This is a genomic window from Nitratireductor sp. OM-1 (assembly GCF_003296175.1).
Taxonomy (GTDB): Bacteria; Pseudomonadota; Alphaproteobacteria; order Rhizobiales; family Rhizobiaceae; genus Nitratireductor; species Nitratireductor aquimarinus.
Window position 1 is genome coordinate 3,154,868 of record NZ_CP029208.1, and the last position, 113,858, is coordinate 3,268,725.

Here is a 113,858-nt window from a genome sequence, read left to right on the forward strand (position 1 = left end):
TTGCCCTTATCGTGGTCGAAGAACACGCCCGGCGAACGGTGCATCTGGGAAACGATGACGCGCTCGGTGCCGTTGACGATGAAGGTGCCGTTGGACGTCATGAGCGGCATGTCGCCCATGTAGACGTCCTGCTCCTTGATGTCCTTGATGGACTTGGCGCCAGTGTCCTCGTCCACATCGAAAACGATCAGGCGCAGCGTCACCTTGAGCGGCGCAGCGAAAGTAAGATCGCGCTGCCGGCACTCGTCCACATCGAATTTCGGCTCTTCGAACTCGTAGTCCACGAATTCGAGCATCGCCGTACCGGCGAAGTCCGAGATCGGGAACACCGACTTGAACACCGCCTGAAGCCCCTCGTCAGGTCGCCCGCCCTGGGGCTCCTCGACCATCAGGAACTGGTCATAGGATGCCTTCTGAACCTCAATCAGGTTCGGCATCTCCGCAACTTCCGGAATCTTTCCGAAGAATTTGCGTACCCGCCTGCGACCATTAAACGTTTGGGTCTCGGCCATCGTCGCTCCTTGCCCTGCCTGGCTTGCATGCACCACGTGAACCGCCATCCCGGCGGTCAATCCAAACGGATAAAAACCCGTTTCCTGAAAGCCGCTTGCGGCCCACAGGAAAGAGGTTCCGGTTCCGTCTTCAAAGTTCCGGTCCGCGCAGATCGGAAATCCGCGCGGACCGGACGCCGAATTACTTCAGCTCAACTTTAGCGCCAGCGCCTTCGAGCTGACCCTTGATCTTCTCGGCTTCGTCCTTGGACACGCCTTCCTTGATCGGCTTCGGAGCGGACTCAACGAGGTCCTTGGCTTCCTTGAGGCCCAGGCCGGTGATGCCGCGGACTTCCTTGATCACGTTGATCTTCTGTGCGCCTGCATCGGTGAGAACGACGTCGAACTCGGTCTTCTCTTCAGCAGCTTCGCCACCAGCAGCACCGCCTGCAGCAGCAGCAACAGCCACCGGAGCAGCAGCGGAGACGCCCCACTTCTCTTCAAGCATCTTGGAGAGCTCAGCCGCCTCGAGGACGGTCAGGCTCGACAGGTCTTCAACGATCTTAGCAAGATCAGCCATTGTACATTTCCTTTTGTGTTCGAACTGTGTTGTTGGTCTTGAGGACCGGCATCACGCCGCCTCGTCCTTCTTGGAATAGGCGCCAAAGACGCGCGCGAGCTGACCCGCGGGCGCGTTGACAACCTGAGCGATCCGGGTGGCCGGCGTAGAAATCATGCCGACCAGCTTCGCCCTCAGCTCGTCCAGCGACGGCAGCGAGGCAAGAGCCTTCACACCATCGGAATCGAGCGCGGTCTCACCCATGGCACCGCCAAGAATGACAAGCTTGTCATTTGCCTTGGCGAAGTCATTGGCGACCCGAGGAGCGACAACCGGATCGTCCGAATAAGCAATCAGGGTCTGGCCTTCGAAAAGGGCCTGAATGCTCTCGGACGGGGTTCCCTGAAGGGCGATTTTGGCGAGACGGTTTTTCGCAACCTTAACTGTGCCGCCTGCACCGCGCATCTTGGAACGAAGATCGTTCATCTGCGCGACGGTCAGACCGGCATAGTGGGCTACGACGACCGAACCGGTGTTGTTGAACACCTCGTTCAGGTCCGCGACGAATTCGCGTTTTTCCGCTCTGTCCACTGCCTTCTCCATTTGACGGAGTTTCCCGAAGGAAATATCCGCCGGTTTGCCTTTTGCCGCAGGGCATCCGCAAACTCGGATCACCCAAGCGACGCTCGAGGATCCTGTCCCCCTTCGCTGACCGGGAAACCCGGATCAAACAAAAGGCCAACACGGTTCGAACCATCAACCGGAGCCAGGCTCCGTTATCCGGTCCCACCCGTCTCATGCAGGCCCTTTAAAAGTATTAAGGCGAGCCGCCTGCAATCTCGGACAGGATGTTCCGGAAGTTTCCTTCCGGCTTCCAGATCTTGCGATCCGGAAAGTCTTGGGGAAGGCGCCGGAGCGCCCTCCCCGGAATTCATCAGCCTTCGGCCGACAGGCTGCCAACGTCGATGCGCAGGCCCGGGCCCATGGTCGAGGTGAGAGCCACCTTCTTCACATAGTTGCCCTTTGCGCCGGCCGGCTTCGCCTTGATCACCGCATCGGTGAAGGCGCGCACGTTCTCGGCAATGGCCTTGGCGTCGAAGGAAGCCTTGCCAACGCCTGCATGCACGATACCGGCCTTCTCGACGCGGAACTCAACGGCGCCGCCCTTGGAAGCCTTGACCGCACCCGTGACGTCCGGCGTCACAGTGCCAACCTTCGGGTTCGGCATCAGGCCACGCGGGCCAAGCACCTTACCGAGACGGCCGACCAGCGGCATCATGTCCGGCGTTGCAATGCAGCGATCGAAGTTGATCTCGCCCTTCTGGACGCTCTCAACCAGCTCTTCGGCGCCGACGATGTCTGCACCAGCTGCCTTTGCTTCTTCAGCCTTGTCGCCCTTTGCGAAGACGGCAACGCGAACCGTACGGCCCGTGCCGTTCGGCAGGTTGACCACACCGCGGACCATCTGGTCAGCGTGGCGCGGGTCGACGCCGAGGTTCATCGCAACTTCGATGGTCTCGTCGAACTTCGCGGTTGCACGGTCCTTCAGGAGCGCAACGGCCTCATCGAGAGCGTATTCCTTGTCGCGATCAATACCTTCACGGGACTTCGCAACGCGCTTGGAAAGTTTCGTCGCCATATCGTCAGCCCTCCACTTCCAGGCCCATGGAGCGTGCCGAACCTTCGACCATGCGCATGGCTGCTTCGACGTCCGTCGCGTTCAGATCTTTAAGCTTGGCTTCCGCGATCTCGCGAACCTTGTCGCGCGAAATCTTGCCAGCAACCACCTTGCCGGGCTCCTTGGAGCCGGACTTCAGGTTGATTGCCTTCTTGAGGAAGTAGCTCACCGGAGGCGTCTTCATCGTAAAGGTGAAGGACTTGTCCTGGTAGTAGGTCACCACGACCGGGATCGGGGATCCCTTTTCCATCTCCTGGGTCTGGGCATTGAATGCCTTACAGAACTCCATGATGTTGATGCCACGCTGACCAAGCGCAGGGCCGATCGGGGGCGACGGCGTAGCCGAACCCGCGGGAACCTGAAGCTTGAGCAGGCCTGCAACTTTCTTAGCCATATCTCATCTGCCTTGTCGTTCTCACCGGCCACCCTGAAAAGAATGGGCCGGCACTGCAGTTTGGTGGTCCGGAAATCAGCGACCGGCTTAGCCGCATTTCCCTTCCACCGATGAAGCCCCGCGCACGGGGCAACACGGTCAGCCCTTTTCGACCTGACCGAATTCCAGATCGACGGGCACTGCCCGTCCGAAGATCGACACCTCGACCTTGAGGCGCGAACGCTCCTCGTCCACTTCCTGAACGAAGCCGTTGAACGAAGCGAACGGACCGTCGGAAACGCGAACCTGCTCGCCGATCTCGAAGGTAACGGACGGCTTCGGACGCTCCACGCCTTCCTGAACCTGCGTCAGGATGCGCTCTGCCTCGGCCTCGGTAATCGGAACCGGCTTGGCGTCGCCCAGAAAGCCCGTAACCTTCGGGGTGTTCTTGATCATCGAGAAGACAGCGTCGGTGAGCTGCGCCTTCACCAGGACATAGCCCGGGAAGAACTTGCGCTCGGCATCGACCTTGCGACCGCGGCGCACTTCAACGACCTTCTCGGTCGGAACCACGACCTGCTCGATCTTGTTATCAAGACCTTTCTGGCGTGCCTGCTCCTCGATCGACTCTGCGACCTTCTTTTCGAAATTCGAATAAGCGTGGACGATGTACCAACGCGCAGTCATTTCAATCGCACTCCGTCTATCGTCCGCAATCAGGCGCCGATACCGAGAATGATCTCGATACCCCAGGCCATGAGCTGATCGGCAGCAAAGAAGAAGATCGCCGCCAGCGTGGCGAATGCGATGACCATTACCGTCGAGATCAGAGTCTCACGCCGCGAGGGCCACGTCACTTTTGCGGTTTCGGACCGAACCTGCTGAAGAAACGTGAAAGGATTCGTGGTTTTCGACGCCATGTGCCGCTCTTGATTCTATCGTCTGGTAACCCAGACTGTTTGTTATCCCCGAACTGGCCGGGAGACGCACCCGAGACCAGGAAAACCCAGCCTTCGGGCAAGAGCAAAATCCGAAAAAGCGAATCGCTTTTCGTAATCCACCCATACGACAAAGGCGCGTAAAGCCGCGTTCCCGGCTCCACGCACCGCGTGTCTGTTCGCCCTACATAGAACCGAAGTTCGATTCTTGCAAGCCCCAACGGAAGCTTCCGACAGGCGCTTACTCAACGATCTCACGAAATGGCTCTGGCGCACAATGCGCTGGCAGGGGCAGAGGGGCTCGAACCCCCGACCTGCGGTTTTGGAGACCGCCGCTCTACCAACTGAGCTATACCCCTGCATTCCTGTGCGCTGCTGCACACTGTAGGCAGGCCGCTTCCTAAGGGCTTCCGACGCGTCTGTAAAGAGACTTTAGTGCAGGTTTTACACCATCCACGTCATTTGTTTCCCTGAGGCTTTCGCCAAGGCGGACAACCACCCTGCCCCGGCCCTTTCAAAACAGGCTCCGGGCAAAAGAAAAGGGCGGCCAGAGCCGCCCTTCCCGCATTCAACACTGCCGGGGCAGAGCTTACTCAATGATGGCTGCGACGATGCCGGCGCCGACGGTGCGGCCGCCTTCGCGGATAGCGAAGCGCAGCTTCTCTTCCATCGCGATCGGAACGATCAGCTCGACGTCAACGGCAACGTTGTCGCCAGGCATGACCATCTCGGTGCCTTCCGGAAGGTGCACAACACCCGTCACGTCCGTCGTACGGAAGTAGAACTGCGGACGGTAGTTGGTGAAGAACGGCGTGTGACGGCCACCCTCTTCCTTCGTCAGGATGTAGGCTTCTGCCTTGAACTTCGTGTGCGGCTTCACCGAACCGGGCTTGCACAGCACCTGGCCGCGCTCAACGCCTTCACGGTCGACACCACGGATCAGCGCGCCGATGTTGTCGCCAGCCTGGCCCTGGTCGAGCAGCTTGCGGAACATTTCAACGCCCGTGCAGGTCGTCTTCGTCGTCGGACGGATGCCAACGATCTCGACTTCCTCGCCGACCTTGATGATGCCGCGCTCGACGCGACCCGTCACAACCGTACCGCGGCCAGAGATCGAGAACACGTCTTCGATCGGCATCAGGAACGGCTGGTCAACCGGACGCTCGGGCGTCGGGATGTAAGCGTCGACTTCTTCCATCAGCTTGCGGATTGCGTCCTCGCCGATCTCCTTGTTGGAGTCTTCGAGAGCAGCAAGAGCCGAGCCCTTGACGATCGGAATGTCGTCGCCCGGGAAGTCGTAGGACGACAGAAGCTCGCGAACCTCGAGCTCAACCAGCTCGAGAAGCTCTTCGTCGTCGACCTGGTCGACCTTGTTGAGGAACACGACGATGGCCGGAACGCCAACCTGACGCGCAAGCAGGATGTGCTCGCGGGTCTGCGGCATCGGGCCGTCAGCGGCCGAAACCACCAGGATCGCGCCGTCCATCTGTGCAGCGCCCGTGATCATGTTCTTCACGTAGTCGGCGTGGCCGGGGCAATCGACGTGAGCGTAGTGACGGTTCTCCGTCTCATACTCAACGTGCGCGGTCGAAATGGTGATGCCGCGGGCCTTCTCTTCCGGCGCGCCGTCAATCTGGTCATACGCGCGGAACTCACCGAAATACTTCGTGATCGCCGCCGTCAAAGACGTCTTGCCGTGGTCAACGTGACCAATCGTGCCGATGTTCGCATGCGGCTTCGTACGCTCAAATTTACCTTTGGCCATTGCAACTTCCTTTGGCGCCCTGGATGCGTTTGGGTTTCAGATGCGCGGCGATTAACGACAAAGGCGCGAAATTACAAGCCCCTTTGCCGTTTCGCCCCCGTCGAACCGCGCCCTTTGCCCGAAAGAGCGTCCCGTATGCCACATGCAGGGAGCCTCTTACCGAGGATTGACACACGCCAGGGTGGCAACGCCACACAGCACGAACGGATATTTCAGGCCACGATGCGACGCACCGTATTGGCCACGATCAGCTTGTGAAACGGCATGATCGTCAGGAGATAGAGCCATCCGAACGGATTGTGCGGACGCACCAGTGTGGTGCACGAAACGCGTGTGCCCGGCCCGGCGGCCGGATCGGTCTCCACGATCAGCCGGAAGTCCAGATGCCGGTCGTCCGTCCCCAATACGATTCGCCGGGAAGAGCGTTCAAGAACCGGAAACGGGGCCTGCTCCGTTCCGACCACCTGGTCCAGGGCGTCTTTCCCGGTCTTCAGACCGAAAGGCCGGACGATCACATTGCGCCAACGCATGAGCGTCCCGATCCAGCGCGGCGGGCGCGCAAAGGCCCGCGTCAGCGCGGCGCTTGCATCGAAAGTGTCTTTTGAAACACCGGAATATGTATCGGAGAAACCTGCACCGGGCAGTGTCAGCGGCGCTTCGGCCCGGCCCGTCTTCGACATCAGCCCCATCTTCGAGGTCAGCCCCATCTTCGAGGTCAGCCCCATCTTCGAGGTCAGCCCCATCTTCGAGGTCAGCCCCATCTTCGAGGTCAGCATGACGCAGCTCCTTGATGCATTCACCGCACGGGCGAACAGACCGGAGCATCGTGCCGCACATTGGCAAGGCTTGCCAGTGTGCGGCGAAAGAATGCGGCAAACGGGCGCACAGGCCCGGTCCGGCTAAACGTCGCCGGAGGTCAGAAGCGCCAGCACGAGCATGTAGCAGCCGACAATGCCAAGCGCCGGCAAGATGATCGCCGGATAGCCGAAGAAGTAAATGGCGATCGCCCAGAATGCGAGCAGGTTGAAAATGAAAAAGACCTTCTCCGCCGTATCGCCAAGGGATGCGCTTTTAAGCATCCAGCCAAACACGGGGATGGAATAGATGAGCTTCTGAACCATTGGGGGAGCCTTTCGAATGGTACATACGGGTCGGTGCCTGGGAGGGCTTTGTCTCTTCGGGCGCGGCTGCCCGAAGACGGATCGACATGGCGCGCAGACGCCACGCAGGGCTGCGGGAATGAAGCGTTGCCGCAGCACGCGGGCCAATGCCGGATGCGCAAATGCAGCCATCGCCAGTTCCCATTCGCCCGAGCGACTGCCAGAAATGTAGGGTCGAGGCAATCGATCGGACACCGGCTGCGACAAAGAGTGCGGCTTCTCCCACAGCCCGATTGACGCACCCTGCAGAGCACGCATTTCGCGCCTGCGATTGAACGTCGCAGCAGAATCTGCAAGCTTTCAATGAACAGCTCCCGGCCCAAGCCATCTCCCGCCTCAAACGGCTCCCCGCTCAAGACGATGCACCAGAAAGAAGCCCCGGATGGATAGTCTTCACGTCAAGACACCGGCAAAAGCGCTCTACCCACTGACTGCGCGGGAAGCCCGCGTCGCGCCCGGACAGATCGTCGAAAAGGACGAGGGGCTTTACGTCTTCACCATGAAGGATGGCCGGGACATTCTCATCAAGGCGCCACAGCGCGGGCGCGTGTGCCCACCCATTTTTTCATCCGGGACCACGCTCGACAGGCCTATGCCCTTCCTCACACTCGAGCCCCTGCCCGAAACCGCGCAGGCGCCAAGGGAGCAGGCAAGAGCGCCGGAACCCACGCCAGAGACGCAACCTCCTGAAAAACGTGCAGGCGGGCGCTGGCTGGCCGCCACCGTCTCGCTTCTGCTGCCTGCTCTTGCAGCCTTTGCCGCCTTCCTCTTTTGCGAACTGGCATTCCCGGACTTTTTCGAAGACGCCATCGCGGCGCGCTGGGGGCTGATCCTCGCCGCCTTTCTTGCCGGCGTCTGGTTCTCCACCGGCATCGCCGCACGTCTTCACCCGTCGCCCAACCGGCTCGCCACAGCGGGAACAATTGCGGCAGGGCTTCTTGCCGTCATCTACCTGCTGCCCGCAGACCTCATCTCCGAGACGCTGGAGGACAACGGGATCCATATCGATCTCAGCCCGGCGCATCTATTCAACCCCAGCGCCTATGGCGTGGTTCTCGAAGACCCGGCGCGTCACTCAAACGGCGTCACGCCCACGCCGTCCGCAAGGCAGGCCCAGGAATTTGCGAGCTGGCTGAATGACTAGACCTCTTCTCTTTCTGATGCTCCTGTTTCTGGCGCTCTCTCCCGCACGGGCGCAGCAGGTTATGACGTTTTCAGCCGATGGCGAGCGCGTTGCCGGCGAAGGCAGCAGCGGCGATGGCGCGGAGCTGCGCTTCGACTGGGAAGCGGAAACGAAGATCGGCCTGCTTCTGGGCGAGCCGGTGGTCTCGGCGCGTTTTCGATACGCGCTTCAGGGCGGCACGGTCACCCTGCCCACCTCAACGGCGCTGGGCGCGTCACGCCACGAAACGCACAGCCTCGCCAGCCTGCCGCGCAGCGCCATGGATCTGATCGAGCTTTACGGTGTGCGGCTACGGCTCGATTTTCGCGGCGATGAAGGCGATTTCCACCTGATCGTCGATGTCGGCCGCCCCGGTCCCGCCGGCGACTGGTCGTTCAACGTGCCAGGCAGTCCCGACTGGGGAACGCTGTTTCGCGGGCCGGGCTCCACGCTCGAGGACCCGCGCTATCTGAGCGCCGGCCGCGCGCGCGAAGAGGTGCGCCGTGGCCTGACACTCGCCGCAGGTTCCATTGTTGAAGCCCATGTCACCCTGCTCCGCCTCCACCAGTGGTACGAACGGGAGAACCCGGACTACCATCTGAAGGCCTATGGCGCGGCCATCCGCCATCTGGAGGACGGCGTGCGCGTGAGCTACGGCTATAACGAGACCACGCCGGAGGCGCTGGAAACCGTCTTCATCAAGTCGGTGCGCGACAGGCTCGATTTCGTCGCCTCCTACGAGCGCCGTTACCGCAAACTTCTGGACATTCCGGACCGCTTTCGAACCGGCGGCAATCACGCCCCCTATGAGGTCGCGCGCGATCAGGCGCGCCGCATGATCATCAATGCCCGCGAGAGGGCTCCGCGCTTTGAAAGCGATCAGGTAAACCCGGGCGCGCTCCATGATCGCGGCCACCCGCCCCGCTTCGACGGCAGCGGGGTCGCCGCAGCCGAGCCAAAAGGCAGCACCGGCCAGCCGAAAGCGCCTTCCGGGGCCGATCAGGCGGAAACGGACGGGTGTCGCGTGCGCCTGTTCCAGCATTGCGAGAAGCCGTTCAACGGGACAATCGACAAGGCGATGTTTGTCGCCTTCCGCTCTAGCGACCTTCCGGCGGACCTCTGCGACAGCGGGTTCATGGCGCTCGGCTACCAGCGCAAGACCGACGATTTCACCCACCCGCTCGATTTCCCGGCGCAGCACATGTCTGAGATGCAGGGGCTCCTGCGCGGCTTTACCCGTCACATGACCCGCGAGCACCCCGAATGCCGCATCGGCGCGGCTTCCAGCCCCACACTGCAGATCATACCGTCCGACCCCGCCCATTCCCGCTGGACGTGTACAACCAACCCGAAACCGCTGCCGCACTCGGTTCAGATCTGCTCGGGGTTCTGAAACACAGAGCGCCGCACCGCCGATCCGCCCTTTATCCGCGCGCCCGGTGCCATATAGATAGCGCATGATCCTGATCCCCCTGCCCGCCATCGTCGCGCTCCTGCTGGGCTTTGTGCTTTGCCTTGTCGCCCTGAAGCGAGAGCGCAGGTTCCGGCCCATCATCGTGTTTCTCGCCGTCAGCACCGCCCTGATGACCGTCGTCAGCCTGCGCTGGAGCTTCGACGCGCCGGTTTTCCGCTTCCTCCAGCCCGTGTTCGCCGCACTCCTGCCAGCAACGGCGTGGCTTTGCTTTGCGGGCCTTGAGGGCGGCGCGCGTCGGCCCGCCTGGCCGCACTACCTGCCCGGCGCGGTCATCCTGGTGTTTTCCCTTCTGTGGCCACACTTTCAGACGCCCATCGACGCCCTGCTGGCTTTCCTGTTCTTTGGCTATGGCAGCGCTCTGATGTGGCGCGGACTGCAGGGCGAAGAAAATTTTGCAGGAGCCCGGCTCGGCGCGGCCGTCGCCCCCTGCCGCGCGGCAATGTTTGTCGGCGCACTGCTTGTCTTATCAGGCATGATCGATCTGGCCATTGCCTTCGACTTCGGGCTTGCCGGCGGCGCGCATGCCGCAACCATCGTCAGCGTCGGCAACATGGCTGTGCTGCCCCTGATCGCATGGGCAGCACTCGCCGTCGCGCGCAGCCTGCCCGAGACCGAAGAGCCCCCGGCAGCAGAAGCCACCGCGCGCGTGGAAGAACGGGATCAGCCCACCGCCGACGATGCGCATGTGCTGGCCGCAACCCATCGGGTGTTGAGCGAGCGCCAGCTCTATCGCGATCCAGATCTCACACTGGAGCGGCTGGCGCGGCGCGTCGGCATTCCGGGGCGGCAGATTTCGCAGGCAATCAACCGCAGGCTCGGCCGGAATGTTTCGCAGGAGATCAACCAGTGGCGCATCCGCGAGGCGATGGCGCTTCTGGAAGAGACCGACCGCCCCGTCACCGCGATCATGTTCGATTGCGGCTTTCAGACGAAATCGAACTTCAACAACACGTTCCGGCGCGTGACCGGCCTTTCACCCAGCGACTGGAGACGCCGGGCGAAAGAAACCGGCGAAACGCGCCTCAGCGCAGCGAAAGCGAGCGGCCCAGAATCGCCGTGATCCGGTCCAGAACTTCCGCGTGAATGGCGGCGCGGCCCCGGCCCGCGCCATCGCGGCAGACGATCCCGTCACCCGGATCTTCCGCCTCGATCATGGCCGCCGCCCCCGGCTTGCAAAGCTGCAGAAAGCTGAAATGCATCGCATCCGGGAGCATCACCCATTCCGTGGTGTCTGCGGCAAGGTGCTCCGCCAGCCATCCGCTTTCCAGCTCGGCAGGCCGATCCCCGATATCGACACCGGCCCCGATCAGCAGCACCGGCGCATCGACACCGCCAAGGCTTTCAGGCGTGAAGCCGCACGCAAAACCGGGATCGAGCGAGACAAAGGCGCGGATGCGCGGATCGTGCATGTCCTGCCTGAGGCCGGGTGCATCGAGCTTCAGATCGCCCATATCGTTCAGATCGCTTGTGGGACACGCTCTCGAAGCAATGCCCGACGCGCAGTCCCGCGCAAACAGATCCGGATCGAACCGGCCACCCGCCAGCGCCGTAACGGTCCAGCCACCGAGCGAATGGCCGATGGCCGCGATCCGCTCCGGTGCGATGGAACCGGCAAGGGCCGGCTCCTCCAGCACTGCATCGATGACCCGGCTCAGATCGCGCGGCCGCTCCCAGAGCATGGACGCCTGCCGTCGATCACGATTGAAATGCGTGGTGCCGGGATGATCCGGCGCGGCGACGGCATAGCCCTCATCGGCAAGCGCGACCGCAAGCCAGCTGAGATTGCGCCAGGTGCCGCCATAGCCATGCGAAAGAACGACCAGCGGATGCGCACCGGCCGAAGGCTGCGCATCACGCACAACGCGCCCGCCGACGAAGGCCGGCGTTTCCCCCACCACCACCCCGGGCGCACCGCCCTTAGCCGGATACCACAGCGCAACATTGAGCGGCCGCGGCCCCTCACCACCAATGCCGACGGTGCGAAAACCGACATCCGCCTGCGCAGCGGAACCCAGAAAAACCAGCGCAACCGCGCTGAAGCAGATCTTGAACATTTCAGGTCTCTCCTTGGATCAGATCCGGGGAGGCATAGGGACCGGAAACGGGTTCGGAGAACTGAAACACGATTCAGGACGGGTTGGTAGGGCGTGTTTTGGCCCATCGGCGGACGGATTTGTGCCGCATGAGCGATGCTGCGCTGACACCGGAAGAAGGCTGATCTTACTTTCATTTGAATGCGTGGCTCTGTTACTTCCCGACAGGTGCACTCTCGAGCTTACCTCAGCTGGATAACGAATATCCCGAAGAACGGCCGTTCTGGGGCCATCAGGTGACTGGCGGCTAGCTGACATTGGTTGGTACAGAATACGTCGATGCTTGCGGCCCTAAGCTGTCGTTCGCATAATAAATCGGTGCAGCGTCGCAGCTTCCCAACAGCGGACATACAAGATAGCAGTAGCAAGTGTCGCCGTGAACGACCTAATCAAGACTATCCGAAGCGGCTGGCCAAACTGCCAACTAATAACATTTTTGGGAGGATAATATCTTGGAATATGTCGTCGTCGGTGTTTCCAGCAGAGCAAAAACAATCAATCGACTGGCACCGCGACCTGATGGAAAGTTTGTGGTTATCCACCCTGATGTGCCCTCTAAAGAGCGCCACCATGCAAAGAACTACACGTGGGCAAATAACACCGATGAAGCGGTGAATTTCATTCGGGATGGCTATCATGCTCGCATGGTGAATGTCGAAAATGAACAGGCCGAGGATGTCATAATCAATGAGAACATCAAAATATGGGAGTTCCCATGATAGCCCAGATCCGGCGTTAGACGGGTATAAGTTTCTCCAGGGAGAGCTCCGAGGAAATGAAAAATAACTTATGACAATGCTTTAGAGCATGCCATTTTTTCAAACCTTTCAGACACGTGCAGAAAATTTGAAGCGAGAGAAAGCAGGAGATCGGATGGCAGATCGCAAGGCGATACCAACTGCTACGAAACTGCGCCTATTCGCGGCTGCATCAGGGCACTGCCAAAAGCCAGAATGTCTTGATGCCCTCTTGTCACACTAAGGTCGACAAAGATCCTGAGGCCTATAAACGTAATACCTTACTCGACTGGAAAGCTATGAACCGCTCCGGCAAACCCGGAGCGGTTCACAGAACCGCCCCGCCCCCCCGGTTAATTGACGCCCTCCACGCGGTCCCAAACCAAGGTTGCACATTCCGATCCCCGCGCTTGGGATGACTTCTAAGTAGCGCCCGCCCGTTTCTGCTAAAGCTCCCCCCGTTCCACAGCGAGACCGGCGAAGGCCGCTTCATTCTCAAGCCAAAACCAGCCACCTTGCCAGCCCAAAGACACGGCAAGCAAACGCCATCACAAAATTCAGCAATTTCAGAGAAGATAACCTGGAGCGGGTAGCGGGAATCGAACCCGCATATTCAGCTTGGAAGGCTGCTGCTCTACCATTGAGCTATACCCGCCGGGGTTCGTTGCGCTGGCTCTGGGAGACGGTGGTGGAGGGAGCTGGATTCGAACCAGCGTAGGCTTAGCCAACGGATTTACAGTCCGTCTCCTTTAACCACTCGGACACCCCTCCGTTTCCGTCAGAGCTCAGCGACGTAGCGTGAACTTCGTGTGGGCAAATCGCCCCGCTCAGTCCCGCAATGCGCGCCTTATGCAGAGACCGCTTCGAAGTGTCAACCGCCTGTCGCAAATCTGGTGTCAAAAATTTTCAGAACGCAAATCCTGTTTCCACAATCGCCCGGCGCGCCTATAGAGAACGCATGAGCGACGATCAGAATTCAAAGACCCCGAAAGACAGCCATTACGCACGCCTCCGGCGGGCCCACAGGGACCGTACACAGCAGAAGCAGGGCGATGGCAAAAGCGATTCCCGACGCGGCGAAGGCCCGCGCGACGGCCTTGTGCGGCTTTATGGCCTGCACACGGTGCGCGCCGCCCTCGACAATCCACAGCGTCGAATCAAGCATATGCGCATCACGCGCAACGCCGCAGCCCGGCTGGAGCTGGGCGAGCCCTCGGCCCTGCCCTTCCCCGTGGAGATCGTCGAGCCACGCGCCATTGATGGCCTCACCGGGCCGGACGCGGTGCATCAGGGCGTTCTGATCGAGGCGGAACCGCTGAAACCAAGGCCGCTCGGCGATCTGGAAGGTGCAGCCCTGGTGCTGGTGCTCGACCAGGTCACCGATCCGCACAATGTCGGCGCGATCATGCGCTCGGCCGTCGCCTTCGGCGTCAACGCGCTTGTCACGACGGCGCGGCACAGCCCCTCCGAATCGGGTGTGCTCGCCAAGGCCGCCTCCGGCGCGCTGGAGCATATCGACCATCTGACCGTGCGCAATCTGGCCGAGGCGCTGGAAGAACTCTCCGCCGCCGGCTTCCAGACCATCGGTCTCGATTCGGACGGGCCGGCCCAGCTTGAGGCCACATTCGCCGCAGACCGCATCGCGCTGGTTCTGGGCGCGGAGGGCAAGGGGCTCCGGCAGAAGACACGCGACACCGTCACCGCACTCGCCCGTCTCGACATGCCCGGCGCAATCCGTTCGCTGAACGTTTCCAATGCCGCCGCCGTGTCGCTCTATGCGGCGCGCCAGTATCTCGGCAGCCGGTAAATCGCCCCGCGTCCTCCCGGACGCGCAAAGGACGATCCGGTTCACTGATGGAGCATCGGATCAATCCGATGCTCAGTAGGTAACGGTCACGACCACCGTGTCCGTATAGGTTCCCGGCGAAGGCGTCGTCTGCGGGGGCACGCGGCCATAGACGGTCAGCACCTGTCCGCTGCCGCTTCCCGTGCCCGGCACCGCCTCGCCCGGAATGGCGGCCAGCCCCCATGGCAGGCTGCGCGCCGCATCCTGATAGAGCCCGTAAGTCACCGTCTCGCTTCCCTTGCTCATCAGCCGCGCCGCCGGCGGCGCTGCGGCCTGCCCGCCATCGAGCCCCACCGTGTAGGCGGTGCCGGGCGTACAGGTCACCGTCACCCCGCCCGTCGTGTCCACATTGCCCGTCAGAACGCCATGGGCGCCGAAATCCAGATCCTGCGTGGCGACGAGGCAGTTGTCGGCAATCGAGGCCGAAACGGTGAAGGACGGGGACGCCGTCTGGCCCGACAGGTTAGAACAGTCGCTCAGAAGCGTGTAGCGATAGATGAAATTTACATCCGCGCCTGAGAAGGCGGACAGATAGGTTCCCGCCGGCACGGTCGACTGGCTGCCGAACACCTGGCCATAGAGCGTGAAACTCGCCGATCCGCTTCCAAGAAGGCCGAGCGTCAGGTCGAGCGTCGGCGGCGTGGCGGCAAAGCCCCAGAAATAGGAACCCCACACCGCCGTGCGCCCGGCATCGGAATAAAGCTGGTAAGCGAGCGTGTCGCCGCCGCTCGCCATCTGCCGCGCAGACACCGTCGCGCCGCCGCTGCCCACCCCGATGCTCGGACAGATCAGGATACGCGTGAGCGAAAGGCCGGTACAGTTCACATTGATCGTGGCCGTCCCGTTCACCGCCCCGCCTGAAAGCGTGTCGACCGCGCCGAAACTCATGTCGGATATGGAGAAGTTGCAGCTTTGCGCACGCGCCTGCGCAATAAAGGCGAGGAAGAGCAGAACTGCGAGAAGCGCCCTTTCCCGGCCTGGAGCGTTTTCGCTTTTCATTGCATCGCAAAAACGCTCCAACGTATTGTTTTTACGCAATTTCGGACGGAAAACCGGTTCCCACTTTTTCTGAAACTGCTCTAGCGGCATGGCACCGCCTCCAGCTGCACCTGCTCGCCCGGCTGTGACCGATAGGCGAAGGAGGCGGCGCAGACCTGTCCATCGGGCAGCTCGATGCGCACGGCGTTCTCCCGGACAAGCCCCTTCAGATAGGTCGCGCCATCATAGCCGATGAAGAAGGCGTGGCCCTGAAACGCCCCGACCGATCCGACGGGAAGCGGCGCGCCTTCTCCATCCACGAATGAAACGAGCGCGCCATGCGCCTGCCGCTCAACACCGAAGGCAACCGCAACCCCGCCCTTGCGCGGCGGCACGGCGCTCGTCGCCGTCATCGGGATGTCCGCATCGAGCGGCAGATCCGCCGGGTCGATGGAGAAGGCGTTTTCCTCATTCGCCACCAGATCGGGAACGAGCAGCCGCCCCCACCGGTCGCTCGTTCCTACGGGACGGTTTTGATGGGAAACTGCAACACCCGGCGCGCCGGTATCGACAACGGCGAACGCCCCATCAATGCGGTTTGCGACAAATGCCCCGCCGCCTGCCAGAACCAGAGCGCCATCGAGCGAAGCTTCGGCCTGAAACGCGTCGTCGCGCTGATAAAGCGCGCCCTCGATGCGCCCGCGCCGTCCGCGATAGCTGAGCGAGGCGGAACGCTCGGAACGCCCGCCCTCCGCGCTTCGCAGACGCCAGCCGAAACTTCCCTCTTCACGCGTTTCCTGCCGGGAGAGCTGCGAGACCAGACGCGTGCCATCCGGGCGGCTTTCAATGCCGCTGGAAACGTTGAAGTTTTCTCCAAAAGCGATTGCAATTCCGCCGAAAACGCCAAAATTCCCTTTTTCCTCGGCATCAACAAAACCGGTGAGATAGACATTGCCGCGACGGGCTATGCGCCGGCTGTAGGACAGCGAGAGAATGCGGCTGCTTTCGCTGTGTGCATCCTCGATATGCGTATAGGAGAGGCTGAGGGTCGAGGGATCGAACCGTATCGGAATGCCGAGCGATATCTGGTCGATGGCGCGCGGAACGCCGGTACCCAGCCAGCGGGCTTCAAGATCGCCGCTCACCGGCAGCGCCGTGACCGATGCGATATCGTGATACGCGCCGAAGCTGCGTTGCAGCCGCCCGCGCAGCGACCAGCCCTCAAAGCCCAACTCCACCGATCCGTTGACGAGACCGCCGCTCTCACCATCGAAATGGCTTGCCGCAGCCGCGAGAGAGGCAGCGCCATAAGGACCGATGGGGAAGGCGATGCCCGCACCGCCATTCACCAGCCCGCCCCCGCCTTCCACATGGCCTTCCAGCGTCAGCCTGTCGGTGAGGCCGTAGCGCATGCTGGCCGACGCCATGAGCCGGCTGTCGTAATCGGAGGAGCGGCTGCCGAAGGCGCGGCGGGGAAAGCCCGCCTCGACCGAGAAATCGAGCAGTCCGCGCCGCAAAAGCCGCGTCGAGGCGTAGAAAGGCAGTGTGGCCTCGGTCTCGCGACCCTGCGCATCGCGCAGGACGATGCGTGCCGACCCGGCGCCGGAAACAGCCGGCAGATTGACCAGTTCAAACGGACCTTCATCGACGGCGCCGGAAAAGCGGCGCGTGTTGTCGGCATAGACTTCAAGCGTCGATGGAACGGCCGCCGTGCCCGAAAAGGATGGCAGTGGCAGCGTGACCAGATCAGGGCGCAGGCCGAAATTGCGCTGCAGCTGCACGCCGCCCAGATAAACGGGCCGTGTCCAGGCCAGACCGCCGCTCACCAGATCGCCGGCGCGCCAGGTCAAAAGGCGCTCGTCGTCATCGCGGGTCCAGCTGGTCGCAAGCCGCGTTAGCCCATCGAGCTGACCATCCGTATAGCCGGCGAGAAACGATTGGCTGAACGTGCCGTGCGGACTGAAGAGCCGCGCCTCGAAACTGCCGGAGACGCCCTTCAGAAGCCCGGTCTGCCCACGCTCGAATGAGTGCGAGGTGGCAAACAGCGCGTAGTTCAAAAGCGCCCCATAGATGGAGCGACCGGCCCCGCCTTCGTCATCGGCATCCTGCGACAGATCCAGCGTTCTGGCAGCGCGGCCCTCATGCCCGACGGTCACAAACAGTCGCTGCCCGGCCTCATCCACCGCAATAACAAGATCAGGCAATTCATTTAAAAGAAAGAGATTTTCGCCGAGCCTGGAATCCCCGCGTGGCTCGATGCCCACCTCTCGCAGCTCCTGCCCCGTCGCCGCCAGCTCGCCGGTCGACAGCTCCTTGAAGTTCCCGATCATCCCGACCGGCCGCTCATTGATGAACACTTCCAGATAGAGCTCGCGAACCACCTCCACCACCCCGGGAGCAGCACCGGAGAAAGCACCGCCCTCGCTGGCGCTGACGGGCTTGCCAACAAGCCCCAGCGCGATGGTGAGAAGCGCACTAGCGGCGCTGTATGGCCAGACTGGTTTCAATGGGACCGAGATGGCTTTGCGCCCGCATCACAAGCGGCCCCGCGCCAACCCTTCCACTTGTCTTGATCGGCCACTGCATGCTCGCGCCGCCAAGCACGTAACCCGTCAGGCCCTCATCCCGTCCAACCACACCGCCACCTGAAAGCAGCACGACGTCGGCAAGCCGCAATCGTGACGCGCCCTGATTGCGGGCAACCAGCAGAAGCTGCCCGTCCATCCGCACCAACCCCAGCGCGACCCGCGCCGGTGCAGCATCGGGCGCGCGGAAGAAAACCGGGATGGAGTGCCGCACCACAAGATTGACCGCCCCGGCCCGTCGCTTTGCCGGGTCGGGCAATTGATCCACCACGACGCGATAACTTTCCTCCCCGCGAACAGGCGTCCGGGCGGTGCGCACCACACGTATCGTGTAATCGACACCCGGCGAAAGCTGCGTTGCCGGGGGACTCGCAACGACATCGCGCGTGGGTTCGAAACGATCCTGGCCGCCGGACTGACTCCAGCGAAAAACGCGCACCTGAACATGCATGGGCGCAGCCGCATCATTGCGCAGCCGCAGCACGGCCGCGCTATCGGGCGCAATCAGGTCGAGCGTGGTCGGCGCGACACGCAGACTGCCAGCCGAAGCAGCGGACATCTGCAACGCAAGGAACAGGACAACGAGACAACAAAAACGCATTGGCATTCCGGTCTCCCTTGGCAATCCTAATAGGTCACGGTCACCGTCACCGTGTCGGCATAAACGCCAGCGCCGGGCGTTGCCTGCGGCGGCACCCGGCCATAGACGGTCAACGCCTGCGCGTTTCCATTGCCCGTCCCCGTCACCACGTCGACACCGGTCGTGTCTCCCCACAAAACGGAACGCGCCGCATCCTGATAGAGACCATAGGAAATGGTTGCCGACGCGGGCCCGGTCATCAACCGTGTCGCCACGGTTGCACCCGAACCCGCGCCGGCATCCAGCCCCACCTCGTATGGCGTGCCATCGGTGCATTGGATGGAAATCGTGCTGCTCTGATCGATATTGGCGTCAATGACACCCTGCGCCCCAAAATCGAGGCTTCCGACGGAGACTATGGTGCATTCGGCCTGAATGGTGATCTGCACGTTCAGAGTGCTGGTCGCAGTCGCCGCCTGCGCCACAACGCCACCTGCCCAGGTCAAGAAGGCGGCTGATGAAACGAGCAATATGCAAATCCTACGCACGCTGGCTCCTCTTGGTCACGGGCGCGTTTTGCTGCCGGACTAACGGTGGCTTCGCCAAGAATTACGCATTGAGGAGAAAGTAATGCGATTCGCCGAAAAGTAGAAAAACAAATTTGCCAGCTAACTTTATCTACCATGGCGCGATGTTTGAATTGATATACAACATACGGAAAATTTCACGGAAGAACATTCATGGAGGGGGATCAATCACATCGATACATTCGATTGCGCTCGGTCCCGAGATATTTCGAAAACTCATTTCAAATTGCAGAGCACGAGTGGCGGTCCCTCAAAGCTGTCTGATCGAGAAACCCAAACCTCGGCCACGCCATACTGGTTGAACACTCTGCAGTTACCGGCGTTCAACACCTTCGCTGCGCGATACCCCACAGGACAGCCGAAGAATTCAGGACAATCCCGGCAACCATCCACGCCAGAAGCAACGAGCATGAACGCAACCTCCCCCCTGAACCTGATCAGGCTTCAAGAGCTTCTCACGCCACTATGGATTTGCGGGCTAATCAATCAGATTGAGTTTTGTTGCGGCCTGCCGCATTGCCTCAACGGCTCCCAACGAGGGGTTTCCCGCGCATAGACCGGATATTTCGGCAAAAAAAACTGGACCTCTGGAGTGTTGCAGAGGGCGATGAAGGTTTTGCGAGGTCGGCTTCTCTTATGTCGTTGTCCTGCATGAACCGCCTCATGAGAACGACAAACGGCAGATCATCCTCCTTGGGAAGCCCAAGGTCATCGCTAAACGGACCTTCCCTTCTGTGACGGGCGATCTCGGCATCATGATAGGCGACGATCAGGTCCTCATGCGCGGCACCAAGCTCTTCGCAATTAAACCCCATGAGTTCGTCAGCGGTGTAGTGTTTTATCTGAGCGGGTTGCGCCCGGACGTAAAAGTCCAGAGCGAGCGCAGAGGCGTAAAAAAGCAGGCCGAATCTCGATACAGTTGGGGAACATACTGGACTGCACCCAAAATCCGGGTGAGGAAACAATCGGAGAAAAGCTAGCAAAACAAAGCGAGAAGGTTGGAATGGTGCCCCCGGACGGACTCGAACCGCCGACCCCCTGATTACAAATCAGGTGCTCTACCAACTGAGCTACAAGGGCATCCGGCGATGCGTTAGCACAATCCGCGCTCAAGTGAAATCAAAACTGGCGACAGCCGGTTGCGATCCCCACATCAATGCAGTCGCATATGCCTTTGCACGCGTTCGCACGCATGCTAACCGATAGGCTCCTGCCTCAAGTTCAAGGGCCCTTAGATTACCATGACCCGAAAGCCGATGGCCCTTTCCTTCGTCTGCGCCGACACCAGGGATGCACAGGAAGCTGCAAAGCGCCTGTCCGCACTCTACGGCCAGGAGCGCCCCGAGGACGCGGATGTGATTGTCGCGCTGGGCGGCGATGGCTTCATGCTGCACATTCTGCGCGAAACCATGGGTGCCGGGAAACGCATCTACGGCATGAACCGCGGTTCCATCGGATTCCTCATGAACGAATACCGTGAGGACGGGCTGCGCGAGCGTGTGGCGGCGGCCATTCCCGAAACCGTGCGACCGCTCCAGATGATCGCCGTGGATGCTGACGGCAACACGGTGAAGGCGCTGGCCGTGAACGAAGTGTCGCTTCTGCGCCAGTCCTACCAGGCCGCCAAGATCCGCATCGCCATAGACGATAAGGTGCGGCTTGAGGAACTGATCTGTGACGGCGTGATGGTGGCGACGCCGGCCGGGTCCACAGCCTACAATCTTTCCGCGCACGGCCCGATCCTGCCGCTGGACGCGCCGCTTCTGGCGCTGACGCCGGTAAGCCCGTTCCGCCCGCGTCGCTGGCGCGGGGCGCTTCTGTCCAATCAGGCGACCGTGCATTTCGACATTCTGGAGCCGGGAAAACGCCCCGTAAATGCGGTTGCGGATCATACGGAGATCAAATCCGTCGTCTCCGTGACCGTGCGCGAATCGCACGATGAGACCGTTACCGTGCTTTTCGACGAGAGCCATTCTTGGAACGAACGCATCCTCTCAGAGCAGTTCCGCTATTGACCAATAGGTGACTTTACGGCAAGCCATCTGTTGACATCGGGCGCTCCAAGCCGTACGCCACCTAGGATTCGAGGCTCCATGCCTTATGAGGCGGCATCAGGCCGCAGAAACCAAAGACAGCCGAAACGTGCCAGCAGAAGAACAAGACACCGCTCAGGAAGCGTTGACATTTTCCGATCTGGGCCTGTCCCAAAAGGTCCTCTCCGCCGTGACCGACGCGGGCTATACGCAACCAACCCCGATCCAGGCCGGTGCGATACCGCATGCCTTGGCCGGCAAGGATGTGCTGGGCATCGCACAGACGGGCACAGGCAAGACGGCCTCGTTCGTTCTGCCGATGCTGACGCGCCTCGAGCGCGGCCGTGCAAGAGCACGCATGCCGCGCACGCTCATTCTGGAGCCGACGCGCGAACTTGCCGCCCAGGTTGAAGAGAATTTCGTCAAATACGGCAAGAATCACCGACTGAACATTGCGCTTCTTATCGGTGGCGTTTCCTTTGACGAGCAGGAAAAGAAGCTGGAGCGCGGCGCCGATGTGCTGATCGCGACGCCCGGTCGTCTGCTGGATCATTTCGAGCGCGGCAAACTGCTTCTGACCGGCGTCGACATCTTGGTGATCGACGAGGCGGATCGCATGCTCGACATGGGTTTCATCCCCGACATCGAGCGCATCTGCAAGCTGATTCCCTTTACGCGTCAGACGCTGTTCTTCTCGGCCACCATGCCGCCGGAGATCACCAAGCTGACGGAGCAGTTCCTGCAGGCGCCGGTACGCGTCGAGGTCTCCCGTCCGGCCACCACCGCGACCAACATCACGCAGCGCTTCGTCAAGAGCGGCTCCAAGCCGTGGGACAAGCGCGAGCGGCTGCGCAAGCTCATCGACGCTGAAGGCGAGACGCTGAAAAACGCGATCATCTTCTGCAATCGCAAGAGCGAGGTTGCGACCCTGTTCCGTTCGCTGGTGCGTCATGAATATGATGCAGGCGCCCTGCATGGCGACATGGATCAGCGCGCGCGCATGACGATGCTGGAGAATTTCCGCAAGGGCAATCTGAAGCTGCTCGTGGCCTCCGATGTTGCAGCACGCGGTCTCGACATCCCGGATGTCAGCCACGTCTTCAACTTCGACATTCCCACCCATGCCGACGATTATGTGCACCGCATTGGCCGCACGGGTCGTGCAGGACGCAAGGGCGCTGCCTTTACGCTGATCACCAAAGCGGATCGCAAATATATGGATTCCATCGAAAAGCTGATCGGCCAGGACGTCGAATGGCTGGACGGCGATCTTTCGACGCTTCAGGCTGACGAAAGCCCTGAAGAGGAGAAGCGCGGGCGCGGCTCCAAGCGTGGCGGCAAGAAGGATGCCGGCGCGAAGGAGAAGCAGGGCTCTGCACAGAATTCCGGGCAGGACACCGACAGGAAGTCGCGCAAGGAAGAGATCAAGTCCGACAATGCCGAGCGCAAGGCAAAGCAGGACAGGCCCCAGCAGGACCGCTCCGAGCAGCGCCGCGACAACAGGCGCAAGCCGCGTGAAGAGGAAAACACGATCGTCGGCTTCGGCGACGATGTGCCCGCCTTCATGAAGATCCAGGTCAAGACCTGACCCGATCCGATCTTGTGACGAATTGAAAAAGCCGCCGCTGGCTCCTGCCTGCGGCGGCTTTTCTTATTGCGTGATGTGTCTCTTGCGCCTGTCAGCGCTTCCGGCTTCTGAGGCCAGCCTGAAAGGCCCGTTGCGCCCAGAGCGCCATCTCGTCGGGATCATCAAGGGCAGCGTCCGGAATGGACCAGTAAGGCATGGCGACAGGCCCCCGCCCCTTTTGGCCCTCATAGACCCACTGGCGGCAACCGGCCTCGGCGAAGTCCGGGGCGCTTTCCACATCAGCCTTCAGAAGGATTTCGCCGCTGACCTCCAGCGCGAAGACGACACCCTGATGATAAATGCCCTTCCCGCCAAACATGCGTTTTATGGAAACGGGCCCAAGCCCGGCGAAAAGATCGTGGATCGCATCATCGTCCACGGCGGCGCGTCAGGCCGCGCCGCGCGCTTCGGCAAGCGCTTTCAGGTCTGCCGGCTGAAGCTCGATGGATTCACCGCAGCCACAGGCCGATGTCTGGTTCGGGTTGTTGAAGGTGAACCCGGTGCGCAGCTTGGTGACCTCGAAGTCGAGCTGCGTGCCCAGAAGAAACAGTGCGGCTTCCGGCGCGACATAGACATGCGCGCCTTCATGTTCCACATGGTCGTCCTTGGGGTCCGCCTCGGTGACGAGGTCCACCGTGTATTCCATGCCGGCGCAGCCGCCCTTCTTGATGCCGACACGCACGCCCTTCGCACCCTCACGGGCGGCAACGATATCGCGCACGCGGCCTGCCGCCGCGTCGGTCATGGTCATCACTTGAAATCGGCTCATAGAATTCTCCGTTCACGGCGAGTGAAAGGCTCGCGGAAAGGCCCTGTCTTCAAGATGGGCAAGATGCGTGGCTCTTGCAAGGGCCACGCCTCACCTGCTCAGTACCAGCCAACAGCGAACTGGGCTTCCTCGGACATGCGATCGGGCGTCCATGGCGGATCGAAGACCATGGTGACTTCCACATTGCTGACCCCCTCGACCGTACTGACAGCGTTCTGCACCCAACCCGGCATCTCGCCGGCCACGGGACAGCCCGGAGCGGTCAGCGTCATATCGATCTTCACCGAGCGATCATCCTCGATATCGACCTTGTAGATCAGGCCGAGCTCATAGATGTCGGCGGGGATTTCCGGATCGTAGACCGTCTTCAGCGCGCTGACGATGTCGTCTGTCAGGCGAGCAAGCTCTTCCTGCGGAATGGAAGACGTTTTGGCTTCCGTCTCCTGCGGGGCCGTGGCCTCGACCGTCTGGTCCGTATCCTGCGGTGTGTCAGTCATCTTGTTCACCCGAAAAAACGCCGCGCTTTCTCAAGCGCTTCAGCGAGGGCGTCGACCTCCTCGCGCGTGTTGTACATGCCGAACGACGCGCGGCAGGTCGAGGTTACCCCGAAATGTTTCAATAGCGGCTGCGCGCAGTGCGTTCCTGCCCTGACGGCGACGCCCGAACGGTCGATCACCATGGACACGTCATGCGCATGAATGCCCTCGATCTCAAACGAGACGATGGCGCCCTTGTCCGGCGCATTGCCGAAGATGCGCAGCGCGTTGATGCGCGACAGCTGCTCATGCGCATAGCGCACCAGATCGGCCTCGTAAGCCGCAATCGCCTCACGGCCAACGCCTTCGATATATTCAAGCGCCGCGCCAAGCCCGATCGCCTGCACGATGGGCGGCGTGCCGGCCTCGAAGCGGTGGGGCGGATCGTTATAGGTGACACTGTCGAGCGTCACGTCCTCGATCATCTCGCCACCGCCCTGAAAGGGCCGCATGGCTGCAAGGCGCTCTTTCTTGCCATAGAGCACACCAATGCCCGAAGGACCGTAGAGCTTGTGCCCGGTGCAGACATAGAAATCGCAGTCGAGCGCCTGGACGTCTACCGGCAGGTGGACAGCGCCCTGACTGCCATCGACCAGAACCGGAATGCCGCGCTCATGGGCAATGCGGATGATTTCCTGCAGCGGCGTGACGGTGCCAAGCACATTCGACATATGCGTAATGGCGACGAGCTTCGTACGGTCGGTGAGCGTCTTCTCGAACGCCTCGACCGTGAGCACGCCCTGCTCATCGACCGGGATCCAGGCGAGCTTCGCGCCATGGCGCTCGCGCAGGAAATGCCAGGGAACGATGTTGGAGTGATGCTCCATGATCGACAGAACGATCTCGTCGCCCTCGCCGATATTCGGCATCGCATGGCCATAGGCGACGGTGTTGATCGCCTCGGTGGCCGACTTGGTGAAAATGATCTGATCGGTGCTTTCCGCATTCAGGAAGCGCCGGACCGTTTCACGCGCCTTTTCATAGGCATCCGTGGCGGCGTTCGAGAGAAAGTGCAGGCCGCGATGAACATTGGCGTATTCATTGCTGTAGGCATGCGTGATCGCATCGATCACCGCCTGCGGTTTCTGCGCGGACGCGCCATTGTCGAGATAGACGAGCGGCTTGCCGTACACCTCTCGCGCCAGGATGGGGAAATCCCGGCGAACGGCTTCAACGTCATAACGCATAGTGTCGACCTTCTGGTCCATTTCGAACCCCGCGTGCCCGCCCCTCGCTCAGAAAGGCGGGCGTGAGTGGTTTAGGTTTAGCCGTGCTCGGCGAACCAGTCGACCAGTCTGGCCTCCAGCGCCTCGATCACGGTTTCATCCTCGAGCTCTTCGATCACCTCGGCCACGAAGGCCTTGACCAGCAGACCGCGTGCGGTCTTCTCGTCGATGCCACGCGCCATCAGGTAGAAGAGGTGCTCCTTCTCGATATCGGTCACCGTCGCGCCGTGGCCGCAGGCCACATCGTCGGCGAAGATCTCGAGTTCCGGCTTAGAGGAGAAACCGCCATCATCGGACAGCAACAGCGTGTTGCAGGCCATCTTGGCGTCGGTCTTCTGGGCGATCTTCGCAACGCGGATCTGGCCCTGAAACACGCCATTGGCCTTGCCCGTGACGACATTGCGGAAGGTCTCGGTGGAGACCGTGTCGGGCGCCAGGTGATCGAGCACCATGGTCACGTCGCAATGGGTCTCGCCGCCAAGAAGGTTCACGCCACGAAGCTTGAACTCGGAGCCCTCGCCCCGCGCCTCAACCTTCACTTCCTGGCGAACCAGTTTACCGCCGCTGTTCAGGATGAAGAGCGTCAGGCTCGACTCCTTGCCCAGCGAGGCCGTGAACTGGCCGAGATAGGCCGCATCGTCCGGCTGTTCCTGAAGCAGGATCCAGAACACATGCGCGCCATCGGCAACGTCCAGATGCGTGACGGATGATGCAAGCGCATCGCCGACGCCGGTCTGGCGCTCGATGATTGTCGCCCGCGAGCCGGCGGCCGCATTGACCACGAAACGGCCATGCACCTGACCGCCCGCATGGATATTCTGAAGCTCGACCGGACGGCTGAGCTCCGCGCCTTCGGCGATATCGAGCCAGTAGCCATCAGAAACGAAAGCCGCGTTGATCGCACCAACGGCGTCGAACCGGTCGGAGGCCGTCAGCCATTCGGCAGAAAGCGCGCCTTCCTGAAGCTTGTCGGCCAGCGTGGCGATGGTCAGGCCTTCCGGCCCGGCGGCACGGCCATGCGCTGCACCATTCAGCACAGGCAGGACCAGCGCGTTTTCGATCAGCGGATCAACAGCCTCGGCATTGGCGACCGGCTTGAAATCCGGAACAACGGACAGAAGCCGGCGCAGGTCGGTATAGTGCCAGGCTTCGACCTGGCGCGTGGGCAGACCCTGCTTGAGAAGCTCGAGCGCCTCATCGCGACGGACGGTGACATCGGCATCGCCGGGCAGGTCAGAGAAACGGCTGGAATAGCCGTTGACCAGCGCCGTTTCGGCCTCCGTCAGCGTGTTTTGAGCATGAAGGTTCATCTCGTCACCTCAAGCGGCTGCGTCGATGACGCCGGCGTAACCGTTCTTCTCCAGCTCAAGCGCCAGATCCTTGTCGCCAGACTTGATGACCTGGCCGCGGTAGAGAACGTGAACCGTGTCGGGAACGATGTAGTCGAGAAGACGCTGGTAGTGGGTGATCACCAGCACGGCGCGATCCGGCGAACGCAGGGCGTTCACGCCGTCGGCAACGATCTTCAGAGCATCGATGTCCAGGCCGGAATCGGTCTCGTCCAGAACGCAGAGTTTCGGCTCCAGAAGCTTCATCTGCAGGATTTCGGCCCGCTTCTTCTCACCGCCGGAGAAACCGACATTGAGCGGACGCTTGAGCATGTCCATGCTCATCTCCAGCTCGTCGGCTGCGGTGCGAACGCGCTTCAGCATCTCGGGGATCTTCAGCTCTTCCTCACCGCGCGCCTTGCGCTGCGCGTTGATGGCGGTCTTGAGGAACTCCATCGTGGCAACGCCCGGAATTTCGAGCGGGTACTGGAAGGCAAGGAAGATGCCGGCGGCGGCGCGCTCGGCCGGATCCATCTCCAGAATGGACTCGCCATTGTAGAGGATCTCGCCCTCGGTCACCTCATAGTCGTCACGACCGGCGAGGATGTAGGACAGCGTGGACTTGCCGGAGCCGTTAGGCCCCATGATCGCGGCCACTTCGCCGGCCTTAACGGTCAGGTTGAGGCCACGGATGATCTCCGTGCCATCCTCGGCGATGCGGGCGTGCAGGTTTTTGATCTCAAGCATGATTTTTTCCAAACAAATGCGCCGGCCTCAGCCGACCGAACCTTCAAGCGAAATACCGATGAGCTTCTGCGCCTCGACGGCGAACTCCATCGGCAGTTCCTGGATGACGTCCTTGACGAAGCCGTTGACGATGAGCGCGATGGCCTCTTCCTCGGGAATGCCGCGCTGCATGACGTAGAACAGCTGATCCTCGGAAATCTTCGACGTGGTCGCCTCGTGCTCGAACTGCGCCGTGGCGTTCTTCGCTTCGATGTAGGGCACCGTGTGCGCGCCGCAGTCATTGCCGATCAGCAGGCTGTCACACTGGGTGAAGTTACGGGCGTTGGCCGCCTTGCGGTGTGCCGAAACCTGTCCGCGATAGGTGTTCTGCGACTTGCCGGCGGAGATTCCCTTGGAGATGATGCGGCTTGACGTGTTCTTGCCCAGATGCAGCATCTTGGTGCCGGAATCGATCTGCTGATGGCCGTTGGAAACGGCAATCGAGTAGAACTCGCCGCGGCTGTTGTCGCCACGCAGGATGCAGGACGGGTACTTCCAGGTGATCGCCGAACCGGTCTCGACCTGGGTCCAGGAGATCTTGGAGTTATTGCCCCGGCAATCGCCGCGCTTGGTGACGAAGTTGTAGATGCCGCCCTTGCCCTCGGAATCGCCCGGATACCAGTTCTGGACCGTGGAGTATTTGATCTCCGCATCGTCCAGCGCAATCAGCTCGACCACAGCGGCGTGCAGCTGGTTCTCGTCGCGCTGCGGCGCGGTGCAGCCTTCCAGATAGGACACATAGGCGCCCTCTTCCGCGATGATCAGCGTGCGCTCGAACTGGCCGGTGTTGCGCTCGTTGATGCGGAAATAGGTCGATAATTCCATCGGACAGCGCACGCCCTTCGGCACATAGACGAAGGAGCCATCGGTGAAGACGGCGGAGTTCAGCGCAGCATAATAATTGTCCGACACCGGCACGACCGATCCCAGATATTTCTGGATCAGCTCGGGATGCTCGCGGATCGCCTCGGAGATCGAGCAGAAGATCACGCCGGCCTTGGCGAGTTCTTCCTTGAACGTGGTCACGACCGACACGGAATCGAACACCGCATCAACCGCAACGCGACCGGAGCTGTAGACATTGTCGCTCGGGTTTTCGTCCAGCTCACTCGACTCGCCCTGCTTGCGAACGCCGGCAAGAATTTCCTGCTCCCTCAAGGGGATACCGAGCTTTTCGTAAGTCTTGAGCAATTCGGGATCGACTTCGTCCAGCGACTTCGGGCCGGTCTGGTTCTTCGGCGCTGCGTAATAGTGCAGATCCTGAAAGTCGATCTTGGGATAGCTGACGCGCGCCCAGCTCGGCTCTTCCATGGCCTGCCAGCGCTTGTAGGCGTTCAGCCGCCACTCCGTCATCCATTCCGGCTCTTCCTTCTTGGCCGAAATGAAGCGGATGATGTCTTCGTTGAGGCCCTTGGGGGCCAGCTCGCTCTCGATGAGCGTCTCGAAACCATATTTGTACTGGTCCACATCGATCATGCGGACCTGATCAATCGTCTCCTGCACGGCAGGCATATGCGTTCTCCATCCATGCCGGGGTCAAGACCCGGCCGTCTTCAAAATTGAGCACACCGTGATTGCCTTGCGGCAACCCTCATGTAGTGCATCGGAGCAGATGTTTCATCCGGTCACATATTAAATATGTGTCTTTTTCTCCATTTTAATCTGCATCAGTTCCATTTTTCTCACAGCGCCGCCTCAGGCGGCCTCGGAAGCGCCCTTGCGCCGCCGGGCGATATTGGCCAGCGCCGCATCGAAAAGCGCCAGTTCATCCTCGCCCGTCGCGTGCCCGATGGAAACGCGCAGCGCACTGGCCTGATCACCAAGCCCCATGGCTTCGAGCACATGGCTTGGTCCCACACGCCCAGAAGAACAGGCGGATCCCGCAGACAGGGCCACACCGCCAAGATCGAAGCCGATCTGCGCTGTCTCGGCCTTGGTGCCGGGGATCGAGAAGAAGCTGGTGTTGGCAACGCGCGGCGCGCGACGGCCATGGATCACGGCATCGGGTACATGCGCCAGAATGGCAGCCTCGAAACGGTCACGCATGGCGGCAAGCGCATCAGTGCCAGACAGTTTGCCGAGCGCCTCGGACGCTGCTGCGCCAAAGCCTGCGATAGCAGCCAGATTCTCCGTGCCGCCGCGATGTCCCTTCTCCTGTCCGCCGCCATTGATCAGCGGTTCAGGCATCATCAGATCAGCGCTGCCGACGATGGCGCCTGCGCCCTTCGGGCCGCCGATCTTGTGCGAGGAAAGAATAAAGTAGTCTGCGTATCCCGCTGAAATATCGAGCGAAATCCGACCGGCCGCCTGCACCGCGTCGATGACGACCACCGCGCCTGCCGCCTTTGCGATACGGCCGATATCTTCAAGCGGCTGAATGATGCCGGTTTCATTGTTGACCGCGTGCACGGCGACCAGCGGAAGCCCTTCGCCGCGATCATGGGCGGCGAGCTTCGCCTCAAGATCAGCCAGATCGACCAAGCCGTCAGGACGAACGGCTATCATATTGATGGCGCTTGCGGAAAAGCGCCCGCCCTTCAAAATACATGGATGATCGGCGGCACTCACGTAGAGCGCAGAGAAGGTCAGCGGCGCACGCCCCATCGTCCAGCGTGGAGAGAGAAGCGTTGCCGCAGCCTCGGTCGCACCGGAAGTGAACACCACATGGGCGGGCTCTCCGCCGACGAGTGCTGCAACCTGTCGGCGCGCCGTCTCGAGAACACGCTTGGCGGCACGCCCTTCGCTGTGAACGGAAGAGGGATTCGCAGGCATGGCCAGTGCATCAAGCATGGCCGCGCGCGCGCACTCAAGGAGAGGCGCACTGGCGTTGTAATCAAGATAAGCACGGGCTGCCGACATTGATTTTCCGCTTTTCTCCGCGAATCCGACGTCTGCTTTACGCCTTCTTGGCCAAACTTGGCCTCAATGGCGTAATTTCCTTGAATTTTTAGGGCGAGCCGTCCTATCTACCCGGCTTGCCGACATGATGGACGCGTTGCGTCTGTCATTTTTGAATAATTCTAAACTAGCTTCTATGGAGGCGTCGGCGTCGCGTCAAGGGTAAGGAACATAGTTCCTTGTGCAACCCGAAGCGCTGCGACGCCCAATGTGGAGTACTCATGCCTGAGGTCATTTTCGCCGGACCGGCCGGACGCCTGGAAGGACGCTATCAGCCGTCCAAGGAAAAGAACGCTCCGATCGCGCTCATCCTGCACCCGCACCCACAGTTCGGCGGCACGATGAACAACAAGATCGTCTACGATCTTTTCTACATGTTCCAGAGCCGCGGCTTCACCACGCTTCGCTTCAACTTCCGCGGCATCGGCCGCAGCCAGGGCGCATTCGACCACGGCACCGGCGAATTGTCGGATGCAGCGGCGGCGCTCGACTGGGTGCAGACGCTCCATCCCGATTCGAAGAACTGCTGGATCGCCGGCTACTCGTTCGGTGCGTGGATCGGCATGCAGCTTCTCATGCGCCGTCCCGAGATCGAGGGCTTCATGTCCATCTCGCCGCAGCCGAACCTCTACGACTTCTCGTTCCTCGCCCCCTGCCCGTCTTCGGGCCTGATCATCCATGGCGACGCCGACAGGGTCGCGCCGCCGGCAGACGTTCAGGGTCTCGTTGACAAACTCCAGTCGCAGAAGGGTATTACGATCACCCAGAAGACGATGCCCGGCGTCAATCACTTCTATACCGACCAGATCGACAACCTGATCGGTGAATGCTCGGATTATCTCGACCGCCGCCTGCGCGGCGAGCTGTCCGAGCCCCGCCCCAAACGCCTCAAGTAAACTGTCCGACGGACAGGCGCTGCCCCGGCAGCGCCTTCCGTCAAACATCAAAGAGCCTGAAAGATCATGACCGCCTTCAAATCCGACTTCCTGCGCACGCTGAGCGAACGCGGGTTCATTCACCAGACCTCCGACAATGCGGGTCTCGATGAACTCTTCCGGAACGAGACGGTCACGGCATATATCGGCTTTGACCCGACCGCGCCGAGCCTGCACGCCGGCGGTCTGATCCAGATCATGATGCTGCACTGGATGCAGAAGACCGGCCATCGCCCGGTCGCCCTGATGGGCGGCGGCACCGGCATGATCGGCGACCCGTCCTTCAAGGACGAGGCGCGCAAGCTGATGACGCCGGAAACGATTGCCGACAACATTGCCGGCATCAAGAAGGTGTTCTCCAACTACCTGACCTTCGGCGACGGCCCTCAGGATGCACTGATGGTCAACAATGCCGACTGGCTTCTGGGCATCAATTACCTCGAATTCCTGCGCGATGTGGGCCGCCACTTCTCGGTCAATCGCATGCTGTCGTTCGATTCGGTGAAGACGCGCCTCGACCGCGAGCAGTCGCTGTCCTTCCTGGAATTCAACTACATGATCCTCCAGGCTTACGATTACGTTGAGCTGAACAGACGGATTGGCTGCCGCCTGCAGATGGGCGGTTCCGACCAGTGGGGCAACATCGTCAACGGCATCGATCTCGGCCACCGCATGGGCACGCCGCAGCTCTACGCCCTCACCTCGCCGCTTCTGACCACCTCGTCGGGCGCGAAGATGGGCAAGAGCGCCGACGGCGCTGTCTGGCTCAACCCGGACATGCTCGGCGCTTACGATTTCTGGCAGTACTGGCGCAACACCGAGGACGCCGACGTCGAGCGCTTCCTCAAGCTCTACACGACGATGCCGCTCGATGAGATTGCCCGCCTTGCAGCACTTCAGGGAGCAGAGCTCAACGAGGCCAAGAAGATCCTCGCCACCGAGGTAACAGCAATGCTGCATGGCCGCGATGCGGCGGAAGAGGCCGCGGAGACGGCGCGCAAGACTTTCGAGGAAGGCGCACTGGCGCAGACGCTCCCGACGGTCGAAGTCGAGCGCTCTGCGCTTGAGGAAGGTGTCGGCGTTCTGGCGCTCTTCGTGACCGCAGGCCTTGCCGCCTCCAATGGTGAAGCGCGTCGGCATGTGAAGGGTGGCGCAGTGCGCCTCAACGACCAGCCCGTCAGCGATGACCGGCAGGCCGTAACCCTCGACAACCTCACCGAGGAAGGCGTGGTGAAGCTCTCGCTCGGCAAGAAGAAGCACGTGCTTCTGCGCCCGGTCTGAGCCTCGCAACAATCGCATTTGAAAAATGAGCGTGCGTCCAACCGGGCGCACGCTTTTTCTTTATGGGCGGCTGCCCGCTATCGATACTCGAAGATCTGCCGGAAGATGCCCGGCGCAATGGCGGAGATGGGGTTCACCTCCATCTGCGGATCCTTCAGCTTGCCATAGAGACGGTAGGTGATGCCGATCAGGCCGCGATCACGGCCATTGCCGAGAATGGCGCCGAACAGCGGGATCTCGCCAAAAATGCGGTTGAGCCCGTAAAGCGGCATGAAGGTGCCGGTGATCGCGATGTTGTCATTGGCGTCGAACAGCGTGCCCTGAAAGGTGGTGCCGATCAGCGGACCGCGCAGAACGCCGTCGCTCAGCGCCAGACTGCCCGGCCCCTTGATGATGTTGGCAAAACCACGCTCGAAGCTGACACGTGCGGCATCGACCTTGTCGCCATTGCCGCTATTGTCCGTTGCGGCGACCAGAGACCCCAGACGCGGCTCGTTGACGATGAAGAAGTTCTCGGCCGTCACGCTGCCCTGAAAGCGGCCACCGCCAGCTTCCGTCAGGGCCAGCACCATGCGCCCGCCTTCCATGTGTTCGTAGAAATCCACGAAACGCATGACCGCACCGGCATCGGAGGAATTGGCGCGAATGCCGCCTGCGTCGCGCGACAGGGAAACGCTTCCGCCAGATGCGGTGACGCCCTTTAAATCGAGCGTGCCGGTCTCACCGGCCCCCGCCTTGTAGTCAAGCGACACATCGCGCATCACTTCGCCGCCGAAACCGGAGACGCGGTCGAGACGGGCGTCGAGTGTGATGCCCGCGTCTGCGCCGTCATCATCGCCACCTGACGCGCCCTGCCGCGCACCCAGATAGTATTTCACCATGGCGCGGCCATCGACCGACGCGCCGCGCACCGACACCCTGTAGGCGGAACCTGAACGGTCGATGGAGACGGAGAAATCGTCATCGCGGTTCAGCCGTGCCTTGTCGAAGCGGGCCGATGCGAGCCGACCACCCGCAATGGTGATGCGCCCGGTTGCGGAAAAGGTCTTTCCGGAAAGCCTGAAATCCGTGAGTTCCATGGAGGATGATTTCTCATCCAGAATGAAGGAAGCGCTGGCCGGAATGCCCGCTCCCTTGCTCCAGTTGATCCAGGGCAGCGTCAGGCGCGTCTTGTCCAGATTGACCTTGAGCGCCTTGCGTCCATCCTCAAGCTCATCATAGTCGACCGTCATCGGACCAGAGAGAATGCCATCAAGGCCCGGCACGATCTTTCGCCGCGCCGCATCGTCAAGCGTCAGTTCGATCCTGCGCGAGCGCGCCTGATCGGATTCGCCAAAGGGTTCCACCAGTTCGAGCCGCGCCGGCACGCCGTTGAGTGTGGCGGTGGCCGAAATGTCCGCCCGCCCCGGCTCGACCATGAGCACGCCATCGGCATTGGCGACCATCTGCCCATTGAAGGGTTTGGAGATCGAGAGGTCGGAGTATTCAAGCGTCGCCCGCCAGCCAAGCTGGTCGCGCGGAATGCCATCGCTCAGGGGAATGTCGGCTGTCACATGACCGGTGACGTCACCGGTTACATCCTTTGGCGTCAGATCGATGCGCTCTGACACGTCGATGGGCTCGTAGGAGGCCAGTTCGACGACGGCGGGCGCCTTGCCGGCAACATCAATGGCGAGCTTGCCGATGCGCGGCTTCACATGCGCGTTGCGAACGGACAGCGTGCCATTGCTGGCCGCAACCTGCCGTCCGCTTGGCATGAAGACGGTGCCCGCCTCGATGGCAATATCGATGTCGGAGCCCTTAAAGGCGATGCTGCCGGCGGCGTCCCGCACCGGCGGAATGCGGCCTGCAATATCGAAACGGGCATCAGCGACGGAGAATGCGCCGTTCACTTCCTCATCGTTCAGCGGCTGGCCATTGCCGAACCGGCCGGGCGGAACGCGCAAACGCAGATTGCCTTCCACCACATGCCCGCCAAACAGGTTTTCAAGCACCCATTCCCGTGCGCCCGAGGCCGCAAACCACGGCCAGAACTGCTTGACCTCATTGGTCGGCATGCCGCTCGTATAGACGGCAAGCGAAAGCCCGGGCGTCTTGCCGGCTTCCAGCGTTACAGCAGCGCTTGCGGTGATGACGCCGGATGTCGTTGCGATACGGATCGTATCGCCGACGATGCGGCCGCTGCCGGTGTCGATGCGTCCGGAAACACCCGCCACGAAGGGAACGGCAGCCTGCGGTGAATCGAGCGGAGCGATGGTCGATTTCGGACTGACCAGATCGAAGCCATAAAGCGCGCTGTCAGCCTCCTCGTTCTCAAGAGGAACGATCCTGCCGGTAAAGTTGAAGACCGAACGGCCGACAACGAGGTTTGCCTGATTGATGACGATCATGCCGGCTTCACGGCCAATCTCGGCGCGGATACGGCCCGTTGCGGTCAGAATGCCATCTTCGCCAAGATCAAACGGCGCTTCCTGCAGCGCCACCTCGAACTGTAGCCTGCCTTTTCCGACCTCCTGCTCGCCGCCCTTGAGCGATAGCCTTGTGGCGGCAAGAAGCGCATCGGCTCCCTTCAGTTCACCAGCAACGGACCGCGCCGCCTCCAGAACCGTTGGATCGGGGGAACCGATTTCCACCTCGAGCGACTTGATCGGTCCATCGGCAAGCGGGCGAAGCGCCGATCCGACAAGCTCCACCTCCCGCTCACCAAGCGCCGCATTGGCCCTGAATTCCAGCTTTCCCGAAGGTGCGAGCGCGGCATTGACGTCGAGGGCTACGGCGCGGCCCGTCTCGTCATCCAGAACAATCTCGACGTCACGCATGCGCAGATAGCGCGTTCCGGTGCGCTCGGAGATCGCATAGACCCGCCGCAGGCCCGCAAACACGCTCTCTTCCAGAACAGACGGATCGATGGGCTTTTGCCAGCGGGCAACCGCTGCAACCTCGTCGGACTTCGCGGAAAGTGCTGACAGATGCACCCGCGCGCCGGAAAGCTCGACGCTTCCCACTTCCACTTTCCCGCTCAGAAGCGGGAGCAGACGGAACCCGATACGCAAAACGTCCGCATCGACCATTCTGTGGCCAGTCTCGGCCTTGCTCAGATGCGCATCGCGGATTTCCAGAGCAACCAGACTGCGATCACTCAGAACCAGCCCGAGCTCCCCCATGTCGGTCTGGATTTCGTAACCGGCGGCGGAGGTCAGCGCCCTTTGGGCAGCGGCGCGGAGGCGATCCTGCCCGATGGAGCCGGTGCCAACGAACTGAAGCAGAAGGCCGGCCAGCACAAGAAGCGCGATCAGGGAGACCAGAACAATGAGAATGCGCCGGCACCACAGCCAGAACAGGGAGCGCCGCAGCACGCCACGAGCCCTGCCCTCAGTCGAAGGGTAGGTCTCCAAAGCCGCTATCTCGCCCCGTCTGAACCTGATTTTCCTGTGAGAAGCGCCTTCCTGATCCACAACCGTTCCCGTCGACACACCGCAGCCATGGACGAATCCATCGACATCATTATATCTCTCCCTTTCATCGCCTATCCACAAACAGGGGAAAGAAAATGACAGAACCCGTCAAAGGAAGCGAAGCACCGGATTTTGTGCTGCCAGCCGATGGCGGCAGCGAGGTCAGATTGTCCGACTTTCGCGGCAAGACGGTTGTGCTCTTCTTTTACCCCAAGGACAACACCAGCGGCTGCACGGTCGAGGCCATCGACTTCACCGCACTGAAGCCCGAATTCGACGTGGTCGATACGGTCGTGCTGGGCATGTCTCCCGACAGCCCCAAGAGCCATGACAAGTTCAAGACCAAGCACGGCCTTACCGTCGGCCTTGTTTCCGATCAGGAAAAAGAAACGCTGCAGGCCTATGGCGTGTGGGTCGAGAAGAGCATGTATGGCCGCAAATATATGGGTGTGGAACGCTCCACCTTCCTGATCGATCCGGAAGGCCGCATTGCGGAAGTGTGGCGCAAGGTGAAGGTGCCCGGTCACGCACAGGCCGTTCTCGAAGCAGCAAAGAAGCTCAGGCAGGCCGCCTAGAGCAGTTCCGGTCAGGCAGGATCGCCTGACGCGCATACAGGCGGGAATGATAAAATATAGCGGAGCAGCACACCTGCCCCGCTTTCTTTAACGCCTCGCCTGATCGGGAAAAGCTTTATTAACCCTAATCAAGTGTAATCAAAATCGAACAAAGCTCACCTGCAACGAAGTTCGATTTTCTGATGCGTTCACAGCAATCTGCGGTTTTCGGCAAGCGAAAAGAGCCCCACACGATCATCATCGCGCGGGGTGAAAAGATACGACATTTCACTGTTCGCCCATGGATGGCCGCATCAGTGGGCTCAGCGATCGCTGCGATCGGAATCGGCTACATTCTTGCAACGTCCTATCTGGTTATGCGCGACGATCTGATCGGCGCGACGGTGGCCCGGCAGGCCCGCATCCAGCAGGCCTATGAAGACCGTATCTCGTCGCTGCGCGCCCAGCTCGACCGCGTGACCAGCCGTCAATTGCTCGACCAGCAGTTCATGCAGGAAAAGGTGGGCGAACTTCTTGCCCGGCAGGATCAGCTGACCAAGCGCCAGAGCCGCCTGGAACCGGTTCTAAACCGCGCCGGCACGGAACTCCTGCCCAAAAAGGGGCCGGTTCCCGCCCCGCGCCCACAGATCAAGGCCGACACCGAGCCGCTTCTCGATCCGACACGGACCGGCAGCATCGCCGTTGCAGCACTGGCCCCCACGAAAGCCGATACCGTTCCCTGGCCGCTTCGTTCGCAGACGCAGGCGGATGACCGACCGCTTTCTGCCGCAGACAAGGCGGATTTTCTTTTCGTGAAGCTCAACCGCGCGCTCGCATCAATCGAGACGGAGCAGATCGACCGCGTCAGGACGCTGGCCGACAACGCCTATCAGAGCGCTGAGGTCATCGCGGACGCACTTGATGATGTCGGGGTCCGCGTTTCGGAAGACGAGCGCGAACAGCATGTAGGCGGCCCGCTTCTGACATCGGCCAGCGCGCTCGCCTTCGAAGACCAGGTACGCGACTTGGACGATGCGCTGTCTCGCCTCAACGACATCAAGGGCAAGGCGCGCGCGCTGCCGCTGGCCAATCCGGTTCCCGGTGCGCAGATCACCAGCCGCTTCGGCTCCCGCCGCGACCCGTTTCTGGGTCGCAGGGCGCATCACTCCGGCATGGACTTTCGCGCCCGGACGGGAGCGCCCATTCATGCGGCAGGTATCGGCACCGTCATCAAATCCGGCTGGAACGGTGGTTACGGACGCATGGTCGAAATCGACCATGGCAACGGACTGACCACACGCTACGCGCATATGAGCAAGCTTCTGGTCAAGAAGGGCGAGAAGGTCGAGCCGGGAACGCTGATCGGCAAGGTCGGCTCCAGTGGTCGCTCCACCGGCCCTCACCTGCACTATGAAGTGCGCAAGGGTGGTACGGCCATCAATCCCTCGCAGTTCATCACGGCTGGTCGAAAGGTCGCCGCGTTTCTCAAGGACGGCTCCTGAGATACAAAACGGGCGAGCCTGAGGCCCGCCCGCTGTTCTACTCTTCACGCCGACGCATGAGCCGGTTCAGGCGAGGTCTTCGACCTCGGCCCCTTCCCCGCCATGCACGCGCTGCGAAAGTGCGGCTTCCATGAACGCATCAAGCTTGCCGTCGAGCACGTCCTGCGGGCTGGTGCTTTCCACGCCTGTGCGCAGGTCCTTCACCAACTGATAGGGCTGCATGACGTAGGAGCGGATCTGGTGTCCCCAGCCGATGTCGGTCTTGGACGCCTCGGTGGCGCTCGCCGCATCTTCCCGCTTCTTCAGCTCGTCCTCATAGATGCGCGCACGCAGCATGTCCCACGCGGTTGCGCGGTTCTTGTGCTGGGAGCGTTCCTTCTGACACTGGACGACAATGCCGGTCGGAATGTGCGTGATGCGAACGGCCGAGTCGGTCGTGTTGACGTGCTGTCCGCCCGCGCCGGAAGCGCGATAGGTATCCACGCGCACGTCCGAATCGGGAATGTCGATCTCGATCGTGTCGTCGATGACCGGATAGACCCAGGCGCTGGCAAAGGATGTGTGCCGGCGCGCAGCGCTGTCGAAAGGCGAAATGCGAACCAGACGATGCACGCCCGATTCGGTCTTCAGCCAGCCATAAGCGTTGCGCCCCTTGATCAGAAGGGTTGCCGACTTGATGCCTGCCTCTTCGCCGTCATGGACTTCCATGACATCGACCTTCATGCCGCGACGTTCGGCCCAGCGCGTGTACATGCGCAGCAGGATCTGTGCCCAGTCCTGGCTTTCGGTGCCGCCGGCGCCTGCATGGATTTCGAGATAGGTGTCGTTGCCATCGGCCTCGCCGGAGAGCAGCGTCTCCACCTGACGCGCGGCAATCTCGTCCTTGAGCACTTTGAGCGCGCTCTCGGCTTCCGTCACCACGTCAGCGTCGCCCTCTTCCTCACCAAGCTCGATGAGGCCGATATTGTCCTCAAGCGCCTGGGTCAGATCACGGACCCCGCTGATATTGTCTTCCAGCATCTGACGTTCGCGCATCAGCTTCTGCGCCTCCTGCGGATCGTTCCACAGATCGGCCTCTTCAGCGCGCGAATTCAGGTATTCCAGCCTCTTTACTGCCTCATCCCAGTCAAAGATGCCTCCTCAGCAGGCTTATGGCCTGCTTGATTTCGTCGACAAGATTTTCGGTTTCCGCACGCATTGCAGATCAACACCTCGGCTTTGTTGGATTTTTCAGAAAACGCTTCCTGAATCGCGTCGGACCATATGAACCGCGCCCGCCTGTGTAAAGCGGGCGCGTCACAGATTCAGAACGCTGCGTCAGTAGAGACCGCCGGCGCCGGAATTCACCGCCCGGTTGGCCTGTGGCGAAACAACCCGCGGCCCGCCCATGCCTTCCAAATCTTCCATGCCGATCACCCAGTAGCTGTCGGCCGGTCCCGTGCCGGGCTTGAAGGCTTCCATGATGACGCCCGGCTGGCCCGACTCGGCGCGCATGCCGGTCTTGCGGTCAATCGGGATGATGTTCATGCCCTCGGGCACCTGGAAGTCCACCGGGCGCATGTCCTTGAGCGCATTGCCCATGAACTCCTTGAAGATCGGCGCGGCCAGACCGCCACCGGTCGAACCACGGCCCATCGGGCGCGGCGTGTCGAAGCCCATGAAGACGCCAACCACGAGATCAGGCGTGTAGCCAACGAACCAGGCATCCTTCTCGTCATTGGTGGTGCCGGTCTTGCCGGCGATGGGACGGCCGAGTTCGGCAATGGAGGTTGCCGTACCGCGCTTCACCACGCCTTCCATCATGGAGGTGATCTGGTAGGCGGTCATCGGGTCGAGAACCTGCTCGCGATCATTGATGATCTCGGGCTCTTCCTGATTGGTCCATTCGCTGGCAACACAGCCCACGCATTCGCGACGGTCATGCTTGTAGACAGTCTTGCCGTAGCGATCCTGAATACGGTCGATCAGCGACGGAACGATCTGCTTGCCGCCATTGGCCATGACCGCATAGGCGGAAACCATGCGCATGACTGTGGTTTCGCCCGAGCCGAGCGACATGGCCAGAACCGGCAGCATCTTGTCGTAGATGCCGAAATGCTCGGCATAATCGGCAACGAGCGGCATGCCCATATCCTTGGCAAGCCGCACGGTCATCAGGTTACGCGAACGCTCGATACCGGCGCGCAGGGTCGAAGGGCCGGCAAACTTGCCGCCGTAGTTCTTCGGCTCCCACACATCATTGCCGACCTGCACCGAGATCGGAGCATCAAGCACCACGGAGGCAGGCGTGTAACCATTGTCGAGCGCGGCGGCATAGACGACCGGCTTGAAGGCCGAGCCGGGCTGACGATAGGCCTGCGTTGCACGGTTGAATTCGGATTCGGCGTAGGAGAAGCCGCCGACCATGGCCAGAACGCGGCCCGTGTGCGGGTCCATGGCGACAAGCGCGCCCTCGACCTCGGGCACCTGGCGCAGCGTCCACGCGCGGTCCGTGTCAGCTTTCTTCTCAACAAAGATCACATCGCCCGGCTTCAGAACGTCGGACTGGCGTTCCGCCTTGAGGCGCTTGCCGTCCACCACGTGCCGCATGGCCCATTTCATGTCTTCCAGCGCAATCGTGCCGGTCGTGCGTTCCTCGGACAGTGCGCCGGAAACCTCACGTTCAGGCTTGAGGCCAATGGAAATCTTGCTGTCTTCAGTTCCAAGAACCACGGCCACATTCCACTCGGGAACATCGCTCAGCCCATCGACTTCGCCGAGGGCTGCACCCCAGTCGCCGGAAACGTCGATCTGCGTGACCGGTCCGCGATAGCCGCGCAGCGTGTCATAGCGCAAAAGGCCATTGTGCAGCGCCTTGCGCGCATAAAGCTGCATCTGCGGATCAAGCGTGGTGCGGACGGAAAGGCCGCCCTCGTAGAGCGCATCTTCGCCATAGCGCGAAATGATGTCGCGGCGCACTTCCTCGGTGAAATACTCGCCGGCGAACAGATAGGTGCCCCGGCGACGCGGCGAGACATTGAGGCCGGTATTCTTGGCCTTCTCGCCCTCTTCAGCCGTGGCGTAGCCATTCTCGACCATCTGGTCGATCACCCAGTTGCGGCGCTCGATGGCGCGCTCGGTGTGACGGAAGGGATGATAGTTGGACGGGCCCTTGGGAAGAGCAGCGAGATAGGCCGCTTCTTCCAGCGTCAGCTCGTTGACCGACTTGTCGAAATAGGTAAGCGCCGCGCCGGCGATGCCGTAAGCACCGAGACCGAAGAAAATCTCGTTCAGATAGAGTTCGAGGATGCGATCCTTGGAATAGGCCTGCTCGATGCGGAAGGAGAGCACCATCTCCTTGATCTTGCGCTGCATGGTCTGGTCGGAGGTGAGAAGGAAGTTCTTCGCCACCTGCTGCGTGATCGTGGACGCGCCGACCGGACGCCGACCGGAGCCCAGATTGCGCACATTGGTCACCACGGCGCGGGCAAGGCCCGTCACGTCGATGCCCGGGTGCTTGTAGAAATTCTTGTCTTCTGCGGAAAGGAACGCAGCCTTGACGCGATCCGGAACGGCCTGGATCGGAAGGTAGAGGCGACGCTCGCGCGCGAACTCGGCCATGAGAGCGCCATCGGAGGCGTGAACGCGGGTCGTGACCGGCGGCTCATATTTCGCCAGCACCTCGTAATCGGGCAGATCCTTGGTCAGATCGCCGATGTAGAGCGCGATGCCCGCAGCCACCAGCAGCGCCAGCACGATGCCGACGCCGAAGAAATACCCGATGAGACGTATCATGCCCGCTCCAATTCAAGCCCGGTCGCAACTTCACCGCCCGTCAGCGGCAACTGCCCCGCGCAGCCTTTCCAAGTCTTATCGGCAGGACAAAGAGGGACAGGCGAATGGTGGATTGCCACCGCAACGCAGTCCGCTGTCTTCATTCCATGCGATTCCAATATACCATTTCTTTTCACGATCTTCGCCCGCTCGTGCAAGGACAGCCGGAAAATCATGCGCCTGCTCTTAATGCCTCACGCTTGTGGGCAAAATACGGCGATTGCAGCGCCCCCGGCGCGAACAGCACAAAACGGGACCGCCGTTGCAGACTTGCAACGAATTGGGCTCTGAGATCAACCTCCAGCTGCACCATTTGCCTTGGCAAAATAGCTGATCGCATCAATGATCGCCGCCATTGTCTTCTCCCGCCATGCCGGATCGCGCAGCTGCGCTTCGTCCTTCGGATTGGAAAGATAGCCCAGTTCCAGAAGAACCGAGGGGATATCCGGGGCGCGCAGAACGCGGAAACCCGCATAGCGATGCGGGTTTTTCACCATCTGCACGGTGCTCGACAGTTCGCCGATGAGCGTGCGCGCAAAGCGGATGGAGAAGGCGTGCGTCTCGCGCCGGATGAGATCGACCAGAATATCCTCGACCTCGTCCTGCTCTTCTTCCGGCACCTTGCCGGCGATCTCGTCAGACAGGTTTTCGCGTGCAGCGGTTGCCGCAGCCTCGGCGTCGGACGCCTTGTCGGAAACCGTGTAGACGGTCGCACCGCGCACGCTGCGAATGGCAATCGCATCGGCATGGACCGAAACGAAGAGGTCAGCCCCCTTCTCCCGCGCAATGCGCACGCGCTCGTCAAGACGCAGGAAACGGTCATCCTCTCGTGTGAGAACAACGCGATACCGGCCAGTCTCCTCGAGCTTTTTCTTGAGTTCGAGCGAGAACAGAAGCGTGATCTGTTTTTCGACCGTACCGTTCACGCCACGCGCGCCACCATCGGCGCCGCCATGCCCCGCATCAAGCGCAACGGTGAAACGATCCTTCATCGCAACGGCCTCGTCCTTGGCGGAACCAAGGTCGGGCGGCGTCATGCTGGCCCGCAGGGCCTTGTCAAAATCCTCAACGGAACTGGCGCGCATTTCGATGATGAGGCGAAACCCGTCGGAGGTCTCGTTCTTCATAACCTCGGCTTTTTCGACCGAGAACGGCCCCTTGGCGTTGAAGAGCAGACGCGCGCGCTGCGCATCGACGGCGCCATATTGCACACCGGCAACCAGCCCCCGTGGCTCCAGTTCCAGGGGATCGAAGGTGAATTCGGTGGCCGGCATGTCGATCACCAGCCGGTTGGGATCGCGCAGGAGGAACCAGCGAAAATCGGGCGCGCGGTCGAAATGCACGACGATGCGCGTGTATTGCTGGTCACCGGCCATCTTGTAGTCATGCGCCTTGAGCGCAGGACCATCGGCAAGGGCATTGTTGAGAACGAGAAAGAGCCCGGTGAGGACAACCGTCAAAAAAAACGCTGGTCTGTGCAAAACCGCTTCTCTCCGATGCGTCATGCGGATTTAGTCGAATCAACCCCATTTCCAGCGAAAGAAAATGGCAATTTTTCTTCGAATCGACCGCCAACGATCATATTTTATGCGCTGTGCAGGGACATTGGGCAAATAAGCTGGATGATATTTGCAGGCCGCCCCGGCCAGGGCGCGATAGAAATCAGGGTTGCCAATACAACTGTCAAATCATAAAAGCATCTTTGAATCATCGCGATATCCGTCCTTGGTTTGAGTCCCAGCTGACAAACGGCGATGAGCAACGGGGCAAACCTTTATCCGCCGCCGCAAACCCGAACGGGTGGTGATTCAAGAGGAATTTTTCAGGGCCTTCCTCAAGCATGGAAGCCCTGGCTTCAGGAAACGGCCGGACCATCACTGTCCGCGCCGGCTCTATATGAGCAAAAGCTGGCCCGCAAAATCGGGCCTTGGTTGAAACGGTTCTGCCGGGCGATGGAATGGCATCAGGCGCAATTGGAACGAGATCCGGATTGAAACGCACCGCAAGCTCGGTGCTCCGGCCCAATTTGGCGCGGCCTTCAACGCCGGCGAGCCTCAGATTATCCGGCACAGATTGTCACGTTGGCTTGCGGCTACGCCCGTCGAGCCCGGCCCGACAATCTTTCCTTGCCGGGGAGACAAGTATTTATGCCAAACAAAATGCTGATAGATGCCTCCCATCCGGAGGAAACGAGGGTTGTTGTCCTTCGCGGTAATCGCATCGAAGAGTTTGATTTCGAATCTCAGGATAAGAAGCAGCTTCGCGGTAATATTTATCTGGCACGCGTCACACGCGTCGAACCTTCCCTTCAGGCAGCCTTCGTAGAGTATGGTGGCAACCGGCATGGCTTTCTCGCTTTCAGCGAAATCCATCCCGACTATTACCAGATCCCCGTAGCCGACCGTCAGGCGCTTCTGGAGGCCGAAGCCGCAGAAGCCAAGGCCGATGACGACGACGAAGACAGCGAGCCCCGCCAGGCACAGAAAGGCGGACGCAAGCGCCGCCGCGCCAGCACCCGCAAGAAGACCGCCCAGCAGGACGACGCTTCCCAGGACGAGGCTGCACAGGAAGAGGACGGCGACAGCGACGCCGTTGCCGAGGCGCAGCCTGAAGCCGAGGCGGACGCCGACGCGGTTTCCGACGACGATGCCGACACTGCGCAGGACGCGGACGGCGAAGACAAGCCGCAGGCCATGGCTGCAGAGGCCTCTGCCGACGTGGTTTCGGAAGAGCCGCGTAGCCGGCGCTCGCGCCGCAACCGGTCCGATGACGATAACAATGGCAACGACGACGAAGACGACGTCGACACGGTTGGCGCTGACGATGCGCTGGAAGAAGCGCAGCCCTCGCGCCGCGCCGCCCGCAAGAACTACAAGATCCAGGAGGTCATCAAGCGCCGCCAGATCCTGCTCGTTCAGGTCGTCAAGGAAGAGCGCGGCAACAAGGGCGCGGCGCTCACCACCTATCTGTCGCTGGCAGGCCGCTATTCGGTTCTGATGCCCAACACCGCACGCGGTGGCGGCATTTCCCGCAAGATTACCAATGTGCAGGACCGCAAGCGTCTCAAGGACGTCGTGAAGCACCTTGAAGTGCCTCAGGGCATGGGCGTGATCCTGCGCACCGCCGGTGCAAACCGCACCAAGGCGGAGATCAAGCGCGATTACGACTACCTGATGCGCCTTTGGGAGAAGGTTCGCAGCCTGACGCTTGAATCCACGGCCCCCGCCCTCGTCTACGAGGAAGGAAGCCTCATCAAGCGGTCGGTGCGCGACCTCTACAACAAGGACATCGGGGAAATCCTGGTGGCCGGCGAGGAAGGGTATCGCGAGGCCAAGGACTTCATGCGCATGCTCATGCCGAGCCATGCCAAGGCCGTTCAGCCCTATCGCGACGTGACGCCGATCTTTGCCGGAAACGGCATCGAGGCGCAGCTTGACCGCATGCTGCAGCCGCAGGTCACGCTGAAATCCGGTGGTTACATCATCATCAACCAGACCGAGGCTCTGGTGGCGATCGACGTGAACTCCGGCCGTTCGACGAAAGAGCACTCGATCGAGGACACCGCGCTCCAGACCAATCTGGAAGCGGCGGAGGAAGTGGCGCGTCAGTTGAGGCTGCGCGACATGGCGGGCCTGATCGTGATCGACTTCATCGACATGGAGGAGAACCGGAACAACCGGGCGGTCGAGAAGCGCCTCAAGGATTGCCTCAAGAATGACCGCGCCCGAATCCAGGTTGGCCGCATCTCGCATTTCGGGCTTCTGGAAATGTCGCGTCAGCGCATCCGCGCAAGCGTTCTGGAAAGCACCATGCAGCCCTGCCCCCATTGCGGCGGCACGGGACACATCCGCTCCGATTCGTCGGTGGCGCTCTATGTGGTGCGTTCCATCGAAGAATACCTGCTCAAGGACGCGCGCAACGACATAGCCGTGCGCACGCCGGCGCAGACCGCACTTTATCTGCTGAACCACAAGCGCTCCAATCTGGTCGAGATGGAAAACCGCTTTGGCGTGACCATCACTGTCGAGGCGGATGACAGCGTGGGTTCGCAGCATTTTGCGATCACCAAGCAGCAGCCGGCCGACAAATCGGGAATGGAGCAGCCGGCAGCCCCGCAGGCAGCGCCCGCACAGGTGGTTGAAACCCCTGCCCCCGCACAGGAAGCCGAAGCCGGTGAAGATGGCGAACCGCGCAAGCGTCGCCGCAAGCGCAAGCGCCGGGGTGGCCGCAACCGCAACAATGGCGGCGCCGAGGGTGCAGAGCAGAATCAGGATCAGAACGCAGATCAGATGCCAGGCGACGACGATGCCGTCGCAGCCACGGCTGAGGATGGCGCAGCCGTTTCCGAGGATGCAGCCGAGACGCAGCCGGCAGAAGCCGGCGAAGGCGAGCGCAAGAAGCGCCATCGCGGGAAACGTGGTGGCCGCAGGAACCGTCGCGACAGCGATACGCAGGAAGCCGAGGGCGACGCCTCTGTAGAGGCAGGCGTTTCCGACGACGCTCCGACTGCAGAAAGCGCAGAAGCCCCGCAGGTGGCAGAAGCACCCGAGACGCCGGTTGTTGCCGATGAGGCTCCGGCAGTTGCACCCGAGGCGCAGGCCGCCGCACCCGAGGCAGGGGCAGAGGCGGAGGCTTCTGCCGAGGCAACGGATGCGCCCGCCGAGGAGAAGCCTGCTCGCAAGCCGCGCCGCCGCACCCGCAAGGCTGCTGCACCGGCTGAAACCGCGCCTGCCGAGACAGCCGACGAAGCGGCTCCAGCCGTAGCGGAAGAAGCGGCAGCCGAGAAAAAGCCTGCCGAAGAGGCAGCCGCTGAAGAAAAGCCGGCTCCGAAACGGCGTCGCACGACCACGCGTCGCAGCACCGCCAAGGCCAAACCGGCTGAAGACAAGCCAGCCGAAGTCAAGCCGGCTGCGGAAGAAACGGTTGCCCCGGAAGCCGCCGAAGAGGCTCCCAGCGAGGCAGCACCGGCCCAGAAAGCGGTCGAGGAAACGGTCGAAGAGCCTGCCAAGGAAGAAGCCGCCGTATCTTCGGAACCGGTTGTCTCCTCTTCCGAACCGGCAGAGAGCGATCGCCCCCGCAAGACCGGCTGGTGGCAGCGCAAGAGCTTCTTCTAGAGGGACGTGCGCCGGCTTCTAAAGCTGGAGCATTTGGAACACAAAAAACTGGAAGGCCGGCGCATTGCGCCGGCCTTTTTGCATTGGCGACACGGCAAGAGCACAGATCAAAACTCCATGATCGAAGACTGTTGTGCCTTCCCATTGCCCTTATGCTCGTCTACCAATTCGGCAATGCTTGAGAGAGACACCATGGTTCACAGGATTATCGCGCGGGCAGCCACGCTCTTCATGCTGGCATCCTATCTGATTGTCGTTTCGGTGCCGGCTTCGCAGGCGCAGGGGCGTGTGACCGTCGTTCGTGACGCGGAAATCGAGGCTCTTGTTACCGAATATGCCGCCCCGATACTGAAGGCGGCCGGTCTGTCCCGTTCGGGGATCGACATCATTCTCGTCAACAATCGCAGCTTCAACGCCTTCGTGGATGGGCGACGCATCTTCATTCACACCGGCGCTCTGACACAGGCTGAAACGCCCAACGAGATCATCGGCGTGATCGCTCACGAAGCCGGGCATATTGCGGGCGGACATCAGGAGCGACTGCGCCAGCAGCTGAAGCGTGCGCAGACCATGGCCATCGTGTCGGCGCTGATCGGCATTGGAGCCGGCGTTGCCGGGGCTGCAACGGATACGCGCGGTCTGGCTTCGGCCGGTGTCGGCATGGCTGCCGGCGGTGCGGAAATGGCGCGGCGCGGCCTGCTCGGCTATCAGCGCTCCGAAGAGGTGACCGCCGACCGCACGGCCATCGACTATCTCAACAAGACCGGCCAGTCGGCCAAGGGCATGCTGACAACGTTCGACCGTCTGGCGGGCGGCCTGGCGCTCGCCGGCGTCAATGTCGATCCCTACCAGATCAGCCACCCCATGCCGCGCGAGCGTATCGCCAATCTGGAAGAGCTTGCGCGCAAGAGCCGCTTCTACGACCGCAAGGACCCGGCGCAGCTTCAGCAGCGCCATGACATGATGCGCGCAAAGATTGCTGCGCATACGGAAGGCGCGCAGGCCGTACAGCGGCTGTTCAGGCAGGACCCGCGCGGCATTCCCGCCATGTATGGCGACGCGATTGCCACCTTTCTCACCGGAAATCCCCGCACGGCGCTCCAGAAGGTCGATGCACTGATCTCCAAAATGCCCCGCAATCCCTATCTGCAGGAGCTGCGCGGCGACATCCTCATCAAGGCGAACCGCCCGAAGGATGCGGCCAATGCCTATGCCAGGGCGTTATCGCTTGCTCCGGGCACGCCCGGACTGCTTCAGGTGGGCTATGGGCAGGCGCTTCTGGCGACCGGTCAGCCGGACCTCGTGAAGAAGGCGGCATCGGAACTGCAGACCGGGCTTTCGCGTGAGCCGGAATTCGCCAATGGCTATCGCTACCTTGCCCAGGCCTACGGGCAGTTGGGTGACATCGCCAATGCGGAGCTTGCTTCAGCAGAGGGCTATTTCCATGCCGGCCAGTATCGCGATGCGAAGCTTTTCGCCATCAGGGCGCAGAAGCGCATGAAGCGCGGCTCGCCCGGCTGGCTGCGCGCGCAGGACATCATACAGTACAAGGCCCCCGGTTGATCGGTGAACCTTCCGCCCCAAATGGGCCACACAACAAACAGATATCCTCAATTCAGATGAAATCGGATTTGATCATGACTCTTTCCAGCAAACTCCGCGCCCTTACGGCGGCAACCGCCCTCTTCCTGCCCGCCATGGCGCTCGGCAATGTCGCGCAGGCATCGGACGGCGCAGCGCTCGGCAAACCGGAAGTCGAACAGATCGTGCGCGACTACCTGCTCGAAAACCCGGAAATCCTGCTCGAGGTTCAGGCAGCACTCGAAACCAAGCAGCGCGAGCAGCAGGCCGAGGCCCAGAAGACCGTGCTGCAGGATCGCAAGGATGATCTCCTGAACAGCCCGCATGACGGCGTGATCGGCAATCCGGAGGCCCAGGTCACCGTGGTCGAGTTCTTCGACTACAATTGCGGCTTCTGCAAACGCGCCATGGCCGACATGCAGGCGCTGCTCGAAGAGAATGACGATGTGCGCTTTGTTCTCAAGGAATTCCCCATCCTCTCCGCAGAATCGCGCGAGGCCCATGTGGTTTCCATGGCCGTTCAGGCGACCGCGCCCGAGAAATACGCCGAGTTCCACCAGCAGCTGATGGGTTCGGAATCCCGCGCTGATGGCGAACTGGCCATGTCGATTGCGACCGGCCTTGGTCTTGATGAGGCAGCACTTCGCAAGGAAATGGAAAATCCGGAGATCCAGAAGGCTTTCGCGGAAACCTATGAGCTGGCGAATCAGCTTGCGGTTACCGGAACGCCCGCCTATGTGGTCGGAAACGAGGTTGTGTTCGGCGCGCTGGGCAAGGATGTGCTCGGCGAAAAGATCGAACAGGCCCGCACGGAAAGCAACTGACGCGCACGCCGGAAGCCTCCGGAGCGCTCTGTGGACAGAGAAAGAAGCCCCTTGCCATCTTTGCGGTACGGTCTAAGCCCTCTATAGAGGAGCTTGTGATGGTGCCGCAAAAGGGCCAGGGGACGATTTTATGGCGAAAACAGTCTTCATTCTGAACGGGCCCAATCTGAATGCGCTCGGCAAGCGCGAACCCGGCATCTATGGCGGCGACACCCTTGCGGACGTCGAGAAGAACTGCCGGGACAAGGCCGCTTCACTTGGAATGGACATTGAGTTTCGCCAGTCCAATCACGAGGGCGACCTCGTTGACTGGATCCATGAGGCCGGCCAGAAAGCTGCCGGCATCGTCGTCAATCCCGGCGCCTATGGGCACACGTCGATTGCATTGCATGATGCGATCCGTGCGGTGAGCCCGCTCCCGGTGATTGAGGTGCACATTTCCAACATTCATGCCCGCGAAGCGTTTCGCCACGTTTCGATGATTGCCCCGGCGGCAAAAGGCATGATTTGCGGATTGGGCACAATCGGTTATGTACTCGCGCTGGATGCGCTGGCCGCACACCGGCCGGATTGAGACAAAAGCAGGACAAAACACATGTCGACAAAAAAGACGGGGGTCGATCAGCAACTCATTCGCGAGCTTGCGACGATCCTGAACGACACCAATCTGACGGAAATCGAAGTCGAGCAGGACGACCTGCGGATTCGCGTGGCCAAGCAGGGCGCAGTCGCCGTGCAGAGCTATGCCGCTCCGGCACCCGCCCCCGCGCCCGCACCGGCTGCGCCGGCCCCGGCCGCGGCTGAAGAAGCCAAGAAGAGCCCGGCCGATTCCAAGAATGCCGTTCCTTCCCCGATGGTCGGCACCGCCTACAAGTCTCCCGCGCCCGGCGCGAACGCCTTCATCGAAGTCGGCCAGTCCGTGAAGGAAGGCCAGACGCTTCTCATCATCGAAGCGATGAAGACCATGAACCAGATTCCCGCGCCCCGTTCCGGCACCGTGACGGCGATCCTCTTCGAGGATGCGCAGCCGGTTGAGTTCGGCGAGCCGCTGGTCGTCATCGAATAGTCCGGGGCAGGCGCGCATGTTTCACAAGATCCTCATCGCCAATCGCGGCGAAATCGCCCTGCGCGTACTGCGCGCCGCCAAGGAGCTCGGCATCCAGACCGTAGCCGTGCACTCCACGGCGGACGCGGATGCGATGCATGTGCGCCTTGCCGACGAGAGCGTATGCATCGGGCCGCCGCCCTCGCGCGACAGCTATCTGAACATTCATCAGATTCTGGCCGCCTGCGAGATCACCGGCGCCGACGCCGTGCATCCGGGCTACGGCTTCCTTTCGGAAAACGCCAAGTTCTCCGAAATTCTGGCCGCACACAATCTCACCTTCATCGGCCCCTCGGCCGACCACATCCGCATCATGGGTGACAAGATCACCGCCAAGAAGACGGTGAAGGCTCTTGGCATTCCCGTGGTTCCCGGCTCCGATGGCGCCGTGACCGACGATGTGGAAGCCAAGCGCATTGCCGCCGATATCGGCTATCCGGTGCTGATCAAGGCATCGGCCGGCGGTGGCGGACGCGGCATGAAGGTTGCGCGCACCGAGGCTGATCTTGCCGAGGCGCTCTCCACCGCCCGCACGGAAGCGGGTGCGGCCTTCGGTGACGACGCGGTGTACATCGAGAAATATCTCGAAAAGCCGCGCCACATCGAGGTTCAGGTGATGGGCGATGGCGCGGGCAACGCGATCCATCTGGGTGAACGCGACTGCTCGCTGCAGCGCCGTCACCAGAAGGTGTGGGAAGAGGCCAACTCGCCTGCCCTCAATGTCGAGCAGCGCAACCGCATCGGCGAAATCGTCTCCAAGGCCATTGCCGATCTCGGCTATTCCGGCGCGGGCACGATCGAGTTCCTCTACGAGAATGGCGAATTCTACTTCATCGAGATGAACACCCGCCTGCAGGTGGAGCATCCGGTGACGGAAGCCATCACCGGCATCGATCTGGTGCATGAGCAGATCCGCGTCGCTTCCGGCGGTGGACTGTCCTGCACGCAGGATGAGGTGCGTTTCGAGGGCCATGCCATCGAGTGCCGCATCAATGCGGAAGACCCGCGCACCTTCACCCCCTCGCCGGGCACGATCACGCATTTCCATACGCCGGGCGGTCTTGGCATCCGCGTCGATTCGGGCGTCTATTCGGGCTACCGCATCCCGCCTTACTACGACAGCCTGATCGGCAAGCTGATCGTGCATGGACGCAACCGCGTCGAGTGCATGATGCGTCTGCGCCGCGCGCTGGACGAGTTCGTCGTCGACGGCATCAAGACCACGCTTCCGCTGTTCCAGGATCTGGTCGGCAATCCCGATATCGCCAATGGCGATTACGACATCCACTGGCTGGAGAATTACCTGGCGAAAACGAGCTAGAGTTTCGGTTACCCCGTTTCTCTGTCAGTGATTGAGATCGCCCTTTGTGCGTCCAGTGGACGCCGGGCGATCCAAAGCTCGCCGCCCCATGTGATTCTCCGGCGATCTGGCCGGTTGAGCACGATGGCACGACCTTTCGCACCAGGATTTCGGATCCCTCCGGATCTTCTTCTTCGCGCTTACGCCACCGGGGTTTTCCCGATGGCGGAAAGTGCCGATGACCCGGAGGTTTTCTGGGTGCGGCCGGAAATGCGCGGGGTCATCCCGCTCGATTCCTTTCACATCCCCAAAAGCCTCGCCAAGACGCTGCGCCGCGCGCCCTTCCGCATCGCCTTCGATACGGACTTTGAGGGTGTCATAGAAGGCTGTGCAGAGGCGCGGCGCGATACCGACGACACATGGATCAACACGCCCATCCGCGAAGCCTACGGGCTTCTATTCGAGAACGGGCACTGCCACACGGTGGAAGCCTGGACGGATGAAGGGCTGGTTGGCGGGCTCTACGGCGTCACGCTTGGCCGCGCCTTCTTCGGCGAGAGCATGTTTTCGCGCCAGACCGACGCCTCCAAGGTCTGCCTTGTGCATCTGGTCGAGCGGCTGCGCGAACGCGGCTTCACATTGCTCGACACGCAGTTCACAACGCCGCACCTAAAACAGTTCGGCGCGATCGACGTGCCCCGCAGCCGCTATGAGCAGATGCTTCAGGACGCGCTGCAAAAGGGCGAAGCGCGCTTCAGCCCCTGACAGTCCGCGTCGATGGAAATCAGTAGGGTTTCACTCAGTCCGCGTCCGGCGGCGGGACTTCCGTGTCTTCCTTGCAGGCCTTGAGCCACACGTCATAAACCGCGTGCTCTACGGCATTGAGGCCCGGGCTTTCGGCCAGCATCCAGCCGGTGAAGATGCGGCGGATCTCACGGTCCAGCGTGATCTCGTCCACTTCCACGAAAGCGTCGGTGCGCGGCTCCTCGGTCTCCTCGGAGCTGTAGCAGACGCGCGGCGTCACCTGCAGAGCGCCAAACTGGACGGTCTCATGCATATAGACGTCGAAGGAGATGATGCGGCCGGTAATCTTGTCGATGCCGGTGAATTCGGCCACCGGGTGCTGCAAACGCTCTGCATGTGCCGGCAGGGCGGCAAACGTCGCCATTCCCAGTCCCAGCGCTGCAACAAGCCTGAAACCGGCTTTCTTCTTGAGGCCTGAATTCATGTGGCTCGACACCCGTCCTGTTCGCTTGTCATCCGGGATAGACCGGCAGAATCACCAAGTCCATGGGAAGGCGCACAACTAATGTTAAATTGTGGCAAGAACAGCGCGCGGCTTCAACCGCCGGGCGTCCACGCATCATAGTCGCCGGTCACGCGCGGGCGTTCCTTGCCGGTCGCAATCGATCCCTGCGGACGATAGGCGGCGGGGGTGCCCGTGAGATTCGGCTGATGCGGCTTCTGCCATTCGCGCGGCGTGTAGTTTTCGTTCACCGGCGCAACATCGACACGGTGGTGCAGCCAGCCGTGCCAGCCAGCGGGAACCAGAGACGCATCGGAAATGCCGTTATAGATTACCCAACGGCGCGTGCGCCCTTCGGAATCCTTGCCGCCTTCGTAATAGATGTTGCCGAACTCGTCTTCACCGACGCGCGTGCCCTTGCGCCACGTGTGGAAGCGGGTGCCCAGTGTCTGGCCATTCCACCAGGTGAAAAACTGAAGCAGGAACTTCTTCATGGCGTCCTCAAGTCGCTCGCTATCATCGTTCGAGATGGCTCGTGAGTTGCGTTATGGCGTCCGCATCGCCAGAAGGCAAGGCCCGTTACGGATTGCTCAAAGTTCATTTCATCGCATTCGCCGTATCACGGCTGTTTTCGGGCCGGCAAAGGGGTTTTGCCCCTCACCTGTCTCATGGCTGGAAAAGCCGGAAGCGCAGCGAGGACGTGGTTTCCGGGGACCGGATGGAGAGCGCCTTCCGCGCAGCGGTCAAAGCCCACGCCTGTCGCCGGCATGAGGCCTGATGCGCGCGAATGCCGCAAGAGGGATAGCCGGCTGACAAAAGGATTCGGTCTCGAATCAGGGCCGAGCCCTGCGTCGGGGAGCCTGTCTTGTGGCCCCTTCCCTAAAGCAGTCTGCGGTAGATCAGAGCCGGGATATCGAAACCGGCGCTGCCGCAATCCTCGCTCTGGCCCATCTGCTCAAATCCCAGATGCTCATAGAAGCCACGCGCCCGGCCATTGGCCTCTTCCACTTGGAGCGTGATTTCGCGCGCCTCGGGAAAGCAGATCGCCACCTCGTCGAACAGGGCCAGACCGATGCCACGCCCCTGGCAGGCCGAACGGACGTAAAGCTGATGCAGCTTTATGGATTTGCCTTCATGCTCGGCGACGGCGAAGGCCATACCGCCGATATCGCTGCCATTGTCTGCCAGAACGAATTCGGAGTGCGGCTGTTTCAGCCGCGCCCTCAGAGCCTCGATGGAGTGCCAGGCACCGGTGATCTCATCCACACGCTCGCGGCCGTAGATCGCGTCATAGGTGTCGTGCCAGGTTTCCACGAGGAGCGCTCGCACGGCCGGCAAGTCACGCTCGCCGGCCGTGCGGACAAAATAACCGCCGGCATCAATCATTGATGCCGAGCTTTTCCTTCACCAGCGCGTTGACGGCCTGCGGGTTGGCCTTGCCACCGGTGGCTTTCATCACCTGACCGACGAACCAGCCGGCCAGCGTCGGCTTGGCCTTGGCCTGCTCGACCTTTTCCGGGTTGGAGGCGATGACTTCATCAACGGCCTTCTCGATTGCGCCGGTGTCGGTGACCTGCTTCATGCCGCGCTCATCGACGATGGCGACCGGATCGCCCCCCTCGGTGAACACGATCTCAAACAGATCCTTGGCGATCTTGCCGGAAATCGTGCCGTTCTTGATCAGGTCGATGATCGCGCCGAGCTGGTTGGCCGAAACCGGTGTCTCGTCGATCCCCTGCCCGGCCTTGTTCAGCGCGCCGAGCAGATCGTTGATGACCCAGTTGGCAGCAGCCTTGCCGTCACGTCCCTCTGCAACCTTCTCGAAGAAGTCGGCTGTCGCCTTCTCGGCGATCAGGACCGAAGCGTCATACTCGGACAGGCCGAAGGCTTCGATGAAACGCGCCTTCTTCTCATCCGGCAGCTCCGTGAGGTCGGCTGCAAGCGCATCCACATAGGCCTGATCGAATTCCAGCGGCACCAGATCCGGATCGGGGAAGTAGCGATAGTCGTGCGCTTCTTCCTTGGAGCGCATGGAGCGCGTCTCGCCCTTGGCCGGGTCGAACAGGCGGGTTTCCTGATCGATGGAACCGCCATCCTCGAGAATCGCGATCTGGCGACGGGCTTCCGATTCGATGGCCTGACCGACAAAACGCACCGAGTTCACATTCTTGATCTCGCAGCGCGTGCCGAATTCACCGCCCGGCCGGCGCACGGACACATTCACGTCGGCGCGCATGGAGCCTTCGTCCATGTTGCCGTCGCAGGTGCCCAGATAACGCAGGATGGTGCGCAGCTTGGTCAGGAACGCCTTGGCCTCGTCCGAAGAACGGATATCGGGCTTGGAGACGATCTCCATGAGCGCGACGCCCGAGCGGTTGAGATCCACATAGGACATGGTGGGATTCTGGTCGTGCATCGATTTGCCGGCATCCTGCTCCAGATGCAGGCGCTCGATGCCCACTTCGATTTCCTCAAACGAGCCGTCCTTGGCGGGGCCGACGGAAACCGTCACCTTGCCCTCGCCGACGATCGGCTGCTTGAACTGCGAAATCTGGTACCCCTGCGGCAGGTCCGGATAAAAATAGTTCTTGCGGTCGAAGACCGAGCGCAGGTTGATCTGCGCTTTCAGGCCAAGGCCCGTGCGGATTGCCTGCTTGACGCAGACCTCGTTGATGACGGGCAGCATGCCGGGCATGGCCGCATCCACGAGGGAGACATTCGCATTGGGGGCAGCACCGAAAGTCGTCGAAGCGCCGGAGAACAGCTTTGCTTCAGACGTTACCTGGGCATGGATCTCCATGCCGACGATGATTTCCCAGTCGCCGGTAGCGCCGGAGATGAAACGCTTGGGATCGGGCGTGCGTGTATCGATGAGTGTCATGGTTTCACGGTGCCGTGCAGTCGGATGGTTCGGAATGGACTGCCGCATTCGCTAGACCAAACATACCCGCGTGGCAAGCCAAGCGCTTTATTCCGGCCACAGTTTGCGTTATGAAATGCAGCATCAACGGAGTTTTTATGTCCAACTATCTTGAGGCCCGGTAGGGCCCCGAACCTGAACCAACACAGGGTCGGGGCGAGAAAACCTTGAAACCCTGCGCCATCGCAAGGCGGCGCAGCGATGTTTGCCGGCCATTTGGCCGGTGGTTTTCCCATTGGTTCGCGCCAGTGGTTTTCCAGGACTTCAAGATATGGATATTTCGCGCGCAGAGCAGCGCATCCTGCATATATTGGCGCAGGGTGGCCGGATCGTCATCGAAAAGGACGAGCAAGGCCAGATTCTCGAACTGAACTGCATCACACGTGACGGCTGGCAGTTTCCCGGCCTTGACCTGACACTGTTCAGAAAAATCAAACGCAAACGGGCAATCCAGTCGCGCAACAGCGGTCCCTACCGCATCACGCGCCGCGGCCTTCAACTGGTCCGCTCACAGCTCGATAACCGTTAAAACAAAAGAGGCTGCCGAAAGGCAGCCTCTGTCTGTTCAGGCGGTCGCGATGTAGCTGCGAATGTCTTCGGCCTCGCGCTCGACCTCCTCGATGCGCTTTTTCACGACATCGCCGATCGATATGATGCCGGCAATCTTGCCGTTCTCTTCCACCGGCAGGTGCCGGAAACGGCCTTCGGTCATGATCTGCATGACCTCGTTGACCGTGTTCTGCTCATGGCAGCGGCGAACTTTTGCGGTCATGACCGCAGAAACTGGCTGTTCAAGCATGTCGGCGCCATCGCGCCCGATCACGCGCACAATATCGCGCTCCGACAATATACCTGCGATACGCCCGTCGGGCTCCGTCACAACGACGGCACCGATACCGCGTTCAGACAAAAGCTGGGCGGCCTCCGCCAGCCTCCTGTCCGGACCGATGGTGACCACATTGCGCCCTTTGGCGTCCAGAATGGCCTTCACCGTCATGGCAATCTCCTTCTTCTGGCAACAGGGCAATGTTGCGCCGTGAAAGAGCGCTTTGCAAGTAGACGAATGCTTATGCCGTCGTCGAAATCCTGCCCTTAGGAAGGGAAATCAGCCTGACGCCGCGCGGGCGGGCGATCAAAGAACTGGATGCCGAAGAAACCCAGGAGAAAACCGCCGATATGGGCTTCCCAGGCGATCTGGGGACCGTTGACCACGGTGCCGCTCATCAGGCCCGTCACCACATTGGCCACCATCCAGACGCCAAGGAACACCACGACGCTGCGCGATTTCACGACCAGGGAGACAGGAAGCACCGGCCCGGTGAAGGCCGGCTTGGGCTGACGCCGATCCACCCGGAACGCAAAGCGGGCTGCAGCCCCCATCATCGCGGAAATGGAGCCGGACGCGCCAACAAGAGGCACTGCCGAGGATGGATAGAGCAGGTAATGCAGCCCGACGGCGGCAAGCGCGCCTGCCACCCAGAACAGGACGAAACGCGCGCTTCCGATGCGGTTGGCAAGCGGAGACCCGAAGGCGGCAAGCCAGATCATGTTGACCAGAAGATGCCCCCAACTTCCATGCAGGAAGGAATAGGTGACGGGGCTGATGAAAGCGTAGGTGTCGAGCGCAAACTGCCCGCTATAGCGGATCGGCAGAAACGCGAAGTGCACCATCAGCCAGACCTGCTGATCAATGCTCATCCAGAATGTCTCGATGGCAAAAATTGCAACGCAGATCAGGCCGAGGACCGTGACGGCCGGCGCCAGGTTGAACACCGGCTCCCTGCCATCACCGCCGTTCCGCTCAAACCCATTTTCGGATTCCGCTTCAGGAATCGCCCGCTCTTCATCTCTGTTCATGATTTTGCGTAGCAGACCCGTGGAAAAGAAAAAAGCCGCTCAGGATGAACCTGAACGGCCTGGTCGAGCCCCCACTCCGGCTTTCGTGAGAAAGACCGGCCCCGGCCCGTCAGTTGGAGCATCGGGCGCCCCCGCTACTCCCTCAATCATTCAGATCGTCCTTCAGGCGTCCACGGGGACGCATGGCGATCTGGTTGATTCGGTCTTGCTAACGGCCGGACACTGCCACCGGCCCGAAACCCGCGCAATCTAAACCCTTTGTTAACCCTAACAGAGCGGCTGCGCGAACAACCCCCATCGCTTTGGCACGCATCCTGCACCCATCCACATGTCGCTATTGAAAATGCCTGCACCTGTCCGCCTATGGGACAGGCCCGGGCCGAGAGTAAGGAGCCAAGAGGCATGAAACATGATGGTTCGGTGACGTTGTTCCAATATTGGAACAGGTTGCGTGGCAACCGTCCGGCCCCCAGGCGCACGGAAGTCGAGCCGGCAGAGATCAAGACACTGCTGGCCGATACGTTCATTCTGGAACGCGATGCGCGCGGCGAAGCCGTGTTCCGCCTCGCTGGCACCCGGCTGTGCGCCACATTCGGAAAGGAACTCAAGGGCCTCTCCTTCGCCTCCCTGTGGCCGGGCCGTGATCAGGCCGTGGTCGGCAAGCTTGCGCGCAGCGTGTTCGACATGAAATCCGTGGTGGTTCTTTCCTTTGCGGGACGCAACAGGAGCGGCGATGCCGCAGCCTTCGAGCTTCTGCTTCTGCCGCTTGAAGGCGGCATGGAAAGCCCGCGCGCCATGGGCTCGCTGCTGGCCTGCCACAAGCCTTTCTGGCTTGGCGCAGAACCAATCGTGGAATGTGAAGTCACCTCGCTGCGGATCATCGACGCCGACCGCGAGCCCTCCCTCCTGAAGAACCGGCCAGCCGTCCAGGTGCCGCCACTGGTGCCGGAGCGCCGCTCCATCACCGACAGCCTCATCGAACCCGGCCAGGGCCGCCGCTTCCGCCATCTCGTGGTTTTCGACGGTGGGCGCAACGAATAGTTGCCCCTTACCGCTTATTAACGGATCAGGCGTAGTGTCGCGCTGCCCCATGGGCCAGCTGGAATCTGCAGATCGAAGGGCGCAAGACACGATGAGAGCGGCGATCAACCGATCCCCATCAGACGATGAAAGACGCAGCTTTCAGCGCGTCAAGGTGTCGATCTATGGCCGCTTCATGCTTGAGGATCGCAGCGAACACCCCTGCCGGGTGACAGACATGTCACCGGGCGACGTTTGCCTGATCGCACAGCATTCGGGCAGGCAGGGCGAGCGCGTGATTGCCTATCTCGATCATATCGGCCGCATTGAAGGCGAAGTGATCCGCGTCAACCGCGACGGTTTCGCCATGACGGTGGTTGCCTCCGAGCGCAAGCGCGACAAACTCGCAGCCCAGCTCACATGGCTTGCCAACAAGCACGAGCTGGACCTGCCGGAAGATCGCCGTCATGAGCGTATCGCACCGCGCAACCCGATCAGCGTTCTGCGCCTGCCGGACGGCCGCGAATATCGCTGCCGCATCATCGACCTGTCTCTTTCCGGCGCAGCCGTGGAGAGCGAAGTGCGGCCTGAACGCGGAACGCAGGTTCATCTTGGCACGATGCGCGGACAGGTGGTGCGCCATTTCGACGATGGCGTCGCCATCGAATTTGCAAGCATCCAGAACCGTCAGGCGCTGGAAGCAGAGTTCTCGCTGCCGACGGAAGCCTGACCGCTGCATTCGTAACAGCGACCCAAGCACCCATCCGCGCTGCCAGCTCTCCAAAGTCCGAGACGATCACATCCCAGTCCCGTTCTGCGACAGGATCGCGTGACGATCCGCTGCCATATTCCAGCGGACGCGGGAACGCGCGAGGCGTCGATACCCGGATCAGGAAGGATCGCTTCCAGTTTTTTCCGATGCAGGACATCCAGCCGCAGGAAGGATCGCCGCCTCGCGCGCCACACCTTCGCGCCAGTCCACCACCGTGCCGAATACATCGAACACCAAAGCCTTCACACCATTCATGCCGCTCTCCTCTCCATCGTCGATCCGCCCGTGAAGTGCGGCGCGAACCGAGCGCCGTGACGCCTTCGAATTTCATTACAATTTTAGACAAATTTTATTCAAATATAATTCGATTTTTATATTGATTAGATCAAAACACAAATAGAATTTAGCGCGATTTATACTTCGCAATTTTGCCTGGAATAAATTCCCCTGTGTCATTGTCCTCTCAAACGGGGAGACAAGACTATGGGGCATTCAAAGAGCGCACGGCTGATCGCGGCCGCCGCACTTGCATTCGGGGCGTTCACCACGGGGGCGTTCGCCACACCCAATTTCATGAAGACCGGTGGCTTCACCAGTCAGCCGATCGGTCACTATGAACTTTGCCAGCGCGAGCCGGTCGAGTGCAACCAGACAACGGCGCGCCCGCGCCCGGTGAAGCTGACGCGCGAGATGTGGAAAGCCATGATCGACGTCAACAATGCGGTGAACTCAACGGTTCTGCCGCGCACCGACATGGAGATGTGGGGCGTGGAAGAGTACTGGTCCTACCCGACGGCCTATGGCGACTGCGAGGACTATGTTCTTGAGAAGCGCCGCCGCCTGATGGCAGCCGGCGTGCCTGCCGGCAATCTGCTGATCACGGTGGTGCGCCAGCCCAATGGCGACGGCCATGCCGTTCTGACCGTGGTCACCAATATGGGCGATTTCATTCTCGATAATCTGGAAGCCCGCGTCTCTCTGTGGGGCGATACGGATTACACCTATCTCAAGCGCCAGGCCGCTTCGCATTCGGGCAAGTGGGTCAACATCAACAACGGACAGCCCGTCGCCGTTGGCAGCGTCGCTTCGAGCCGCTGATCTTCTCAACAAAACACATGGGCGAAGTCGACTGAACGCGCCCATGTCTTTCTGAACACCAACGGAGAACGCCGCGCTCCCGATCTTCGGACCGGCGGCATCCGTTGCGGGACACCCGGTCGAGTCCCCACCTCCCCGTCCCCAACGACCGGGTCAGGAGCCGGCCCACCCCATGGGTCGGCTCCACCTTTTTCGGGAACTCAGACTTCCTTCAGATCCGCGGAAAAGCGCTGACCGTTCTTCACATAGTGATCGGCAGACCAGCGGAGCCCGCGCACCGCTTCCTCATCCAGTTCACGCACGACCTTGGCAGGCGAACCGACGATCAGCGAATTGTCGGGGAATTTCTTGTTCTCGGTAACGAGCGCGCCGGCCCCGACCAGGCAGTTCCTGCCGATCTCAGCGCCATTGAGCACCACCGCGCCCATTCCGATCAGGCTGTTTTCGCCGATCCGGCAACCATGCAGGATCGCCCGGTGCCCGACCGTGCAGCCGCGCCCCACGACCAGCGGAAAGCCCATATCCGTATGAAGTACGGAATGTTCCTGAATGTTGGTGTCTTCGCCGATATCGATCAGCTCATTGTCACCGCGCAGGACGGCGCCGAACCAGACACCCGCATTGCGACCGAGCCGCACACGCCCGATCAGCGAGGCGTCCGGCGCGATCCAGTTTGTGTCCCTGTCCTCGAACTGCGGGCTCTCGCCCTCCAACGCATAAATCGGCATGAAAAACTCCCGGTAGATTAAGGCGGCACACTACAACACGCGGGCGGGAATCAGAATCTGCATTTCGCCGCTTCAAATCCGCCCGACCGCCAGCACCGCCTCGATAACAACCACACCGGTCGCCGTCACCCATAATCCGGACGTGAAAGCCGCACCCGCCAGCGCGCCATGCCCGATCAGCCTCTGCCTGTGGCTTGCGAGCGCTTCACGCAGGAAAACGACCGGTCCCACGCACAGCATGACCGCGAGGGATCGCAAAACACGCCGACGAACGATGAAGGGCGACTGGAAGCGCACACGCCTGCCGGTCAGAAGCTCAAAGAGACTTGAAAGGAGACCGCAAAAGACAAGTCCGGCGGCAAACGCCGCCCCGCAAAGCCCGATATGGACCATGTCTTTACGCTCCTTTTACCATAAGAACCCAAGGTCAATACAACCTTTGAGGCAAACTTCGTGCCGATTCCCGTGTCCCGTATCGAGACACAAGCGAGGATCCGAAACTGACGACCGAAAACGACATCAGCGCTGCCAACACATCTGCCGCCGTGCAAAGAAACCGGTTTGCGCGCCGTGTGTTTCAGTTCTTTCTGCTGCTGCTGGCGCTTTCCATCGGCATCCTGTTTGTCGGCCAGTGGTATGGAGACACGCTGTCGGAAGCCGGTCACACCGCGTCCATGAAGCCGCGCGAGATCGTCATCGGCAACAATGTGCTGACATTTCCGGAAAACATGATCCGCTTCAAGGCCGCACGGCAGGATGGTGTGAGACAGCGTCTGGATGTCTACATGGTCTGGCCCGAACTCGAGGGCTATTCGCCTGACCGAAGCGATGATTTCAACCATGTGGACGGTTCGCGACGCATCCTGTTTGTGACATTCGAGGAACAGATGATGTCGCGCGACATGAGCAACCGGCTTGAACCCGTCTACCGGCAGGTGATCGAGGCGCACTCGGTTGGCGGACCGGAGAGCATTCGCTTTCACCGCTTCAAACAGGGCTCGGGCTATGAGGGTGAAGTCCTTGCGGTTTCGGCTTCAGAACCGGGGGAAGAACCCTTCGTGGCGCGTTGCCTGACAGGAACTGCGGCGCGGGAGGCGCTCGCGCCGTGCGAACGCGACATCAACCTGGGCAACCGGCTGAGCATGACCTACCGCTTTCCCGCCTCGCTGCTCGGCCAGTGGCGGCTTCTGGACAAGGACATTCGCCGGAAGGTCGCAGAGCACATCAAGACCCCGCTGTAAGCCCCCTTTGGCAGAAAAAAGCCCGCATGCGACAGCGCATACGGGCTTTCGAATTCACGCCGCCGCGCCAAAAGCGCCTGCATGCGTCTGGCCGAAACGGCTCAGAGGTCGATGTCGAGAATGGCCATCGAGAAATTGTAGGAGAGCTCTCCCTCTTCCTCGTCCTTGAAGACGATACCGAGGAACTCGTCACCAAGATAAAGCTCGCAGGAATCGTCCTTGCGCGGACGCGCCTTCACGGTCAGCGCATCATTGTTGAAGGTACGTTTGAAATACGCTTCGAGCTTTCGGATCTCTTCGGGCTTCAAGAAACATCTCCAGTGCCTGGCGCATCGTGTGAAACCGGACCGGTTTCGGGACAGCACGACGCACAGCTTCAGATTTGATGCAGACCCGCCGGATATCCGTACGAACACCCGGTAGCCCTGCTGTGATCGCGGCGCTTCTGACATGAGGCCAGCGCCACTGTAAACCCTGAAACCGGGATTTCAGCCGTAAAGCCTCTGCGGGTCAACAGACGTTTTTGCTGCGAACAGTCACCAGTCGTGATGCCGGGAAACCTCCCTGCCCTGACAAAATAGAGATGAGCTGAATGAGCGCCGCAGACGCGCTCAGGACTGACCGTGCAGGATCTGGTCCATGGAGCGGGACGGCTCGCTGCAGCCCGACTCACCAACGACACGCGCCGGCACGCCGGCAACGGTCTTGGCAGCCGGCACATCGTTCAGCACGACAGAGCCCGCCGCAACGCGCGCGCAATGGCCGACCTCGATATTGCCGAGGATCTTCGCTCCAGCGCCGATCAGCACGCCATGGCGGATTTTCGGGTGCCGGTCGCCCGTTTCCTTGCCGGTGCCGCCCAGCGTCACCGCATGCAATAAGGACACATCGTCTTCGACAACCGCCGTCTCACCGATGACCACGCCGGTTGCATGGTCGATGAAGATGCCCTTGCCCATCCGCGCACCGGGATTGATGTCCGTCTGGAAGACGGCCGACGAGCGGCTTTGCAGGTAGAGCGCGAAATCCCTGCGTCCCTCCTTCCACAGCCAGTGCGCCAGACGATGGGTCTGGATGGCGTGGAAGCCCTTGAAATAGAGCACCGGCATCAGAAAACGGTCGCAGGCCGGATCGCGGTCGTAATAGGCCTGAATATCCACACGCACCGTGGTGCGCCATTCAGGCTCGGCATTGAGCATGGCGTGGAAAGTCTGGCGGATCAGGTCCGCGCCCATATCGGGATGATCGAGCCGCTCGGCGACCCGGTGTACGACCGCGCTTTCCAGATCGTCATGATTGAGGATCGTCGCATAGAGAAAGGCTGCAAGCAGCGGATCATTGGCGACAGCGGCCTCCGCCTCTTCACGGACCGCGTACCAGATCGGGTCCACCGGTTGAGGCGCGCTTTTGCCGGAACTGCGTTCACGGATAGCGTTGCGAGCGTTCATCGATTTCTCCGCCAGAGGCCTAACCTTGCCTTAAAGCCAAACATACGTCAGAAGCCAAGGTAATTGAACCGCAAAAAACTGTGACAGCAGCTACAGGAAAATTGATGCATGACGGTCCAATCGCAGCAAAATGAGGCAGGTTTACGTGTTTCCCGCTCGAATGGCATCGCGACCATTCTGATCTCCCGGGAAGCAAAGATGAACGCGATGTCACAGGCCATGTGGCGATCGATGATCGATCTGGTCGGCGAACTGGAGGCCGACGACACAGTGCGCGTTCTGGTTCTGCGCGGCGCGGGCGACAATTTCTGCGCGGGCGCGGATGTTTCCGAGTTCGACACGGTGCGGCGCGATGCGGAAACCGCGCGCAGCTACGAAATGCTGAATGCCGGCGCGTTTGCAGCCATTCGCAACACGCATCTGCCGACCATTGCGGCTATTTCCGGTGTCTGCTTCGGCGGCGGCTTTGGCCTTGCTGCGGCCTGCGACCTGCGGATCGCCTCGCCCGATGCGCTCTTTTCAGTACCGGCAGCGCGGCTCGGCCTTGCCTATCCGGTGGAGGCGATGGGCGACATCGTGGCCACGGCAGGCGCACAGATGGCGCGCTACCTCTCCTTTTCCGGCGCGCGGATCGATGCGGCGCGCGCCCGCGAATGCGGGTTCCTGCTGGAGGTCGTGCCTTCTGACGTGCTGATCAGCCGGGCCACGGACCTTGCAGCAACCATTGCCCGCAATGCCCCGCTTTCCATCCGCGCATCGAAGGTTTCGATTTCGGCGGCGCTGACCTGCAACGAGCAGGAAGCCGAACGCGCTCAGGCGCTCGGCGACATCACGTTCGAAAGTGCGGATTATGCGGAAGGCCGTCGCGCATTTCGCGAACGCCGCCCGCCCCATTTTGCAGGACGCTGACCGGCCTGACCGCAAAATGCTCTAGGCCGCCTCGTCGCGGCCCAGAAATTTCAGAATCTCGGTTGCGAAAACATCGTTGCGGTCGCCGGCTACCATGTGCCCGGCCCCGCGGACATCCACATAGGAAGCGGCAGGCGCAAGGGAGACGAACTCCCGGGCATGCGCTTCCTGCACCAGTTCCGAACGCATGCCACGCACCAGAAGCACCGGCAGACTCAATTGCGGCAGGCCCGCAAGCAGCTCCTGCATCAGCGTTTCCGCGCCATAATTGATGCTCTCGGCCCCCTTGATGAAGGCGGGATCCCAGTGCCAGCGATAGCGGCCATCCTCATCCTGCCGCAGGTTCTTGCGCAACCCCTCCAGCGAGCGACGCGGCGCGCGGTGCGGCAGATAGGCGGCGATTGCATCGGCAGCCTCTTCAAGCGATGCGAAGCCCTCTTCCATGCGCGCGCCCATGAAACCCTGGATCTTGTTCACCCCTTTGGGATCGAGGCGCGGCGTGATGTCGACAAGCACGAGCGCATCAAGAAGCGGGCCGTCCCGCATCTCCGCTGTCAGGGACGCCAGACCGCCAAGCGACGCGCCAACGGCTGATGGCCTGATGTGAAACTGTTCATGAACCTGACGGAAGATGGCAGCGGTATCTTCGCCATAATGGTGAAACCCGTAGCGGCCGCTTTCGACCCACGCGCTCTCCCCATGGCCGCGCTGGTCTACCGAGATGGCGCGCATGCCGCGCTCGGCCACCTCACGCGCCGTGGCGTCCCAGGCGCGCCGTGTCTGCCCACCGCCATGCAGGAAAACGACGGGCTGACCGCCGCCATCCCAGATATCGCCGGTCAGCCTGTTGCCTTCGGCCCCGACAAAGGAAATCGCCTTACGTTCGATCAAGAGGGTGCTCCTCCAGAAACGCCAGCGCGCGCGCCTTGAATGTCCGGTCGCCCACCGCCAGCATGTGGTCCCGTCTTTCAATCGCAAATGCCGTGCCGTTAGGCAACAGATCGGCCAGCCCTTCGGGCGAACCGGCAATGTCGTCGACAGTGCCGACGGCAACCAGTGTCGGCTGCGCAATCGCCGCGGCGTCTTCGGCGGTCAGGAGTTCGCGGGACGTGGCGATGCAGGCGGCGAGCGCAATGCGGTCGCTCTTTGTCTGGTCGGCGAATTTGCGGAACATCTGGCCGCGCTCGGAGGTGATGCTATCCGGATCATCGGCAAGAAGCGCTTCGGCGATCTCGTCCCACTCTCCAACGCCGTCGATCATGCCGCGCCCAAGTCCGCCAAGGATGAGCGTTGCGACCTTCTCGGGGTGCTCAAGCGCCAAAAAAGCGGAGATGCGCGCGCCCATGGAATAGCCCATCACATGCGCCTTCCCGATGCCCAGATGCTCGAGCAGAGCGGCTGCATCACCCGCCATCTTACCGGGCGTGTAATCCGCCTTGTCATGGCTCTTGGCAGATTTTCCGTGGCCGCGATTGTCGATCGCGATGACGCGGAAGCCCGCATCCCGCAGGGGCTTCACCCAGCCCGGCGCAACCCAGTTGACAAAATGCGTGGAGGCAAAGCCGTGAATGAGGAGAATGGGATCGCCCTGGCCTTCATCGATGAAAGCGAGCTCGAACCCGTCATGGAGGAAAGACTTCATTTTCCGGAAAATCGCCCTTGCTGACTATTGGGCGCCGGCGGCCTCTATGCGCGGATGGCGCAAACGGTCACCGACCTCGATCCCCGTCTTCTGCGCGGTTCCGGCGACCAGTTCAAGCACGAATTGGGATTCAACGTCCGGCGAGATGGAAGCGGTGGAGAACGGCGTGCCGGGCGCAATCGCCCGAACCGTGCCATCAGCCGCCACGAAAAGAAGATCAAGCGGCAGCGGTGTGTTCTGCATCCAGAAGCCCTGACGGCCCTCTGCCGGGAAGATGAAGAGCATGCCGCGATCCTGCGGCATGGACTGGCGGAACATGAGCCCACGCTGACGCTCATGCGCCTCGTCGGCAATTTCGATGTCGAAACGCACCTCGCCCGCCGCCGTGACCGCGACAAGCGGTTCAGGATCGACCGGCAGGCGCATGGCCGATCCCTGTGCAAAAGCGCCAGCGGCGAGAAAAATAAGGAAAACAGACGCGAGAAACGCCTGCAGGACACGCTGGCTCAACGAACGAAAAGCCTCAACCGGCTGGAAGGAAAAATGCGACATTGGCGGCACTCTCGTCAAAAAGGCCGCGCAATGATCAGTGCGCGGCATTCAGCGTGCCAAGATCGGGGTAGACTTCGGCAGCCATAAGGCCTTTTTCACCGCGCCCGAAGCGCACCAGTACAACCTGGCCGGGGCGCAGTTCCGTCACGCCGTAGCGGCGCAGCGTTTCCATGTGGACGAAAATGTCCTCGGTCCCCTCGCCGCGGGTCAGGAAGCCGAACCCCTTGGTGCGGTTGAACCATTTGACGAGCGCACGCTCCAGACCGCTTTCCGCGGCCACAGTGACATGCGTCCGAGGCTCCTGATCCTCACTCGGGTGCACCGCAGTCGACAGGTCGATGGAGACGACCTTGAAGGCCTGAAGGCCCTTGTCGCCCTGTCGGGCAAGGCATTCGATCCGTGCGCCTTCCAGCGCCGTCTGGAAGCCGTCCTTGCGCAGGCAGGTTACGTGAAGTAGCACATCTCCATGCTCTTCGTCGTCCGGGAGGATAAAGCCATAGCCCTTCGCCACGTCAAACCACTTGATCGCGCCGGTGATCTCCACCAGCTCAATGGCTTCCGTAGCGTCATCCGCCGTTGGCGCCGTACCGCCAGCCTCGTACCTCTTGGTTGTCGAGGACTTGTCGTCCATCCCATCAAGCCTTTTTTCAAGTCCGCCCGACTCACTGTGTAGTTCGAAGATAGCATTTGCGCTTTGTGGCATAGCAAGACCCAGTTTCTGATTTTCAACAACAGGTGAAAACAACTGGATTTGAAGGTCTTCGGCAGTGCGGCACAATTGGTTAACGTGCAACATTGCCGGATGGCGCGGGTAGGATGCCCGTACCGCATACGTAAACCAGCAAGCGAGAGGAAACATGCGCTACCTGCACACGATGGTCCGTATCAAGGATATCGACGCATCGCTCGACTTCTACTGCAACAAGCTCGGCCTCACCGAAGTGCGCCGTTCCGAGAGCGAAAAGGGCCGCTACACGCTGGTGTTCCTCTCCGCTCCCGCCGACGGCGCGCGCGCTGCCGACGAGCACGCTCCATTGCTGGAGCTGACCTATAACTGGGATCCGGAAGATTATGATGGCGGGCGCAATTTCGGCCACCTCGCCTATGAGGTCGACGACATTTACGCCCTGTGCGACAGCCTGATGAAGGCCGGCGTCACCATCAACCGCCCGCCGCGCGATGGCCGCATGGCCTTCGTGCGCTCGCCCGACGGCATCTCCATCGAACTGCTGCAGAAAGGCGGTGCGAAGGAGCCGATGGAGCCCTGGGCTTCCATGGAAAACACGGGCAGCTGGTAAAATCTGCAAACGCGCCGTGCGTCATCTAGGACGCACGGCGTATTTGCCTGTCGATGCGGCCATGCTACCAGCATGAGAACCGTTTATCGCCTTTGGGGGAGACAAGCATGAAAGAGGTTCTTCTCGAGCTGGAACGCCGCCGCGCCGCTGCGCGTGAAGGCGGAGGCCAAAGGCGCATCGACGCCCAGCACGCCAAGGGCAAGCTGACGGCGCGCGAGCGCATCGAGGCGTTTCTCGACGAAGGCTCTTTTGAAGAATTCGACATGTTCGTCGAGCACCGCTCCACAGATTTCGGCATGGAAAAGAGCCGCATCTCGGGTGATGGCGTGGTGACCGGCTGGGGCACGGTCAACGGCCGCACGGTTTTCGTTTTCGCCAAGGATTTCACCGTGTTCGGCGGGTCTCTTTCAGAGGCGCATGCGGAGAAAGTGGTCAAGGTTCAGGAGATGGCCCTGAAGAATCGCGCGCCCATCATCGGCTTCTATGATGCCGGCGGGGCGCGCATCCAGGAGGGCGTGGCGGCACTCGGCGGCTATGCCGAAATCTTCCAGCGCAATGTGCTCGCCTCCGGCGTCATTCCGCAGATTTCTGTCATCATGGGTCCGTGCGCCGGCGGTGACGTCTACTCCCCCGCCATGACTGATTTCATCTTCATGGTGCGCGACACGTCCTACATGTTCGTGACCGGTCCGGACGTGGTGAAGACCGTGACCAACGAGACCGTGACCGCCGAAGAGCTGGGCGGCGCTTCGGTGCACACGGTCAAGTCGTCCATAGCCGACGGCGCTTATGACAATGATGTGGAGGCGCTCTTGCAGATGCGCCGCCTGATTGACTTCCTGCCCACATCGAACACGGCGGATCTGCCGGAAGTGGAGTGCTTCCAGTCGGTGACCGAGGCGGATCATTCGCTCGACCGGCTCGTGCCCGACAATGCGAACAAGCCCTATGACATTCGCGAACTCATTCTGAAGACCTGCGACGAGGCGGATTTCTTCGAGATTCAGGCGTCCTTCGCCAAAAACATCGTCACCGGCTTCGGACGTGTGGGAGGTCGCACGGTGGGCTTTGTGGCAAACCAGCCCATGGTGTTGGCGGGCGTTCTCGATTCCGATGCCTCGCGCAAGGCTGCCCGCTTCGTGCGCTTTTGCGACTGCTTCAACATTCCGATCGTCACCTTCGTCGATGTTCCAGGCTTCCTGCCCGGCACCGCGCAGGAATATGGCGGTCTGATCAAACACGGCGCGAAGCTGCTCTTCGCCTATGCGGAGGCCACGGTGCCGAAGATCACCGTCATCACCCGCAAGGCCTTTGGTGGCGCTTATGACGTGATGGCGTCAAAACATCTGCGCGGCGACATCAACTATGCCTGGCCTTCCGCGCAGATCGCGGTGATGGGCGCAAAGGGCGCGGTCGAGATCATCTTCCGCAAGGACATCGACGATCCCGAAAAAATCGCGGCGCACACGAAGATGTATGAGGATCGTTTCCTCTCCCCCTTCGTGGCCGCCGAGCGGGGCTATGTGGACGAAGTCATCATGCCCCACTCGACCAGGCAGCGCATCGCCCGCGCGCTCAGAATGCTGCGCAACAAGGACCTCCAGAACCCCTGGAAGAAGCACGACAACATCCCGCTTTAGGCGGTGCAGCACGGGCCTTTCAGAATGCGCGCGGCGGCACGAACAGGCAGATGGTGCGGCTGTTTTCCTGACCGGCCATCGAACACCAGTGGAACACGCCATCCGGCGAGTTGCGCACGCGCCTGTCGGTGTAAGGCAGGACTTCGCCTGTCACCTTGATGACGTAGCCTTCCGGGCCTTCGGTCACCGCTGCATCGGAGACGGTGCGGCAGTCCCGGTCCGAGCAACAGGCATAGGGGTAGCGCCATCCGGTCGGAGCCTCATGGGTCTCGGCGGGATACGGGCACATGATGAAAGTGATCAGGGCAAATGCACCGGCCAGTGACCGGCCATGGTGGGTGGATCCAGAGTTGAACATCGTCACCTCCTTGGGCTCCTCCCGGCATTCAGTGTTTGCCTCTTTCGTTAACGAGCGATTAACCACGCCCACTCCGGCCATGGGGCCTGACTGAACTTCAACGACTTGTCGTTGAATTCATGTGTGGTTTTCGTCGCAAGATCGCGAAAGTGGATCACGTAGTCGTTGACAATCGTGGCCTGCCGTTGTGGTCTGCCCAACCGAACGAATGCCGCGAAACGGTGGCCTTTACTCGCAGGATACACGCATACCATGCCGAAAACCGATATCGCGCGACGCGTTTACAACCACGCCTGGAAGGTGGACCCGATCTGCCGCAGCCTGCTGGACACGGATTTCTACAAGCTGCTCATGCTGCAGATGATCTGGGGCCTCTATCCGAAGGTCGACGCGACGTTCTCGCTGATCAACCGCAACAAGACGGTTCTTCTGGCAGACGAGATCGATGAGGGCGAGCTGCGCGAACAGCTGGACCATGCGCGCGCCATCCGCTTCACCAAGAAGGAGATGATCTGGCTCGCCGGCAACACGTTCTACGGCCACAAGCAGATCTTCCAGCCGGAATTCCTCAAATGGCTGGCCGATTTCCGGCTCCCGGAATACGAACTCACCCGCCGCGACGGGCAGTATGAACTGCATTTCCATGGCCGCTGGATGGAAACCACCATGTGGGAAATCCCGGCGCTGACCATCATCAACGAGCTGCGCTCGCGCGCGGCCATGCGTTCGCTTGGCCCCTTCGCGCTGGATGTGCTTTACGCCCGCGCAAAGGCCAAGGTGTGGTCCAAGGTGGAGCGGCTGAAAAAGCTGCCGGAAATCAAGATTTCCGATTTCGGCACACGCCGCCGCCATTCGTTCCTCTGGCAGCGCTGGTGCGTGGAAGCCCTGAAGGAGGGGATCGGCGATTCCTTCACCGGCACATCCAACGTGCTTCTCGCGATGGACACGGATCTGGAAGCGCTCGGCACCAATGCGCATGAACTGCCCATGGTTCTGGCCGCACTTGCCAAGACTGACAGGGAACTTCTGGAATCCCCCTACCGGGTGCTGGAAGACTGGCAGAGCTATTATGGCGGCAATCTTCTGATCGTCCTGCCGGATGCCTTCGGCACCGAATCCTTCCTGCGCAACGCACCGCCATGGGTGGCAGACTGGACCGGCTTCCGCCCCGACAGCGCACCGCCCATCGAAGGCGGCGAGCGCATCATGGAATTCTGGCGCAGACACGGAAAAGACCCGCGCGACAAGCTTCTGATCTTCTCCGACGGTCTCGACGTCGAGACCATCGAGGCGGCTTATCACCACTTCCAGGGCAAGGTTCGCATGGCCTTTGGCTGGGGAACCAACCTGACCAATGATTTCGAGGACTGCGCTCCCACGGAGATCAACGGGCTGAAGGCGATTTCCGTGGTCTGCAAGGTGAGCGAGGCCAATGGCCGGCCCGCCGTCAAACTGTCGGACAACCCGGAAAAGGCAACCGGCGATCCAGCAGAGATCCAGCGCTACATCGATCTGTTCGGCACGCAGAACCGTGTGAGGCGCACGGTTTCGGTCTAGGGTCAGGAATTTCAGAGCCTGAGACAAGAAAAAGGGGTGACGGCACATTGCCAGTCACCCCTTCCTTTTTGATTGAGCCAAAACGGGCCGGTCTCAGCCTTCCTCCAGCATCTCCTTGACCACCGTTGCAAGCTGCTTGAGCGAGAAGGGCTTGGGCAGGAAGCCGAACTGCGCATCTTCCGGCAGGTTCTTTGCAAAGGCGTCTTCGGCATAACCGGAGACGAAGATGAACTTGATGTCCGGCTGCACCTTTCGCAGTTCGCCGAGCAGCGTGGGACCGTCCATCTCCGGCATAACCACGTCGGAAACGACGATATCCACCTTGCCGTCGAGCTCGTTGAAGATCTCCAGCGCTTCCGCGCCGGAACTCGCCTCATGCACCTCGTAGCCGCGCGAGGAGAGCGCGCGCACGCTGCCCATGCGCACGGCATCCTCGTCTTCAACCAGGAGCACCCGCGCGGAGCCGGAGAGATCGCGGTTTTCTTCCTTTGGCTTGGCGGCGCCGTTTTCGGCTGCTGCATTTGCCTCCTCGGCCGCCTTCTCCGCCTCGCTTGGAATGTAACGCGGCAGGAAGATGCGGAAGGTCGTGCCCTCGCCCAGCTCGGAATCGCAGAAGATGAAACCGCCGGTCTGTTTGACGATGCCATAGACCATGGAGAGGCCGAGACCGGTGCCCTTGCCCACTTCCTTGGTCGTGAAGAACGGCTCGAAGATCTTGCGGATCGTCTCGGGATCAATGCCCGTGCCGGTGTCGGAAACTTCGACGGCCACATAATCTGCGACTGCCAGCTCGCGATAGGGGAACTGCGCGCATTCATCGGCCGAGATATTGCGCGTGCGCACCGTCAGCTGACCGCCCTCGGGCATGGCGTCGCGTGCGTTCACCGTCAGGTTGACGATGACCTGCTCGAACTGGCCGATATCGGCCTTGACCGGCCACAGGTCGCGTCCGTGCTCGATGGAAAGCGACACCTCGTTGCCGACCAGACGCGCCAGAAGCATGCGCAGATCCGCCAGCACGTCGGTCAGGTTCAGCACTTCCGGGCGAAGCGTCTGGCGACGCGAGAAAGCCAGAAGCTGGCGCACCAGCGATGCGGCGCGGTTGGCGTTCTGCTTGATGTTCATGATGTCCGGGAAAGACGGATCGGACGGGCGATGATTGGTCAGCAACAGGTCCGAAGCCATGATGATGGCGGTGAGCACATTGTTGAAGTCGTGCGCGATGCCGCCGGCAAGCTGGCCCACGGCCTGCATCTTCTGGCTCTGCGCCATCTGCGCTTCGAGCGCCTTCTGCTCGGTGGTCTCCACGGCATAGACGATGGCCGCTTCCTCGGCCCCTTCTGCACCATCATGATCGACGACGGGATTGACGTAGAAGCGCACATGCCGCTCGGCATCATCGGGCAGAACGGTGTCGATGGGGGCAATCTCGGCCTGCCTGTGCTTCGCCCGTTCCAGAGCGTTGGCAAAGGCCTCACGGTCATTCTCGTGAATGACGGCATCGAGACGCACCTGGCGTTCCATCGCATCGCTGTCGACCACCTGGGAGAACAGCGAGAGGAACGGCGCATTGGTGCGCAGGATGCGCCCGTCATGGTCGACCGAGGCAATGGCCATCGGCGTCGAATTGAAGAAGCGGGTGAAGCGAACCTCGGAAGCGCGCAGATCCGCAGAGGCGTCCTCGCCCACCTGCCGGTTGAGCACGATGGTGCGGGTCGGACCGGAAGAACCTTCGCGGCTTGCCATGACACGATGCATGAAGCGCACCGGCAGAACCTCGCCGCCCATCGTGGAGAGATCGAGATCGATCACCGCATTGCGTGCGGTTCCCGGATCGGCCTTGACCGCGTTGACCAGCGCCATGCCGTCGCCGGCAACGATCTGCGGCAGACGAACCGCGCCGGGCACGAAATTGGCGAGATCGATGCCCAGCCATTCGGCGAGCGTCGCGTTGATATAGGTGACGCGGCCATCGGGGTCGGCAGCGAAGAAGCCTGCCGGCGCGTGATCGAGATGATCGATGGCCTTCTGGAGATCGAGGAAGAAGCGTTCCTGCTCGGCGCGCTCCTCGGAAATGTCGGCAATCTGCCAGGCGGAGACCGGCTGACGGTATCCCGGCAGTTTGAAAATACGCGCCCAGGTGCGGTACCAGCGCGCGCCCAGTTCACCGCCCGGACGGATCGAACGGGTCAGACGGAACTCGCCATCCCCTGCCCGGCCATCGCGCAGACCGGCGGCGAGCTTCTCGATCACCGGCGCGGCTTCGGGATTGTCTGAAAGCAGACCATCGACCGTCTTCACGTCGGCAACTGATGTCGCACCGGTCATTTGGGCATAAGCATTGTTTGCGTAGAGGATGCGGCCCTTGGTGTCTGCAACCACGAGGCCCTCCTCCATGGAATCAACAAAGGCCCTGGAGAGTTCACTGCCTGCTGAACGCGGCGCGACCTGCACGAAGCCGATCGCCGTTGCGAACAGGAATCCCACCCCGATCATCGCCAGAACGCCCAAAAGCCCCAGCAGGAACGGGTCGCCCAGACGGTCGCGGAACACGGAGAAGGCAACCGCAGACAGCGTCAGTACGACAATGAAGATGATTAGCCGCGTTATGGCACCGGGTCGCGAACTCTGGTCGACGATCGGTGCTGCGTGGATTTCTCCCCCGGTCTGCTTGGCCATGCGTTTCCCGTTTATCGCGCCCAATTCCCGCCGGCTTCCACGCGAACCCGACCCATTCGGGATATATCAGGGCTCCCGCCATCTGCAAGCGCACACGTGTAATCGAAACGCAAATCGCCTTTCTTTGCCCGAAATGTTCTGTTGAATGGCCACAGTTTTGCTGGCGGCTTGCTGCCATGGCGTGACACGCATACCTTGTCTGATCTGACGGAAACTGGAGTAAACGAATGCGCGACTGGCTCGTGGGGATTTTTGGAGAAGCAAACGCGACTGCGGCCCTTTGGACCATAATCCTCATTGTAATCGCCATAGTGCTTCTCGTGTTCGTACGCGTGAACCGGCGCTTTACGGCAGGCACGTTCATCTCCGGTTCCAGAGGCAAGCAGCCGCGACTGGCGGTGACCGACGCCACGCCGGTCGACAATCATCGCCGTCTGGTGCTCGTTCGCCGCGACGACGTGGAACATCTGATCCTGATCGGTGGCCCCAGCGACATTGTCGTCGAGGCCAATATCGGGAAAGAGCTCCCGGCGCGGATTGAGCCAGTCGCGCCTCAGCGGCAGAGTGAGCCGGCTCCGCGCGCAACGCCAGAGCCGGAAATGCCCCGGCCCGAAACACGCCAGCGCCCGGAAACTCGCCAACGGGCGGTCCCAGAGCAAGGGCGTAAGGAGCCAGAGCTGCAGGAGACGGCTCCCGAGCCGGCCCCGGCGGAGCCCCGGCGAGAGGTGGAACCACCTGCGCAGGAGCCCGAGCCCAGCATTCAGATTGCCGAGCGCACACCAACGCTCAGCGAACAAGCGCCACAGCGCCGGTCCATCCCCCGGCCCATTCCCGTGAGGCCAGCGCCGTTGCCGGTATCGCCGAACCACGACCATCGCACCCTGCCTTCCGCGACCTCCCCGGAGCCAGCGCGGCTGGCCGGCATGGCTACACCGCCGCGCGCGGCTGCACCCGAGAGGGTGGCGACAGATGTGCGCCCTGCAGAACCTGACGAGCGCTATGTGGAACGCGCTCATATCGCATCCACCCCGCGAGCGGCCATGCCCACCACGCGCAACGATCCTCCCGTGGAAACGCGATCTGACGAGGCTCCGCGAAGGGACCAGATCGAAGAGCCGGTGAGCGAACACACGCTCGAGGATGAAATGAGCAAGCTTCTGGAAGAACTCTCGGAACAGAAGCACTAGGTTTTTAGAAACGTCTCGCTTGTCCGATCTCTGCGCAAAGGGCGGGATGGGCAGGCCATAGGCCACACATCCAGGCTGATGCCCGAAAACCAAAGTGCGCGGGCGTCGACAAACCGGAAAACAGGCAAAGAAAAAGCGCCAGCCGCGGCGGCGTGGCGCATACAAAACTGGGCTAACGCCCTAACCGTTATTTTGTCTGCCAGTCAGTCGTCGCGATAAACTTTTTCACGACGCTCATGACGCTCTTGCGCCTCGATCGACAAGGTTGCGATCGGCCGCGCGTCAAGCCGCTTCAGAGAAATCGGCTCCCCCGTTTCCTCGCAGTAACCGTAGGTGCCTTCCTCGATGCGCTGCAAGGCAGCGTCAATCTTGGAAATCAGCTTGCGCTGCCGGTCACGCGCGCGCAATTCGATTGCACGGTCGGTCTCCGACGACGCCCGGTCTGCGAGATCGGGGTGATTGGCGTTTTCCTGTTGTAGCGCCTCGAGGGTTTCACGCGCCTCCTTGAGAATGTCGCTCTTCCAACGCTGTAGCTTCGCACGAAAATACGAGCGTTGGCGATCATTCATGAAGGGCTCGTCCTCGGTGGGCACATATTCAGCATTACTGAGCTCATTCATCGAGTCACCCTGGGATGTTTTTTCGCCCGCGCCTATATATTAGCGCACCTCCACAACCACAAGCACAAAGGCTGCCTCTTTCACGCTTTTGTTAAATGCAGCGGAAAAGTGAATCCGCTCTACCCGGGGCTGTGGATGCGTATAAAGTCTGCATTTAGCTTCAAAAGCCATTGCGGAGGGAAAAATGCAGCCGAAATCGCGCAGTTTGAGGGCATTTCCAACCCGTTCAGGTGCGTTTTCAGCGCCATCGATCAGGATTTCGTGATATGACGCGGCTTCTTCTCCTTCGCCATGCAAAAGCTGGCTGGGCAGCGCCCGGCATGTCCGATTTTGACCGCACGCTCACCGCATCGGGGCAAGAGGACGCAAGGGCGCTGGGAAAACGGATGCGCGCGACTCACCTCCTCCCCGACCTGATCCTCTGCTCGACGGCCAGACGCGCCATCGAAACGCTGGATGGCGTTTCGTCCACCATGCTGGATCAGAAACCGGAGACGCATTTACTGGCCGAATTGTACAACTCTGACGCGACCGACTATCTGTTCGCAGTGCGCGAAGCGCCGCAGGCAGAGACCATTCTGGTCGTGGGACATAACCCGATGATGGAAGACCTGGCTTACGAGCTCTCATCAGGCGGCGACGCCGAGGTAACGCAGGCCGCCTCTTCCGGCTTCCCCACATGCGGGCTTGCAGTCATCAGCTTTCCCGGCGCGTTGGCCAATATCGAGCGCAGAAGCGGGCGTCTCGACATGTTCCTGCGCCCCGACCGCGGATAACGGGCCTTGCCGGCGGCTCTTCAATCACAGGCTTGATTTCCTATATGCAAGGTCTTGCGATTTTTGAGGATTTCGCCTCTTGGCTTCATTGACGACATATTCCGACGAAGCGCGGATCGCCTTCGACACGCTGACCGGACGCGCTGCCGGTCTGATTTCGCCTTCGCTGCGGATCGGCGTGACAGGGCTGTCCCGCGCCGGCAAAACGGTTTTCATCACCGCCTTCATTCACAATCTGCTTCATGGCGGGCGGCTGCCCATGTTCGACGCCCAGAAATCGGGGCGGATATCCAAAGCCTATCTGGAGCACCAGCCGGACGACGCGGTGCCGCGCTTCCAGTATGAGGACCACATCGCAGCCCTGGTCGAAAGCCGCATCTGGCCGGAGTCCACGCGCGCCATTTCAGAACTGCGGCTGACGGTGGAATTCGAGTCCGCGTCCGCCTGGAACCGGCTCCTGTCGCGCGGAAAACTCTCCTTCGACATCGTTGATTATCCTGGAGAATGGCTGCTCGACCTGCCGCTTCTCGGCAAGGATTACGACACGTTCTGCCAGGAGGCCATGGAGATGGCGCGCCTGCCCGTCCGCGCGGAGCTTTCAGCCGAATGGCGTGAGATGGCGAGCGGGATTGACCCGGACGCGCCAGCCGACGAGATGACCGCGCGGCGGCTGTTCGAAGCCTTCTCGACCTATCTGCGCGCCTGCAAGGCCGACCACAGGGCGCTTTCGACACTGCCGCCGGGGCGCTTTCTGATGCCGGGCGATCTGGAAGGTTCCCCGGCGCTGACCTTTGCGCCGCTCGAGGTCGAGCCGGGCAAGAAACACAAGCCCGGATCGCTGCACGCGATGATGGAGCGACGTTTCGAGGCCTACAAGACGCATGTCATCCGCCCCTTCTTCCGCGACCACATCGCCCGGCTGGACCGGCAAATCGTGCTTGTGGACGCGATGCAGGCGATGAATGCGGGTGCGGAAGCCGTGACCGATCTGGAGCGCGCACTGACGGAGATCCTGTCGTGTTTTCGACAGGGACGCGGCAATCTGCTGACGGGGCTCTTCGCCCACCGCATCGACCGCATTCTGGTGGCGGCGACCAAGGCGGATCACATTCATCATGAAAGCCATGACCGCCTGCAGGCCATTGTGCGACGGCTGGCCGACCGCGCCATCGCGCGTGCGGATTTTTCAGGTGCGGCAGTGGATGTGCTGGCCATGGCTGCCGTGCGGGCCACACGAGAAGGCACGGTTCGGCAGGGCAAGGAAACGCTGCCGGTGATCATCGGCACCCCGCTGGCCGGCGAGACCATTGCCGGTGAGACATTTGACGGCGAAACCGAAACCGCAATCTTTCCCGGCGACCTGCCGGAAAAGCCCGGCCTGATCTTTCAGCAGAAGAAAGCGGAAGACGGGTCGGATAGCCCGCCGGACCATCCGATCCGCTTCGTGCGCTTCCGCCCGCCCCGGCTTGAGCAGACGGCGGAAGGCGTCACCCTGTCCCTGCCCCATATCCGGCTTGACCGGGCCCTTGAATTTCTCGTCGGAGACCATCTCGCATGAGCAGAGCGCCCGCATCCTTCCGCGTGGACCCGCCGAAACCCGAGAAGCCTGAAAAGACGGCGCCGAAGCGAAAGCCGCAGGCCATCGACCCCGGCAACGCCGTGGCGGTGGTCGCCGAAAGTGAAGACTATTTTGCCGAACAGGACATGGCGCTCGCCGATCCCCCGCCGATCCCGCCACGCCGGCGCTCCATTCTGGGACGGGTCTTCTTCGCCGCATTCGGCGTTCTCCTGTCGCTGGCCATCGGCCTGTGGACGGATCAGCTGATCCGCGACCTTTACAACCGCGCAGACTGGCTGGGATGGCTGGCGCTTGGCGTGGCTGCGATCGGGCTCACCGCCTTCATCGCCATCCTGACCCGCGAAGCGCTGGGCATCATGCGGCTTGCCTCAATCGAGACGATGCGCCGGGACGCCGCCGACGCCATCGAACGCAATGATGCCAAAGAGGCGCGCAAGACGGTCGACCACCTGATGGGGCTTCTCGCCGGAAAGCCGGAAACGGCTGCCGGACGCGCAACGCTTGAAAGCCTGAAAGACGATGTGATCGACGGCGCGGATCTTCTGACCGTGGCGGAGAAGGAGCTTTTGGCCCCGCTGGATGCCGCCGCCCGCCAGCAGGTGCTGAACGCGGCCAAGCGCGTTTCCGTGGTGACAGCCGTTTCTCCGCGTGCGCTCGTCGACATCATCTATGTGCTCTTCGAAGCAGCAAGGCTCACACGCCGCATCGCCGACCTCTATGGCGGTCGTCCGGGCTTCCTTGGCTTCATGCGGCTGGTGCGCAGCATTTTCACGCATTTGGCCATCACCGGTTCCATGGCGGCTGGCGAGACACTGGTGCAGCAGGTGGTGGGACACGGGCTTGCAGCCCGTCTCTCCGCCAAGCTCGGTGAAGGCGTCGTCAACGGCATGATGACGGCGCGGATCGGCATCGCAGCGATGGACGCGGCCCGCCCTCTGCCATTCACGGCCCTGCAGCGCCCCGGCGTCGGTGATTTCCTGAAAGCGCTGACAAGCTTTGCATCAAGCGAAAAAGACAAGAAGGAAGCGCCGAAAGCTTAGGGGCAGCGCCCCTCCGGCTGAGCTGGCTCGGGGCCTTTGGGTGAGTCCAAAAGGACACACCTAATGGTTAGCGTGCATTGCAACCGAGGTTTGAAGCGGGAACCGTCTCCAAACGTGGGTCGGGACATGGTAGACAAAGCCTTAACCAATCTGCGGCAAGATTCACCGCAGTTCCCAGTTTCAAACAAGTTTGGTCACTTCGCTCATGCTTAAATTCGCGCTCAGGCTTGCTCTTCTGACGGCGGCAGCAGCTCCGATCTCCGGCCTCGCCGGCAAGGCGGAAGCTTCAGAGAAGGAGCGGCGCTTTTTCCAGACTGTCGAGGGGAGTTGGTCCGGTCCGGGTGAAATCGTGGCCGGCAAATACAAGGGCACGAAGTTCGTCTGCAATTTCGATGGCGGCACGCCGGACAAGAAAATCGGCATGGCGCTCGACGGAAGCTGCCGTGTCGGCGTTTTCACCCAGCCCATGAAAGCGAATGTGGTTCTCACCGGTTCCGACTATCGCGGCACCTTCCTCGACGGTGCAGCCGGCAAGGGGCTGGATGTCACGGGCGGCAAGGTGATGGGGAAGGACGTTGTGTTTGCACTGCACCGCTCGTCGCTCAGTGGCGCGATGCGTGCTCGCATCAGCGACAACAACACCATGCACATCACCATCTCCGTGCAGGTGGAAGATGACATGGTCCCGGTGATCGGCATGAAGCTGAAGCGCACCAAATCGGGTGGCCTTGAAGCCATTGCCCGCCAGTAGTCACGCTGGCCCAGAAATCAGAGACTGAAAGAAGAGCGGCCGTCAGCCGCTCTTTTTGTTTGTCGGGTTGTTTGGTGGGCTGCGCCACCAGCCGCCATCGGCGGTAATGCGCTCCATGCCGGCCTGATCGAGCGTCGCAAGGCGGCTTTCGATCATCTGACCGTCAATCTCGATCCCCGGCGCGATCTCGGACAGCGGCCCCAGTACAAAGGCGCGCTCGCCCATACGCGGATGGGGAATGGTCAGCCCTTCATCATCAATGCTCAGATCGCCATAAAGCAGAATGTCCACATCAATGGGGCGCGGCCCCCAGCGCTCGGCGCGAACACGCTTGAGCGCGCGCTCGATGGACAGACATTCGTCCAGCAGGGCGTGGGGTGCGAGTTCGGTGCGCACCAGAGCGACGGCGTTCAGGAAATCCGGCTGATCGACAACACCCCAGGGCGGCGTGCGATAGAGCGCGGAAACCGCAAGAACTGCGGTATCCGCGCGCTCATCCAGCGCCTGCAGGACCAGCTGCATTGCCCGGCGCGGCTCTCCGATATTGCCGCCCAGACCAAGATAGGCATCGTGCGTTTTCGGCATTTACTGGGGCCAGGCCACCGAAACCTCGACATAGTCGAGAACACCCGGAACCGGTGCATTCGGCTTGCGGATCGTGATGTCGGACCGGGCGATCTCGGGAAAGCGGGCGCAGAGCGCCTTGGCAACCTCAAGCGCCAGCGATTCGATGAGAAAACGCCGCTTGCCGGCAACAATCTCTTCGATGACCTTGAAGGCCGCCCCGTAATCGACGGTGCCCTCCAGGGAATCGTCGCTCAGGGCCCGACCGGGCTCCACCGTCAGAACCGCGTCGACATAGAAACGCTGACCCAGCCTCTCTTCCTCGTCGAGGACGCCATGCCGCGCGAAGAAAGCGCAGTTCATCATCCGGATCACATACATCATCGCCTCACCCGGCCCGTTCTCTGGTCGCCAGCATAGCATCCGCCACCTTTAGCGAATCCCTGTTGATTGCGACATTGTGCACCCGGAAAACGGCTGCACCGTTCATTCGTAACAGCGCACTCGTCGCTGCGGTTCCCGCATCGCGGTCTTCGGCCTTCTCATGACCGGTTATCGCACCAACGAAACGCTTGCGGGATGTACCGACAAGCAGCGGAAACGCAAGACCCGAGAGTTCGCCAAAGCGATTCATGATCTCGATGTTTTCATCCACATCCTTGGCGAAGCCGAAGCCGGGGTCGAGCATGATCTGCTCATCGCGCACCCCTGCCCCACTGGCGATTTTAAGCGATTGGCGCAGGAACGCGAACTGATCGGCAATCACATCGGGGAGCTTCTCGCGCTCGCGGCCAGTATGCATGATGACAAGGCCTGCACCGGTTGCAGCCGCAACCTCGGCAATGTCGGGCTCACGTTGAAGGCCCCACACATCATTGACGATATGCGCGCCGGCGGCGACTGCGAGCCGCGCGGTCTCGGCCCGGTAGGTATCGACGGAGAGCAAAACATCGTCGCGACCGGCAAGGGCCTCGAACACCGGCAGGATGCGGTCCTGCTCTTCGGCAGCGGAGACCGGTTCACTGCCGGGACGGGTGGATTCGCCGCCAATATCGATGATTCGCGCGCCCTCACTCACGAGCCTCTCGGCCTGACGAAACGCATGACCGGCATCCAGAAACGCGCCGCCATCGGAAAAACTGTCCGGTGTGACGTTGAGAATCCCCATCACAATCGCTTCCGGTCCAAGCGCAAGTTCGCGCCCGTGGGCAAGCTTCCATGTCGGAATGGTCATCGGGCTTTTGGCCTCCGGATCACAATCAGGCGTTTTTGCGGCTCATTGCCGCCAAAATCAACCGCAATGTGGTGAGCAGATTGAGTCGGCGCTCCGCCGATCCGGGGTTGCCATCGCTCAGCCAAGGTCGCAGGGTGAGTATCGGAGACATGATGAAACGCACGACGCTTACTCTCACCTTTCTGGCGCCTGTCCTTATGGCTGCCGGCGTTCTTCCAGCAGCAAGCGCCGATATTTCGCGCAGCTACAGCTATTTCTCCATCGGCGGCAAAACGCTTGGAGAGATTGAGGAGCAGCTGCGCTCCCGCGGCCCGGAAGTGCAAAGCACCGGGCAACGGCACCCGGGCGCGACGCGCATGGAGTTCAAAACCAAGATCACTTACGAGGAAGATGAGAGGCGCTGCCGAATCGCCGCAGTGAATGTTTCAGTGGATGCGCAGGTCTTCCTGCCGCGCTGGCGAAACCGCAAGCGCGCCGAGCCCGAAACCGCGCTGATCTGGGATACGCTTTCGAAAGACATCAAGCGGCACGAAGAAAGCCATCTTGGCATTGCCAAGCGCTATGCCCGCAAGATCGAGGAAGATGTGGCGCGGCTCAGGCCACGCGCTTCCTGCGAGGCGCTTCAGGAACGCGCCGAAAAAATCACCGAGAAGACGCTGAATGCACACGATGCAGCGCAGGCGCGCTTCGACCGTATTGAAAGCGGGAATTTTGAATGGAGGCTGATGCGCCTCCTAAACTATCGGCTGGAGCAGCTCGAACGCGGGCGCAATCCCGGCTAAACCGGAGCCCCCGCTGAAGCGACCGCTGGCAGAGGGGCAAAGGCTTGCGCCCGCCCCCTTCCACCAGCACGCCTGAAAATCAGGCCTGCCGCTCGGGAATGCGCACCACGAGACCGTCAAGCTCGTCACGAACGATGATCTGGCAGGAAAGGCGCGAAGTGGGCTGCACTTCATAGGCGAAGTCCAGCATGTCCTCTTCCATGGCCTCCGGCTGGCCGACCGTTTCCGCCCACTGGTCATCCACATAGACATGGCACGTGGCGCAGGCGCAGGCGCCGCCGCACTCTGCCTCAATGCCCGGAACGGCGTTTCGGATGGCGTTTTCCATGACGGTGGAGCCATTCTCGGCTTCCACGTCAAAGCGTGTGCCATCGGGGACGATGTAGGAGATTTTCGGCATGCAAGTTTCCCGGCAGAATAGTGAAAGCGTTTCGTCGCGTAGCATGAAGCGGGCACTCCGGCCCTGTTCGAACGCACCCGACGCCAAGACTTGGCGCTTCACATATTGGCTTTGATCGGGAAACGCAATCTGTCGGCGATGCCGCAGCGGGTTGATCAGGATAAAGATGAAATGAATTCATGCACTTCGTCGATGAGGCTCGAGAGGTGCATGATTTCGCCCGGACCGGTTTCGCCCTTTTCGATGCGCGCGGCGCATTCGGCAACGCGGAACGCGCCAATGCCCCGGGCCGAACCGACCAGCGCATGGGCCAGCTCGCGGCGGTTGCGCATGTCTGCCGCCTCCATGCGATCCACAAGCCCAAGTGTCTGTGTCTGGAACAGTTTCAGCACCTCGGTCGCCAGGGCCTTGTCTCCGAGCGTCTGCCGGGTCAGGTGTTCCATATCGAGAGGAAGCCCCTCCGGCCCCAGTTCCCTCACCCTGCCCGGGGCTTCGGCCTTAATGTTTGCCGGCATCCGACTTCACTTCCCCCAACGTCACCCTTCACACACTATTAATCCCGGATGGACAACGGGTTAACGGCATCGGTGCAAAATGAGTAATTCGCCAAAAACCACGTTAACCTTATGTTTAAACTTTTACACATCCGGCTGATTGGATGTTTTCAACAGCGCGATGTCCCATTACGATACGCTTGGCTCAATTTGGGCATAGTGTCGGAGTACGAGGTCCCGAAGTTTGCGTATGGGACTCCGGCGGTGAGTAGCTGAAGGTTTGGCGGTATGGCGCGTACAGTAGCAAAGAAAAATCAATCCAAGCGCGATTTTGCGAAGGAACTCGAGGATGCACTCGATCTGGAGCTTGCGGACGGACTGGAGAACGGCGATCTGGACATCGCCGCATCCATGGAGGATCTGGAAGCGCAGATTTCTGCAGCGGCTGAGGAACTCGCACGCGAAAACCGCGATCAGAACGGAGACGAGAAAGTCACCGTGAGCGAGAGCACTTTGAGCGACAAAAAGGAAGCCCCCAAGGGCTCCAGCGAAGCAGAGAAGCCCACGCCCGCCAAGGCAGAAGCCCAGGCGGCCAGCGCTGCTGCGCCCAAGCCCGCCAATCTCGAAGCGCCGGCCAATCGCAAGGACCTCACCCCGGTCGAACCCGCGCCCGAACAGACAGCCTCCCAACCCTTCGCACCTGCCAATGACGACCGCGCCGGCGACTTTTCGAGCGTCATGCGCAAATTCGATCGTCGCGCACCCAACACCGCCTATTGGCTCGTGGCGGCCCTTTCGGTTCTCTGGGTCGGCGGCGGCCTTATGCTTGGCCAGCTGCTTTACGGCTCCGATCTCTGGCAGATTCGCTCCACCGAAGCCTTTATGGCGGCTCCGCACGCCATTGCACTGCTCATCGGCATCATCGTTCCGGTGATTCTGTTCTGGGGCTTTGCCGTGATGGTGCGCCGCGCACAGGAAATGCGCCTGGCAGCCCAGTCCATGGCTGAAGCCGCTTTCCGCCTCGCAGAGCCGGAGAGCCTTGCCCATGAGCGCGTCATGACGGTCGGCCAGGCCGTGCGCCGCGAGGTGCAGGCAATGGGCGACGGCATGGACCGCACCCTCACCCGCGCGGTGGAACTGGAATCGCTGGTCCACACGGAAGTGAGCGAACTCGAGCGCGCCTACTCGGCCAACGAATCGCGCATCCGCCACCTCGTGGACGGCCTTGGCGCAGAGCGCGAAGGCATTGTCGGCCACGCAGAGCGCGTGCGCGCTTCAATCGCCGGCGCACACGAAATCCTGAAAGACGAGCTGGACACGGCCGGCGAGCGCATCCGCGCCACCATCGCTGATGCTTCGCGCCAGCTTGCCGCCTCGGTCAACGCTTCCAGCGAAACGCTGCTCAAGCAGCTCGACGGCACCGGCGGCAACCTGCACAAGGGCATCGACGATCGTATTCAGAGCCTGTCCGAGCGCATCACCACGTCCGGCGATGCGGTTGCCAACCTGCTCGACACACGCATTGCCTCGCTGACCAGGGGCACGGAAGACGCGACGCAGACGCTCACCACGCTGTTCGACACGCGTATGGCGACGCTCGCCGAGCGCACCGAGGAAGCCAATGAAAAGATTGGCGGACTGCTGGATTCGCGCGTTTCGGCCCTCACCGATGGCGCTGAACAGGCTGTGAGCAAGATTGGCAGCGTGCTCGATTCGCGCATCGCGACCTTCAGCGAGAACACACAGAACGCCGAACAGAACCTCACCCGGGTTCTGGAATCGCGTCTTGGCACGCTGACGCAGGAAACCGAGGATGCCGCAAAGACGCTGAGCACCCTGTTCGACGAGCGCATGGCCACGCTGGCCGAGCGCACCGACCAGACCACGCGCTCGCTCAACACGCTGTTCGAGACGCGCAGCACGGCCCTGCTCTCTTCGCTCGGCGAAGCAAGCGAATCCCTGACCGGCGAGTTCGATTCGCGCCTCGGTCAGCTGGAAACCGCCATCACCGAGCGCGGCCGCGCTCTGATCTCCGAGTTCACCACCCGCGCAGAAGCGCTCGACTCGGGCACGCAGAAGCTCAATTCGGCGCTTGAGGCCCGCGCACGCAGTATCAACGAGACGCTGGTGGAACGCACCCGCGAGATCGCCACGACCTTTGCCCAGGGCAAGGACGATGTTTCGGCAGCCGTGGAAGCCGGCAAGGCCGCACTCGGCTCCGAGATGTCCGATCTCGTGGCCTCCACCAGCATCATGCTGGAGAACACCGCCAGCGAGTTCGGCAAGCAGATCGATCAGAACTGGTCGCAGATGAGCGCCCATTTCGATGAAGGCATCGAGCGTATCGACGCAACGCAGGCACGCATGAGCGACGCTGCAAAGCGCCAGATCGAAGCCTTCGAGGAGACGCATCAGCGCCTCTCCGGCGCCTTCCAGTCGGATATGGAGAAGCTCGACGAAGCCCGCACGACCTTCGAGGCAGGCATTGGCGAGCAGGTTCAGCACCTGGCCAAGACGCGTGACGGCTTCGCCGAGGCGCTGGACGTCAACATCGCGAAGATCGACGAGCGTCGTCAGGCGCTGAACGCCGTGATCGAGGACGAGGCAACCCGCGTCAACGAGATGTTCTCCAAGCAGACGAACATCATCGAAGAACGTACGCAGACCATGGAAAAGGCACTTTCCATGGGCGTCGAGAATGTCCGCTCCACGCTGGAAAACAGCGCAGTGGTCGTGGCAGGCGCGCTGCGTGACAAGGTGATCGAAGCCACCTCCACGCTGAACGCGGAAGCCTCCAGGGTGTTCGAGGATGCGGACAAGCGCATTGCCGCCCGCGCCGAGCAGACCGCTTCCACGCTGGGTTCGCGCATCGAGGACATCGATCGCACCTTCGACGACGCTTCGGCACGCTTCACCGAACGCGCAGGCGTGTTCGCCCAGACCTTTGCCGAGGTCGATGGCCGTATCGCTTCGCGTCTGGAGACGACGGCAGAAACGCTGTCGCAGCACACCAAGGCAATCACCGACACGTTCGACGCCGCCGACCGCAAGCTGGTCAGCCGTGTCGACCAGACTTCGGAGCAGCTCGCAGAGCGCACCGAACAGCTGGCCAGCACGTTCGAGAACTTCGATCAGCGCATCATCGCCCGTACGCATCAGACATCGGCTGAGCTGGATGCGCGCGCCAATGCCATGAGCGATACGCTGTCGGGCCTTCAGGAGCGTCTGTCCAACAGCGCCAGCACGATTGCCGGTGCGATCTCCGGCGGCATCGAGGATGCGGACGCCCGTCTGCGTGAGAGCGCAGAATCGGTTGCCCAGCACGTCAACCAGCAGCTTTCGACAACGCAGGCGCGTCTGGTCTCCACCGCAGATACGATTGCCCAGACCTTCGCCTCCGTGGACGACCATATCGGCAAGCGCACCAGCGAGACCGTGTCCAATCTTGAAGAGCGGACGCGCGAACTCAACGCCATGCTTGCAGGCCGCACCTCCGAACTGTCGCGCATTCTTGACGAGACGGCGAAGCCGCTGGTCGACAAGTTTGCCGAGAGCGGCGGCCAGCTGCGCTCCAGCATCCGGGCCATCACCGAAGAGACGACCGAACGTCTGCAGTCGGAGAATGCCGCGCTGGTCAACGCACTCTCCAACCGCACCCACGAGACCCTGTCGGCCTTCGAGCAGGCTCAGGCGAGCATCACCGGCAATATCGACGATCTTCTCCAGAAGCTCGGCGTTTCCGGCCAGCGCCTCGGCGCGCTCATCTCCACCGCCTCCCGGAACCTTTCGGAAGTCGACGAGCGCCTCAGCGGCACGGCGACGTCCTTTGCCGAGAATGCAGAGAAAGCCGCGGAGACCTTCTCCAATTCGGCAAGCCTCATCAATGCGAATTCCGGTCGCCTCGCCGACTTCTCGGAGCGGACCCTGCGCGAGGTTTCGGCCATCGCCAGCCGTTTCGAGGACCACAGCAAGGTTCTGGAAACGGCATCAGAGCTTCTCGAGCGCGCCCAGTCCGGCCTGACCGGCAATCTGGAAGACCGCCAGAAGGCGCTGGAAGCGCTGGCAAGCGGTCTGGTGGAGAAGTCCGAGCACATCGAAAAGACGATGAACTCGTTCGAGGACTTCGTGGAGCGCATCCTGACCTCCGCCGAGGGCCGTACACGCCAGTCGGTGGACGGCATCCGCGAAGCTATTGCAGAGGTCGTGGAATCGGCAACCAGCCGTTTCAGCGGCGCAACCGACGAGATCCGTCGCACCGCCTCGGAGATCCGCACCGAGCTGGAGCAGACCCGCACCGACGTGAAGCGCGGCATTGCCGAGCTCCCGGCCGAGGCCAAGCAGTCGACCTCGGCCATGCGCAACGCGATCAGCGAGCAGGTCAACGCGCTCAAGGAGCTTTCGGACATCGTTTCGAAATCGGGCAAGATGTACCATGTGGAACAGGCAAGCGAGACACGCCTGACCGCAGCGCCCGCTCCGCTTCAGCAGCCCCGGCCGACACAGGCCCCGACGCCCGCTCCGCAGGCGCCGGCAGCCTCCGTCGCACCGCAGCAGCCCGTGATCGAGCGTCCGCGTCAGCCCGCTGCACCCGTGGCGCCTCGCCCGGCAGAGCGTCTGCAGGAAACCGCTCGTGCCCCCAGCCCGACACCGCAGGCAGCGCCCCAGGCGCCCGGCGGTGGCTGGATCCGCGATCTTCTGCGCAGCGCCTCAAGCGAGGAAGGCGGCAAGGGACGCGAACCGGCTGCACCGTCGGTTCAGAAGGAAGACCGTTCGGCGCTTCATGTGGTCGAATCGCTCAACTCGCTGTCGGTCGACATTGCACGCGCAATCGACCACGAAGCGTCCATCGACCTCTGGGAGCGTTACCGCCGCGGTGAGCGTAATGTGTTCACGCGCCGTCTCTACACGCTGAAGGGCCAGCAGACCTTTGACGAGATCCAGCGCAAGTATCGTTCCGACCCCGAGTTCCATTCGGCCGTGGACCTTTACTGCCGCGATTTCGAGAAGCTGCTGCGCGACGTGTCCCGTTCGGACCGCGACAACATGATGACCCAGACCTACCTGACCTCCGACACAGGCAAGGTTTACACCATGCTGGCCCATGCCAGCGGTCGCCTGCGCTAAAGCAGACGAACCCTCACCAATGAAAACGGGCCCGCGAGGGCCCGTTTTTTTGTGGCCGGGGTCGGAGACATGTCCAGACAAGCGCCGTGCAAAACGCTTTGACAAAGCTGCATTCAGGCAATCCGATATGGAAAGACTGACACAGAATCGGGAGGGACAGAATGAAGGCCGTGTTCTTTGAGGCATTTGGAGAGACGCCGCGTCTGGCCACCCTCCCCGACCCGACGCCCGAACCGCATGGCGTGGTGTTGAAGGTCGAAGCGACAGGTGTCTGCCGCAGCGACTGGCACGGATGGATGGGGCATGATGACGACATCGAACTGCCGCATGTGCCCGGACATGAACTGGCAGGGACCGTGGCCGCTGTCGGCCGTTCCGTCCGCAAATGGAAGATCGGTGACCGGGTCACCGTCCCCTTCGTCGGTGGGTGCGGTGGCTGTCCGCAATGCCATGCAGGACATCAGCAGGTCTGCGACCAGCAGTTTCAGCCCGGCTTCACCCACTGGGGTTCGTTCGCAGAATATGTGTCCATCCATCAGGCGGATCTGAACCTTGTCGCCCTGCCCGAAAGCATGGACTTCGTGACCGCCGCCAGCCTCGGCTGCCGTTTCGCCACCTCGTTTCGCGCGGTTGTGGATCAGGGCCGGACGCGAGCCGGTGAATGGGTCTGCGTGCACGGCAGCGGCGGTGTGGGGCTTTCAGCCATCATGATCGCCAATGCGCTTGGAGCAAACGTCGTGGCGGTGGACATTGCCGACGACAAGCTCGCGCTCGCAAAGGCGCTGGGTGCGGTCTCCACGATCAACGCCAGGGCGGTTACGGATGTGGCCGAAGCGGTGCGCGAGATCACGCAGGGTGGCGCGCATGTCTCCCTCGATGCGCTTGGTCATCCCGAGACCTGCTTCAACTCCATCCGTAACCTGCGCAAACGCGGCAGGCATGTGCAGATCGGCCTCATGGTGGCGGAGCAAAGCACGCCGCAGGTTCCGATGGCGCAGATCATTGCCAATGAGCTGGAAATACTGGGAAGCCACGGCATGCAGGCCCATCGCTACGACGCGATGATGGCAATGATCGCCACAGGCAAGGTGGAGCCGCAACGCCTCATCGGAAGGCGCATCGCGCTGGAAGAGGCCATAGAAGCGCTGACGGAGATGGACAGCTTTCAGGCGACCGGCGTGACCGTGGTCGACCGTTTCTAAAGGCTTGAGGGACGGTTCAGCGGGGCGCAGCATGGTGGTAACGAGCGTCTGAACATAGAGCGCACGTCGCATTGCATTCATGCGGTGCGTGGTTCGACAAGCTCACCATGAGGGAAGAGGTCGCCTGCAGGAAACCTCGATCAAAGGTGTTGCGGCGGATTTCAGAAACAATGCCCCCTCATGGTGAGCCCCCTGAGCCTGTCGAGGGGCGAACCACGCACCGCACTGTGGCTGCAAAATCCATATCGCGAATGTGATGGTATCTGACTGATCGCAGGGCGATCTAGATGCTGGTGACTGTCCAGTCCACCAGATCGGCCACGGCGGCGCTGAACGCGCGGTCGAGTGCTGCGGCGAAAGCCTCCGAGCCCGTCCCCGTGACGGGGGCCGACGCGCGGAAGGTGCGCGAGGCCCGCACGACGCCATTGCGGTCGTTCAGAACGCGGACGAACAGCTCGACTTCGGCACGCTTCGCGCCATTGACCTGCACATCGAAACTGCGCAGATCCGCAAGGATCTGATAGTCGATGGCCAGACCTTCACCCGGCATGCCAACGCCACCAAAGCGACCGGAGCGCTGATAAAGATCGGCCATGCTGGTCTGTACGATGCGCGGCAGGCGATCAGCCCAGCGAACGCCGCCCAGATACTGGATGGCGCCGCCGGAGGTCTTAACGACGATGTCCTGTCCATCGAGCATCTTGATGGCGGTGGGTTCGGTGACGAGGATCTGCGTTCGCGCTGCGCGTCGGCCATCGGTCGAAACCGGCGGCGGCGTGAGGTCAAAGGCATCAACCGGTGCAGGACCGCCCCCCGGCAGGGCCGCACAGCCCGCCAACACGCTTCCAAGCACCAACAGCGCGGAAATCCTCGCACTCGTTTTCAAAAAACGCTCCTCGAACCAAACGCCGGACAAACCGGGGAGATTCGCCCCTCTAGAAATGCAAAATCCTTAATTTGTTTGGGATGATGCAGCATGAATGTCAACGCCGCACCCGCCCATCGTAGCGACGAATCGTGCCATCCCCACCGGTAATGATGCGCTGCGGGTTCTGCTCGAAGTCCGAGACCGCGCTTTCGATGCGGTTGATCGAACGCCGGGCGTCGCGTACCAGCGCCTCCACCTCACGCAGACCACCGCCCGAGAAGCGCTCCAGATTGCCGGAAATCGCATCAACGCGGACGGTGAGCGTCTCGGCCATCTTGCGGAAGGATTTGAGCGTCTCGCGCGCATCGGCCATCAGGCCCTCGCCATCCCCGGATTCAAGCATGCCGTCGAGCTTTGCCAGAACGGAATCGAGCCGCACGGACGATTTGTTGAGCTGGCTTGCGAGTTCGCTTGCATTGGTGATGAAGGAATCGATGTCTTCCTTCCGCTTGTCCACGGTCTCGCTGACATCGGCGATGCTCTTGGCGGCCCGGTTCACTGTTGCACTCGCTTCCTCGAAATTCCCCACGGCGGATTTGACGGTCGCCGGATCGACACTGTCGAGTACGCCGTCGAGCTTGGCCAGCGTCTGATTGGCGTTGGTGGAGAAGGTGCCGATGGAGCGGACCGTTTCATCGACGCTGCTCATCACCGTGTCGATGTTGCGGCTGGCCTTTTCGAGACGCGCCGAGAATTCATCGAAGTTGGTCACCATCGAAGAGACCTTGTCCCGGTCCACGGAGGTGATCAGTTCTTCGGCGGCCTTGAGCGTGCTGTCGAGCTGCCCGGAAACCTTGGAAATGGTGCCGGAAAGGTCGCTGACATTGGACAGGAAATCATCGATGCCGGACGCGTTGCGCTCAAGCGCCTCGGAGAAGCGCTGCACGTTCTTGACGGTTTCGGTCAGCGGCTGACGGGCATCCTGCGTGAACCCTTCAAGCTGATCGACAACGGAATCCGCCCGCGTCAGCAGGCTCTGCGCGGTCTGAAGAAGATTGGTCACGGCCGAGGGGCTGGCCTGGATCTCGGCAACAGTGTCTTCGTCCTCGGCGAGATCAAACAGATTGGGTTCGTTCGGGTTGCCGCCGGTCATTTCGATATTCGCGGTGCCCGTCAGGCCGGCAAGCCCGACATCAGCCTTGGTGGAACTGGTAATCGGCGTCAGGCGATCCACCTGCGCATCGGCAATTGCAACGCTGGGGTTGGAAAGATCGAGATAGACCCGTCGAACGTCACCCACCTTCACGCCGTTGAACAGCACGGCGCTGCCGCGCGAGAGGCCGGAAGCGGAACCCGGAATGCGAAACCGCAGAAGCGCCGTCTCTCCCCGGTCACCGATATTGGCAGACCAGTAGACGAAACCGAACGCGGCCAGAATGACCAGAACGGTGAAGAAGCCGACAAGAACGTAGTTGGCTCTGGTTTCCATAATATGCCTGCTAACCTCTTGCGGAACGGTCGATCTGCCGGGCCCGCTTTCCCCTGAAATAGGCTTTCACCCAAGGATCGTCGCATGCGAGCATGTCGTCGACGGTGCCATCCACCAGAACACGCTTGCCACCAAGAACGGCGATGCGGTCACACGCCGTCAAAAGACTGTCGAGATCGTGCGTGACCATATAGACGGTCAGCCCCATCGTGTCGCGCAGTTTACCGACCAGCTCATCGAATTCCGCAGCGCCGATCGGGTCAAGCCCCGAGGTCGGTTCGTCCAGAAAAACAATGTCCGGGTCGAGCGCCAGAGCCCGCGCAAGTGCTGCGCGCTTGATCATGCCGCCTGAAAGTTCGGACGGAAACTTGGGCGCGGCCGTGCGCGGCAGGCCCACCAGTTCGAGCTTCAGATAGGCAAGCTCATCCATAAGGGCGCGCGGAAGATCGAGATATTCCCGCATCGGCACCTGAATGTTCTCCAGAACGGTGAGCGCTGAAAACAGCGCACCGTGCTGGAACAGAACCCCCTGGCGCATGTCCACCTTGAGGCGCTGCTCGTCATTGGCCTTGTCGAGATCCTGCCCCAGAAGGCGGATCATGCCGGAACGCTTGCGAATGAGGCCCAGAATGGTGCGCAGAAGGACGGACTTCCCCGAACCCGATGCGCCGACAAAGCCAAGGATCTCGCCCCGGTAGACGTCGAGCGACAGGCCGTCGAGCACCACGGTGTCGCCAAAGCCAACGGTGACGTCGCGCACCGACAGGACCACGTCCCGCGTCTCGCCCGTCTGCGTCTCCCGCTGTTCATCGATCAGCACCATACGCCCAAAACCCTAGAAATCGATTGCCGCATAGAAGATGGCGAACAGACCATCCACCACGATCACCACGAAGATCGCCTTCACCACCGAGGCGGTGACGTGATTGCCGAGCGATTCCGCGCTGCCGCCCACCTTCATCCCCTCAATGGAGGCGATGATGCCGACGATCAGCGCCATGAAGGGTGCCTTGATCAAACCGGCGAAGATCGTTGAAAGATCGATGGAATCGCGAAGCCGGTCGATGAACGCTTCCGGCGGAATGCCCGAATAGAGCCACGCGATCAGCATCGCGCCGCCAAGGGCGGCAAAATTGGCGACAATGGTCAGGCACGGAACGCCAACCATCAGGGCGACGAGGCGCGGGAACACCAGAACACCGACCGGATTGAGGCCGATGACGGTCAGCGCATCGACCTCCTCGCGCATCTTCATGGACCCGATTTCAGCAGTGATGGCGCTGCCGGAGCGACCGGCGATCATGATCGCGGTCATCAGCACGCCGAGCTCGCGCAGGATCAGGATGCCGACCAGATCGACAACGAAGATCTCCGCACCGAAATAGCGAAGCTGGAACGCGCCCTGCTGGGCAATGATTGCGCCGACGATGGCCGACATCAAAACGATGATCGGCACCGCGCCGACGCCCATGCGGTCGATCTGGCTGACGATTGCCGCCGGGTTGATGGCGTGGGTGCGGCCGAGCTTCATCTGCGCACCGCCAATGGTGGCGCCGAGAATATGCGCGCCATAGACGATGTCGTCGCGCGCCTCGTACATGGCGCGTCCGATCCGCTCCAGCGTGTTGATGATGATCGAGCCCTTGGGGCGCGGCTTGGCTTCGCCGTCCTGCACGACCGCTTCGCGCACAGCCGGCAAAAGAATTCTGGCCGCTTCGCTCTCTCCGGTCAGCTCGACCTCAACACCGCGCGACTGATGTGCGTAGACGAGGCGCTCGATCAGCCAGGCTCCGGCCGTATCGAGGCTGGTGATGCCAGAAAGGTCCAGCCCGACATGCTGCAGGCTGTTCTGCGCTTCGAGCTTGCGCATGCGCGCATCGACCTTCGCAACCGTGCGTGTGTTCCACGCCCCCGACAGACGACAGGAAAGTGCGCTCCCCTCCTCGTGAATTTCGAGGCGCGGCTCGCCATTCTGGCCGGAGGGACGTCCTGCGTCGCTTGCGTCGTCAACGGAATTGGTCAACATGGCACCATCATTAGTGTGGAGCAGGTCCAAAGGGAACCGGTTGCGGGCTCCCGGAGGGGGCATATAAGGCTTGTTCCTCTGATAATTGTGATTTTTTGCGAGAAGAAGGGCGGAAATGACACGCGAACTGGCCACAGACATCGAAGGTTTTCCGATAGCCGGCGTCTTCACAATCTCCCGAGGCTCACGCACCGAGGCGCGAGTCGTCAGATGCACGGTGAGTGAAAACGGCGTCAGCGGTCACGGCGAATGCGTGCCCTATCCGCGCTATGGCGAATCCGAGGACAGTGTGGTCGGCCAGATCGAGGCCGCGCGGCAGGAGATCGCCAACGGCATCAGCCGCGCCGATCTGATCGCCGCCATGCCGGCAGGTGCGGCGCGCAACGCCGTTGACTGCGCGCTTTGGGATCTGGAAGCGAAGCTTTCAGGCAAGCGCGCATCGACTGCGGCCTGCCCGATCCCGCCACGTCCGCTCCAGACCGCCTATACGATCTCGCTGGCGGAACCCGAAGAGATGGCCGCACAGGCGCGCGCCCATGCGACCCGCCCTCTCCTGAAAGTGAAGCTGGGCGGCAAAAACGATGCCGCGCGCATTCACGCCGTGGCGGGCGCAGCACCCGACAGCCGCCTCATCGTCGACGCCAATGAAGGCTGGACCGAAGAGAACATTCGCGAAAACATGCTTGCAGCGGCCGAATTTCACGTGGCGCTGATCGAGCAGCCCCTGCCGGCCGGCAAGGATGAAATCCTGCGCGAAATCCCGCATCCGGTTCCGATCTGCGCAGATGAAAGCGTGCACACGGCGCAGAGCCTTCCCGAACTCGCCGGGCTCTATGATTTCGTGAACATCAAGCTGGACAAGACCGGCGGCCTGACCGCCGCGATGGAGCTGCGCGACCGCGCCCGCGAAATGGGTTTTGGCGTGATGGTCGGCTGTATGGTGGGCACGTCGCTCGCCATGGCGCCGGCCGTGCTTCTTGCGCAGGGCGCAGATTACGTGGATCTCGACGGCCCGCTGCTTCTGGCAAAGGACCGTGCGCACGGGCTCAGCTATTCGGGCTCGCTCGTTTCGCCGCCTTCGCCACAGCTCTGGGGCTGAGGCGCAGGGTCGGGGCCGCTCAGGCGGCCTTGACCCCATCCTTTCGGAACGCGGTCACAACGCCGCGTTTCTCGATTTCCCGGGTGGCCGGGACAGGCGCTGTCTCAAGGATCTGCGCCCAGGTGATGATTTCGAAACTCCCGTCGAAATTCTCGGCCAGCGCCGTGCAGCTTTCCACCCAGTCGCCCGTGTTCATGTAGGTGACGCCGCGAATGTCTTCCATCGCGGCATGGTGGATGTGGCCGCAGATGACGCCATCGACTTCCGAGCGCTGCGCCTCCTGGGCGAGAACATCCTGAAACGAGCTGATGAACTTGATCGCCTTCTTGACCTTGATCTTCGCCCAGGAAGAGAAGGACCAGTAAGGCCGCCCCAGAATGCGGCGCACCCGGGCGATGACCCGGTTCACGACGATGGCGAGATCGTAGGCCTTGTCGCCCAGATAGGCGAGCCAGCGCACATTGTGCACCACCTGATCGAACTGGTCGCCATGGATGACGAGGAATTTGCGCCCGTCTGCTGCTTCATGGATCACCCGGTCGGCAACGACGATGCCGCCGAAATGCACACCCTGAAACGAGCGCAGGAACTCGTCGTGATTGCCGGCGATATAGGTGATCCCGGTGCCTTTGCGCGCCTTGCGCAGGAGCTTCTGCACCACGTCATTATGGGCAGCCGGCCAGTGCCAGGAGCGCTTCAGTCGCCAGCCATCGACAATGTCGCCAACCAGATAGATCTGCTCCGCATCGTGATAACGCAGAAAATCGATCAGAAACTCGGCCTTGGCCGGTTTCGAACCGAGGTGAATATCGGAGATGAAGAGTGCGCGAAATTTTCGATGTTCAGCGCCGGTCATTGTCCCGCCTGAGCCCTGTTAAGTCGCGCATTCTATGGCCAGATTCATGTCACAGGCATATGACGGATTCCGTAGCGTTACCGCAAACCCGGCCCCATCCTGCGTCAGAACAGCCCGAAAGCAGCAATTCTGGCGGATGAAACTGCTTCTCGGCATTCAACGCTGGAAAAAGCAGTTATGAGCGCCTAAGCACAAGTGATGATTCAAATCGTTTGAGTGCCTTGTTCCCTGCGGGAACGGAAAGGCGCGCGAACGCCGGGCCGCGAGCCAAACGGCCCCACCGACAGAGCCATGATGTGGAGCCGCTGGATGTCTTCCAATACCAAGAAACCGCAACGATCCGAATTCGACGAAGCCGCGCTCTTCTTCCACAGCCACCCCATGCCGGGAAAGCTGGAGATCCAGGCGACAAAGCCGCTCGGCAACCAGCGCGATCTGGCGCTTGCCTATTCGCCGGGCGTTGCCGCTCCCTGCATGGCCATCCATGACGATCCGAGCACGGCGGCAGACTACACCGCCCGCGCCAATCTCGTGGCCGTGGTTTCCAACGGTTCGGCGGTGCTTGGCCTCGGCAATATCGGCCCGCTTGCCTCCAAACCCGTGATGGAGGGCAAGGCGGTCCTCTTCAAGAAATTTGCCGGCATCGATGTTTTCGACATCGAAATCGATGCGCCGGAAATCGACCGGATGGTGGAAACCGTCGCAGCACTCGAGCCGACCTTCGGTGGCATCAACCTTGAGGACATCAAGGCTCCGGAGTGTTTTGAGGTCGAGGAACAGCTCAAGGCGCGCATGGGCATTCCGGTGTTCCATGACGACCAGCACGGAACCGCGATCATTGTTGCCGCGGCCGTCATGAACGGCCTGGAGCTGGCCGGCAAGGACATTGCCAAGGCGAAGATCGTTTCCTCCGGTGCAGGCGCTGCCGCCCTTGCCTGTCTCAATCTGCTGGTCTCGCTGGGTGCGAAGACCGAGAATATCTGGCTCACCGATCGCCACGGCGTCGTCTATGAGGGCCGCAAGGAAGAGATGGACCGCTGGAAAGCGCCCTATGTGAAGGACACGGACGCCCGCAAGCTTGCCGAAGTGATCGGCGGAGCGGACGTGTTCCTGGGCCTCTCGGCGGCCGGTGTCCTGAAGCCGGAAATGCTGGCTGACATGGCTGAAAAGCCACTGATCCTGGCGCTTGCCAACCCCGTTCCCGAAATCATGCCGGACGTGGCGCGCGAAGCGCGGCCTGACGCCATGATCTGCACCGGGCGTTCGGACTTCCCGAACCAGGTGAACAACGTCCTGTGCTTCCCCTACATCTTCCGTGGGGCGCTCGATGTGGGCGCAACCGCGATCAACGAGGGAATGAAGCGCGCCGCCGTGAAGGCGATTGCGGGCCTTGCACGCGAAGAACCTTCCGATGTCGCAGCGCGCGCCTATTCGGGCGAGACGCCGATCTTCGGACCCGACTTCCTGATCCCCTCGCCTTTCGATCCGCGGCTTATCCTGCGCATTGCGCCGGCGGTTGCCGAAGCGGCGATGAAGAGTGGCGTCGCGGCGCGGCCCATTGAGGACATGGACCAGTATCTGGACCGGCTGAACCGCTTCGTGTTCCGCTCCGGCCTGGTGATGAAGCCTGTCTTCTCGGCCGCCAAGGGTGCGGGCACCAAGCGCGTCATCTATGCGGATGGCGAAGATGAGCGCGTGCTGCGCGCGGCCCAGGTGGTGATCGAGGAAGGCATTGCCGAGCCCATCATCATCGGCCGCCCGCACGTGGTGGAAACGCGCCTCAAGCGCTATGGCCTGCGCATTCGTCCGGGCGAAGACTTCTCCATCATCAACCCGGAAGACGATCCGCGCTATCGCGACTATGTCGACATGCTGGTGCAGCTTGCCGGTCGGCGCGGCGTGACGCCGGAGGCGGCGCGCACGCTGGTGCGCACCAACACCACGGTGATTGCCGCCATCGCCATGATGCGTGACGAGGCCGACGCCATGATCTGCGGTCTGGAAGGGCGTTTCGAAAAACACCTGCGCTATGTCGACATGATCATCGGCAGGCGCGAGGGCGTGCGCGATCTCTCCACCCTCTCCATGCTGATCTCGCAGTTCGGCGTGACCTTCTTCACCGACACCTATGTCACGCTCTGCCCGTCGGCTTCCGAGATCGTGGAAACGACGATCCTGGCTGCGGAAGAAATCCGCCGTTTCGGCATCGAGCCGAAGGCGGCGCTGCTGTCGCATTCGAACTTCGGGTCGCGCGATTCCGAAAGCGCCATCAAGATGCGCGAAGCGGCGCTGACGCTGAAGCGCGTCGCGCCGGACCTGGTGTCCGAAGGCGAGATGCATGGCGATTCCGCGCTCTCGGAAGTGCTGCGCCAGCGTGTCTATCCGCAGGCCGCTCTTTCCGGTGAGGCCAATCTTCTGGTCTTCCCGAGCCTCGATGCAGCCAACATCACCCTGACCACGCTCAAGGTGATGACCGACGCACTGCATGTCGGCCCGATCCTTCTCGGCACCGCCATGCCGGCGCATATTCTCACGCCGTCCGTCACGTCGCGCGGTGTTGTGAACATGACCGCGCTGGCCGCCGTCGAGGCGCTGCAGAAGAGCAAGGCCATCATGACAAGCTGATTGCGGAAAAGTCGCAATTTTAGCTGTCACAGACCAAGATTTCGCGGTATAGTTGCATTTCTAACCGTAACTTAACTTGATTGGCGCATCTTCGCGCCAATCAGCCGGTGGTGTCTCGGAAACCAGTGCGGTTTTGGAGGCCTGTGAGCGTGGAATAAGTATCCCCACTCTGACCGGCGCTGTTTGAACGGTACGAGTGATGTATCTGCGCGGCAAAAACCTGTTCTGTTTGATGCTTGTGGCTGTCATGAGCATGGTCGGCATGGCTGCAACCATTGCAGACGCCGAGGCGAAGTCGCGCACATGCAGGAAGCTTGAAACACAGCTCGCCGCAGCCTCTGGCGGATCGTCCAGCAAAGCCAAACGCTACGATCGGGCAATTGCAAAACAGAAGAAAGAACTCGGCGTCGTTCGCGCCCGGCTCAGTAAGATGCGATGCGGGTTCGCCATTTTCGGGGATAATGCCCGGCAATGCGCGCAACTCAACAGATCTGCCGCCCGTATGACGCAGAACATTGCCGAATTGCGGCGTCAGCGGGGCTGGAAGGGTGGTGGTTCTCCTGGCCAGCGCTCTCGAATCCGCGCCGCGCTCAAGGCAAACAATTGCGATGCAAAAACGGCATCCCGGCCTCGCAAGGCCAAGAAGGCGGCAAATTCGGGCACCACGAGCTCCCGGAAGCTGCGTCGCCCTGGCACGGTCTTCCAGACCATGTGCGTTCGCACGTGTGACGGATACTATTTCCCGATCTCGTTTTCAGTCTCGAAAGACAAGTTCTCACGAGATGCCGAGACATGCACGGCCCGGTGCCCGGGCGCAGAAGTGGCGCTTTACGCGCATGACGTGCTGAACGAAGAAGCCGAAAACATGATCTCGGTCGCGGACGGCACGCCGTATCGGGAGTTGCCCAAGGCCTTCAGCTACCGTGAAAACGGGGTCTCGAAAGCCGCGTGCGGCTGTCGCAAGGACAGGAATTTCACGATTGTTGCCGGCCAGAGGGCGGTCGAATTGCAAGGCTTCGCCCGCGGTGAACCGTGGCAGGAACCGGAAGTGAAAGAGGAATTTCCGGCCAGTGAAGCTGCCAGCGCAAAGGAGACGAGCTTTTACATTGCAAAGGCGCCAGAACCAAAACCGGTAGACAGCGCTGGCGATGCATCAGCGCTTCAGCAGGGTCCTAACCCGGCGCGGTCGCTCGACGACGAGGCCGAGCAGCGCCGTGTCAGGATAGTCGGGCCAGCGTTTCTTCCCGACCCAAAAGGGGCAATAGACCTGCGAGCTCCGGCCCCTGCTCCCGCCCCGTAAGGGCAATCCGCAGCGGCATGAAGAGGCCCCGGCCCTTGCGGCCCGTCTCCGCCTTCACGGCGCCCGTCCATGCGCGCCAGGTCTCGGCGTCCCATGGCTCCTGCGGGAGATGCTTCCCCGCCTCGCGAACAAAGTCACGATCCTCGTCCAAAAGAACGGCATCCTGAGCAGGTTTCCCGCGAAGGATGCTCCACCAGTCAGCCGCCTCGGCGACCGTCTCCACATTGCCGCGCACGGCAAGCCAGAAGGCTTCTGCATCGTCTCCGGCAATACCAAGCCCCGCCAGCCGCTCTTTCACATCGCCGAACGTCATGGCCTGAATGAGATGCCGGCTGAGACCTGAAAGTTCTGCCGGATCGAACCTGGCAGCCGATTTCGACGTGGAAGTGGGTTCAAACAGGGCAGCGAGTTCATCCATGGATGCGGCAGCCGTTACGTTTTCCGAAGTGCCGATCAGGACGGCCAGCGACGCAACGGCCATGGGTTCAATGCCGCTTTCACGAAGGCTCGCCACGGAAAGTGCGCCTGTGCGCTTGGAAAGCCCTTCGCCAGAAACCGTGGTCAGAAGATTGTGGTGACCGAAGGCCGGCGGCTCAGCGCGCAGCGCCCGGAACAGCGCAATCTGCGCGCCAGTGTTGGTGACGTGATCGTCGCCACGGATGATGTGCGTGACGCCGAGATCAATGTCATCGACCACGGAAGGAAGCGTATAGAGATAAGTGCCGTCGCCGCGAATGAGGACGGGATCGGACATGGAAGCCAGATCGACCGTCTGCGGCCCGCGCACCACATCGTCCCAATGCACCTCGGTGCGGTTGGTCACGAAGGGATTGTCTGCGAAATTGGGCAGGAGGAAGCGCCAGTGCGGTTTGCGGCCCTCGGCTTCAAGTGCGGCCTTCTCCTCTTCGGTGAGTTTCAGCGCCTCGCGGCCATAGACGGGCGGCAGACGGCGCGACAGGCGGATCTTGCGCCGGCGCTCCAGCTCTTCGGGTGTCTCGTAGCAGGGGTAGAGAAGGCCTGCGGCCTTCAGCTTTTCAGCGGCGGCGTCATAGCGATCAAAGCGCGCCGACTGGGCGACCGTCTGATCCGGCTCAATGCCAAGCCAGGTGAGATCGCGGGCGATGCCTTCGGCATATTCCTGTCGCGAGCGCTCTACATCCGTGTCGTCGAAACGCAGGATGAAACGGCCGCCATGCTTCTTCGCATAGAGCCAGTTGAAAAGCGCGGTGCGGGTGTTGCCGATATGGATGTGGCCGGTCGGAGACGGCGCGAAACGAACGGTGACTGTCATGCCTGCGGGCGTAGCCAAAAGTGCCGCAACTGGCAAGAAGAACGTGGCCTCAGGCCCCTTTCAGCCGCGCGCTCAGAGAGCGCGAGACGAAGAAAAGAACCACGCATGCCGCAAGGCAATAGACGCCCATCACGCTGATCTGCAGCGGGTAGCTCACGCCACGGTCGATCAGGAAGCCGGTAATGCCCGGCCCCATCGCCGTGGCGAAGACCATGATCGCGACCGTCAGCGCGCGAATGGAGCCCAGATGCCGGATGCCATAGACTTCTGGCCACAGCGCGCCGAACAGGGTGGACGAGAAGCCGTAGGACACACCCATCAGCCCCATGAAGGCGAAGGCGCTCCACTGGGCCTCACTGCCTGCCAGAATGAGACAGGCAGCCCCCAGCGGGATCAGGAAGCCGGGCAGAAGCGCGACAGCGGAGAAACGGTCAATCAACTGGCCCGAGATCAGCGCAAAAATGACCGTCATGGACGCCATGAAGGTGAAGGAAGATGCAAACACCTCCAGCGACCAGCCGCGCAGATCCACCAGATAGATCTGATGGAAGAAGATGGTGGTGCCGATGAAGCCCGGCGCCATGACGCCGAGCAGCAGAAGATAGAAAACCGGATCGCGCACCACCTCGCCGCGCGTCCAGTCACGCACGGTGCTGCGGCGGGATACCGGATCGCTGTCACGCGGGGCGCGCTCAACAGCGATCAGGCCGGTGATGACCGGTAGTGCGAAAACGAGCAGCAGGCCAGCGGCGATGAACCAGCTGTTGCGCCAGCCGACGACCGCTGCAACAGCAACGAAAGCGAGCGGCAGGATCGCCTCACCCACATTGTGCCCGAGCGTGGCGACGGAGACCGCACGGCCGCGCTGGGCAGAAAACCAGCGCCCCATGGCGGTCAGCGAATTGTGGGTCATCATCCCCTGCCCGAACAGGCGCAGCATGTAGATGGTGACCACCAGGACGATGATCGAATGCGACAGCGCCATCGACACACAGGCGAGCGCCAGAAGCGGGATGATGATGAAGGTGACCGTTCGCGCCGAGTGGCGGTCAACGATCTGGCCAAGCTTTGGCAGGGTGAACGCGCTGGCGAGCGTCGCCAGCATGTAGAGCGTGCCGAATGCCCCGTGGGACAGATCATATTCGGCGCGGATATCGCCTGCCGAGAGTGAGATGAAGAAGGTCTGCCCGAAAGAAGAAAACAGCGTGAGCAGGAAGCCGCCCGCAAGCCAGCGCGCATTTTCGCGAAGAAAGACGAGATAGGACATCGACGAACTCTGGAGCTTGGCGGCGCGCGCCGTGGGAAGACCGCGAAAGCGGGTTGGGTGCATCGTAGACGCAGGCACAAATATGGCAATGGCCGCGATGGCTCCATGGAATGCGCCAGAAGCCCCTTGCGCAACACATAAGAATCGACTTATCTATTGCGCATGACAGAAACGGATATCTTCAAGGCGCTGGCCGACCCGACCCGCCGGCACATGCTGGAACGGCTGAGTGCTGGCGAACGCAACGCGACAGAGCTGCGCGAAGGGCTCGCCATGTCACAGCCGGCGATCTCGCAGCATCTGGCCGTGCTGCGCAGCGCGGGCCTGATCGAAGAGGAAAAGAGTGGCCGGCAGATGCGCTACCGCATTCGGCCCGACGGGCTCGCCCCGGTGGTCGACTGGCTCGCTCGCTATCGCGCCTTCTGGCCCGAACGGGTCGACAGGCTCAAAACGCTGCTCAGGGAGATGGACCAGTGAGCGACGCGAACGACGAAAAGACGAACGAAAACATCGTTCTGGAGTATGTTCTGGAATCATCGCCGGAGAAGGTCTGGCGTGCCCTCACCATTCCCGAACTGGCGGCAAGCTGGCTTGGCGAACCCGGCGACGGCGAGACATCGCCCGCCTATGAGATGGTGGACGAAGAGCCCTGCTCGCGCGTCCGCTATGCCTGGCGCGACCGGAACACCGACGCGCCGGATACGCTGGTCACCTTCGAGATCAGCCCAGCCCCCGGCGGGCACACGCATTTTCGCCTGACGCACAGCGCCAGCACGTTGCCGCGCATGGCCGCCAATGCCAATGGAGTGCCGATGGCGCGCGCCGCCTGACGCCCACGCAAACCGACATCGACAACAAAGGAGATCGCGCATGCGCGAAACGATGGCGCTCATCCCCATGGTGGTGGAGCAATCGTCGAAAGGCGAACGCTCCTTCGACATCTTTTCAAGGCTCCTGCGGGAGCGGATCATCTTTCTGAATGGCGAGGTGAACGACGACTCGGCTGCGCTGATCTGTGCGCAGCTTCTTTTTCTGGAATCGGAGAACCCGGAGCGGGAAATCTCATTCTACATCAACTCGCCGGGCGGCGTGGTGTCGAGCGGCTTTGCGATCTACGACACGATGCGCTTCATCAAGAGCCCGGTGGCGACCGTGTGCATGGGCACTGCCGGCTCCATGGGATCATTCCTCCTGATGGGCGGGGAAGCCGGTCGCCGCGCTGCACTCGCCAATGCGAGCATCGTCCTGCATCAGCCCTCCGGCGGCTTTCGCGGCCAGGCATCCGATGTGCAGCGCCATGCCGAGGATATCCTCAAACTGAAGCGGCGGCTGATCGGGCTTTATGCGCATCATTGCGGGCGCACGGAAGACGAAGTGGAGCGCACGCTCGACCGCGATTTCTTCATGACCGCGCAGGAAGCCTGCGACTGGGGGCTGGTGGACCGGGTCTACTCAACGCGGGCGGAACTGGAAAACGAGAGAGAGCGATAGAAACGGGAAAAGACAGAAGAAACATGACCTTGCACTTCATCCCGGATTCAATCCGCGAATAGAAATGCGGCCCGCACCGGTCTGGCGCGAGCCGCATGAAAATTCAGAAAGCAATTTCGAAACAGAGCCTTACGAACGATCCCTGAATCTGTTCGTGATCGGATAGCGGCGGTCGCGCCCGAAATTCTTCTTCGTGATCTTGACGCCGGGCGCTGCCTGCCGGCGCTTGTATTCGGCGATGTAGAGAAGATGCTCGATGCGATGCACCGTGTCGCGGTCATGGCCGCGCGCGACGATGGCGTCGACGCTCATCTCGCCTTCCACCAGACATTCCAGAATATCGTCCAGCACCGGATAGGGCGGCAGGGAATCCTGATCCGTCTGGTCGGGGCGCAGCTCTGCCGAGGGCGCCTTGTCGATGATGTTCTGCGGGATGACCTCGCCGGATGGACCGAGCGCGCCGGGCGGCACGGTCGTGTTGCGCCACGCCGACAGTGCGTAGACCTGCATCTTGTAGACATCCTTGATGGGATTGAACCCGCCATTCATGTCGCCATAGAGCGTCGCGTAGCCGACCGACATTTCCGACTTGTTGCCGGTGGTGACGACCATGGAGCCGAACTTGTTGGAGACGGCCATGAGGATGGTGCCACGGGTACGGCTCTGAAGGTTCTCCTCCGTCACCCCTTCATTGGTGCCCTCGAAGAGCGCGGCAAGCGCACTCGAAAAGCCCTCGACCGGCTCTGAGATCGGCACGATGTCATAACGGCAGCCGAGCGCGCGGGCGCAATCCTGCGCATCCTTGAGCGATTCCTCGGACGTGTAGAGGTAGGGCAGCATGATGCAGCGCACCCGTTCCTCGCCCAGCGCATCAACGGCAAGCGCCGCGCAGATCGCGGAATCGATGCCGCCGGACAGGCCCAGCACCACATTCTTGAAGCCGTTCTTGTTCACATAATCGCGCAGGCCCAGCATGCAGGCGCGATAATCGGCCTCTTCGGCCTCCGGGATCTTTGAGAGCGGGCCGTCGTCGCAGCGCCACCCCTCGCCATCCCGCTTCCATGTGGAGATGGAAACGGCTTCCTCGAATTCGCTCATCTGAAAGGCCAGCGACTTGTCGGCCTGAATGGCGAAGGATGCGCCGTCAAAGACAAGCTCGTCCTGACCGCCAAGCTGGTTGGCGTAGAGGATCGGCAGGCCGCTCTCGATCACCTGACGGATGACCACCTGGTGGCGCACCTCGACTTTACCCCGATAATAGGGCGAGCCGTTGGGCACCAGAAGCATCTCCGCGCCGGATTCGGCCAGCGTCTCGCACACATCGAGATCGCCCCAGATGTCCTCGCAGACAGGAATGCCTATGCGAATGCCGCGGAAATTGACCGGTCCCGGCATGTCCGGCCCCGGCTGGAAGACGCGCTTTTCGTCAAATTCGCCGTAATTGGGCAGGTCCAGCTTGTAGCGCTCGGCGACCACCTCACCGCCATCCAGCACCATGACCGCATTGTGCAGACCGCTCTTGCGCTTCAACGGAACGCCGATGATGACACCGGGGCCACCGTCCTTCGTCTCTTCGGCGAGTTCCCGCACCGCGCGCTCGCACGCTTCAACGAAGGCAGGCTTCAAAACCAGATCCTCCGGCGGGTAACCGGCGATGAACAGTTCGGTGAACAGGACCAGATCGGCGCCATGACGGGCAGCGTCCGCGCGTGCTTCACGCGCCTTTGCTAAATTGCCAGCCACATCGCCCACAACCGGATTGAGCTGGGCGGTGGCGATGCGCAGAATATCGGGAGAGGCAGGTTTGGGGGCCATGACGTTCCTGTTCAATGGGCGAGAACTGCTTGGACTTCAAAGCGTTTAGCCTTTGCATCCCCTGCTTGCAACACGCTGCCGGGGATCAGAGGCTGACGCCAAGCCCCTCCTCACTGCGGTCGAGAATGAGCGGGATGATCAGATCCTCTTCATCGTCCAGATGCCGCAGAAGCATGGCAAGCAGCGCCTCGTTCTCGCGCGCATAGGCGTCGGCGGCAAAACGCTGGCGATCCTGATCGGCCTGAAGCGCCTGAAGGAACGCGGTTCCGGCCTGCGCATTGCGCTCCAGCGCGTCATGGATGACGTGATGATCGCTGTCCAGAAGATCGAAGCCGTGTTTCATCCGCGCCTCCGCAGCGGCGAAGACCGGAAAGTAATGCATATCCTCGATCTGGTGGTGGCCATTGAGCTGCTGCAGGAAGAAGCGAAGGCGGGGCGCAAACCAGCCGGCGAACTCACGCGGCGCGAGACGCCCTTCCCTGTAATCACCCATGCTGGTCTTCAACATGCCGCCAAGTTCGCGAAACATGTCGTGCCGTTGCAGCCAGAACTGCGCCATCTCGCCGAGATTGGGATGGGTGGGCCAGACCTCGCGCGGGTATTTTTCCACGAGATAGCGCAGATCGGCAGGCAGACCGGGGCGCGTATCCAGCCTCAGCGTTTCGGGCAATTCGATCATTCCTGTGTATCACTCCCGGCAACGATAATATCGGGACTGCCGCGCGCATGCTGCGGCAACCCGTCGGCGATAGCATAGAAATCGCCTTTGCCGGCCACGAAAATATGACGTTCCGCCGCAAGGCCGGATGGCAGATCGAACGCGCCGGCAAGGATGGAAACCCGGTCTGCGCCGTCCCGCTTCCAGAAAAGCGCAGAGCCGCAGGTTTTGCAGAAACCGCGCTTGGCAAAACCGGATGCCGCATACCAGGTGAGACTGTCTTCACCCTCAATGGCAAGGTTACAGACATCCACATCGGTGGCGGCGTAATAGAGCCCGGTCTGCTTGCGGCACTGCGAACAATGGCAATAGACGACGCCACGCAGCGCGCCCTCAGTGTGAAAACGGACCGCGCCACAAAGGCACGATCCGTCATGTCGTTCAGTCATGGCATCCCTCCGAAACCAGTCGAACCGTTTCGGAACCATGATATCAGGCGCGCGCCGCAACAGGCATCGCGAAAGCCTGAACCCAGGGTTCAGGCCAGCTTCACGCGTTGGCGACCCTGTCTGCCGGCAGAGCCTCACGGTCCTTTTTCAGGAGTTCAGCCACCAGGAAAGACAGTTCGAGCGCCTGATCGGCGTTGAGACGCGGGTCGCAATGGGTGTGGTAGCGATCCTGCAACTCCTCGTCGCGGATGGCGCGCGCGCCGCCCGTGCACTCGGTGACGTTCTTGCCGGTCATCTCCACATGCAGACCGCCCGGATGCGAGCCTTCGGCGCGGTGCACCTCGAAGAAGGTCTGAACCTCCTTGAGAATGCGGTCGAAGGGACGCGTCTTGTAGCCGGCAGCAGTGACGGTGTTGCCGTGCATCGGATCGCAGGACCACACGACCTTGCGCCCTTCCTTCTCCACCGCGCGGATGAGCTTGGGCAAGTAGTCGCCCACCTTGTCCGCACCAAAGCGGGCGATCAGGGTGAGACGGCCCGGCTCGTTTTCCGGGTTCAGAATGTCGATCAGCTCAAGCAGACCGTCCGGCGAAAGCGAAGGACCGCATTTGAGGCCGAGCGGGTTCTTGATGCCACGGCAGTATTCCACATGCGCATGGTCGGGCTGGCGGGTGCGGTCGCCGATCCAGATCATGTGGCCGGACGTGGCGTACCAGTCGCCGGAGGTGGAATCGACGCGCGTGAGCGCCTCTTCGTAACCGAGAAGCAGGCCCTCATGGCTGGTGTAGAAATCCGTCTCACGCAGCGCATGCGTACTTTCACCGGTGATCCCGATGGCGCGCATGAAATCGACCGTCTCGGAAATGCGGTTGGCCAGTTCCTGATAACGCTCAGCCTGCGGGCTGTCGGACAGGAAGCCCAGCATCCACTTGTGAACGTTGTCCAGATTGGCGAACCCGCCCTGCGCGAAAGCGCGCAGCAGATTCAGGGTCGCTGCCGACTGGCGATAGACCATTTCCTGGCGCGCCGGATCGGGAATGCGTGAGCTCTCCTCGAACTCAATGCCATTGATGATGTCGCCGCGGTAGCTCGGCAGAACCACATCACCCTTGGTCTCGTTGTCGGAGGAGCGCGGCTTGGCGAACTGACCGGCAATGCGGCCAACCTTCACCACGGGCTGCGAGCCAGCATATGTTAAGACGACGGCCATCTGCAGGAATGCGCGGAAGAAGTCGCGGATATTGTCCGCGCCATGCTCGGCAAAGCTCTCGGCGCAATCGCCGCCCTGCAGCAGAAAACCGTTGCCTTCGGCCACGGCAGCGAGCTGCTTCTTGAGCTTGCGCGCCTCACCTGCAAAAACGAGCGGCGGATACGTGGCCATGCGCGCCTCGACCTCGGCCAGGGCGGCGGCGTCCGGATAAGCCGGAACCTGCAGGATAGGCTTGTTTCTCCACGAATTCGGCGACCACTTCGTCATCTTGCTTACTCGACAGTTGCTATAGGATCATGCCCTCTATCCGCTCAAAACTCCAAGACGGATACTGGAAGGCCATCTCCTTAACCAAAGGATGCGCCCGATACTAGCCCGCAATTGTGGCGGACAGGAAACACCGGCGCACGAAAAATGCATTTCATACGATTTTTTGCATTAAAATTGCATCGAACAGGCTCTTTTCTTCATCGCTGAGCACCACCGCACGCGGGTAGGTTGGCGTCTTGCGATCAGCAAGAATTTCCGCGTCAAACCCTTCGGTCTCGGAGACGAAGCGCTCGACGCCGGAACGGCCATATTCACGCAGGAATCCCTGAAGCACGGCGTCGAGATAGGATTGGATGATTTCAAGCCGAACGGGCGCATGAACCAGGTTCGCTTCATAGACGCGAAGCGGGCAATCGGCGGGCAAGTCCGCCGAAAGCTCAAGGTCTGCTGGCGCAAGCGACACGCGCTGATAGCGCTCTTCGCGCAGATCGACCGCCGGCAGGTTTTCCGCCCGGTCAATAACCAGGAGCCCGTCGATGACGGATGCCGGATCGCGCCGCACGCTCAGAAGCGCGCGGCAGCTTTCTTCGTCACGACGCACCCAGTGGCGTCGCCAGCCTTTCAGGCGCGCAGGCAGCGCGTCGACGATCTCGGTGCGGTGGGTGTCGCGATTGACGAGCGACCCATAACCGAAATAGGCGACCAGAGCGCCTTCACCCGCACGCCTGTCCATGTCAGCCGACCCGCTCGCCCTTCTCGACGCGATAGGTCGGCGCGTACATGGTCACAAGCTCCTCGGCGGCGGAGGGATGCACGGCCATGGTGCGGTCGAAATCGTCCTTCGACAGGCGCGCCTTCAGGGCGATGCCCAGAAGCTGCGCCATCTCGCCGGCATCCGGACCCATCACATGAGCGCCGATCACGCGGCGGCTGTCGCCATCGACAACGAGCTTCATGAGCATCTTTTCCTGACGGCCAGACAGGGTGTGACGCATGGGGCGGAAGCTGGCGCGGTAGATCTCGAGCCTGTCGAAACGCTTCGCGGCCTCATCTTCGGACAGGCCCACAGTGCCGATCTCGGGCTGCGAAAAAACGGCCGTGGCGATCATGTCATGATCGACCTCGGTCGGGTTGTTCCGGTACTCGGTCTCGATGAAGCACATGGCCTCGTGGATCGCGACCGGGGTGAGCTGCACGCGGTTGGTGACGTCGCCCAGCGCCCAGATGTTGTCGACATTGGTGCGCGAGTAATTGTCGACCGGGATCTCGCCGCCCTTGCCCGTCTCCACGCCGGCAGCCTCAAGCCCGAGACCTTCCGTGTTGGGCAGACGGCCAATGGCCAGCATGACCTGGCTTGCCTCGATTGTCTTGCCCGATTTCAGATGCACCAGAAGATCGCCCTCGCCGCGCTTTTCGACCTCGGTCAGCACATCATGGCACAGGATCTTGATGCCCTTCGCTTCCATCGTGGCGTGAAGTTCGCGGCGCAGATCCTGATCGAAACGCGACAGGATTTCCTTGCCCCGATAAACGAGCGTTGTGTCGACGCCCAGGCCATGGAAGATGTTGGCGAACTCGACGGCGATATAGCCACCACCCTCGATGACGATGGCCCTGGGCAGTTCTGCCAGATCGAAGGCTTCATTCGAGAAGATGCAATGTTCGTGGCCGGGAAGCGCCAGATGCGGGTTGGGACGACCACCGACAGCGATGATGATCTTGTCAGCCGTCACGCGCCTGCCCCCTACGTCGAGCGTATGGCGATCAACCAGCGTGGCGCGGGCTTCGATGATCTCGGCCCCGGCATTTTCCAGCCCCTTGCGGTAAAGCCCTTCAAGCCGCGTGATTTCGCGTTCCTTGTTGGCGACCAGCGTCTTCCAGTCGAAAGTGGCTTCCGGCACCGTCCAGCCATAACCGGCAGCATCCTCGAAATGCTCGGGAAACTGCGAGGCATAGACATAGAGCTTTTTCGGGACGCAGCCACGAATGACGCAGGTGCCGCCGAAACGGTATTCCTCGGCCACGGCAACGCGCTTTCCAAGCCCCGCCGCCAGACGCGCAGCACGCACGCCGCCCGATCCGCCACCAATGACAAAGAGATCGTAATCGAATTCGCTCATCTTCTGATCCTCGCCCCCCAGGGCCTTGCGGAGCGCGTCTCGAAAGCGAATTGCGCCCCTATCGCAAACATGCGGCGCCAACGCGTGGCGCCCGAACCTTACGGCGATCCAGAGCATCGGACCGAAAAGTGGCATCCGGTTTTCGGGTTGTTCCGATGCCCCATCGATCGTCCAGATCGTCCGTTGTGCGTCCGGATGGACGCGCAGTGATCCAGAGGTAGAAACCGCCGCACAAGAATAAAAGCCCGGTGCGACGACCGGGCTCTAACTGTTTCGTGATCGAAAGCTTACTGGGCCGGGGCGGCTTCGCCCTCGCCGGCAGCAGCTCCGCCACCGGTTGCCTGGGCAGCGGCCTGGATCTGCTCGCCGACCATCTGCGCCAGATCGCGGGCAATGCCGCGACGCCAGATCTCGCCCGCCTTGAGCACTTCACGGGTCACGATGGGGCCGTCCTCGATCAGCTTACGACCAGTGGGCGAATCGTAGAAATTCGCGATCTCGGTCAGCTCCTGCTCGGAGAAAACGCGGGCATAGGCCTGGGCGGCCTCACGCTCAAGATCCACGCGGCGGGTTGCAAGCTCAATGGCTTTCTCGTCCACCGTTGCGTTGATGAGCGCCACCAGATCCGGGTTTTTGCGGATCAGCTCGGACTTCAGCGCGGCGGCGGCCTGCGGCAGCACGCCATCGAAATCGTCGGTCGCGTGGATCGCATCGATTGCGGAACGCGCCGCAGCAAGATGCGAAGCGGAAATGTCCTGCGCGTTGGCAGGAGCGAATGCGAACGTCATCGCCACGGCTGCAGAGGCAGCGGCAAGGCGCATGCGGGTTGCCAGGTTCATGTGTTTCTCACTCCATTCTTGTTCATGCGGCCCCGACGGTTCGCACCTGACCGTCTCCCGCCACGAAGGCGGTGTCGGCAAGGTCGAGAAACAGGCCATGTTCAACAACGCCGGGTATGGCGTTCAAGGCGATTGCCAATGCTCTTGGATCGGGAATGCGGCCAAAAGATGCATCGACGATGAGATGTCCACCATCGGTCACAAAGGGTTTGCCATCGCGCTCACGAACCGCAAGCGGTCCTTCAAGCCCAAGCTCTTTCGCAACCTTTTCAATGGCCACCACGGTGGCGCGCAGACCAAACGCGTTGACCTCAATGGGCAGCGGGAAGCGACCGAGCGATTCGACCATCTTGGTCTTGTCGGCGATGACGATCATGCGCTGCGAGGCAGCAGCCACGATCTTTTCGCGCAGGAGCGCGCCGCCACCGCCCTTGATGAGGGCGAGTTCCGGACCGATCTCGTCGGCGCCGTCGATGGTGAGGTCGAGTTCAGGCGTTTCGTCCAGCGTGGTCAGCGGCACACCGAGTTCTTTACAAAGCGCAGCCGTGCGTTCCGACGTTGGCACACCGATGACGGAAAGCCCGCCAGCGACCCGCTCGGCCAGAACACGCACGAATTCCTCGGCAGTCGATCCGGTGCCGATTCCCAACCGCATTCCGTCCTGCACCTGGTCCAGTGCGGCACGCGCCGCCTCGATCTTCAATTCACGCATATCAGCCGACAATTTAGCCCCCGGTCCATTCTGAGCGGTTCCTAACCCGTTTTACCGCTCCCCGCAATGCAAGGCACATAAGCGGCATACCTTGCCTAGACCTGCACTGCGCGCTATCCCAAGATTATTCAAGAAGGGGACAACATGTCAGCGCCAATCATCGTTTTCGACCTCGACGGCACGCTCGTGGATACGGCACCCGACCTGCTCGACAGCCTCAACCACTGCCTTGCAACCGTCGACATGGAACCGGTGAAAAGCGAAGACATCAACCGTATTGTCGGTTTTGGCAGCCGCGTGATGATTGAACGCGCCTTCGCGCTGCGCCAGCGGCATCTTGCGGAAGGCCAGCTCGACGCGCTGCAGGCCATCTTCCTCGACCACTATACAGCCAATGTTCCCGGCCGCTCAAAACCGTTCCCCGGCGCGATCGAAGCCATCGAACGCTTTCAGGCTGCGGGATACACGACCGCCGTTTGCACCAACAAGCTTGAAGGCATGTCGCTCTCGCTTCTCGAGGCGCTGGGCGTGATCGGTCATTTCAAGGCAATCTGCGGCGGCGACACGTTTCCGATGCGCAAGCCCGATCCGGGCCACCTTCTGCGCACTATCGCCATGGCCGGGGCCGACCCGGAGCGTGCCGTGATGGTGGGCGATTCGCGCACCGACATCGACACTGCCAAGGCGGCCGGCATTCCCGTCATTGCAGTCGACTTCGGCTATACGGACCGCCATGTCAGCGCATTCGAACCGTCCCGCGTCATCTCGGGGTTCGACGAACTGACTGTCGAGATGGCCGAGAGCCTGATCGCCGCCACGGCATCCTGAAATCAGTTTCGAAAGCCCGCTTGACACCCGGCCACCCCGCCCCTTATATCCCGGCTCGCTTGACGAAGCTTTCGTCAACGGGCGCGTAGCTCAGCGGGAGAGCACACCCTTCACACGGGTGGGGTCGCAGGTTCAATCCCTGCCGCGCCCACCATCAACATTCCAGACGATGTCTTGGTTTTGTTGATGGAATTGCATTGAAGCGAATGCACGACAAACATCACTTTTCAGCATAGCAAAGCATGCGCGCGGAA

At 61.4% G+C, this 113,858-nt stretch carries 108 protein-coding genes and 5 tRNA genes (1 of these 113 cut by a window edge); 44 read left to right on the plus strand and 69 right to left on the minus strand.

The window, feature by feature from the left end; genetic code table 11:
* The 11 genes from rpoB to DEJ54_RS15165 all read right to left on the minus strand — a co-directional run.
* On the minus strand, positions 1–512 hold the 5' portion of the coding sequence (gene rpoB, locus DEJ54_RS15110) for a DNA-directed RNA polymerase subunit beta (protein WP_113155296.1). 3,628 nt of this gene lie to the left of the window's left edge; only the first 512 of its 4,140 coding nucleotides appear in the window; it begins with the start codon at positions 510–512; its stop codon lies beyond the left edge, outside the window.
* A 181-nt stretch (positions 513–693) separates the two neighbouring features.
* On the minus strand, positions 694–1,071 hold the full coding sequence (rplL, locus tag DEJ54_RS15115) for a 50S ribosomal protein L7/L12 (protein ID WP_065815249.1): 378 nt from the start codon (positions 1,069–1,071) through the stop codon (positions 694–696).
* A gap of 51 nt (positions 1,072–1,122) precedes the next feature.
* Entirely contained in the window at positions 1,123–1,641 is a 519-nt protein-coding gene (gene rplJ, locus DEJ54_RS15120; protein ID WP_113156316.1) for a 50S ribosomal protein L10, read from the minus strand.
* A 343-nt stretch (positions 1,642–1,984) separates the two neighbouring features.
* The gene (rplA, locus tag DEJ54_RS15125) at positions 1,985–2,689 is read right to left on the minus strand and encodes a 50S ribosomal protein L1 (RefSeq protein ID WP_113155297.1); all 705 of its coding nucleotides are present in this window, start codon (positions 2,687–2,689) and stop codon (positions 1,985–1,987) included.
* 4 nt (positions 2,690–2,693) lie between these two features.
* Positions 2,694–3,122 carry a 50S ribosomal protein L11 gene (gene rplK / locus DEJ54_RS15130; RefSeq protein WP_113155298.1) on the minus strand — a complete coding sequence of 143 codons (429 nt, stop codon included), beginning with the start codon at positions 3,120–3,122 and terminating at the stop codon, positions 2,694–2,696.
* Between the two features lie 138 nt (positions 3,123–3,260).
* On the minus strand, positions 3,261–3,788 hold the full coding sequence (gene nusG / locus DEJ54_RS15135) for a transcription termination/antitermination protein NusG (RefSeq protein ID WP_113155299.1): 528 nt from the start codon (positions 3,786–3,788) through the stop codon (positions 3,261–3,263).
* Between the two features lie 29 nt (positions 3,789–3,817).
* On the minus strand, positions 3,818–4,021 hold the full coding sequence (gene secE / locus DEJ54_RS15140) for a preprotein translocase subunit SecE (RefSeq protein WP_113155300.1): 204 nt from the start codon (positions 4,019–4,021) through the stop codon (positions 3,818–3,820).
* 301 nt (positions 4,022–4,322) lie between these two features.
* Positions 4,323–4,398, minus strand: a tRNA-Trp gene (locus DEJ54_RS15145).
* A 230-nt stretch (positions 4,399–4,628) separates the two neighbouring features.
* The gene (tuf, locus tag DEJ54_RS15150; RefSeq protein ID WP_113155290.1) at positions 4,629–5,804 is read right to left on the minus strand and encodes an elongation factor Tu; all 1,176 of its coding nucleotides are present in this window, start codon (positions 5,802–5,804) and stop codon (positions 4,629–4,631) included.
* A gap of 212 nt (positions 5,805–6,016) precedes the next feature.
* Positions 6,017–6,580, minus strand: coding sequence for a DUF2867 domain-containing protein (locus DEJ54_RS15155; protein WP_245447571.1), 564 nt, complete (start codon positions 6,578–6,580; stop codon positions 6,017–6,019).
* A gap of 123 nt (positions 6,581–6,703) precedes the next feature.
* Positions 6,704–6,925, minus strand: a complete 222-nt coding sequence (locus tag DEJ54_RS15165; RefSeq protein WP_113155302.1) for a hypothetical protein — start codon at positions 6,923–6,925, stop codon at positions 6,704–6,706.
* Positions 6,926–7,346: 421 nt separating this feature from the next.
* Between DEJ54_RS15165 and DEJ54_RS15170 the strand changes: the two genes are divergently transcribed.
* The 3 genes from DEJ54_RS15170 to DEJ54_RS15180 all read left to right on the plus strand — a co-directional run bounded on the left by DEJ54_RS15170 (position 7,347) and on the right by DEJ54_RS15180 (position 10,660).
* Positions 7,347–8,108 (plus strand): hypothetical protein, encoded by a 762-nt coding sequence (locus tag DEJ54_RS15170; protein WP_113155303.1) that lies wholly within the window; start codon positions 7,347–7,349, stop codon positions 8,106–8,108.
* Positions 8,101–9,519, plus strand: coding sequence for a hypothetical protein (locus DEJ54_RS15175; RefSeq protein ID WP_162742317.1), 1,419 nt, complete (start codon positions 8,101–8,103; stop codon positions 9,517–9,519). Before DEJ54_RS15170 ends, DEJ54_RS15175 begins: the two co-directional genes overlap by 8 nt.
* 64 nt (positions 9,520–9,583) lie before the next feature.
* Positions 9,584–10,660, plus strand: coding sequence for an AraC family transcriptional regulator (locus DEJ54_RS15180; protein ID WP_113155305.1), 1,077 nt, complete (start codon positions 9,584–9,586; stop codon positions 10,658–10,660).
* On the opposite strand, the gene DEJ54_RS15185 is transcribed toward DEJ54_RS15180, so the two are convergent.
* Complete coding sequence (locus DEJ54_RS15185; RefSeq protein WP_113155306.1) at positions 10,623–11,654, minus strand: alpha/beta fold hydrolase; 1,032 nt, start codon at positions 11,652–11,654, stop codon at positions 10,623–10,625. The genes DEJ54_RS15180 and DEJ54_RS15185 overlap by 38 nt on opposite strands.
* Before the next feature lie 491 nt (positions 11,655–12,145).
* Here DEJ54_RS15185 and DEJ54_RS23235 point away from each other — a divergent pair, with 491 nt between their 5' ends.
* A complete protein-coding gene (locus DEJ54_RS23235; protein ID WP_162742318.1) occupies positions 12,146–12,412 on the plus strand; it encodes a hypothetical protein in 267 nt (88 codons plus the stop codon).
* Between the two features lie 599 nt (positions 12,413–13,011).
* Here the strand turns inward: DEJ54_RS23235 and DEJ54_RS15190 are convergent.
* Positions 13,012–13,085: transfer RNA gene (locus tag DEJ54_RS15190), tRNA-Gly, on the minus strand.
* A gap of 31 nt (positions 13,086–13,116) precedes the next feature.
* A tRNA-Tyr gene (locus DEJ54_RS15195) sits at positions 13,117–13,201 on the minus strand.
* Between the two features lie 187 nt (positions 13,202–13,388).
* Between DEJ54_RS15195 and DEJ54_RS15200 the strand changes: the two genes are divergently transcribed.
* Entirely contained in the window at positions 13,389–14,237 is an 849-nt protein-coding gene (locus DEJ54_RS15200; protein ID WP_113155307.1) for an RNA methyltransferase, read from the plus strand.
* A gap of 72 nt (positions 14,238–14,309) precedes the next feature.
* On the opposite strand, the gene DEJ54_RS15205 is transcribed toward DEJ54_RS15200, so the two are convergent.
* The 4 genes from DEJ54_RS15205 to DEJ54_RS15220 form a co-directional block, all read right to left on the minus strand.
* The gene (locus tag DEJ54_RS15205) at positions 14,310–15,275 is read right to left on the minus strand and encodes a spore coat U domain-containing protein (protein ID WP_113155308.1); all 966 of its coding nucleotides are present in this window, start codon (positions 15,273–15,275) and stop codon (positions 14,310–14,312) included.
* Positions 15,276–15,355: 80 nt separating this feature from the next.
* Entirely contained in the window at positions 15,356–17,761 is a 2,406-nt protein-coding gene (locus tag DEJ54_RS15210; RefSeq protein WP_245447573.1) for a fimbria/pilus outer membrane usher protein, read from the minus strand.
* The gene (locus DEJ54_RS15215) at positions 17,730–18,446 is read right to left on the minus strand and encodes a molecular chaperone (RefSeq protein ID WP_113155309.1); all 717 of its coding nucleotides are present in this window, start codon (positions 18,444–18,446) and stop codon (positions 17,730–17,732) included. The genes DEJ54_RS15210 and DEJ54_RS15215 overlap by 32 nt, the downstream gene beginning before the upstream one ends.
* A 20-nt stretch (positions 18,447–18,466) precedes the next feature.
* Complete coding sequence (locus DEJ54_RS15220; protein ID WP_162742319.1) at positions 18,467–18,949, minus strand: spore coat U domain-containing protein; 483 nt, start codon at positions 18,947–18,949, stop codon at positions 18,467–18,469.
* Positions 18,950–19,740: 791 nt separating this feature from the next.
* On the opposite strand from DEJ54_RS15220, the gene DEJ54_RS23240 reads away from it, so the two are divergent.
* On the plus strand, positions 19,741–19,986 hold the full coding sequence (locus DEJ54_RS23240) for a hypothetical protein (protein WP_162742320.1): 246 nt from the start codon (positions 19,741–19,743) through the stop codon (positions 19,984–19,986).
* A 24-nt stretch (positions 19,987–20,010) separates the two neighbouring features.
* Here the strand turns inward: DEJ54_RS23240 and DEJ54_RS15230 are convergent.
* A tRNA-Thr gene (locus tag DEJ54_RS15230) sits at positions 20,011–20,086 on the minus strand.
* 161 nt (positions 20,087–20,247) lie between these two features.
* Between DEJ54_RS15230 and DEJ54_RS15235 the strand changes: the two genes are divergently transcribed.
* Together DEJ54_RS15235 and DEJ54_RS15240 are read left to right on the plus strand one after the other, a co-directional pair.
* Positions 20,248–21,021, plus strand: a complete 774-nt coding sequence (locus tag DEJ54_RS15235) for an NAD kinase (protein WP_113155311.1) — start codon at positions 20,248–20,250, stop codon at positions 21,019–21,021.
* 163 nt (positions 21,022–21,184) lie between these two features.
* On the plus strand, positions 21,185–22,627 hold the full coding sequence (locus tag DEJ54_RS15240; RefSeq protein WP_113155312.1) for a DEAD/DEAH box helicase: 1,443 nt from the start codon (positions 21,185–21,187) through the stop codon (positions 22,625–22,627).
* Positions 22,628–22,718: 91 nt separating this feature from the next.
* Here the strand turns inward: DEJ54_RS15240 and DEJ54_RS15245 are convergent, their stop codons facing one another.
* From DEJ54_RS15245 to DEJ54_RS15280, 8 genes are all read right to left on the minus strand, one after another.
* Positions 22,719–23,045, minus strand: coding sequence for a TfoX/Sxy family protein (locus tag DEJ54_RS15245; protein WP_113155313.1), 327 nt, complete (start codon positions 23,043–23,045; stop codon positions 22,719–22,721).
* A 9-nt stretch (positions 23,046–23,054) separates the two neighbouring features.
* Positions 23,055–23,435, minus strand: coding sequence for a Fe-S cluster assembly scaffold SufA (gene sufA / locus DEJ54_RS15250; protein WP_113155314.1), 381 nt, complete (start codon positions 23,433–23,435; stop codon positions 23,055–23,057).
* A gap of 98 nt (positions 23,436–23,533) precedes the next feature.
* Positions 23,534–23,932, minus strand: a complete 399-nt coding sequence (locus tag DEJ54_RS15255) for an SUF system Fe-S cluster assembly protein (protein WP_113156319.1) — start codon at positions 23,930–23,932, stop codon at positions 23,534–23,536.
* 5 nt (positions 23,933–23,937) lie between these two features.
* Entirely contained in the window at positions 23,938–25,179 is a 1,242-nt protein-coding gene (locus tag DEJ54_RS15260; RefSeq protein WP_113155315.1) for a cysteine desulfurase, read from the minus strand.
* Positions 25,180–25,235: 56 nt separating this feature from the next.
* Positions 25,236–26,507, minus strand: a complete 1,272-nt coding sequence (sufD, locus tag DEJ54_RS15265; protein ID WP_113155316.1) for a Fe-S cluster assembly protein SufD — start codon at positions 26,505–26,507, stop codon at positions 25,236–25,238.
* Between the two features lie 9 nt (positions 26,508–26,516).
* Positions 26,517–27,272 (minus strand): Fe-S cluster assembly ATPase SufC, encoded by a 756-nt coding sequence (sufC, locus tag DEJ54_RS15270; protein WP_090326477.1) that lies wholly within the window; start codon positions 27,270–27,272, stop codon positions 26,517–26,519.
* 27 nt (positions 27,273–27,299) lie between these two features.
* Positions 27,300–28,823 (minus strand): Fe-S cluster assembly protein SufB, encoded by a 1,524-nt coding sequence (gene sufB / locus DEJ54_RS15275; RefSeq protein WP_113155317.1) that lies wholly within the window; start codon positions 28,821–28,823, stop codon positions 27,300–27,302.
* 183 nt (positions 28,824–29,006) lie between these two features.
* The gene (locus DEJ54_RS15280) at positions 29,007–30,170 is read right to left on the minus strand and encodes a cysteine desulfurase family protein (RefSeq protein WP_113155318.1); all 1,164 of its coding nucleotides are present in this window, start codon (positions 30,168–30,170) and stop codon (positions 29,007–29,009) included.
* A gap of 260 nt (positions 30,171–30,430) precedes the next feature.
* Between DEJ54_RS15280 and DEJ54_RS15285 the strand changes: the two genes are divergently transcribed.
* Both DEJ54_RS15285 and tyrS read left to right on the plus strand, forming a co-directional pair.
* The gene (locus tag DEJ54_RS15285; protein ID WP_113155319.1) at positions 30,431–31,105 is read left to right on the plus strand and encodes an alpha/beta hydrolase; all 675 of its coding nucleotides are present in this window, start codon (positions 30,431–30,433) and stop codon (positions 31,103–31,105) included.
* Between the two features lie 66 nt (positions 31,106–31,171).
* Positions 31,172–32,425, plus strand: a complete 1,254-nt coding sequence (gene tyrS / locus DEJ54_RS15290; RefSeq protein ID WP_113155320.1) for a tyrosine--tRNA ligase — start codon at positions 31,172–31,174, stop codon at positions 32,423–32,425.
* A gap of 77 nt (positions 32,426–32,502) precedes the next feature.
* On the opposite strand, the gene DEJ54_RS15295 is transcribed toward tyrS, so the two are convergent.
* Positions 32,503–35,781, minus strand: a complete 3,279-nt coding sequence (locus DEJ54_RS15295) for a DUF3971 domain-containing protein (RefSeq protein WP_245447575.1) — start codon at positions 35,779–35,781, stop codon at positions 32,503–32,505.
* Between the two features lie 194 nt (positions 35,782–35,975).
* Between DEJ54_RS15295 and DEJ54_RS15300 the strand changes: the two genes are divergently transcribed.
* Together DEJ54_RS15300 and DEJ54_RS15305 are read left to right on the plus strand one after the other, a co-directional pair.
* Entirely contained in the window at positions 35,976–36,455 is a 480-nt protein-coding gene (locus tag DEJ54_RS15300; protein ID WP_113155322.1) for a peroxiredoxin, read from the plus strand.
* Between the two features lie 179 nt (positions 36,456–36,634).
* A complete protein-coding gene (locus DEJ54_RS15305) occupies positions 36,635–37,936 on the plus strand; it encodes a M23 family metallopeptidase (RefSeq protein WP_162742384.1) in 1,302 nt (433 codons plus the stop codon).
* A gap of 66 nt (positions 37,937–38,002) precedes the next feature.
* Here DEJ54_RS15305 and prfB read toward each other — a convergent pair.
* The 3 genes from prfB to DEJ54_RS15320 all read right to left on the minus strand — a co-directional run bounded on the left by prfB (position 38,003) and on the right by DEJ54_RS15320 (position 43,209).
* Positions 38,003–39,134 (minus strand): peptide chain release factor 2 gene (gene prfB, locus DEJ54_RS15310; protein WP_113155324.1). Its coding sequence is split into 2 segments (ribosomal slippage): positions 38,003–39,064 and positions 39,066–39,134, totalling 1,131 coding nucleotides; the frame shifts between segments, so codons are not numbered across the junction.
* A 119-nt stretch (positions 39,135–39,253) separates the two neighbouring features.
* The gene (locus DEJ54_RS15315) at positions 39,254–41,710 is read right to left on the minus strand and encodes a penicillin-binding protein 1A (protein WP_113155325.1); all 2,457 of its coding nucleotides are present in this window, start codon (positions 41,708–41,710) and stop codon (positions 39,254–39,256) included.
* A gap of 332 nt (positions 41,711–42,042) precedes the next feature.
* Positions 42,043–43,209, minus strand: a complete 1,167-nt coding sequence (locus DEJ54_RS15320) for an N-acetylmuramoyl-L-alanine amidase (RefSeq protein WP_222473919.1) — start codon at positions 43,207–43,209, stop codon at positions 42,043–42,045.
* A gap of 687 nt (positions 43,210–43,896) precedes the next feature.
* Here DEJ54_RS15320 and DEJ54_RS15325 point away from each other — a divergent pair.
* From DEJ54_RS15325 to aat, 7 genes are all read left to right on the plus strand, one after another.
* Positions 43,897–46,863 (plus strand): ribonuclease E/G, encoded by a 2,967-nt coding sequence (locus tag DEJ54_RS15325; RefSeq protein ID WP_113155327.1) that lies wholly within the window; start codon positions 43,897–43,899, stop codon positions 46,861–46,863.
* Positions 46,864–47,055: 192 nt separating this feature from the next.
* Positions 47,056–48,426 carry a M48 family metalloprotease gene (locus DEJ54_RS15330; RefSeq protein ID WP_113155328.1) on the plus strand — a complete coding sequence of 457 codons (1,371 nt, stop codon included), beginning with the start codon at positions 47,056–47,058 and terminating at the stop codon, positions 48,424–48,426.
* 74 nt (positions 48,427–48,500) lie between these two features.
* Complete coding sequence (locus DEJ54_RS15335; RefSeq protein WP_113156320.1) at positions 48,501–49,268, plus strand: DsbA family protein; 768 nt, start codon at positions 48,501–48,503, stop codon at positions 49,266–49,268.
* A 130-nt stretch (positions 49,269–49,398) separates the two neighbouring features.
* Positions 49,399–49,842, plus strand: coding sequence for a type II 3-dehydroquinate dehydratase (gene aroQ, locus DEJ54_RS15340; RefSeq protein WP_113155329.1), 444 nt, complete (start codon positions 49,399–49,401; stop codon positions 49,840–49,842).
* Positions 49,843–49,863: 21 nt separating this feature from the next.
* Positions 49,864–50,334 (plus strand): acetyl-CoA carboxylase biotin carboxyl carrier protein, encoded by a 471-nt coding sequence (gene accB, locus DEJ54_RS15345; protein ID WP_113155330.1) that lies wholly within the window; start codon positions 49,864–49,866, stop codon positions 50,332–50,334.
* Positions 50,335–50,350: 16 nt separating this feature from the next.
* Positions 50,351–51,694: an acetyl-CoA carboxylase biotin carboxylase subunit gene (accC, locus tag DEJ54_RS15350; RefSeq protein ID WP_113155331.1), complete on the plus strand. Its 1,344-nt coding sequence runs from the start codon at positions 50,351–50,353 to the stop codon at positions 51,692–51,694.
* Positions 51,695–51,817: 123 nt separating this feature from the next.
* On the plus strand, positions 51,818–52,438 hold the full coding sequence (gene aat, locus DEJ54_RS15355; RefSeq protein WP_113155332.1) for a leucyl/phenylalanyl-tRNA--protein transferase: 621 nt from the start codon (positions 51,818–51,820) through the stop codon (positions 52,436–52,438).
* Positions 52,439–52,472: 34 nt separating this feature from the next.
* On the opposite strand, the gene DEJ54_RS15360 is transcribed toward aat, so the two are convergent.
* The 4 genes from DEJ54_RS15360 to gatB form a co-directional block, all read right to left on the minus strand.
* Positions 52,473–52,841, minus strand: a complete 369-nt coding sequence (locus tag DEJ54_RS15360) for a DUF2155 domain-containing protein (protein ID WP_245447808.1) — start codon at positions 52,839–52,841, stop codon at positions 52,473–52,475.
* A gap of 173 nt (positions 52,842–53,014) precedes the next feature.
* The gene (locus tag DEJ54_RS15365; RefSeq protein WP_113155334.1) at positions 53,015–53,413 is read right to left on the minus strand and encodes an NADH:ubiquinone oxidoreductase subunit NDUFA12; all 399 of its coding nucleotides are present in this window, start codon (positions 53,411–53,413) and stop codon (positions 53,015–53,017) included.
* Between the two features lie 385 nt (positions 53,414–53,798).
* Entirely contained in the window at positions 53,799–54,305 is a 507-nt protein-coding gene (locus DEJ54_RS15370) for a GNAT family N-acetyltransferase (protein ID WP_113155335.1), read from the minus strand.
* Positions 54,298–55,800 carry an Asp-tRNA(Asn)/Glu-tRNA(Gln) amidotransferase subunit GatB gene (gene gatB, locus DEJ54_RS15375; protein WP_113155336.1) on the minus strand — a complete coding sequence of 501 codons (1,503 nt, stop codon included), beginning with the start codon at positions 55,798–55,800 and terminating at the stop codon, positions 54,298–54,300. The genes DEJ54_RS15370 and gatB overlap by 8 nt, the downstream gene beginning before the upstream one ends.
* A gap of 310 nt (positions 55,801–56,110) precedes the next feature.
* On the opposite strand from gatB, the gene DEJ54_RS15380 reads away from it, so the two are divergent.
* A complete protein-coding gene (locus tag DEJ54_RS15380; protein WP_113155337.1) occupies positions 56,111–56,368 on the plus strand; it encodes a YjhX family toxin in 258 nt (85 codons plus the stop codon).
* A 36-nt stretch (positions 56,369–56,404) separates the two neighbouring features.
* Here the strand turns inward: DEJ54_RS15380 and DEJ54_RS15385 are convergent, their stop codons facing one another.
* Positions 56,405–56,836, minus strand: coding sequence for a CBS domain-containing protein (locus tag DEJ54_RS15385; RefSeq protein ID WP_113155338.1), 432 nt, complete (start codon positions 56,834–56,836; stop codon positions 56,405–56,407).
* Between the two features lie 95 nt (positions 56,837–56,931).
* Complete coding sequence (locus DEJ54_RS15390; protein WP_113155339.1) at positions 56,932–57,696, minus strand: rhomboid family intramembrane serine protease; 765 nt, start codon at positions 57,694–57,696, stop codon at positions 56,932–56,934.
* 402 nt (positions 57,697–58,098) lie between these two features.
* On the opposite strand from DEJ54_RS15390, the gene DEJ54_RS15395 reads away from it, so the two are divergent.
* Positions 58,099–58,737 carry a PAS domain-containing protein gene (locus DEJ54_RS15395; RefSeq protein ID WP_113155340.1) on the plus strand — a complete coding sequence of 213 codons (639 nt, stop codon included), beginning with the start codon at positions 58,099–58,101 and terminating at the stop codon, positions 58,735–58,737.
* A 91-nt stretch (positions 58,738–58,828) separates the two neighbouring features.
* Entirely contained in the window at positions 58,829–59,446 is a 618-nt protein-coding gene (locus DEJ54_RS15400) for a PilZ domain-containing protein (RefSeq protein ID WP_113155341.1), read from the plus strand.
* 159 nt (positions 59,447–59,605) lie between these two features.
* Here DEJ54_RS15400 and DEJ54_RS15405 read toward each other — a convergent pair whose 3' ends face one another.
* Entirely contained in the window at positions 59,606–59,743 is a 138-nt protein-coding gene (locus DEJ54_RS15405; RefSeq protein ID WP_245447577.1) for a hypothetical protein, read from the minus strand.
* Between the two features lie 228 nt (positions 59,744–59,971).
* Here DEJ54_RS15405 and DEJ54_RS15410 point away from each other — a divergent pair, with 228 nt between their 5' ends.
* Positions 59,972–60,586, plus strand: coding sequence for a transglutaminase-like cysteine peptidase (locus DEJ54_RS15410; protein ID WP_113155342.1), 615 nt, complete (start codon positions 59,972–59,974; stop codon positions 60,584–60,586).
* 200 nt (positions 60,587–60,786) lie between these two features.
* Here DEJ54_RS15410 and DEJ54_RS15415 read toward each other — a convergent pair whose 3' ends face one another.
* Both DEJ54_RS15415 and DEJ54_RS15420 read right to left on the minus strand, forming a co-directional pair.
* On the minus strand, positions 60,787–61,314 hold the full coding sequence (locus tag DEJ54_RS15415; protein ID WP_113155343.1) for a gamma carbonic anhydrase family protein: 528 nt from the start codon (positions 61,312–61,314) through the stop codon (positions 60,787–60,789).
* Between the two features lie 72 nt (positions 61,315–61,386).
* Complete coding sequence (locus DEJ54_RS15420; protein WP_113155344.1) at positions 61,387–61,707, minus strand: hypothetical protein; 321 nt, start codon at positions 61,705–61,707, stop codon at positions 61,387–61,389.
* A 179-nt stretch (positions 61,708–61,886) separates the two neighbouring features.
* Here DEJ54_RS15420 and DEJ54_RS15425 point away from each other — a divergent pair, with 179 nt between their 5' ends.
* Entirely contained in the window at positions 61,887–62,555 is a 669-nt protein-coding gene (locus DEJ54_RS15425; protein ID WP_224873344.1) for a hypothetical protein, read from the plus strand.
* A 101-nt stretch (positions 62,556–62,656) separates the two neighbouring features.
* On the opposite strand, the gene DEJ54_RS15430 is transcribed toward DEJ54_RS15425, so the two are convergent.
* Together DEJ54_RS15430 and cysE are read right to left on the minus strand one after the other, a co-directional pair.
* Positions 62,657–62,863: a DUF3126 family protein gene (locus DEJ54_RS15430; protein ID WP_113155346.1), complete on the minus strand. Its 207-nt coding sequence runs from the start codon at positions 62,861–62,863 to the stop codon at positions 62,657–62,659.
* Positions 62,864–63,166: 303 nt separating this feature from the next.
* A complete protein-coding gene (gene cysE / locus DEJ54_RS15435; protein WP_113155347.1) occupies positions 63,167–64,003 on the minus strand; it encodes a serine O-acetyltransferase in 837 nt (278 codons plus the stop codon).
* Positions 64,004–64,111: 108 nt separating this feature from the next.
* Here cysE and DEJ54_RS15440 point away from each other — a divergent pair, with 108 nt between their 5' ends.
* Complete coding sequence (locus DEJ54_RS15440) at positions 64,112–64,912, plus strand: enoyl-CoA hydratase/isomerase family protein (RefSeq protein WP_113155348.1); 801 nt, start codon at positions 64,112–64,114, stop codon at positions 64,910–64,912.
* A gap of 21 nt (positions 64,913–64,933) precedes the next feature.
* On the opposite strand, the gene DEJ54_RS15445 is transcribed toward DEJ54_RS15440, so the two are convergent.
* From DEJ54_RS15445 to DEJ54_RS15460, 4 genes are read right to left on the minus strand one after another with little or no spacing between them, the layout of a single operon-like run.
* Positions 64,934–65,803, minus strand: a complete 870-nt coding sequence (locus DEJ54_RS15445) for an alpha/beta fold hydrolase (RefSeq protein WP_113155349.1) — start codon at positions 65,801–65,803, stop codon at positions 64,934–64,936.
* Positions 65,790–66,554 (minus strand): alpha/beta fold hydrolase, encoded by a 765-nt coding sequence (locus DEJ54_RS15450; RefSeq protein WP_113155350.1) that lies wholly within the window; start codon positions 66,552–66,554, stop codon positions 65,790–65,792. Before DEJ54_RS15450 ends, DEJ54_RS15445 begins: the two co-directional genes overlap by 14 nt.
* Positions 66,555–66,578: 24 nt before the next feature.
* Positions 66,579–67,106 carry a DUF192 domain-containing protein gene (locus tag DEJ54_RS15455; protein ID WP_113155351.1) on the minus strand — a complete coding sequence of 176 codons (528 nt, stop codon included), beginning with the start codon at positions 67,104–67,106 and terminating at the stop codon, positions 66,579–66,581.
* A gap of 34 nt (positions 67,107–67,140) precedes the next feature.
* Positions 67,141–67,737, minus strand: coding sequence for a cold-shock protein (locus DEJ54_RS15460; protein ID WP_113155352.1), 597 nt, complete (start codon positions 67,735–67,737; stop codon positions 67,141–67,143).
* Positions 67,738–67,963: 226 nt separating this feature from the next.
* Here DEJ54_RS15460 and DEJ54_RS15465 point away from each other — a divergent pair, with 226 nt between their 5' ends.
* Positions 67,964–68,404 (plus strand): VOC family protein, encoded by a 441-nt coding sequence (locus DEJ54_RS15465; RefSeq protein ID WP_113155353.1) that lies wholly within the window; start codon positions 67,964–67,966, stop codon positions 68,402–68,404.
* Positions 68,405–68,511: 107 nt separating this feature from the next.
* Positions 68,512–70,044 carry an acyl-CoA carboxylase subunit beta gene (locus DEJ54_RS15470; protein ID WP_113155354.1) on the plus strand — a complete coding sequence of 511 codons (1,533 nt, stop codon included), beginning with the start codon at positions 68,512–68,514 and terminating at the stop codon, positions 70,042–70,044.
* A 19-nt stretch (positions 70,045–70,063) separates the two neighbouring features.
* Here the strand turns inward: DEJ54_RS15470 and DEJ54_RS15475 are convergent, their stop codons facing one another.
* Positions 70,064–70,333: a hypothetical protein gene (locus DEJ54_RS15475; protein ID WP_113156321.1), complete on the minus strand. Its 270-nt coding sequence runs from the start codon at positions 70,331–70,333 to the stop codon at positions 70,064–70,066.
* 321 nt (positions 70,334–70,654) lie between these two features.
* Here DEJ54_RS15475 and pncB point away from each other — a divergent pair, with 321 nt between their 5' ends.
* Positions 70,655–71,959 (plus strand): nicotinate phosphoribosyltransferase, encoded by a 1,305-nt coding sequence (gene pncB, locus DEJ54_RS15480; RefSeq protein ID WP_113155355.1) that lies wholly within the window; start codon positions 70,655–70,657, stop codon positions 71,957–71,959.
* Positions 71,960–72,052: 93 nt separating this feature from the next.
* On the opposite strand, the gene cckA is transcribed toward pncB, so the two are convergent.
* Entirely contained in the window at positions 72,053–74,638 is a 2,586-nt protein-coding gene (gene cckA / locus DEJ54_RS15485) for a cell cycle histidine kinase CckA (protein WP_113155356.1), read from the minus strand.
* A gap of 227 nt (positions 74,639–74,865) precedes the next feature.
* Here cckA and DEJ54_RS15490 point away from each other — a divergent pair, with 227 nt between their 5' ends.
* Entirely contained in the window at positions 74,866–75,825 is a 960-nt protein-coding gene (locus DEJ54_RS15490; protein ID WP_113155357.1) for a flagellar biosynthetic protein FliO, read from the plus strand.
* Between the two features lie 203 nt (positions 75,826–76,028).
* Here DEJ54_RS15490 and dksA read toward each other — a convergent pair whose 3' ends face one another.
* On the minus strand, positions 76,029–76,445 hold the full coding sequence (gene dksA / locus DEJ54_RS15495) for an RNA polymerase-binding protein DksA (protein ID WP_113155358.1): 417 nt from the start codon (positions 76,443–76,445) through the stop codon (positions 76,029–76,031).
* 266 nt (positions 76,446–76,711) lie between these two features.
* On the opposite strand from dksA, the gene DEJ54_RS15500 reads away from it, so the two are divergent.
* The 4 genes from DEJ54_RS15500 (at position 76,712) to DEJ54_RS15515 (ending at position 80,591) form a co-directional block, all read left to right on the plus strand.
* The gene (locus tag DEJ54_RS15500) at positions 76,712–77,221 is read left to right on the plus strand and encodes a histidine phosphatase family protein (RefSeq protein WP_113155359.1); all 510 of its coding nucleotides are present in this window, start codon (positions 76,712–76,714) and stop codon (positions 77,219–77,221) included.
* 79 nt (positions 77,222–77,300) lie between these two features.
* The gene (locus DEJ54_RS15505; protein ID WP_113155360.1) at positions 77,301–78,779 is read left to right on the plus strand and encodes a YcjX family protein; all 1,479 of its coding nucleotides are present in this window, start codon (positions 77,301–77,303) and stop codon (positions 78,777–78,779) included.
* Positions 78,776–79,840, plus strand: coding sequence for a YcjF family protein (locus DEJ54_RS15510; RefSeq protein ID WP_113155361.1), 1,065 nt, complete (start codon positions 78,776–78,778; stop codon positions 79,838–79,840). The genes DEJ54_RS15505 and DEJ54_RS15510 overlap by 4 nt, the downstream gene beginning before the upstream one ends.
* A 205-nt stretch (positions 79,841–80,045) precedes the next feature.
* A complete protein-coding gene (locus DEJ54_RS15515; RefSeq protein ID WP_113155362.1) occupies positions 80,046–80,591 on the plus strand; it encodes a hypothetical protein in 546 nt (181 codons plus the stop codon).
* A gap of 42 nt (positions 80,592–80,633) precedes the next feature.
* Here the strand turns inward: DEJ54_RS15515 and folK are convergent, their stop codons facing one another.
* From folK to folP, 3 genes are read right to left on the minus strand one after another with little or no spacing between them, the layout of a single operon-like run.
* Positions 80,634–81,176: a 2-amino-4-hydroxy-6-hydroxymethyldihydropteridine diphosphokinase gene (gene folK / locus DEJ54_RS15520; RefSeq protein WP_113155363.1), complete on the minus strand. Its 543-nt coding sequence runs from the start codon at positions 81,174–81,176 to the stop codon at positions 80,634–80,636.
* The gene (folB, locus tag DEJ54_RS15525) at positions 81,177–81,536 is read right to left on the minus strand and encodes a dihydroneopterin aldolase (protein ID WP_113155364.1); all 360 of its coding nucleotides are present in this window, start codon (positions 81,534–81,536) and stop codon (positions 81,177–81,179) included.
* 7 nt (positions 81,537–81,543) lie between these two features.
* Complete coding sequence (folP, locus tag DEJ54_RS15530) at positions 81,544–82,389, minus strand: dihydropteroate synthase (protein WP_113155365.1); 846 nt, start codon at positions 82,387–82,389, stop codon at positions 81,544–81,546.
* 149 nt (positions 82,390–82,538) lie between these two features.
* Here folP and DEJ54_RS15535 point away from each other — a divergent pair, with 149 nt between their 5' ends.
* Positions 82,539–83,171, plus strand: coding sequence for a DUF922 domain-containing Zn-dependent protease (locus DEJ54_RS15535; protein ID WP_224924633.1), 633 nt, complete (start codon positions 82,539–82,541; stop codon positions 83,169–83,171).
* A gap of 79 nt (positions 83,172–83,250) precedes the next feature.
* On the opposite strand, the gene DEJ54_RS15540 is transcribed toward DEJ54_RS15535, so the two are convergent.
* Together DEJ54_RS15540 and DEJ54_RS15545 are read right to left on the minus strand one after the other, a co-directional pair.
* On the minus strand, positions 83,251–83,571 hold the full coding sequence (locus DEJ54_RS15540; protein WP_113155367.1) for a 2Fe-2S iron-sulfur cluster-binding protein: 321 nt from the start codon (positions 83,569–83,571) through the stop codon (positions 83,251–83,253).
* A 155-nt stretch (positions 83,572–83,726) separates the two neighbouring features.
* A complete protein-coding gene (locus DEJ54_RS15545) occupies positions 83,727–84,014 on the minus strand; it encodes an Hpt domain-containing protein (RefSeq protein WP_245447581.1) in 288 nt (95 codons plus the stop codon).
* Between the two features lie 339 nt (positions 84,015–84,353).
* On the opposite strand from DEJ54_RS15545, the gene DEJ54_RS15550 reads away from it, so the two are divergent.
* Together DEJ54_RS15550 and DEJ54_RS15555 are read left to right on the plus strand one after the other, a co-directional pair.
* Positions 84,354–89,189: a hypothetical protein gene (locus DEJ54_RS15550; protein ID WP_113155369.1), complete on the plus strand. Its 4,836-nt coding sequence runs from the start codon at positions 84,354–84,356 to the stop codon at positions 89,187–89,189.
* 161 nt (positions 89,190–89,350) lie between these two features.
* Positions 89,351–90,391, plus strand: a complete 1,041-nt coding sequence (locus DEJ54_RS15555; RefSeq protein ID WP_113155370.1) for a zinc-dependent alcohol dehydrogenase family protein — start codon at positions 89,351–89,353, stop codon at positions 90,389–90,391.
* A 283-nt stretch (positions 90,392–90,674) separates the two neighbouring features.
* Here the strand turns inward: DEJ54_RS15555 and DEJ54_RS15560 are convergent, their stop codons facing one another.
* From DEJ54_RS15560 to DEJ54_RS15575, 4 genes are all read right to left on the minus strand, one after another.
* Entirely contained in the window at positions 90,675–91,277 is a 603-nt protein-coding gene (locus DEJ54_RS15560) for an ABC-type transport auxiliary lipoprotein family protein (protein WP_113156322.1), read from the minus strand.
* A gap of 97 nt (positions 91,278–91,374) precedes the next feature.
* A complete protein-coding gene (locus DEJ54_RS15565) occupies positions 91,375–92,748 on the minus strand; it encodes an MlaD family protein (protein WP_113155371.1) in 1,374 nt (457 codons plus the stop codon).
* Between the two features lie 10 nt (positions 92,749–92,758).
* Positions 92,759–93,571, minus strand: a complete 813-nt coding sequence (locus DEJ54_RS15570) for an ABC transporter ATP-binding protein (protein WP_113155372.1) — start codon at positions 93,569–93,571, stop codon at positions 92,759–92,761.
* Positions 93,572–93,583: 12 nt separating this feature from the next.
* Positions 93,584–94,774, minus strand: a complete 1,191-nt coding sequence (locus tag DEJ54_RS15575) for an ABC transporter permease (protein ID WP_113155373.1) — start codon at positions 94,772–94,774, stop codon at positions 93,584–93,586.
* A gap of 115 nt (positions 94,775–94,889) precedes the next feature.
* Here DEJ54_RS15575 and dgcA point away from each other — a divergent pair, with 115 nt between their 5' ends.
* On the plus strand, positions 94,890–95,873 hold the full coding sequence (dgcA, locus tag DEJ54_RS15580) for an N-acetyl-D-Glu racemase DgcA (protein WP_113155374.1): 984 nt from the start codon (positions 94,890–94,892) through the stop codon (positions 95,871–95,873).
* 19 nt (positions 95,874–95,892) lie between these two features.
* Here the strand turns inward: dgcA and DEJ54_RS15585 are convergent, their stop codons facing one another.
* Positions 95,893–96,729, minus strand: a complete 837-nt coding sequence (locus DEJ54_RS15585; RefSeq protein WP_113155375.1) for a UDP-2,3-diacylglucosamine diphosphatase — start codon at positions 96,727–96,729, stop codon at positions 95,893–95,895.
* 309 nt (positions 96,730–97,038) lie between these two features.
* On the opposite strand from DEJ54_RS15585, the gene DEJ54_RS15590 reads away from it, so the two are divergent.
* Positions 97,039–99,354 (plus strand): NADP-dependent malic enzyme, encoded by a 2,316-nt coding sequence (locus DEJ54_RS15590; protein ID WP_113155376.1) that lies wholly within the window; start codon positions 97,039–97,041, stop codon positions 99,352–99,354.
* 199 nt (positions 99,355–99,553) lie between these two features.
* Positions 99,554–100,654 (plus strand): DUF2865 domain-containing protein, encoded by a 1,101-nt coding sequence (locus tag DEJ54_RS15595; RefSeq protein ID WP_113155377.1) that lies wholly within the window; start codon positions 99,554–99,556, stop codon positions 100,652–100,654.
* On the opposite strand, the gene gltX is transcribed toward DEJ54_RS15595, so the two are convergent.
* Both gltX and DEJ54_RS15605 read right to left on the minus strand, forming a co-directional pair.
* Positions 100,572–101,945, minus strand: coding sequence for a glutamate--tRNA ligase (gltX, locus tag DEJ54_RS15600; protein WP_113155378.1), 1,374 nt, complete (start codon positions 101,943–101,945; stop codon positions 100,572–100,574). The genes DEJ54_RS15595 and gltX overlap by 83 nt on opposite strands.
* A gap of 49 nt (positions 101,946–101,994) precedes the next feature.
* Positions 101,995–103,212, minus strand: a complete 1,218-nt coding sequence (locus DEJ54_RS15605; RefSeq protein WP_113155379.1) for an MFS transporter — start codon at positions 103,210–103,212, stop codon at positions 101,995–101,997.
* A 162-nt stretch (positions 103,213–103,374) separates the two neighbouring features.
* Between DEJ54_RS15605 and DEJ54_RS15610 the strand changes: the two genes are divergently transcribed.
* From DEJ54_RS15610 to DEJ54_RS15620, 3 genes are read left to right on the plus strand one after another with little or no spacing between them, the layout of a single operon-like run.
* On the plus strand, positions 103,375–103,689 hold the full coding sequence (locus DEJ54_RS15610) for a helix-turn-helix transcriptional regulator (RefSeq protein WP_113155380.1): 315 nt from the start codon (positions 103,375–103,377) through the stop codon (positions 103,687–103,689).
* Complete coding sequence (locus tag DEJ54_RS15615; RefSeq protein ID WP_113155381.1) at positions 103,686–104,042, plus strand: SRPBCC domain-containing protein; 357 nt, start codon at positions 103,686–103,688, stop codon at positions 104,040–104,042. Before DEJ54_RS15610 ends, DEJ54_RS15615 begins: the two co-directional genes overlap by 4 nt.
* A 40-nt stretch (positions 104,043–104,082) precedes the next feature.
* Positions 104,083–104,703 carry an ATP-dependent Clp protease proteolytic subunit gene (locus DEJ54_RS15620; RefSeq protein WP_113155382.1) on the plus strand — a complete coding sequence of 207 codons (621 nt, stop codon included), beginning with the start codon at positions 104,083–104,085 and terminating at the stop codon, positions 104,701–104,703.
* A gap of 129 nt (positions 104,704–104,832) precedes the next feature.
* On the opposite strand, the gene DEJ54_RS15625 is transcribed toward DEJ54_RS15620, so the two are convergent.
* From DEJ54_RS15625 to rpiA, 8 genes are all read right to left on the minus strand, one after another.
* Positions 104,833–106,518, minus strand: coding sequence for an NAD+ synthase (locus DEJ54_RS15625; RefSeq protein ID WP_113155383.1), 1,686 nt, complete (start codon positions 106,516–106,518; stop codon positions 104,833–104,835).
* An 85-nt stretch (positions 106,519–106,603) separates the two neighbouring features.
* Entirely contained in the window at positions 106,604–107,197 is a 594-nt protein-coding gene (locus DEJ54_RS15630) for a hemerythrin domain-containing protein (RefSeq protein WP_113155384.1), read from the minus strand.
* On the minus strand, positions 107,194–107,625 hold the full coding sequence (locus tag DEJ54_RS15635; protein WP_113155385.1) for a GFA family protein: 432 nt from the start codon (positions 107,623–107,625) through the stop codon (positions 107,194–107,196). The genes DEJ54_RS15630 and DEJ54_RS15635 overlap by 4 nt, the downstream gene beginning before the upstream one ends.
* 100 nt (positions 107,626–107,725) lie before the next feature.
* Positions 107,726–109,102, minus strand: a complete 1,377-nt coding sequence (locus DEJ54_RS15640; RefSeq protein WP_113155386.1) for a class II 3-deoxy-7-phosphoheptulonate synthase — start codon at positions 109,100–109,102, stop codon at positions 107,726–107,728.
* Between the two features lie 154 nt (positions 109,103–109,256).
* Positions 109,257–109,838 carry a gamma-glutamylcyclotransferase family protein gene (locus tag DEJ54_RS15645; RefSeq protein WP_113155387.1) on the minus strand — a complete coding sequence of 194 codons (582 nt, stop codon included), beginning with the start codon at positions 109,836–109,838 and terminating at the stop codon, positions 109,257–109,259.
* 1 nt (position 109,839) lies between these two features.
* A complete protein-coding gene (gor, locus tag DEJ54_RS15650) occupies positions 109,840–111,225 on the minus strand; it encodes a glutathione-disulfide reductase (RefSeq protein ID WP_113155388.1) in 1,386 nt (461 codons plus the stop codon).
* Positions 111,226–111,512: 287 nt separating this feature from the next.
* Positions 111,513–112,064, minus strand: coding sequence for a DUF2059 domain-containing protein (locus DEJ54_RS15655; RefSeq protein ID WP_113155389.1), 552 nt, complete (start codon positions 112,062–112,064; stop codon positions 111,513–111,515).
* A gap of 22 nt (positions 112,065–112,086) precedes the next feature.
* The gene (gene rpiA / locus DEJ54_RS15660) at positions 112,087–112,776 is read right to left on the minus strand and encodes a ribose-5-phosphate isomerase RpiA (protein WP_113155390.1); all 690 of its coding nucleotides are present in this window, start codon (positions 112,774–112,776) and stop codon (positions 112,087–112,089) included.
* A gap of 144 nt (positions 112,777–112,920) precedes the next feature.
* On the opposite strand from rpiA, the gene DEJ54_RS15665 reads away from it, so the two are divergent.
* The gene (locus DEJ54_RS15665) at positions 112,921–113,604 is read left to right on the plus strand and encodes an HAD family hydrolase (RefSeq protein WP_113155391.1); all 684 of its coding nucleotides are present in this window, start codon (positions 112,921–112,923) and stop codon (positions 113,602–113,604) included.
* Between the two features lie 79 nt (positions 113,605–113,683).
* Positions 113,684–113,758, plus strand: a tRNA-Val gene (locus DEJ54_RS15670).
* Positions 113,759–113,858 lie beyond the last annotated feature (100 nt).

Coding starts and splice junctions, on each gene's coding strand:
- rplL (WP_065815249.1), bottom strand. CDS start 1,071: ATGGCTGATCTTGCTAAGATCGTTGAAGACCTGTCGAGCCTGACCGTC.
- rplA (WP_113155297.1), bottom strand. CDS start 2,689: ATGGCGACGAAACTTTCCAAGCGCGTTGCGAAGTCCCGTGAAGGTATT.
- rplK (WP_113155298.1), bottom strand. CDS start 3,122: ATGGCTAAGAAAGTTGCAGGCCTGCTCAAGCTTCAGGTTCCCGCGGGT.
- nusG (WP_113155299.1), bottom strand. CDS start 3,788: ATGACTGCGCGTTGGTACATCGTCCACGCTTATTCGAATTTCGAAAAG.
- secE (WP_113155300.1), bottom strand. CDS start 4,021: ATGGCGTCGAAAACCACGAATCCTTTCACGTTTCTTCAGCAGGTTCGG.
- tuf (WP_113155290.1), bottom strand. CDS start 5,804: ATGGCCAAAGGTAAATTTGAGCGTACGAAGCCGCATGCGAACATCGGC.
- DEJ54_RS15155 (WP_245447571.1), bottom strand. CDS start 6,580: ATGCTGACCTCGAAGATGGGGCTGACCTCGAAGATGGGGCTGACCTCG.
- DEJ54_RS15165 (WP_113155302.1), bottom strand. CDS start 6,925: ATGGTTCAGAAGCTCATCTATTCCATCCCCGTGTTTGGCTGGATGCTT.
- DEJ54_RS15170 (WP_113155303.1), top strand. CDS start 7,347: ATGGATAGTCTTCACGTCAAGACACCGGCAAAAGCGCTCTACCCACTG.
- DEJ54_RS15175 (WP_162742317.1), top strand. CDS start 8,101: ATGACTAGACCTCTTCTCTTTCTGATGCTCCTGTTTCTGGCGCTCTCT.
- DEJ54_RS15180 (WP_113155305.1), top strand. CDS start 9,584: ATGATCCTGATCCCCCTGCCCGCCATCGTCGCGCTCCTGCTGGGCTTT.
- DEJ54_RS15185 (WP_113155306.1), bottom strand. CDS start 11,654: ATGTTCAAGATCTGCTTCAGCGCGGTTGCGCTGGTTTTTCTGGGTTCC.
- DEJ54_RS15200 (WP_113155307.1), top strand. CDS start 13,389: ATGAGCGACGATCAGAATTCAAAGACCCCGAAAGACAGCCATTACGCA.
- DEJ54_RS15205 (WP_113155308.1), bottom strand. CDS start 15,275: ATGAAAAGCGAAAACGCTCCAGGCCGGGAAAGGGCGCTTCTCGCAGTT.
- DEJ54_RS15215 (WP_113155309.1), bottom strand. CDS start 18,446: ATGCCAATGCGTTTTTGTTGTCTCGTTGTCCTGTTCCTTGCGTTGCAG.
- DEJ54_RS15235 (WP_113155311.1), top strand. CDS start 20,248: ATGACCCGAAAGCCGATGGCCCTTTCCTTCGTCTGCGCCGACACCAGG.
- sufA (WP_113155314.1), bottom strand. CDS start 23,435: ATGAGCCGATTTCAAGTGATGACCATGACCGACGCGGCGGCAGGCCGC.
- DEJ54_RS15255 (WP_113156319.1), bottom strand. CDS start 23,932: ATGACTGACACACCGCAGGATACGGACCAGACGGTCGAGGCCACGGCC.
- DEJ54_RS15260 (WP_113155315.1), bottom strand. CDS start 25,179: ATGGACCAGAAGGTCGACACTATGCGTTATGACGTTGAAGCCGTTCGC.
- sufD (WP_113155316.1), bottom strand. CDS start 26,507: ATGAACCTTCATGCTCAAAACACGCTGACGGAGGCCGAAACGGCGCTG.
- sufC (WP_090326477.1), bottom strand. CDS start 27,272: ATGCTTGAGATCAAAAACCTGCACGCCCGCATCGCCGAGGATGGCACG.
- sufB (WP_113155317.1), bottom strand. CDS start 28,823: ATGCCTGCCGTGCAGGAGACGATTGATCAGGTCCGCATGATCGATGTG.
- DEJ54_RS15280 (WP_113155318.1), bottom strand. CDS start 30,170: ATGTCGGCAGCCCGTGCTTATCTTGATTACAACGCCAGTGCGCCTCTC.
- DEJ54_RS15285 (WP_113155319.1), top strand. CDS start 30,431: ATGCCTGAGGTCATTTTCGCCGGACCGGCCGGACGCCTGGAAGGACGC.
- tyrS (WP_113155320.1), top strand. CDS start 31,172: ATGACCGCCTTCAAATCCGACTTCCTGCGCACGCTGAGCGAACGCGGG.
- DEJ54_RS15300 (WP_113155322.1), top strand. CDS start 35,976: ATGACAGAACCCGTCAAAGGAAGCGAAGCACCGGATTTTGTGCTGCCA.
- DEJ54_RS15315 (WP_113155325.1), bottom strand. CDS start 41,710: ATGATACGTCTCATCGGGTATTTCTTCGGCGTCGGCATCGTGCTGGCG.
- DEJ54_RS15325 (WP_113155327.1), top strand. CDS start 43,897: ATGCCAAACAAAATGCTGATAGATGCCTCCCATCCGGAGGAAACGAGG.
- DEJ54_RS15330 (WP_113155328.1), top strand. CDS start 47,056: ATGGTTCACAGGATTATCGCGCGGGCAGCCACGCTCTTCATGCTGGCA.
- DEJ54_RS15335 (WP_113156320.1), top strand. CDS start 48,501: ATGACTCTTTCCAGCAAACTCCGCGCCCTTACGGCGGCAACCGCCCTC.
- aroQ (WP_113155329.1), top strand. CDS start 49,399: ATGGCGAAAACAGTCTTCATTCTGAACGGGCCCAATCTGAATGCGCTC.
- accB (WP_113155330.1), top strand. CDS start 49,864: ATGTCGACAAAAAAGACGGGGGTCGATCAGCAACTCATTCGCGAGCTT.
- accC (WP_113155331.1), top strand. CDS start 50,351: ATGTTTCACAAGATCCTCATCGCCAATCGCGGCGAAATCGCCCTGCGC.
- aat (WP_113155332.1), top strand. CDS start 51,818: ATGGCACGACCTTTCGCACCAGGATTTCGGATCCCTCCGGATCTTCTT.
- DEJ54_RS15360 (WP_245447808.1), bottom strand. CDS start 52,841: ATGGCGACGTTTGCCGCCCTGCCGGCACATGCAGAGCGTTTGCAGCAC.
- DEJ54_RS15365 (WP_113155334.1), bottom strand. CDS start 53,413: ATGAAGAAGTTCCTGCTTCAGTTTTTCACCTGGTGGAATGGCCAGACA.
- DEJ54_RS15370 (WP_113155335.1), bottom strand. CDS start 54,305: ATGATTGATGCCGGCGGTTATTTTGTCCGCACGGCCGGCGAGCGTGAC.
- gatB (WP_113155336.1), bottom strand. CDS start 55,800: ATGACACTCATCGATACACGCACGCCCGATCCCAAGCGTTTCATCTCC.
- DEJ54_RS15380 (WP_113155337.1), top strand. CDS start 56,111: ATGGATATTTCGCGCGCAGAGCAGCGCATCCTGCATATATTGGCGCAG.
- DEJ54_RS15385 (WP_113155338.1), bottom strand. CDS start 56,836: ATGACGGTGAAGGCCATTCTGGACGCCAAAGGGCGCAATGTGGTCACC.
- DEJ54_RS15390 (WP_113155339.1), bottom strand. CDS start 57,696: ATGAACAGAGATGAAGAGCGGGCGATTCCTGAAGCGGAATCCGAAAAT.
- DEJ54_RS15395 (WP_113155340.1), top strand. CDS start 58,099: ATGAAACATGATGGTTCGGTGACGTTGTTCCAATATTGGAACAGGTTG.
- DEJ54_RS15400 (WP_113155341.1), top strand. CDS start 58,829: ATGAGAGCGGCGATCAACCGATCCCCATCAGACGATGAAAGACGCAGC.
- DEJ54_RS15405 (WP_245447577.1), bottom strand. CDS start 59,743: ATGAATGGTGTGAAGGCTTTGGTGTTCGATGTATTCGGCACGGTGGTG.
- DEJ54_RS15410 (WP_113155342.1), top strand. CDS start 59,972: ATGGGGCATTCAAAGAGCGCACGGCTGATCGCGGCCGCCGCACTTGCA.
- DEJ54_RS15415 (WP_113155343.1), bottom strand. CDS start 61,314: ATGCCGATTTATGCGTTGGAGGGCGAGAGCCCGCAGTTCGAGGACAGG.
- DEJ54_RS15420 (WP_113155344.1), bottom strand. CDS start 61,707: ATGGTCCATATCGGGCTTTGCGGGGCGGCGTTTGCCGCCGGACTTGTC.
- cysE (WP_113155347.1), bottom strand. CDS start 64,003: ATGAACGCTCGCAACGCTATCCGTGAACGCAGTTCCGGCAAAAGCGCG.
- DEJ54_RS15440 (WP_113155348.1), top strand. CDS start 64,112: ATGACGGTCCAATCGCAGCAAAATGAGGCAGGTTTACGTGTTTCCCGC.
- DEJ54_RS15450 (WP_113155350.1), bottom strand. CDS start 66,554: ATGAAGTCTTTCCTCCATGACGGGTTCGAGCTCGCTTTCATCGATGAA.
- DEJ54_RS15455 (WP_113155351.1), bottom strand. CDS start 67,106: ATGTCGCATTTTTCCTTCCAGCCGGTTGAGGCTTTTCGTTCGTTGAGC.
- DEJ54_RS15460 (WP_113155352.1), bottom strand. CDS start 67,737: ATGGACGACAAGTCCTCGACAACCAAGAGGTACGAGGCTGGCGGTACG.
- DEJ54_RS15465 (WP_113155353.1), top strand. CDS start 67,964: ATGCGCTACCTGCACACGATGGTCCGTATCAAGGATATCGACGCATCG.
- DEJ54_RS15470 (WP_113155354.1), top strand. CDS start 68,512: ATGAAAGAGGTTCTTCTCGAGCTGGAACGCCGCCGCGCCGCTGCGCGT.
- DEJ54_RS15475 (WP_113156321.1), bottom strand. CDS start 70,333: ATGTGCCCGTATCCCGCCGAGACCCATGAGGCTCCGACCGGATGGCGC.
- pncB (WP_113155355.1), top strand. CDS start 70,655: ATGCCGAAAACCGATATCGCGCGACGCGTTTACAACCACGCCTGGAAG.
- cckA (WP_113155356.1), bottom strand. CDS start 74,638: ATGGCCAAGCAGACCGGGGGAGAAATCCACGCAGCACCGATCGTCGAC.
- DEJ54_RS15490 (WP_113155357.1), top strand. CDS start 74,866: ATGCGCGACTGGCTCGTGGGGATTTTTGGAGAAGCAAACGCGACTGCG.
- dksA (WP_113155358.1), bottom strand. CDS start 76,445: ATGAATGAGCTCAGTAATGCTGAATATGTGCCCACCGAGGACGAGCCC.
- DEJ54_RS15500 (WP_113155359.1), top strand. CDS start 76,712: ATGACGCGGCTTCTTCTCCTTCGCCATGCAAAAGCTGGCTGGGCAGCG.
- DEJ54_RS15510 (WP_113155361.1), top strand. CDS start 78,776: ATGAGCAGAGCGCCCGCATCCTTCCGCGTGGACCCGCCGAAACCCGAG.
- DEJ54_RS15515 (WP_113155362.1), top strand. CDS start 80,046: ATGCTTAAATTCGCGCTCAGGCTTGCTCTTCTGACGGCGGCAGCAGCT.
- folK (WP_113155363.1), bottom strand. CDS start 81,176: ATGCCGAAAACGCACGATGCCTATCTTGGTCTGGGCGGCAATATCGGA.
- folB (WP_113155364.1), bottom strand. CDS start 81,536: ATGTATGTGATCCGGATGATGAACTGCGCTTTCTTCGCGCGGCATGGC.
- folP (WP_113155365.1), bottom strand. CDS start 82,389: ATGACCATTCCGACATGGAAGCTTGCCCACGGGCGCGAACTTGCGCTT.
- DEJ54_RS15535 (WP_224924633.1), top strand. CDS start 82,539: ATGATGAAACGCACGACGCTTACTCTCACCTTTCTGGCGCCTGTCCTT.
- DEJ54_RS15540 (WP_113155367.1), bottom strand. CDS start 83,571: ATGCCGAAAATCTCCTACATCGTCCCCGATGGCACACGCTTTGACGTG.
- DEJ54_RS15545 (WP_245447581.1), bottom strand. CDS start 84,014: ATGGAACACCTGACCCGGCAGACGCTCGGAGACAAGGCCCTGGCGACC.
- DEJ54_RS15550 (WP_113155369.1), top strand. CDS start 84,354: ATGGCGCGTACAGTAGCAAAGAAAAATCAATCCAAGCGCGATTTTGCG.
- DEJ54_RS15555 (WP_113155370.1), top strand. CDS start 89,351: ATGAAGGCCGTGTTCTTTGAGGCATTTGGAGAGACGCCGCGTCTGGCC.
- DEJ54_RS15565 (WP_113155371.1), bottom strand. CDS start 92,748: ATGGAAACCAGAGCCAACTACGTTCTTGTCGGCTTCTTCACCGTTCTG.
- DEJ54_RS15570 (WP_113155372.1), bottom strand. CDS start 93,571: ATGGTGCTGATCGATGAACAGCGGGAGACGCAGACGGGCGAGACGCGG.
- DEJ54_RS15575 (WP_113155373.1), bottom strand. CDS start 94,774: ATGTTGACCAATTCCGTTGACGACGCAAGCGACGCAGGACGTCCCTCC.
- dgcA (WP_113155374.1), top strand. CDS start 94,890: ATGACACGCGAACTGGCCACAGACATCGAAGGTTTTCCGATAGCCGGC.
- DEJ54_RS15585 (WP_113155375.1), bottom strand. CDS start 96,729: ATGACCGGCGCTGAACATCGAAAATTTCGCGCACTCTTCATCTCCGAT.
- DEJ54_RS15590 (WP_113155376.1), top strand. CDS start 97,039: ATGTCTTCCAATACCAAGAAACCGCAACGATCCGAATTCGACGAAGCC.
- DEJ54_RS15595 (WP_113155377.1), top strand. CDS start 99,554: ATGTATCTGCGCGGCAAAAACCTGTTCTGTTTGATGCTTGTGGCTGTC.
- gltX (WP_113155378.1), bottom strand. CDS start 101,945: ATGACAGTCACCGTTCGTTTCGCGCCGTCTCCGACCGGCCACATCCAT.
- DEJ54_RS15605 (WP_113155379.1), bottom strand. CDS start 103,212: ATGTCCTATCTCGTCTTTCTTCGCGAAAATGCGCGCTGGCTTGCGGGC.
- DEJ54_RS15610 (WP_113155380.1), top strand. CDS start 103,375: ATGACAGAAACGGATATCTTCAAGGCGCTGGCCGACCCGACCCGCCGG.
- DEJ54_RS15620 (WP_113155382.1), top strand. CDS start 104,083: ATGCGCGAAACGATGGCGCTCATCCCCATGGTGGTGGAGCAATCGTCG.
- DEJ54_RS15625 (WP_113155383.1), bottom strand. CDS start 106,518: ATGGCCCCCAAACCTGCCTCTCCCGATATTCTGCGCATCGCCACCGCC.
- DEJ54_RS15630 (WP_113155384.1), bottom strand. CDS start 107,197: ATGATCGAATTGCCCGAAACGCTGAGGCTGGATACGCGCCCCGGTCTG.
- DEJ54_RS15635 (WP_113155385.1), bottom strand. CDS start 107,625: ATGACTGAACGACATGACGGATCGTGCCTTTGTGGCGCGGTCCGTTTT.
- DEJ54_RS15640 (WP_113155386.1), bottom strand. CDS start 109,102: ATGACGAAGTGGTCGCCGAATTCGTGGAGAAACAAGCCTATCCTGCAG.
- DEJ54_RS15645 (WP_113155387.1), bottom strand. CDS start 109,838: ATGGACAGGCGTGCGGGTGAAGGCGCTCTGGTCGCCTATTTCGGTTAT.
- gor (WP_113155388.1), bottom strand. CDS start 111,225: ATGAGCGAATTCGATTACGATCTCTTTGTCATTGGTGGCGGATCGGGC.
- DEJ54_RS15655 (WP_113155389.1), bottom strand. CDS start 112,064: ATGAACCTGGCAACCCGCATGCGCCTTGCCGCTGCCTCTGCAGCCGTG.
- rpiA (WP_113155390.1), bottom strand. CDS start 112,776: ATGCGTGAATTGAAGATCGAGGCGGCGCGTGCCGCACTGGACCAGGTG.
- DEJ54_RS15665 (WP_113155391.1), top strand. CDS start 112,921: ATGTCAGCGCCAATCATCGTTTTCGACCTCGACGGCACGCTCGTGGAT.